Annotated in this window: 121 protein-coding genes, 1 riboswitch and 1 other annotated feature (2 of these 123 only partly in view); of the genes, 93 read left to right on the top strand and 28 right to left on the bottom strand. The window is 46.1% G+C overall.

Annotated elements, in window-relative coordinates:
• A protein-coding gene (locus tag ACFO5U_RS08120) for a trypsin-like peptidase domain-containing protein (protein WP_377278276.1) crosses the window boundary here: on the top strand, positions 1-599 show its 3' end. The gene continues 850 nt to the left of window position 1, outside the view; only the last 599 of its 1,449 coding nucleotides appear in the window; the start codon falls outside the window, past its left edge; the stop codon is at positions 597-599.
• Between the two features lie 135 nt (positions 600-734).
• Here the strand turns inward: ACFO5U_RS08120 and ACFO5U_RS08115 are convergent, their stop codons facing one another.
• A complete protein-coding gene (locus ACFO5U_RS08115) occupies positions 735-1,436 on the bottom strand; it encodes a class D sortase (protein WP_377278274.1) in 702 nt (233 codons plus the stop codon).
• The gene (locus ACFO5U_RS08110; RefSeq protein ID WP_377278272.1) at positions 1,433-2,617 is read right to left on the bottom strand and encodes a processed acidic surface protein; all 1,185 of its coding nucleotides are present in this window, start codon (positions 2,615-2,617) and stop codon (positions 1,433-1,435) included. Before ACFO5U_RS08110 ends, ACFO5U_RS08115 begins: the two co-directional genes overlap by 4 nt.
• Positions 2,618-2,835: 218 nt before the next feature.
• Between ACFO5U_RS08110 and ACFO5U_RS08105 the strand changes: the two genes are divergently transcribed.
• The 12 genes from ACFO5U_RS08105 (at position 2,836) to ACFO5U_RS08050 (ending at position 16,149) form a co-directional block, all read left to right on the top strand.
• Positions 2,836-4,158, top strand: coding sequence for a sigma 54-interacting transcriptional regulator (locus ACFO5U_RS08105; RefSeq protein ID WP_377278271.1), 1,323 nt, complete (start codon positions 2,836-2,838; stop codon positions 4,156-4,158).
• The gene (locus ACFO5U_RS08100) at positions 4,158-5,468 is read left to right on the top strand and encodes an aspartate aminotransferase family protein (protein ID WP_377278269.1); all 1,311 of its coding nucleotides are present in this window, start codon (positions 4,158-4,160) and stop codon (positions 5,466-5,468) included. The genes ACFO5U_RS08105 and ACFO5U_RS08100 overlap by 1 nt, the downstream gene beginning before the upstream one ends.
• A gap of 33 nt (positions 5,469-5,501) precedes the next feature.
• The gene (locus ACFO5U_RS08095) at positions 5,502-6,866 is read left to right on the top strand and encodes a YjiH family protein (protein WP_377278267.1); all 1,365 of its coding nucleotides are present in this window, start codon (positions 5,502-5,504) and stop codon (positions 6,864-6,866) included.
• 97 nt (positions 6,867-6,963) lie between these two features.
• On the top strand, positions 6,964-7,842 hold the full coding sequence (gene galU, locus ACFO5U_RS08090) for a UTP--glucose-1-phosphate uridylyltransferase GalU (RefSeq protein ID WP_377278265.1): 879 nt from the start codon (positions 6,964-6,966) through the stop codon (positions 7,840-7,842).
• A gap of 83 nt (positions 7,843-7,925) precedes the next feature.
• Complete coding sequence (locus tag ACFO5U_RS08085) at positions 7,926-8,441, top strand: hypothetical protein (protein ID WP_377278263.1); 516 nt, start codon at positions 7,926-7,928, stop codon at positions 8,439-8,441.
• A 415-nt stretch (positions 8,442-8,856) separates the two neighbouring features.
• Positions 8,857-9,618 (top strand): hypothetical protein, encoded by a 762-nt coding sequence (locus ACFO5U_RS08080; protein ID WP_377278261.1) that lies wholly within the window; start codon positions 8,857-8,859, stop codon positions 9,616-9,618.
• Entirely contained in the window at positions 9,615-10,847 is a 1,233-nt protein-coding gene (locus ACFO5U_RS08075; protein ID WP_377278260.1) for a glycosyltransferase family 2 protein, read from the top strand. The genes ACFO5U_RS08080 and ACFO5U_RS08075 overlap by 4 nt, the downstream gene beginning before the upstream one ends.
• Positions 10,844-11,896, top strand: coding sequence for a hypothetical protein (locus tag ACFO5U_RS08070; protein WP_377278258.1), 1,053 nt, complete (start codon positions 10,844-10,846; stop codon positions 11,894-11,896). Before ACFO5U_RS08075 ends, ACFO5U_RS08070 begins: the two co-directional genes overlap by 4 nt.
• A 17-nt stretch (positions 11,897-11,913) precedes the next feature.
• Positions 11,914-13,599 carry a DUF2334 domain-containing protein gene (locus tag ACFO5U_RS08065; protein WP_377278256.1) on the top strand — a complete coding sequence of 562 codons (1,686 nt, stop codon included), beginning with the start codon at positions 11,914-11,916 and terminating at the stop codon, positions 13,597-13,599.
• Between the two features lie 211 nt (positions 13,600-13,810).
• Positions 13,811-14,458, top strand: a complete 648-nt coding sequence (locus tag ACFO5U_RS08060; RefSeq protein WP_377278254.1) for a hypothetical protein — start codon at positions 13,811-13,813, stop codon at positions 14,456-14,458.
• 74 nt (positions 14,459-14,532) lie between these two features.
• The gene (locus tag ACFO5U_RS08055; RefSeq protein WP_377278252.1) at positions 14,533-15,435 is read left to right on the top strand and encodes a hypothetical protein; all 903 of its coding nucleotides are present in this window, start codon (positions 14,533-14,535) and stop codon (positions 15,433-15,435) included.
• Between the two features lie 156 nt (positions 15,436-15,591).
• Positions 15,592-16,149 (top strand): DUF4126 domain-containing protein, encoded by a 558-nt coding sequence (locus tag ACFO5U_RS08050; protein WP_377278250.1) that lies wholly within the window; start codon positions 15,592-15,594, stop codon positions 16,147-16,149.
• Between the two features lie 176 nt (positions 16,150-16,325).
• Here the strand turns inward: ACFO5U_RS08050 and ACFO5U_RS08045 are convergent, their stop codons facing one another.
• On the bottom strand, positions 16,326-17,519 hold the full coding sequence (locus tag ACFO5U_RS08045) for a LysM peptidoglycan-binding domain-containing protein (RefSeq protein WP_377278248.1): 1,194 nt from the start codon (positions 17,517-17,519) through the stop codon (positions 16,326-16,328).
• 332 nt (positions 17,520-17,851) lie between these two features.
• Here ACFO5U_RS08045 and ACFO5U_RS08040 point away from each other — a divergent pair, with 332 nt between their 5' ends.
• A complete protein-coding gene (locus ACFO5U_RS08040; RefSeq protein WP_377278246.1) occupies positions 17,852-18,361 on the top strand; it encodes a GyrI-like domain-containing protein in 510 nt (169 codons plus the stop codon).
• Positions 18,362-18,419: 58 nt separating this feature from the next.
• Here ACFO5U_RS08040 and ACFO5U_RS08035 read toward each other — a convergent pair whose 3' ends face one another.
• A complete protein-coding gene (locus tag ACFO5U_RS08035; RefSeq protein ID WP_377278245.1) occupies positions 18,420-18,890 on the bottom strand; it encodes a competence protein ComK in 471 nt (156 codons plus the stop codon).
• Positions 18,891-19,129: 239 nt separating this feature from the next.
• On the opposite strand from ACFO5U_RS08035, the gene ACFO5U_RS08030 reads away from it, so the two are divergent.
• On the top strand, positions 19,130-19,618 hold the full coding sequence (locus ACFO5U_RS08030) for a sigma-70 family RNA polymerase sigma factor (RefSeq protein ID WP_377278243.1): 489 nt from the start codon (positions 19,130-19,132) through the stop codon (positions 19,616-19,618).
• 69 nt (positions 19,619-19,687) lie between these two features.
• A complete protein-coding gene (locus ACFO5U_RS08025) occupies positions 19,688-20,953 on the top strand; it encodes an ATP-binding protein (protein WP_377278241.1) in 1,266 nt (421 codons plus the stop codon).
• Positions 20,954-20,999: 46 nt separating this feature from the next.
• Here ACFO5U_RS08025 and uvsE read toward each other — a convergent pair whose 3' ends face one another.
• Positions 21,000-21,872 (bottom strand): UV DNA damage repair endonuclease UvsE, encoded by an 873-nt coding sequence (gene uvsE / locus ACFO5U_RS08020; protein WP_377278239.1) that lies wholly within the window; start codon positions 21,870-21,872, stop codon positions 21,000-21,002.
• 97 nt (positions 21,873-21,969) lie between these two features.
• Here uvsE and ACFO5U_RS08015 point away from each other — a divergent pair, with 97 nt between their 5' ends.
• Positions 21,970-22,455 carry an SRPBCC family protein gene (locus ACFO5U_RS08015; protein ID WP_377278237.1) on the top strand — a complete coding sequence of 162 codons (486 nt, stop codon included), beginning with the start codon at positions 21,970-21,972 and terminating at the stop codon, positions 22,453-22,455.
• A gap of 1,283 nt (positions 22,456-23,738) precedes the next feature.
• Here the strand turns inward: ACFO5U_RS08015 and ACFO5U_RS08010 are convergent.
• Entirely contained in the window at positions 23,739-24,497 is a 759-nt protein-coding gene (locus tag ACFO5U_RS08010; protein ID WP_377278235.1) for an NRDE family protein, read from the bottom strand.
• Positions 24,498-24,714: 217 nt separating this feature from the next.
• On the opposite strand from ACFO5U_RS08010, the gene ACFO5U_RS08005 reads away from it, so the two are divergent.
• From ACFO5U_RS08005 to ystJ, 16 genes are all read left to right on the top strand, one after another.
• Entirely contained in the window at positions 24,715-24,918 is a 204-nt protein-coding gene (locus tag ACFO5U_RS08005; protein WP_377278233.1) for a hypothetical protein, read from the top strand.
• Positions 24,915-26,384 (top strand): diguanylate cyclase domain-containing protein, encoded by a 1,470-nt coding sequence (locus ACFO5U_RS08000; protein ID WP_377278231.1) that lies wholly within the window; start codon positions 24,915-24,917, stop codon positions 26,382-26,384. The genes ACFO5U_RS08005 and ACFO5U_RS08000 overlap by 4 nt, the downstream gene beginning before the upstream one ends.
• A gap of 401 nt (positions 26,385-26,785) precedes the next feature.
• Positions 26,786-29,932, top strand: coding sequence for an ATP-binding protein (locus ACFO5U_RS07995; RefSeq protein WP_377278229.1), 3,147 nt, complete (start codon positions 26,786-26,788; stop codon positions 29,930-29,932).
• A 17-nt stretch (positions 29,933-29,949) separates the two neighbouring features.
• Positions 29,950-30,642 carry a response regulator transcription factor gene (locus ACFO5U_RS07990; protein WP_377278228.1) on the top strand — a complete coding sequence of 231 codons (693 nt, stop codon included), beginning with the start codon at positions 29,950-29,952 and terminating at the stop codon, positions 30,640-30,642.
• Between the two features lie 251 nt (positions 30,643-30,893).
• Complete coding sequence (locus ACFO5U_RS07985) at positions 30,894-31,316, top strand: DUF4870 domain-containing protein (RefSeq protein ID WP_377278226.1); 423 nt, start codon at positions 30,894-30,896, stop codon at positions 31,314-31,316.
• 43 nt (positions 31,317-31,359) lie between these two features.
• On the top strand, positions 31,360-32,148 hold the full coding sequence (locus ACFO5U_RS07980; RefSeq protein ID WP_377279477.1) for a YveK family protein: 789 nt from the start codon (positions 31,360-31,362) through the stop codon (positions 32,146-32,148).
• Positions 32,084-32,782, top strand: a complete 699-nt coding sequence (locus tag ACFO5U_RS07975; RefSeq protein WP_377278224.1) for a CpsD/CapB family tyrosine-protein kinase — start codon at positions 32,084-32,086, stop codon at positions 32,780-32,782. Before ACFO5U_RS07980 ends, ACFO5U_RS07975 begins: the two co-directional genes overlap by 65 nt.
• Positions 32,783-32,817: 35 nt before the next feature.
• Complete coding sequence (locus tag ACFO5U_RS07970; RefSeq protein ID WP_377278222.1) at positions 32,818-34,680, top strand: polysaccharide biosynthesis protein; 1,863 nt, start codon at positions 32,818-32,820, stop codon at positions 34,678-34,680.
• A 37-nt stretch (positions 34,681-34,717) separates the two neighbouring features.
• Positions 34,718-36,106 (top strand): phenylacetate--CoA ligase family protein, encoded by a 1,389-nt coding sequence (locus ACFO5U_RS07965; protein ID WP_377278220.1) that lies wholly within the window; start codon positions 34,718-34,720, stop codon positions 36,104-36,106.
• Between the two features lie 126 nt (positions 36,107-36,232).
• Positions 36,233-37,345 carry an aminotransferase class I/II-fold pyridoxal phosphate-dependent enzyme gene (locus ACFO5U_RS07960; protein WP_377279476.1) on the top strand — a complete coding sequence of 371 codons (1,113 nt, stop codon included), beginning with the start codon at positions 36,233-36,235 and terminating at the stop codon, positions 37,343-37,345.
• 76 nt (positions 37,346-37,421) lie between these two features.
• On the top strand, positions 37,422-38,564 hold the full coding sequence (locus ACFO5U_RS07955; RefSeq protein WP_377278218.1) for a YeiH family protein: 1,143 nt from the start codon (positions 37,422-37,424) through the stop codon (positions 38,562-38,564).
• A gap of 196 nt (positions 38,565-38,760) precedes the next feature.
• Positions 38,761-39,537 (top strand): polyphosphate polymerase domain-containing protein, encoded by a 777-nt coding sequence (locus ACFO5U_RS07950; protein WP_377278216.1) that lies wholly within the window; start codon positions 38,761-38,763, stop codon positions 39,535-39,537.
• Positions 39,521-40,204 (top strand): DUF4956 domain-containing protein, encoded by a 684-nt coding sequence (locus ACFO5U_RS07945; protein ID WP_377278214.1) that lies wholly within the window; start codon positions 39,521-39,523, stop codon positions 40,202-40,204. Before ACFO5U_RS07950 ends, ACFO5U_RS07945 begins: the two co-directional genes overlap by 17 nt.
• Before the next feature lie 124 nt (positions 40,205-40,328).
• Positions 40,329-40,661, top strand: a complete 333-nt coding sequence (locus ACFO5U_RS07940; RefSeq protein ID WP_377278212.1) for a hypothetical protein — start codon at positions 40,329-40,331, stop codon at positions 40,659-40,661.
• Between the two features lie 105 nt (positions 40,662-40,766).
• Entirely contained in the window at positions 40,767-41,495 is a 729-nt protein-coding gene (locus tag ACFO5U_RS07935; RefSeq protein WP_377278210.1) for a hypothetical protein, read from the top strand.
• A gap of 218 nt (positions 41,496-41,713) precedes the next feature.
• Positions 41,714-42,925 carry an NADP-dependent malic enzyme gene (ystJ, locus tag ACFO5U_RS07930; RefSeq protein WP_377278208.1) on the top strand — a complete coding sequence of 404 codons (1,212 nt, stop codon included), beginning with the start codon at positions 41,714-41,716 and terminating at the stop codon, positions 42,923-42,925.
• A 230-nt stretch (positions 42,926-43,155) separates the two neighbouring features.
• Here ystJ and ACFO5U_RS07925 read toward each other — a convergent pair whose 3' ends face one another.
• Complete coding sequence (locus ACFO5U_RS07925; RefSeq protein WP_377278206.1) at positions 43,156-44,328, bottom strand: aminotransferase class I/II-fold pyridoxal phosphate-dependent enzyme; 1,173 nt, start codon at positions 44,326-44,328, stop codon at positions 43,156-43,158.
• A complete protein-coding gene (locus ACFO5U_RS07920) occupies positions 44,321-45,445 on the bottom strand; it encodes a methionine biosynthesis PLP-dependent protein (RefSeq protein WP_377278204.1) in 1,125 nt (374 codons plus the stop codon). Before ACFO5U_RS07920 ends, ACFO5U_RS07925 begins: the two co-directional genes overlap by 8 nt.
• Before the next feature lie 118 nt (positions 45,446-45,563).
• Positions 45,564-45,663, bottom strand: a riboswitch (SAM riboswitch).
• Between the two features lie 212 nt (positions 45,664-45,875).
• Here ACFO5U_RS07920 and ACFO5U_RS07915 point away from each other — a divergent pair.
• The 10 genes from ACFO5U_RS07915 (at position 45,876) to ACFO5U_RS07870 (ending at position 52,245) form a co-directional block, all read left to right on the top strand.
• Positions 45,876-46,181 (top strand): antibiotic biosynthesis monooxygenase family protein, encoded by a 306-nt coding sequence (locus tag ACFO5U_RS07915; RefSeq protein WP_377278202.1) that lies wholly within the window; start codon positions 45,876-45,878, stop codon positions 46,179-46,181.
• Positions 46,178-46,546: a hypothetical protein gene (locus tag ACFO5U_RS07910; RefSeq protein WP_377278200.1), complete on the top strand. Its 369-nt coding sequence runs from the start codon at positions 46,178-46,180 to the stop codon at positions 46,544-46,546. The genes ACFO5U_RS07915 and ACFO5U_RS07910 overlap by 4 nt, the downstream gene beginning before the upstream one ends.
• Before the next feature lie 4 nt (positions 46,547-46,550).
• Entirely contained in the window at positions 46,551-47,204 is a 654-nt protein-coding gene (locus tag ACFO5U_RS07905) for a cobalamin B12-binding domain-containing protein (RefSeq protein WP_377278198.1), read from the top strand.
• The gene (locus tag ACFO5U_RS07900; RefSeq protein ID WP_377278197.1) at positions 47,179-47,943 is read left to right on the top strand and encodes an STAS domain-containing protein; all 765 of its coding nucleotides are present in this window, start codon (positions 47,179-47,181) and stop codon (positions 47,941-47,943) included. The genes ACFO5U_RS07905 and ACFO5U_RS07900 overlap by 26 nt, the downstream gene beginning before the upstream one ends.
• Before the next feature lie 430 nt (positions 47,944-48,373).
• Entirely contained in the window at positions 48,374-48,724 is a 351-nt protein-coding gene (locus ACFO5U_RS07895; protein WP_377278195.1) for an ArsR/SmtB family transcription factor, read from the top strand.
• An 82-nt stretch (positions 48,725-48,806) separates the two neighbouring features.
• Positions 48,807-49,226, top strand: a complete 420-nt coding sequence (gene arsC, locus ACFO5U_RS07890; RefSeq protein ID WP_377278193.1) for an arsenate reductase (thioredoxin) — start codon at positions 48,807-48,809, stop codon at positions 49,224-49,226.
• A gap of 85 nt (positions 49,227-49,311) precedes the next feature.
• Positions 49,312-49,671, top strand: coding sequence for an arsenite efflux transporter metallochaperone ArsD (gene arsD / locus ACFO5U_RS07885; protein ID WP_377278192.1), 360 nt, complete (start codon positions 49,312-49,314; stop codon positions 49,669-49,671).
• A 12-nt stretch (positions 49,672-49,683) separates the two neighbouring features.
• A complete protein-coding gene (gene arsA / locus ACFO5U_RS07880; protein WP_377278190.1) occupies positions 49,684-51,453 on the top strand; it encodes an arsenical pump-driving ATPase in 1,770 nt (589 codons plus the stop codon).
• Positions 51,454-51,486: 33 nt separating this feature from the next.
• A complete protein-coding gene (locus tag ACFO5U_RS07875; protein WP_377278188.1) occupies positions 51,487-51,915 on the top strand; it encodes a protein-tyrosine phosphatase family protein in 429 nt (142 codons plus the stop codon).
• Between the two features lie 42 nt (positions 51,916-51,957).
• Complete coding sequence (locus ACFO5U_RS07870) at positions 51,958-52,245, top strand: iron-sulfur cluster biosynthesis family protein (protein WP_377278186.1); 288 nt, start codon at positions 51,958-51,960, stop codon at positions 52,243-52,245.
• A gap of 306 nt (positions 52,246-52,551) precedes the next feature.
• On the opposite strand, the gene ACFO5U_RS07865 is transcribed toward ACFO5U_RS07870, so the two are convergent.
• The gene (locus ACFO5U_RS07865) at positions 52,552-53,058 is read right to left on the bottom strand and encodes a GNAT family N-acetyltransferase (protein ID WP_377278184.1); all 507 of its coding nucleotides are present in this window, start codon (positions 53,056-53,058) and stop codon (positions 52,552-52,554) included.
• An 87-nt stretch (positions 53,059-53,145) separates the two neighbouring features.
• Here ACFO5U_RS07865 and ACFO5U_RS07860 point away from each other — a divergent pair, with 87 nt between their 5' ends.
• The 18 genes from ACFO5U_RS07860 (at position 53,146) to ACFO5U_RS07775 (ending at position 67,189) form a co-directional block, all read left to right on the top strand.
• Positions 53,146-53,592, top strand: coding sequence for a MarR family winged helix-turn-helix transcriptional regulator (locus ACFO5U_RS07860; RefSeq protein WP_377278183.1), 447 nt, complete (start codon positions 53,146-53,148; stop codon positions 53,590-53,592).
• 53 nt (positions 53,593-53,645) lie between these two features.
• A complete protein-coding gene (locus tag ACFO5U_RS07855) occupies positions 53,646-55,010 on the top strand; it encodes an NAD(P)-binding domain-containing protein (protein WP_377278181.1) in 1,365 nt (454 codons plus the stop codon).
• Positions 55,011-55,026: 16 nt separating this feature from the next.
• Positions 55,027-55,230, top strand: a complete 204-nt coding sequence (locus ACFO5U_RS07850; RefSeq protein ID WP_377278180.1) for a hypothetical protein — start codon at positions 55,027-55,029, stop codon at positions 55,228-55,230.
• Between the two features lie 192 nt (positions 55,231-55,422).
• Positions 55,423-55,944, top strand: a complete 522-nt coding sequence (locus ACFO5U_RS07845; RefSeq protein ID WP_377278179.1) for an NUDIX hydrolase — start codon at positions 55,423-55,425, stop codon at positions 55,942-55,944.
• Positions 55,945-55,981: 37 nt separating this feature from the next.
• Positions 55,982-56,476, top strand: coding sequence for an NUDIX hydrolase (locus ACFO5U_RS07840; RefSeq protein ID WP_377278178.1), 495 nt, complete (start codon positions 55,982-55,984; stop codon positions 56,474-56,476).
• A gap of 45 nt (positions 56,477-56,521) precedes the next feature.
• The gene (locus ACFO5U_RS07835) at positions 56,522-56,761 is read left to right on the top strand and encodes a hypothetical protein (RefSeq protein ID WP_377278176.1); all 240 of its coding nucleotides are present in this window, start codon (positions 56,522-56,524) and stop codon (positions 56,759-56,761) included.
• Position 56,762: 1 nt separating this feature from the next.
• Positions 56,763-57,254 (top strand): HIT family protein, encoded by a 492-nt coding sequence (locus tag ACFO5U_RS07830; RefSeq protein ID WP_377278175.1) that lies wholly within the window; start codon positions 56,763-56,765, stop codon positions 57,252-57,254.
• A gap of 26 nt (positions 57,255-57,280) precedes the next feature.
• Positions 57,281-57,754 carry a hypothetical protein gene (locus ACFO5U_RS07825; RefSeq protein WP_377278173.1) on the top strand — a complete coding sequence of 158 codons (474 nt, stop codon included), beginning with the start codon at positions 57,281-57,283 and terminating at the stop codon, positions 57,752-57,754.
• A gap of 11 nt (positions 57,755-57,765) precedes the next feature.
• Complete coding sequence (locus ACFO5U_RS07820) at positions 57,766-58,518, top strand: amidohydrolase family protein (protein WP_377278171.1); 753 nt, start codon at positions 57,766-57,768, stop codon at positions 58,516-58,518.
• 127 nt (positions 58,519-58,645) lie between these two features.
• Positions 58,646-59,029 carry a MerR family transcriptional regulator gene (locus tag ACFO5U_RS07815; protein WP_377278169.1) on the top strand — a complete coding sequence of 128 codons (384 nt, stop codon included), beginning with the start codon at positions 58,646-58,648 and terminating at the stop codon, positions 59,027-59,029.
• Positions 59,026-60,525, top strand: a complete 1,500-nt coding sequence (locus ACFO5U_RS07810; protein WP_377278167.1) for a class I adenylate-forming enzyme family protein — start codon at positions 59,026-59,028, stop codon at positions 60,523-60,525. Before ACFO5U_RS07815 ends, ACFO5U_RS07810 begins: the two co-directional genes overlap by 4 nt.
• Positions 60,526-62,199 (top strand): acyl-CoA dehydrogenase family protein, encoded by a 1,674-nt coding sequence (locus ACFO5U_RS07805; protein WP_377278165.1) that lies wholly within the window; start codon positions 60,526-60,528, stop codon positions 62,197-62,199.
• Between the two features lie 57 nt (positions 62,200-62,256).
• Positions 62,257-62,465 (top strand) — a binding site (T-box leader).
• Positions 62,466-62,520: 55 nt separating this feature from the next.
• Positions 62,521-64,212, top strand: a complete 1,692-nt coding sequence (argS, locus tag ACFO5U_RS07800; RefSeq protein WP_377278163.1) for an arginine--tRNA ligase — start codon at positions 62,521-62,523, stop codon at positions 64,210-64,212.
• Between the two features lie 121 nt (positions 64,213-64,333).
• The gene (locus ACFO5U_RS07795) at positions 64,334-64,525 is read left to right on the top strand and encodes a hypothetical protein (RefSeq protein ID WP_377278161.1); all 192 of its coding nucleotides are present in this window, start codon (positions 64,334-64,336) and stop codon (positions 64,523-64,525) included.
• 27 nt (positions 64,526-64,552) lie between these two features.
• The gene (locus ACFO5U_RS07790) at positions 64,553-65,104 is read left to right on the top strand and encodes a histidine phosphatase family protein (protein WP_377278159.1); all 552 of its coding nucleotides are present in this window, start codon (positions 64,553-64,555) and stop codon (positions 65,102-65,104) included.
• Positions 65,101-65,790, top strand: a complete 690-nt coding sequence (locus ACFO5U_RS07785; protein ID WP_377278157.1) for an HAD family hydrolase — start codon at positions 65,101-65,103, stop codon at positions 65,788-65,790. The genes ACFO5U_RS07790 and ACFO5U_RS07785 overlap by 4 nt, the downstream gene beginning before the upstream one ends.
• Position 65,791: 1 nt before the next feature.
• Positions 65,792-66,085: a hypothetical protein gene (locus ACFO5U_RS07780; RefSeq protein ID WP_377278155.1), complete on the top strand. Its 294-nt coding sequence runs from the start codon at positions 65,792-65,794 to the stop codon at positions 66,083-66,085.
• A 96-nt stretch (positions 66,086-66,181) separates the two neighbouring features.
• Positions 66,182-67,189 (top strand): LLM class flavin-dependent oxidoreductase, encoded by a 1,008-nt coding sequence (locus ACFO5U_RS07775; protein WP_377278153.1) that lies wholly within the window; start codon positions 66,182-66,184, stop codon positions 67,187-67,189.
• Positions 67,190-67,262: 73 nt separating this feature from the next.
• Here ACFO5U_RS07775 and ACFO5U_RS07770 read toward each other — a convergent pair whose 3' ends face one another.
• The 5 genes from ACFO5U_RS07770 to ACFO5U_RS07750 all read right to left on the bottom strand — a co-directional run bounded on the left by ACFO5U_RS07770 (position 67,263) and on the right by ACFO5U_RS07750 (position 70,922).
• Positions 67,263-67,535: a hypothetical protein gene (locus ACFO5U_RS07770; RefSeq protein WP_377278151.1), complete on the bottom strand. Its 273-nt coding sequence runs from the start codon at positions 67,533-67,535 to the stop codon at positions 67,263-67,265.
• Positions 67,536-67,767: 232 nt separating this feature from the next.
• Positions 67,768-68,637 (bottom strand): hypothetical protein, encoded by an 870-nt coding sequence (locus tag ACFO5U_RS07765; RefSeq protein WP_377278150.1) that lies wholly within the window; start codon positions 68,635-68,637, stop codon positions 67,768-67,770.
• Between the two features lie 108 nt (positions 68,638-68,745).
• Complete coding sequence (locus ACFO5U_RS07760) at positions 68,746-69,468, bottom strand: amino acid ABC transporter ATP-binding protein (RefSeq protein ID WP_377278148.1); 723 nt, start codon at positions 69,466-69,468, stop codon at positions 68,746-68,748.
• Positions 69,461-70,120, bottom strand: a complete 660-nt coding sequence (locus ACFO5U_RS07755) for an amino acid ABC transporter permease (RefSeq protein ID WP_377278146.1) — start codon at positions 70,118-70,120, stop codon at positions 69,461-69,463. Before ACFO5U_RS07755 ends, ACFO5U_RS07760 begins: the two co-directional genes overlap by 8 nt.
• A gap of 31 nt (positions 70,121-70,151) precedes the next feature.
• Positions 70,152-70,922, bottom strand: coding sequence for an ABC transporter substrate-binding protein (locus ACFO5U_RS07750; protein WP_377278144.1), 771 nt, complete (start codon positions 70,920-70,922; stop codon positions 70,152-70,154).
• Between the two features lie 132 nt (positions 70,923-71,054).
• Between ACFO5U_RS07750 and pcp the strand changes: the two genes are divergently transcribed.
• The 4 genes from pcp (at position 71,055) to ACFO5U_RS07730 (ending at position 75,145) form a co-directional block, all read left to right on the top strand.
• Entirely contained in the window at positions 71,055-71,678 is a 624-nt protein-coding gene (pcp, locus tag ACFO5U_RS07745; RefSeq protein ID WP_377278142.1) for a pyroglutamyl-peptidase I, read from the top strand.
• A 163-nt stretch (positions 71,679-71,841) separates the two neighbouring features.
• Positions 71,842-72,774, top strand: coding sequence for an ABC transporter ATP-binding protein (locus ACFO5U_RS07740; protein WP_377278140.1), 933 nt, complete (start codon positions 71,842-71,844; stop codon positions 72,772-72,774).
• A gap of 11 nt (positions 72,775-72,785) precedes the next feature.
• The gene (locus tag ACFO5U_RS07735; RefSeq protein ID WP_377278138.1) at positions 72,786-74,045 is read left to right on the top strand and encodes an ABC transporter permease; all 1,260 of its coding nucleotides are present in this window, start codon (positions 72,786-72,788) and stop codon (positions 74,043-74,045) included.
• A complete protein-coding gene (locus ACFO5U_RS07730; protein WP_377278136.1) occupies positions 74,042-75,145 on the top strand; it encodes an ABC transporter permease in 1,104 nt (367 codons plus the stop codon). The genes ACFO5U_RS07735 and ACFO5U_RS07730 overlap by 4 nt, the downstream gene beginning before the upstream one ends.
• 27 nt (positions 75,146-75,172) lie before the next feature.
• On the opposite strand, the gene ACFO5U_RS07725 is transcribed toward ACFO5U_RS07730, so the two are convergent.
• Positions 75,173-75,832, bottom strand: a complete 660-nt coding sequence (locus ACFO5U_RS07725) for an HAD family hydrolase (RefSeq protein ID WP_377278134.1) — start codon at positions 75,830-75,832, stop codon at positions 75,173-75,175.
• A gap of 128 nt (positions 75,833-75,960) precedes the next feature.
• On the opposite strand from ACFO5U_RS07725, the gene ACFO5U_RS07720 reads away from it, so the two are divergent.
• A complete protein-coding gene (locus ACFO5U_RS07720; RefSeq protein WP_377278132.1) occupies positions 75,961-76,251 on the top strand; it encodes a hypothetical protein in 291 nt (96 codons plus the stop codon).
• Positions 76,252-76,293: 42 nt separating this feature from the next.
• Here the strand turns inward: ACFO5U_RS07720 and ACFO5U_RS07715 are convergent, their stop codons facing one another.
• The 3 genes from ACFO5U_RS07715 to aceA are packed head-to-tail and all read right to left on the bottom strand — an operon-like array spanning position 76,294 to position 79,331.
• Positions 76,294-76,422: a YhfH family protein gene (locus ACFO5U_RS07715; protein WP_194098862.1), complete on the bottom strand. Its 129-nt coding sequence runs from the start codon at positions 76,420-76,422 to the stop codon at positions 76,294-76,296.
• An 18-nt stretch (positions 76,423-76,440) separates the two neighbouring features.
• Positions 76,441-78,033, bottom strand: coding sequence for a malate synthase A (aceB, locus tag ACFO5U_RS07710; protein ID WP_377278130.1), 1,593 nt, complete (start codon positions 78,031-78,033; stop codon positions 76,441-76,443).
• 5 nt (positions 78,034-78,038) lie between these two features.
• Complete coding sequence (gene aceA, locus ACFO5U_RS07705; protein WP_377278128.1) at positions 78,039-79,331, bottom strand: isocitrate lyase; 1,293 nt, start codon at positions 79,329-79,331, stop codon at positions 78,039-78,041.
• Between the two features lie 181 nt (positions 79,332-79,512).
• Between aceA and ACFO5U_RS07700 the strand changes: the two genes are divergently transcribed.
• From ACFO5U_RS07700 to ACFO5U_RS07680, 5 genes are all read left to right on the top strand, one after another.
• Positions 79,513-80,163: a LytTR family DNA-binding domain-containing protein gene (locus ACFO5U_RS07700; protein ID WP_377278126.1), complete on the top strand. Its 651-nt coding sequence runs from the start codon at positions 79,513-79,515 to the stop codon at positions 80,161-80,163.
• 92 nt (positions 80,164-80,255) lie between these two features.
• Entirely contained in the window at positions 80,256-80,561 is a 306-nt protein-coding gene (locus tag ACFO5U_RS07695) for a hypothetical protein (RefSeq protein WP_377278124.1), read from the top strand.
• An 889-nt stretch (positions 80,562-81,450) separates the two neighbouring features.
• The gene (locus ACFO5U_RS07690) at positions 81,451-81,687 is read left to right on the top strand and encodes a hypothetical protein (protein ID WP_377278122.1); all 237 of its coding nucleotides are present in this window, start codon (positions 81,451-81,453) and stop codon (positions 81,685-81,687) included.
• A gap of 599 nt (positions 81,688-82,286) precedes the next feature.
• Positions 82,287-82,751 carry a DUF2691 family protein gene (locus tag ACFO5U_RS07685; protein ID WP_377278120.1) on the top strand — a complete coding sequence of 155 codons (465 nt, stop codon included), beginning with the start codon at positions 82,287-82,289 and terminating at the stop codon, positions 82,749-82,751.
• 108 nt (positions 82,752-82,859) lie between these two features.
• Positions 82,860-83,654, top strand: a complete 795-nt coding sequence (locus ACFO5U_RS07680) for a phosphotransferase enzyme family protein (protein WP_377278118.1) — start codon at positions 82,860-82,862, stop codon at positions 83,652-83,654.
• Positions 83,655-83,679: 25 nt separating this feature from the next.
• Here the strand turns inward: ACFO5U_RS07680 and ACFO5U_RS07675 are convergent, their stop codons facing one another.
• A complete protein-coding gene (locus ACFO5U_RS07675; protein ID WP_377278116.1) occupies positions 83,680-84,216 on the bottom strand; it encodes a GNAT family N-acetyltransferase in 537 nt (178 codons plus the stop codon).
• Positions 84,217-84,370: 154 nt separating this feature from the next.
• Between ACFO5U_RS07675 and ACFO5U_RS07670 the strand changes: the two genes are divergently transcribed.
• The 4 genes from ACFO5U_RS07670 to ACFO5U_RS07655 all read left to right on the top strand — a co-directional run bounded on the left by ACFO5U_RS07670 (position 84,371) and on the right by ACFO5U_RS07655 (position 87,232).
• Complete coding sequence (locus ACFO5U_RS07670) at positions 84,371-84,988, top strand: VanZ family protein (protein ID WP_377278114.1); 618 nt, start codon at positions 84,371-84,373, stop codon at positions 84,986-84,988.
• A gap of 67 nt (positions 84,989-85,055) precedes the next feature.
• Complete coding sequence (locus ACFO5U_RS07665; protein WP_377278112.1) at positions 85,056-85,496, top strand: hypothetical protein; 441 nt, start codon at positions 85,056-85,058, stop codon at positions 85,494-85,496.
• A gap of 93 nt (positions 85,497-85,589) precedes the next feature.
• Positions 85,590-86,012: a hypothetical protein gene (locus ACFO5U_RS07660; protein ID WP_377278110.1), complete on the top strand. Its 423-nt coding sequence runs from the start codon at positions 85,590-85,592 to the stop codon at positions 86,010-86,012.
• 374 nt (positions 86,013-86,386) lie between these two features.
• Positions 86,387-87,232 carry a LysM peptidoglycan-binding domain-containing protein gene (locus ACFO5U_RS07655; RefSeq protein WP_377278108.1) on the top strand — a complete coding sequence of 282 codons (846 nt, stop codon included), beginning with the start codon at positions 86,387-86,389 and terminating at the stop codon, positions 87,230-87,232.
• A 76-nt stretch (positions 87,233-87,308) separates the two neighbouring features.
• Here ACFO5U_RS07655 and ACFO5U_RS07650 read toward each other — a convergent pair whose 3' ends face one another.
• Positions 87,309-88,307 (bottom strand): TRM11 family SAM-dependent methyltransferase, encoded by a 999-nt coding sequence (locus tag ACFO5U_RS07650; protein ID WP_377278106.1) that lies wholly within the window; start codon positions 88,305-88,307, stop codon positions 87,309-87,311.
• 550 nt (positions 88,308-88,857) lie between these two features.
• Between ACFO5U_RS07650 and ACFO5U_RS07645 the strand changes: the two genes are divergently transcribed.
• The 3 genes from ACFO5U_RS07645 to ACFO5U_RS07635 all read left to right on the top strand — a co-directional run bounded on the left by ACFO5U_RS07645 (position 88,858) and on the right by ACFO5U_RS07635 (position 92,375).
• Positions 88,858-90,024, top strand: coding sequence for an aminotransferase class I/II-fold pyridoxal phosphate-dependent enzyme (locus ACFO5U_RS07645; RefSeq protein WP_377278104.1), 1,167 nt, complete (start codon positions 88,858-88,860; stop codon positions 90,022-90,024).
• A 181-nt stretch (positions 90,025-90,205) separates the two neighbouring features.
• Positions 90,206-91,834, top strand: coding sequence for a M20/M25/M40 family metallo-hydrolase (locus ACFO5U_RS07640; protein WP_377278102.1), 1,629 nt, complete (start codon positions 90,206-90,208; stop codon positions 91,832-91,834).
• A gap of 43 nt (positions 91,835-91,877) precedes the next feature.
• The gene (locus ACFO5U_RS07635; protein ID WP_377278100.1) at positions 91,878-92,375 is read left to right on the top strand and encodes a cupin domain-containing protein; all 498 of its coding nucleotides are present in this window, start codon (positions 91,878-91,880) and stop codon (positions 92,373-92,375) included.
• 47 nt (positions 92,376-92,422) lie between these two features.
• On the opposite strand, the gene ACFO5U_RS07630 is transcribed toward ACFO5U_RS07635, so the two are convergent.
• On the bottom strand, positions 92,423-93,787 hold the full coding sequence (locus tag ACFO5U_RS07630) for an aspartate kinase (protein WP_377278098.1): 1,365 nt from the start codon (positions 93,785-93,787) through the stop codon (positions 92,423-92,425).
• 128 nt (positions 93,788-93,915) lie between these two features.
• Here ACFO5U_RS07630 and ACFO5U_RS07625 point away from each other — a divergent pair, with 128 nt between their 5' ends.
• From ACFO5U_RS07625 to thrB, 3 genes are read left to right on the top strand one after another with little or no spacing between them, the layout of a single operon-like run.
• The gene (locus ACFO5U_RS07625) at positions 93,916-95,214 is read left to right on the top strand and encodes a homoserine dehydrogenase (RefSeq protein ID WP_377278096.1); all 1,299 of its coding nucleotides are present in this window, start codon (positions 93,916-93,918) and stop codon (positions 95,212-95,214) included.
• Complete coding sequence (thrC, locus tag ACFO5U_RS07620; RefSeq protein ID WP_377278094.1) at positions 95,211-96,272, top strand: threonine synthase; 1,062 nt, start codon at positions 95,211-95,213, stop codon at positions 96,270-96,272. Before ACFO5U_RS07625 ends, thrC begins: the two co-directional genes overlap by 4 nt.
• Positions 96,269-97,174: a homoserine kinase gene (gene thrB, locus ACFO5U_RS07615; protein ID WP_377278092.1), complete on the top strand. Its 906-nt coding sequence runs from the start codon at positions 96,269-96,271 to the stop codon at positions 97,172-97,174. The genes thrC and thrB overlap by 4 nt, the downstream gene beginning before the upstream one ends.
• A 50-nt stretch (positions 97,175-97,224) precedes the next feature.
• Here the strand turns inward: thrB and ACFO5U_RS07610 are convergent, their stop codons facing one another.
• Positions 97,225-98,649, bottom strand: coding sequence for an NAD-dependent succinate-semialdehyde dehydrogenase (locus ACFO5U_RS07610; RefSeq protein ID WP_377278090.1), 1,425 nt, complete (start codon positions 98,647-98,649; stop codon positions 97,225-97,227).
• Positions 98,650-98,987: 338 nt separating this feature from the next.
• On the opposite strand from ACFO5U_RS07610, the gene ACFO5U_RS07605 reads away from it, so the two are divergent.
• The 9 genes from ACFO5U_RS07605 (at position 98,988) to ACFO5U_RS07565 (ending at position 106,932) form a co-directional block, all read left to right on the top strand.
• Positions 98,988-100,184: a hypothetical protein gene (locus ACFO5U_RS07605; protein WP_377279475.1), complete on the top strand. Its 1,197-nt coding sequence runs from the start codon at positions 98,988-98,990 to the stop codon at positions 100,182-100,184.
• Between the two features lie 19 nt (positions 100,185-100,203).
• A complete protein-coding gene (locus ACFO5U_RS07600; RefSeq protein WP_377278088.1) occupies positions 100,204-101,346 on the top strand; it encodes an amidohydrolase in 1,143 nt (380 codons plus the stop codon).
• 55 nt (positions 101,347-101,401) lie between these two features.
• Positions 101,402-102,697: a Zn-dependent hydrolase gene (locus tag ACFO5U_RS07595; RefSeq protein ID WP_377278086.1), complete on the top strand. Its 1,296-nt coding sequence runs from the start codon at positions 101,402-101,404 to the stop codon at positions 102,695-102,697.
• A 229-nt stretch (positions 102,698-102,926) separates the two neighbouring features.
• On the top strand, positions 102,927-103,226 hold the full coding sequence (locus ACFO5U_RS07590) for a MarR family transcriptional regulator (protein WP_377278084.1): 300 nt from the start codon (positions 102,927-102,929) through the stop codon (positions 103,224-103,226).
• 389 nt (positions 103,227-103,615) lie between these two features.
• Positions 103,616-104,260 carry a YveK family protein gene (locus ACFO5U_RS07585; RefSeq protein WP_377278082.1) on the top strand — a complete coding sequence of 215 codons (645 nt, stop codon included), beginning with the start codon at positions 103,616-103,618 and terminating at the stop codon, positions 104,258-104,260.
• Positions 104,261-104,285: 25 nt separating this feature from the next.
• Complete coding sequence (locus tag ACFO5U_RS07580; RefSeq protein WP_377278080.1) at positions 104,286-105,266, top strand: GNAT family N-acetyltransferase; 981 nt, start codon at positions 104,286-104,288, stop codon at positions 105,264-105,266.
• A gap of 31 nt (positions 105,267-105,297) precedes the next feature.
• On the top strand, positions 105,298-105,789 hold the full coding sequence (locus ACFO5U_RS07575) for a hypothetical protein (RefSeq protein ID WP_377278078.1): 492 nt from the start codon (positions 105,298-105,300) through the stop codon (positions 105,787-105,789).
• 7 nt (positions 105,790-105,796) lie between these two features.
• Positions 105,797-106,120, top strand: a complete 324-nt coding sequence (locus ACFO5U_RS07570) for an MGMT family protein (RefSeq protein ID WP_377278076.1) — start codon at positions 105,797-105,799, stop codon at positions 106,118-106,120.
• A gap of 77 nt (positions 106,121-106,197) precedes the next feature.
• Positions 106,198-106,932: a gamma-glutamyl-gamma-aminobutyrate hydrolase family protein gene (locus ACFO5U_RS07565; RefSeq protein WP_377278074.1), complete on the top strand. Its 735-nt coding sequence runs from the start codon at positions 106,198-106,200 to the stop codon at positions 106,930-106,932.
• Between the two features lie 103 nt (positions 106,933-107,035).
• Here the strand turns inward: ACFO5U_RS07565 and ACFO5U_RS07560 are convergent, their stop codons facing one another.
• Both ACFO5U_RS07560 and ACFO5U_RS07555 read right to left on the bottom strand, forming a co-directional pair.
• Positions 107,036-107,584, bottom strand: coding sequence for a hypothetical protein (locus tag ACFO5U_RS07560; protein WP_377278072.1), 549 nt, complete (start codon positions 107,582-107,584; stop codon positions 107,036-107,038).
• 13 nt (positions 107,585-107,597) lie between these two features.
• The gene (locus ACFO5U_RS07555; RefSeq protein ID WP_377278070.1) at positions 107,598-108,887 is read right to left on the bottom strand and encodes a transcriptional regulator; all 1,290 of its coding nucleotides are present in this window, start codon (positions 108,885-108,887) and stop codon (positions 107,598-107,600) included.
• 405 nt (positions 108,888-109,292) lie between these two features.
• On the opposite strand from ACFO5U_RS07555, the gene ACFO5U_RS07550 reads away from it, so the two are divergent.
• Together ACFO5U_RS07550 and ACFO5U_RS07545 are read left to right on the top strand one after the other, a co-directional pair.
• Entirely contained in the window at positions 109,293-109,886 is a 594-nt protein-coding gene (locus tag ACFO5U_RS07550) for a hypothetical protein (protein WP_377278068.1), read from the top strand.
• Between the two features lie 141 nt (positions 109,887-110,027).
• The gene (locus tag ACFO5U_RS07545; RefSeq protein ID WP_377278066.1) at positions 110,028-110,975 is read left to right on the top strand and encodes a YflT domain-containing protein; all 948 of its coding nucleotides are present in this window, start codon (positions 110,028-110,030) and stop codon (positions 110,973-110,975) included.
• 34 nt (positions 110,976-111,009) lie between these two features.
• Here the strand turns inward: ACFO5U_RS07545 and brnQ are convergent, their stop codons facing one another.
• The 3 genes from brnQ to ACFO5U_RS07530 form a co-directional block, all read right to left on the bottom strand.
• Positions 111,010-112,356, bottom strand: coding sequence for a branched-chain amino acid transport system II carrier protein (gene brnQ / locus ACFO5U_RS07540; protein WP_377278065.1), 1,347 nt, complete (start codon positions 112,354-112,356; stop codon positions 111,010-111,012).
• Between the two features lie 119 nt (positions 112,357-112,475).
• A complete protein-coding gene (locus tag ACFO5U_RS07535; protein WP_377278063.1) occupies positions 112,476-112,670 on the bottom strand; it encodes a CsbD family protein in 195 nt (64 codons plus the stop codon).
• A 105-nt stretch (positions 112,671-112,775) separates the two neighbouring features.
• A complete protein-coding gene (locus tag ACFO5U_RS07530; RefSeq protein ID WP_377278061.1) occupies positions 112,776-113,066 on the bottom strand; it encodes a hypothetical protein in 291 nt (96 codons plus the stop codon).
• Positions 113,067-113,405: 339 nt separating this feature from the next.
• Here ACFO5U_RS07530 and ACFO5U_RS07525 point away from each other — a divergent pair, with 339 nt between their 5' ends.
• Positions 113,406-114,482, top strand: a complete 1,077-nt coding sequence (locus ACFO5U_RS07525; protein ID WP_377278059.1) for a glycosyltransferase family 4 protein — start codon at positions 113,406-113,408, stop codon at positions 114,480-114,482.
• A 94-nt stretch (positions 114,483-114,576) separates the two neighbouring features.
• On the opposite strand, the gene ACFO5U_RS07520 is transcribed toward ACFO5U_RS07525, so the two are convergent.
• A protein-coding gene (locus ACFO5U_RS07520) for an LCP family protein (protein ID WP_377278057.1) crosses the window boundary here: on the bottom strand, positions 114,577-115,343 show its 3' portion. The gene runs 280 nt beyond the window's last position; the window shows 767 of its 1,047 coding nt (coding positions 281-1,047); its start codon lies off the right edge, out of view; its stop codon occupies positions 114,577-114,579.

The raw sequence follows: 115,343 nt of genomic DNA, 5'->3' as shown, positions 1-115,343 counted from the left end.
GCGGTGGCCCGCTCCTGGATGGAGGAACTGGCAAAGTCATCGGCATCAACTCGTTATTGTTCCCGGATGGCGATTCGATCGGCTTCTCGATTCCGATGTATTCGATGTATGATCAATTGAATGCTTGGGCTAATACGCCGATGAGTCGCGAAGCCGTTGCGGCAATCTTCCCCGTGTATGACGATTTTGATGGGTATGAAGACGATAATTACGAGTTTGACTACAGTACAACGCATGAATTTACAGAAGAATCTTTGACCGAATTTGTCACGAGTTATCAGGAGTTTTATGAGCTCGCGCTGAATGAAGAAGACTTCTATTATGTGCAAAACTTGCTTGTGTACCAAAGCAATATTTACAACAGCATGATTGAATACATTGATCAGATTGCCGGTAAAAACATGGAACACAATTTCAATAAACTGGACATCAACAGCATTGAAATTGAACAAGACCATGCGATTATCCGCACGAATGAAGCATTTGAGTTCAAGGATGCACAAGGCAATTGGTCGCTGCAAGAGCGCAGCAAAGTGTATACCATTGTGATGGATGATTACGGGTTCTTCTATGTATCCGATATCATCAATGTCGAATAATTCAAATAGAACTGCCTCCCGAAAGTTAGCGAACACAGCTTTCGGGAGGCAGTTTTTGTATAGGGAGAATGAAATGGAGACTTGCAACAAACCACAAAAAGTGCCGAATCCTTTAAGGATACGGCACTTTTTGTGTCAACTGCTTGAAACGAGGTCAGCAATCAGAATATAACGATCAGGAGCATAGCCGACAAAATCGAATGGATAGCAAGTCGACACAGTCAGTGTAGCTTTTGGTTTCGGAACGATGACGGTGCGGTCGTCCTCATCGACAATACGCACTTGCCGCACGCGGTACGTAAACGTGCCGTCTGCGGTATGGACGATAAACTCATCGCCTTTGCCGACTTTGCCGAGTTCACGGAACACGGTGTCGCGATGTCCAGATAACACGGAGTTATCGGATTGGCCGGGCATGACGCTATTGGCGTAATGACCGACACCCTTTTCCAGTTCATCTTCGTCAGTACCGTGGATGATTGGCAAAGTAGCACCAAGTTTCGGGATGACCAGTTCACCCATCAAATCCCCGATTTTCGGGTTCTTGGGGTAGTCGCCGCGTACTTGGGGAATTGCTGTTTCCGACCTGGCTGCACTCGTATCATCTTCTACCGTAACCGTACCTGGGTCAACTTGTGATTCGTTTTCGGGCAAGTAGATGCGGGCATCGCTTGTCTGCAGTTTTGGAACAAAATCTTCAGCAGAGACAGAATCCGCTTTATACAGCATATAGCCTTTTAAAAACGTCGCCGCTTGTGTGCCGCTGAACCATAGGCCGAACAAAATCATGCCGGCTGCCGTGGCGGTGACGAGCCAGGAAGTTTTTTTCTTGGTCATGCTGCCCGTTTTGCCCGGTTGCGTCTTAGCAACAATGCGCCGAACAAGACAAAACCAAGGCCGATTGCTGCGTTTGTGGCAAAGCTACTAGCGGTGTTTGGCAATTTTCCGCCTTTGACCGTCTGGTGCGTTGTACTTTCAATATTTGTTTTCGGGGGGATCGGAGTAATGGTCGGCGTCGTGCCGCCCAATTCTTTTCCTGTATCCACAATCAGTTCGGAGCCGAACATTTCAGCGGTCAATAGGATGTCCGCCAAAAAATCACCTTGCAGGTTGTACAACTCGATCAACAAGTCATATCCATCCGTCGTTTCCAAAGAGATAAGCGATTGGATGTTCATTTCCTTTTTCTCGTCGCCTTTAATAAAATAATATTTGGCTTCCATTTCGAAAAGCTTCATGAATTCATCGTATATTGCCAACAACTCCGCAATTTGTTCTGCACTCAATTCGGTAACCGTCGAAAACTCTTCGATTGCCATCATCCGTTCGCTTAATTGCATCAAACGCTCTTCGAACTCTGGATTCATGTAATCGATTGTTTCAAAATGTTGCATAAGCCGTTCAAGTTCCTGCTCGGTCAATCCGAATTCCGCAAACAAACTATCGAAATCCATTTCGAACAACCAGTCTTCCTGGTAGAACACAATCGAGCTTTCCAAGTCTTCGATGAAATCATAATTTTCAATGGAATCATCGAAGGAGTTCAGGAATTCTTCAAGTTCAGATGTGGAAGAAAATCCATACTTGGCAGCCAAGGCCGCCAATCCAGCATCAGATATCGGCGTCCAATCTTGCTGGTAGGATAAGTAAAAGTCGACAGCTTCTATCAATTCTTCAGTAAAGATGAGGTAAGTGCCATCAAGTACATCTTCACCTTTGTCAATTTCCCCGAATTCCTCGAGTAAACTATTCAACTCTGCACGTGTCAGATTGTATGTTTTTAATACTTTTGACACTCCATTTTCTGAAAGCGGTGTACCCAATTCGTCGACGGAGTCGAACTCATCAAGTGACCAGTCTTTGCTGTCCAAATAAGCTAGATAATCCGCTTTTTCCCATTTGATGCTTTGCAAAAAGCGCTCAAAATCGCGGCTATCTTCAGAAACGGCCAATGCGGGCAATGCCCCGATCGTAATAGCCAGTAAAAGGGAAGTAATAATCGTTAACGCAGCTTTCATGTGAAACCTCCTGTATGTGTAATAAATGGAATATCTAGAATAGTATAGTATTGAATTGCGTCATTTAGAATAGGTATTTAGTATCGTAAAGCTTGAAAGCTTGTTCGCAACCTATCAATACTCATTGAGCCTATTTAAGAGAATTATTGAAATTGTCTTGCTTTTTTATTATTCAATATCGTATAGTCTATACAATAATGAATAACAGGGGTGAAAAAATGCACCGACATATGCTCATACCAGATGCAAAAGAAGAAGTGATGGCGATGCACGATGAAGATATCATCATCACGAACCGTGAGGGACGCATCATTAAAGTGACAGAGTTAAGCGGCCGTCATTATGGGGTCACTCCAAAAGAGCTGCTTGGGCGTTCGATTTATGAACTCGAAAGCGAGGGTGTGTTCACGCCGGCTGTCACGCCGCTAGTCATCCAACGGAAGAAAAAACTCGTGCTCGTACAGGAAACGGCTACGGGCAAAAAAATGCTCATCACCGGCATGCCGGTTTTCGACGAGCAGCGCGAAGTGGAATATGTTATCAGTTATTCCTATGAAGTATCGGAATTGATGGTCATGAAGGAATACCTGGAATCACTGGAAAGCGAAATGGACCGCGTCAAAGGGGAACTGGCCCATCTTCGTGGCCGTCAGCTATCAATCGACGGCGTCTTGACTCACAGCATTCAATCCGAACGCGCGTTAAGAAGTGCATTAAAGCTTGCGGATTTCGATGCAGCATTGGTAATTGAAGGGCCAAGAGGGGCAGGGAAAAGCCTTTTCGCGAAAATCATCCATCAACATAGCGCTAGAAGCGGCGAAGCGTTTATCGAAGTGGATTGCGGGGCGGTGCCGGAGACAATTTTTGTGGAATCGTTCGAAGGCGAGGGCGGTTATTTCGATTTGGCTGAGCGGGGAACGCTCGTCCTGAATGAAATCGACCGTTTATCCGAACGGACACAATCGATGTTAGAAAAAATGCTGGCGCAAAACCGCGCGATCCGCTTGATTGCCATCAGCGACACCTCCTTGGAACAGCGTATGCATTGCGGCGAATTCCGTGAGGCGCTGTTTTACCAGTTGCACGTGTCACTCATCGAACTGCACGCCCTGCGCGAGCGTCCGGAAGATTTGGAAGCGTTCCTCATTCAAACGGTCGAGCAACTCGGCCAAAAATATGGATCAGCTAAAAAGCTCTCGGACGAAGCGTATGTCCATTTGCTGCAATTGGAGTGGAAAGGAAATTTCCGTGAAGTGCGCAATGTGCTCGAACGCAGTTATTTGGAAAGTGAACAAGCGAATATTACAATTGAAGATTTGCCGATCAATTACCGGCCGGCACAAGATGAACAAGTAGGAATCGAACTTGCGGGTCGCACGTTGCCTCATCTGCTCGACGTCGTGGAAAAAAAGGTACTGGAAAATGCCAAGAAACGCTACCGCACGACGACCGAGATGGCAGAGCGGCTTGGCATCAGCCAACCGTCCGTCGTCCGCAAGCTGAAAAAACATGCAATCGCAACAGGAAAGGATGAATCGTAATGATTGAAAGACAAACGAAGGATTGGCTGGACATGACCCATTCAATCGGAAATTTATTAGCGCCAAGCATGGCGAAGGACCACCCGAATCTACCTGTCGTCAAAGCGGAAGGCTGTTATTACTACGGGGCAGACGGGCGAACTTATTTGGATTTCACTTCCGGAATTGCAGTGGAGAATGTCGGCCACCGCCATCCGAAAGTCGTCCAGGCGATCAAAGATGGGGCGGACCATCTGATCCACGGCCCGTCCGGCGTCATCATCTATGAATCGATCTTAAAACTGGCCTATGAATTGCAGCAGATAATGCCCCGCAAACTGGATAATTTCTTTTTCGCCAATAGCGGCACAGAAGCGATCGAAGGCGGTATCAAACTCGCGAAATATGTCACAAAGCGGCCGTATGTTGTGTCGTTTACGGGTTGTTTCCACGGACGTTCAATGGGGGCGCTTAGCGTTTCGACATCGAAAAGCAAATACCGCAAACATATGCAGCCGTCTTGGTTGACCTATCAATTGCCTTACGCACATCCGGACGATTTGCCAGAAGGTGCGGACCCGAAAGTATTTTTCCCTGAAAAACTCGAGCGCGACATCGAAAAGCTCTTCAACCATCAAGTGACGCCGGAAGAGGTGGCGTGCATCATTTTAGAGCCGGTGCTCGGGGAGGGCGGGTATATCATCCCGCCGAAAGAATGGCTCGAGAAAGTGCGGGAAATTTGCGATCGCCACGGCATCCTGCTCATATTCGATGAGGTACAGACAGGCTTCGGCCGCACTGGCAATTGGTTTGCCGCCCAGACTTTCGGTGTGACGCCGGACATCATGGCTGTTGCCAAAGGCATTGCAGCAGGCCTTCCGCTCAGCGCCACGGTAGCATCTAAAGAATTGATGGACCAATGGCCGCTCGGCACGCACGGCACGACGTTCGGAGGCAATCCGCTCGCTTGTGCCGCAGCACTTGCTTCTATAGAAGTATTGAAAGAAGAACGTTTGTTGGAAAATGCCAAGACGCTCGGCGCTTATGCGTTAGAAGAGCTCGATAAGCTCAAAAGTAAACACGCATGCGTCCGTGAAGTGCGAGGTGTCGGGCTGATGATCGGCATCGAATTGATGGACACGGAGACAAAGCGCCCGGACGGGGAAGCGGTAATGACCGTATTAGACGATTGCTTGAAGCAAGGGGTGCTGTTCTATCTATGCGGCAATTCAGGCGAAGTCATCCGGATGATTCCACCGCTCACTGTAACAAAAGAACAAATCGATGAAGGCATTCGGGTGCTCGACCAGGCGCTCTTAAATTTAACTTAATCATTCAGGGGACTAAAAAAGGGGGAAATGTTCATGACAAGCATTCCAAAAGAAAGACAGGAGCTGCCGCAGTCGGCTACCTGGAAATTTATCATTCCGTCATTGATCGGGGCATTATTGTTTCTTGTGCCGATTTCCTATGACGGGCAAATTACGATCGGTGTCGGAATCCTCGCATCGTTTCTGCTGTCGACTTTCGGAGAGTGGATTCCTGGATTCATTGTCGTTCTGCTAGGCTTCTCAGCAGTCGCAGGGCTGGTGGCGACCATTGCAAAGCCTGATTTTATCCGAAATTCATCGTTGCTGCGGCCGATTTTCATTGTCGGCCCCATCAGCTTATTGATCCGTTTTATCGGATTCGCAGTCGGAGTCATGGCATTTTATGAAATCGGCCCGGCTGCGATCGCTTCACGCAATACCGGCGGCGTCGTGTTGTATGACCTGGCGCCTGTATTACTGACGTGGTTTTTGTTTGCCGGCATTCTCTTGCCGCTGCTTGTTGAATTCGGTTTGATGGAATTTGTCGGGACCTTGCTCAATAAAATCATGCGCCCTGTGTTCACATTGCCGGGCCGTTCGTCGATCGATGCCATGGCATCCTGGATGGGTGCAGCACCTGTCGGCGTATTGGTAACGATGAAGCAATATGATGAAGGCTATTATACGAAGCGAGAGGCTTCCGTCATTGCGACGACCTTCTCGATTGCCTCTGTCGCCTTTAGCTTAGTGGTCGCAAATGTCATCGGCATCGGCCATTTATTCCTGCCATTTTATTTGGCGGTCTCGGTTGCATGTCTCGTCGCTGCCGTCATTATGCCCCGCATCCCGCCATTGTCGAGAAAATCCGATACGTATAGAGAAGGAATCGGAAAACAAATTGATGACACCATCCCGCCTGATGTTTCCTTGGTCAAATGGGGCTTTGAAGCTGCGCGCTCGAAAGCCAATCGTGCTGCAAGCGGAAAAAAATTGGCGCAATCCGGTGTCGGGACCGTTATGGACATCTGGCTCGGCTTGATTCCGCTCGTCATGGCGCTTGGTACTGCCGCGCTGGTCATTGCGGAATATACGCCGATTTTCAAAATCATCTCTTACCCGCTCATTCCGTTATTGACGCTATTGGGATTGCCTGAAGCGGAAGCGGCGGCTCCGACTTTACTGGTCGGATTCGCGGATATGTTCTTGCCGGCAGTGCTCGGCAGCGGCATCGAAAGCGATTTGACCAAATTCGTCATCGCCGGCATTTCGCTGACGCAATTGATCTATATGTCTGAAATCGGCATCCTGATCCTACGTTCAAATATTCCCGTGAAATTTTGGGAACTTGCAGTAATTTTCTTGTTGCGTACAGCCATTACATTGCCGATTATCGTATTGTTTGCCCATCTGTTCGTCTGAACAGGAGCCTCCGTTTATGCGGAGGCTTTTTTACGTTACGGAAACAATGCTATACTCACAACCATACAATCGCATTTTTTGAAAGGTGAGAGGTTCCATGAAAGTAACGAAAGCAATCATACCGGCTGCGGGGCTCGGCACGCGCTTTTTACCCGCAACGAAAGCTATGCCGAAAGAAATGCTGCCGATTGTCGATAAACCGACCATCCAGTATATCGTTGAAGAAGCAATCCAATCGGGAATCACGAGCATCATCATCGTTACCGGTAAAGGAAAGCGCGCTATTGAAGATCATTTCGACCACGCCTTCGAACTTGAGCATATACTGAGACAAAAAGGGAAGCTTGACGTGCTGGATTCGGTTTTGGCTACTTCTGAAGTGGAAATTCATTACATCCGCCAAAAGCAGCCGCTTGGACTAGGCCACGCCATCTGGTCTGCGCGTCATTTTATCGGCGATGAACCGTTTGCCGTGCTGCTCGGCGACGACATCGTGCAAAATGATCCTCCGGCATTATTGCAGCTGATGGAACAGTTCGAGAAAACAGACAGCCCGGTAATCGGCGTTAAACAAGTGCCGGATGATGAAACGCATCGCTATGGCATCGTTGCGCCGAACGAAACGGATGGCGCGCTCATGGCTGTCAATCATTTCGTCGAAAAGCCGGCAGCAGGAACAGCTCCTTCCAATTTTGCCATCATGGGCCGCTATGTACTGACGCCAGAGATTTTCCGTCTGCTTGCTGAACAACAGCCAGGAGCTGGCGGCGAAATCCAATTAACCGATGCCATTGAAAAGCTCAACACAATCCGTCCTGTCCATGCTTATGCTTTTGAAGGAAAGCGCTATGATGTAGGTGAGAAGTATGGCTTTATCGAAACGACGATCGAATTCGCATTGCAACGGCCGGAATTGAAAAAACAGCTGTTGGCATTGTTTGAAAGGAAGTTGGCAGAAGAAGGACCGAAAAAATAACTTCCGGATGATTGAATTTTCTGATAATAAATGACATACTTATACTATATTCAAGCGAATAAACGGAGCAGAGGAGGACTTCGATGATTACAGAAGATGACATTCATGTCGATTACCAGATCCAAATGAAAGCCGGCACAGAAATCTTTACTTGTGCAGCGGATTGTAGGATTAAAGATGAGGAACAACAGGTGAAAGTAGGAGATGCTCATTTTTATTTGTTCAACCCGCAGCGCAGTTCGCTCGAATCTCTGTCGATGTATGCTGGTGAAATCTCGGAAGGCCTGGGCGATGTCTACCGTGATTTAAAGCACATACCGGATATTGATGATGTATTTGGCCTCATCGCGGTATTTGATGATTTGCAAGTAGTCGAAGCAGAGCGCAATAAAGGAATAGGCGAGTCATTTGGCCAAAAGCTGCTCGAAGAACTGCGCTTTTTGGATGTCGAATTATTGGTCGTCATCCCTGGCTATTATACGAATACATCCAAACAGGACGAGGTGTATAATAAAAGGATCCGTACGTACTATAAGAAGAATGGCTTTAAGCGATTGAGAAAGAATATGGACAACCCAGTCATGTACACCTATTTGTAGATCCTAGTAAAAGCTGCCGCTTGGGTAGCTTTTTTTATTGTCTTTTATTTACGGCTCATAGGCAAAAATAAGCTTCTAATTGGCTGTATTTATGCAATCAAACCGAAATGTTCAAATAAACGGAAATTATTTAAAAAACTTTCCCATATTCATTTACATATTATGTATGCGCTTTCAAATTAGTGGTATAGCACTTAGTGTGACTATACTCACTCAAAATATTATATCTGAAAATTTAGTTTATATAGCACTAAAGGTCTACTTAAACGAAATTTGTACAGGATTTTAATACTGACAATCCTTTTTATACTAGTTTTTATCAGTTTTATGTAGTAGTATAGGTTTATGATATTTCAATGTTTATAATATTGGAATAAATAACAGGTAATTAAACCTATGTGATGGGGTGGGCAGAATGAAGAACAATTTAAAGCTTGGGGTTTTGATTTTGATGGTGCTTGGATTCGGTTGGGCAATGTTCTCGCTGGTTCTACCGTTTTCTACCGAAATGCTATTGGTTGCAGGGCTTTCCATCCTTTTCATGACTTTGATCCACGAGCGCTATGTATTCCTCTATGGGATAAGCGTCATTTTGAGTTATGGGATATTCTTGACAATATTCGCCTTTTTCTTCACACAACGTCCCGATTTGGAAATGATGTATATCTACAGTCATTTACTGTTTACTGGGTTCATCTTGTCATTTTGGCTGCTGTTGAACCAAATGAAGCAGATTGGCTACGAAGCAAGCGAGTTGCGCCGGCAAGTGCAATTGCTGCAAAAATATCATGGTGAAACCGATATTTTGACGGTCAATGAGTTTACCGAACAGGCGCAATGGCTTTTGAAAACGACCGAGCGTCGCCAGGAAGAAGCTTGGTTTGTCGAAATTACCATCAATACGAAAAACAAACGGACGCAACAGAACATAAAAGAATCGCTCGAGCGTGCCACATTGTCGACGATACGCCAAAAGTTCGACTTGGCGACTTCGACGGGTCAATCGATTTATTTATTGCTTAAAGATATCGATGAAGAAGGCGTTCGCTTAATGCTCGAACGTTACCGCGACAAAGTAAAGCAGGAATTGAATTTGCTCGATTCGCCTTATGAAATCAGGAAGGAACAGGTGTCGAATATCAACGAATTGTCGCGTGCCTTAGGTAGAGCGGTATGAGTATATTCATCGGATTCATCGTTGTCTTGTTCTGGGTTTTGCTGTTGTTCTACTCTGCTGTGACGATCAGCGGAATCTGGTACCGCCTGCGTTTCAAGAACCCGCCGAAAATCAAGCATTATCCGAGTGTCGCCCTATTGATTCCTGCTCATAACGAAGAAATCGTCATTGAAAATACTTTGCGCGCCATGGCAAGGTTGAAATATGAAGGTAAGTTGGACATTTATGTGTTGGATGACAGTTCCAAAGATGGCACGGCAGATATTGTCCAGGAATTCGCAGAAGTGTTTTCTCGCATCCATTACATCCCTGTGCCGCCTGGCAATCCGAAAGGGAAATCACGGGTCTTGAACTACGGCTTAAGCATTACCAACTCGGAGTATTTTGTGGTTTATGACGCGGATAATGAACCGGAGCCGGATGCGCTGGAAAAATTGGTGCAAGCGGCGGAAACAGTCCCTAATGCGGCTGGAGCCGTTGGATATGTCAGAACGAAAAACGTCGATACGAATATATTAACGCGCATGATTGCGCTTGAATTTCAGGTATTCCAATTGCTCATGCAGTGTGGGCGTTGGGCGATGTTCAAAATCGGTTCGCTTGCCGGCACCAATATGTTGCTGCGGCGTTCTGTCATCGAAGAGGTCGGTGGCTACGATGTGTATGCGCTAGCAGAAGATGCCGAGTTGACAGTGCGTTTGACTGCTGCCGGCTATGTGTTGCCGGTGATCCCGACTTCCCATACATGGGAGCAGGAACCAGAGACCTTAAAAGCGTTCATCAAACAACGGACACGCTGGTTGACTGGGAACTTGTATTTATTGGAAAAATCCTTAAAAGATTGGACTCACTGGAGCGGCAGAACTTTTGTGCTTAGCTTGCAACATCTTTTCACCTACTTGATATTCGTGCTCATGCTGATGATTTCCCATAGCTTTTTCATCTTAAACGTAACGGGTGTGGATATTCCAGTTATCGGCGCTCCGCTCATGATGCTTTGGTTCATGACGTATATCGTTTACACTGCCCAACTTCTGAGTGCACTGGTCGTCGATAGGAATGTCTCCTTAACGAATGTGCTTTATGTATTGATCATGTATTTCACTTATGCTCAGCTGTTTCTTCTATTATTGGTTCTCAGCATTTCAACATATACATGGAGCAAGCTTCGCAAGAAAACAATTGCTTGGGATAAAACACAACGCTTTAGAGGGAGAGTAGACTCATGAGGAATTGGTTTTTGCCGTTCATGGCGATCGCTTTGACGCTGGGTGCTTGCAATGACGGAGCAAATGAACAGGCGCCTGAACCGGAACAGCAACCAGAAGTCGAAGAGCAGCCGGAAGAAGAGCCGCAGGAAACTGAGGAGCAGCCGGTAGAACAAAAAGCAGTTCCAGAAAATTTTGGTGAACGTTATTTCGATCAGAATGATTTTATCCATGCGTACCCGAATGCATTGGATTCTCAATTCTTGTCTGAAAGCATCGGTTTATACATGGAATATTTGGTCATGATGGAAGATGAAGAGAAATTCGCTGAACAGTATGAGAATCTATTAGATGAATTTGTGGTCGAAGAAGAAGAAAACTTTTTCATCAATTGGCTCATTTTCGAAGATGCTACCGTCAATGCGTTGATCGATGATATCCGGATTGCCGCGACACTGCGTGAAGCGGACGCGTTGTTCGGGCAGCCGGAGTATTCCGAGACGGCAGACCGCATCATCGAAACCATTTCCCGTGTACAAACCAATAATGGCTACACAGTCGATTATTATGATTGGGAAGTGGAATATCCTGCACAACGAGTAACGTTGAGCTATTTGATTGCGGATGTACCAGAAGACATGAATGCAGACCGCTTGCTCGAAAACGTGGATGCGGATGAAGTATTCTTCCCTGAATATTTTGATGTGGCCGATGAAGTGTATGTGAAAAATGAAATTGTCCACATGATCGACCAACTGCTCATCGCGATCAACCGCGAACGGATCGGCCTCTCTTCGGAACCTTTTGAAGAATGGTTAAAAACCGAATGGGAAGAAGAAGGGCGCCTGTTTGGAAGATATGACCGGGAGAGCTTAGAAGCAACAGTCGCATACGAATCACTGGCGATGTATTTCTATATGAACGAATATTTCCTGGTAATTGGCGAGGACGAAAAGGCAGAACAAGTAAAGGACCGTGCGACAGAAGTTGCTGAAGCCAATGCCAACGGTGAAACGCATTTCTTCGACTTTATCCATTATCACATGATGATGGAAGATGAGTCGAAATAAGAGAGGGGGCGCTGCTTTTGAAAAATCAACTAGCTATCTTGTTCCTGATTATGCTTTTGGTCGTTGCCCCTTGGCACCAAGCATCAGCGGATGAGCCGGCAAGCGACGAACCGAAAGTGCTGATTTTGTATCATGCAGAAGAAGTGACGCAGCAAGAGGAAGTTCCGATCTTGGATATGTTGGTGGGCCACTTTACTTCGGACATCACAATTCAATCGATCGAGGAAGCTGCCATTGAGTACGAAAAAGGCGATTATACACATGTAATCTATTTTGGTTTAGGTGAACGGCAATTGACTACAGAAGAATTGTTTATTGTCGATCAATACGATGACATTAAAAAAATGTTCATCGGAAACTATTTTGAGTATTTTACAGATTCACATGAACTGAGCCTTCGTGACTTCCGGACGATGACTTCGGTTTCCGGAGATGGAATCGAAGTTCCGCTTCCAGAAGGGAAAGACATGATGCTTATTAACGGCATTGAGCAAATGGAAGTGCTGTTCGAAGGAAATGCTGAAGACGGAAGCTACCCGCTGATTTTCAAGGACGAGCTGCGCTATTATGTCGCTGCCAACTCGATCACCGGTAATCTCAGTCATGTCATTGGCGAATCACTATTTGACTTCTTCGATAAGGAAAAAGCGGCGCCGCAAAAAATAGTCCGTTTGGAAGACATCCATCCCAAAAGTGACCCGGTGCTCGTCAAACAAGTTGGCGATTATTTGGCAGAGCGCAATATCCCTTATGCAGTGACCATCGTGCCGGTTTATACCAATCCTGATACCGGCCAGCGAATCCATTTGTCACAGGCGATCGAGCTGGTGGATGTGTTGCAGGAAATGCAGGCAAACGGTGCCAGTATGATCCAGCACGGCTACTATCACCAATACCGTGCAGATGAAACCGGTGAAGGTTTTGAATATTGGGATGTGGACCATGACCGTCCGATTTATCAATCCAATGAGGATGAAGTTCAATTAAAAGAGGATTTCGCTTCCGAAGAAGAATATGACGAGTTTGTGCAGAACATCGGCTTGCCATACGAGCAAACGTATATTTACGATTCTATTGTCAATGGCGTTTATGACATGACGGCAGAAGGTTTGTATCCAATTGCGTTTGAAGCGCCCCATTACTCCATGTCGCAAACTGGATACAAGGAGCTGTCAAAATATTTCACGACTTATGTCGGGCAAATCCAAACTTCGAACCGGACATATGATGGAACGTTCGCTCCTCTTTATCCTTCGACTCCTGCCGGGCTTCACGGCATGACTTTGTATCCTGAGACGCTCGGCTATATCAACCCTGACAATCCAGATGCAGTAGATGAATTGATGGTAGAAGCGGATTATGTCTCCCAGTTCAGCAGCAGCTACTTGGCGTTTTTCTATCATCCTTATCTCGGGATTGAAACTTTTGAGGAATTGATGGGCGAATTCGAAAAGTTTGATGAATATGAATGGGTCGATTTGAAACAGCTGGACCACAAAACTGAGGTCGATGGCATTGTGGTGGAAACGACTGACGGTGATATCAATGTCTCTCGGCCAATGAGTGTACTGGTCGCACAAACAACCAAAGATATGTGGTGGGTAGCCATACCGATCGGTCTTTTCATTATCGTTGCGATTATTGCGTTCGTCAGTAAACTGCGTAAACGTAAACCGGAAAATGATTTTTTTCGGGAACGTTGACGCACAAAAGTATTGAAAAGAAGAACATGGGGCAGAGAATTTCTCTGCCCCATAGTTTTTTGCCGCGAGCTAGTGTAAGATAATTTTGGTAAAGAAATTAAATATCTTTTTGATTTTTTACCAATTATTTTACGAGGAAGAGAATAAAATGAATAAATTGAAATTATTACCATTATATATAGTGTTAGCATTTTTCTCAGGAGCCGTTTTATTGTATATGCGTTGGCCTTTTTATGAACATGCCTTATTTGTCGCATTGATTTCTGTACCGGTCATTTTTTTGCTGTCTAGAAGATGGATACCGGTCTTTTTGCTAGCTATTTTAATAATATCTGTCGTCTATGCTTGGCAAGAGCCTGCTTTTGTTTTGACATCGATCGGAACGTATGGCTTGTTGTCTGTTTTTCAGTTTGCACTTTGGTCGATAGCGGATAAGCTGAATCAAGTTGCAGATGAATCTGCGCGGCTTAAAGAACAGTATGAAGTATTGTCGCAAAAAGACGGCGAACTTCGCGTATTGAGTTTGCAGGAGTTTTTTGAACAATCTCTTTGGATGGTGAAAACGAACAAGCCAAAAGAGCGAGCATGGTTTATGGAAGTGCTGCCGCCGGTGAACTGCCCATTGCTGACAACTAAATTGGAGCAAGTGGCTCTCGGCGCTATTTCCACGGAGCGTGATTTGGTGACCAGCAAAGAAGGGAAGATTTATCTGTTGGTAAAAGTGGCGGAAGAACAAGCGCTGCAGCCTTTGATTCATCGTTTTGAAGAAGTGCTGCATGCGGAAAATCTTTCTGCTGCATATGAAATCAAGAAAAAAAGCATTACAAAAGTAGTCGAGATGAGGAGTATATTAAATTGAAGCGGACAATCAGGAATGGATGGGCGTCGTTGTTAATCGTCAGTAGTTTGATTTTTGGAATCGGGGGGTGCGCAGTGGCTAAAGGGCAGGAAACTACAGTCCAGCAAATAGTCAGTTCTCATTACGTTAACGATAAAGGGGTGATCCACGCATATCCAGATGATGAAAAATCGGAATATTTATCGGAAAGCATCGGCTTGTACATGCAGTATTTGCTACAAATCAATGATGAGCAAGAGTTTCGGAAGCAAGTGGAAATTTTGCAAAACCAATTTTTAGTCAAAGTGGATGACCGATATTTCGTACCATGGCGCGTATATGAAAATGCCAAAGTTAATGCCTTGATCGACGATATCCGCATTGCAGCAGTTCTGGACCAGGCAGCTCAAACCTTCAATGAACCGGATTTTGGAGCTCTTGCAAAGCAAATACGTTTGCCGATCGAATCGCAACAACATCAAGAGGGCATTGCCGTAGACTATTACGATTGGTCTTACGGCCTGGCTGGCAAGCGCGTGACACTGAGCTATTTGATTGAGGAATTAACAATAAATACGGACTCGTTCAACTTGCTCAAGCTTGAGAAAGACCAGCTTTTCTTTCCGGAATACTATGATTTTGAAAAAGAACGCTATATGGCAAGCGATGAAGTTCATATGATCGATCAATTGCTGATTGCCATTAACCGTTTTGACCAAGATATCCGCTCGCCTGAGTTCGATAGCTGGCTGTTGGCGGAGTGGGAAGAAAGAGGCATGCTGGCGGGACGCTTTAACCGAGAAACGGGTACGCCTACTGTCGAATACGAGTCGCTCGCTGTCTATTATTATTTATGGCAATACTTAGAGAGAATCGGAAAACCTGAATTGGCCAAGGAAGCATTTAAGCAAGCTGAATTGGTCATAGGTGAGGAAGTGCCGGGGGAATTGCATTTCTTCGATTTTATTCATTACCAAATGATGGTTGCTGCTCAATAGGCGGCTCCTTCAATGAGAAAGGCGAAAAAGAGGATCCTCTTTTTCGCCTTTTTTTAAAATGGATATTCTCCTGGACAAAAGCTGGATAGCTGATTTGTTAGTTTAATTTAAGTAAGGGTATGGAATCATTAATAGCATAAACCTGGAGGTGATCTGATGGAAATGGTTGTTGCGGTTTTCGTCGGTCTAGCATTAAGTGCAACGGTAGGTTTTCGCATCTTCACCCCGTTATTGCTGACGGGTATCTTTGAACGTGTGGACTGGGTCACTTTATCTGAAGGTTTCAGTTGGGTAGGAAGCACGCCTGCGCTCATAGCTTTCGGCGCCGCTACAGTATTTGAAGTGCTGGTCAATTACATTCCGGCAGTCGGTTCATTCATGAAATTGATTTCCACCCCCGTTGCGGCCTTGGCGGGCATTTTGCTGACGGCTTCGTTTATTGGGGACATGAATCCGTTTTTAGAGTGGTCGATTGCAATTATCGGAGGCGGTGGAGTCGCTACGGCTTCACATGCGACATTGACGGCAGTGAAAGGCGTCAGTGATACCGCTATGATGGGTCCGGCGGTATCCATTGCGGAAGATGTGACCGCTACGGTCGCACCGATCCTATTCTTTTTCATCCCCGCGCTGGCTATTGTCTTCTTGTTGATAATGGTTTATGTCATCTATCGCTTGTATAATCGGTTTCTCCGGAAAAAGCAACCTGTTTGAACTGAATAAGCGAATTCCCTGTTAGTGGAAGAAAACTTTAAAGTTACTCAAAAATTCAATTATTCACCGCAATGCAATCGAATCCCCTCTTTGCGTTCGCTGCATTCATAATGAAGATTCGACATCTATGCACAAAGAAACGCCCTCGTCATGAGGGCGTTTCTTTGTGCATAGCGTCAGCGCGGAATAATGAGAACTTGGCCGACGCTGATGGAATTGACGTTGGTGATTTTGTTGGCTGTAGCGATAGCTGTGACTGTCGTATTGTATGTGCGGGCGATGCTGTATAGTGTATCGCCGGCTTTAACCGTGTACTTGATACTTGTTGCCGGCGGCGGTGCTGCTTTAGTTGGGATGATCAGCACTTGACCGACGCTGATAAGATTGACGTTGGTGATTTTGTTGGCAGTGGCGATAGCGGAAACCGTCGTATTATACTTGGAGGCAATACTATAAAGTGTATCTCCAGCTTTGACTGTATATTTAACTGTCGTTGCAGGAGGTGGAGGCGGCGGTGTAGTTCCTGGGATTACTAAAACTTGCCCTACACGGATTAAATTATAGTTGGTGATGTTATTGGCTTTTGCTAGAGCTGCAACTGTGACATTATATTTTTTGGCAATGCTGTAAAGTGTATCTCCGGCTTTGACAGTGTAGGTGGTTCCGCCGGTAGGAGGCAATTTCAAGAGCTCTGAAACGGTGACGAATGAATAGCCTTTCGCTTTCAGTTTGCTGATCATGCCTGGCAAAGCAACCGGAGTTCCGGGTGCCCCGGCACCGGTATGCATCAATACGATGGAGCCGGGCACGATGTTGTTGACGACTTTGTTTGTTATTTCAGTTGAAGACAAGCCTTTCCAGTCGATGGTATCAATGTTCCACTGAATGGTATGCGTATAGCCGGCATCACCGACACCTTTCAAGACGGTCGCATTAGTTGCGCCGAACGGGGCGCGGAAAATCGGCTTGGTCGACTTGCCAGTGACATTTTTGTAGGCTGTTTCTGTTTTGGCTAATTCGCTTTGCATGGCTGCGATGCTGATTTTCGTGAAATCCGGATGTGAATAGGAATGGTTACCGACTTGATGTCCCGCATTGGCGATATTACGGATCCAGCTAGGATGATGATTGATGCCGGAACCTGTCACAAAGAAAGTGGCTTTTACGTTATTTGTTTTCAGGATGTCGAGGATTTTATTGATATTCGTCCCATCGGATCCATCATCAAAAGTTAAAGCTACCACTTTGCTCGTCGTGTTGCCTTTCGTGACATAGGTTGAGGATGCGGCATCTGCTTGGCCTGTGAACGACAACAGTGAAAAGAGCAATAATCCAGTAATCGCTATCAACTTGCTCCATTTGGAAAACATTCTGCTCACCCCTTAATATTTTTGCCGACAACCGGCTTATGTATGAAGAAAAGATGATGTAGGTAATAAGATTAAAACTTACATAGCGTATAACATAATGACGTATTTTATAGTCTTATTATATCACGTACATAATTAAAAACTATCATTATGATTGAAAATTCAGTGAATATATTTTTTTATTTTATCTGAATCCTAAATTTAAAATGGATCAACTCGTATTTAGCATGTTTTCCGTACCTGTTTTTTTGCAGCGCGCTTTCAAGATGACTGAAACATCCGAGAGGGGGTATGGAAAAGCAAGTAATCTGAACGGGAGGGGATAAGTGGATATGTATTATTTAAATGAGCCAATTATCGAACAGCGCAGCGACCAGCCTTACGTCGGGATAGCTGCACGGGTATCCACCGGAACAGAAGAAGCTTCGGAGCTTGCCGCTGAGATTTTAGAGTGGCTGCGCAATCATAAGGAATCAGCTGCGGGGCGTCCGTTTATTCGTTTTTGGTGTGCAGAAGAAGATGGGCAGCGTTTAATTGAAGTAGGGATTCCGACTGAACGTCTGCTTAGAGAAGATCATCGCGTGGTGACAGGTTATCTACCTGGAGGCGCGTTTGTCCATGCTGTTCACCATGGGCCGCCGAGTGAACTATGGGAATCGTCCGAATGGCTCATCGACTGGATCGAGAAGGAAGGGCTTGCTGCCGCATTGCGCTATGAAGGCGAGACAAAAATTTGGGATGGGCATTTCGCTTTTTTCGTTACGGATCCAATCGAAAAAAAGATGCGTGATGCATGGACGCTAGAGCTGTATATTTTGTTGCTCGGCGATCATGCCGCATAAAAAGACACCTCGCCCTTTGACGGATAAAGTCCGGCAAACGGAGAGGTGTCTTTACTTTTCAGCCTTTATTGCGTTCGCGGATTGCAGAATAGAAATACATCATTTCATATAAGCGTGTCCTCTGTTTCGATAAGGTGTGCATCGACACATTCACTTCGGTAAAGACGCCGTAATGGTCGTAAATGATGCGTGTCCGGTTAGGGGAAAGTGCTTCTAGCCTGTACTGATGATTGAAAATCCATACACAATCAAGTTGTGCAGGGGATTTGGTCGGGTATGCTGCCAACCCATCTTCTGATATGAGAAGAGTGGTTTTTTGGTGTTGCTTGAGGTTGTGGCGGGTAGCCTTAACGCGTCCTTCGTAGGTAGAAGCGTAGCGCATGCATGCTTTGTCGATTAAGACGAGCGGGGAATCGCGCGAATAGCGGACACCGTCTTTCGTTGTGATTCTTGAACGCCGTTCCGTTTCGTAGAAAGATTCCAGAAACAGGACATTGCGGTCAATCGGGGATTCTTCATAATTCTTCAACTAATACCTCTCCTTTCTCAATTACTTAAAAATCGTACCATCTGCATAATGTAGAATCAATATAAATATTTAGATAATTGTATTTATTTTGAATTTAACTAGGTCAAACGTAGTTTTTAAGGATATGCATAAATCTCTTTTAAGGGCATATATGTTCCGTTTTCTGGTTCGCTTTGGTCGTTCATTGCTTTTATGCTGTCCTTACCCGGGAATACAAGGACGTCCAGAAGGAATAGAACATGGAAAGTTTCAATGAGGTGGCGGAGCAATATGCTCCTATGGTGTCATCGATTATTCGTAAATTGCATATTTACACCGATTATGAATCTTTTCGGCAATTGGGCATGATTGCATTATGGCAGGCTTGGGAACGGCATCAACCAGGCATCGGACATTTTGCGCCATTTGCCTACCGGAGTATTCAAGGCGCCATGAAAGATGAGTTGGGCAGAAGGCAAAAAGGTGGAAGATACGTGAGGGATGCGGAACAAATTCTAGCAGAAGTTGAAGCCGGTGAATGGAAGTCCGAAGAATTACCGGAATGGCTAGAGGAAGTTTCCCTAACCGCCAAAGAACGCCAGCTTTTACAAGAACTTTATGTAGACGGCTATAGTCTTACCGAATTGCAGAAAAGATATGGACTGTCGTTGTCGGGAATGAAAAAACGCCGTGAACGCACACTTGCCAAAATCCGCTCAGCTGTTACTAAGCCGTATATGGAAGGCTAAAAATAACTGGAAGAAACGGGTAAGTTATCGGTATAATGAGAGTCTGAAACAGGAAGGGAAGGTGCCCGTATGGAAGCGATGATGACCGGCATGATCAATAATATCTTTTTTATCATCTTCCCGATCATTCTTTATCAAATGTTCGCAACAGCCGGGCAGCGCAACTTTTTTGTCAGCCACCGGATTACGATGACGATCTTGTTTTCAATTTCAATTATTTTATGTATGCTATTTCCTTACCAGTTTTTAACGGAAGACTATATATTCGATTTAAGGCAAGTGCCGATGATTGTGGGGGCTTTGTATGGCGGGCCGATAGTCAGCGCTGTGCTATTTATCGTGTCGGCTGTCGGGCGAATAGCTATCGGTGGGGACGGCATGTATATCGCCATACTCAATCAATTTCTCTTAGCGGCAGGGGTTCCGTTTCTGGCCCCGCTTTACCGTAAAGTCAACCGATGGTGGAAAGCGGGGCTCGTCTTCATAATTTCCATTGTGTCGCTGCTCTTTAACTTGTTTGCCGGTTATTTCTTTTTCGGCGACCCGGTTCATGACTTGATCGGTATTTGGCTCATGCTGATGCTCAACCAAGGCGGGATTATCATTCTGACTGCCTTGCTGATTGAGCATTTGCAGAAGCAGGAGTATTTATACACATCGCTCATGCGTCACGAAAAAATGGAGACGGTCAGCCATTTTGCGGCGGCCGTGTCACATGAATTGCGAAACCCGCTGCAAAGCATTAAAGGGTTTGTGCAATTGATGCAGGAATACGAATACCCACGTAGCAAACAATTGGAGTTCCAGCAGACGATACTAAATGAAATAAACGCCGCCGAAAACTTGATTGATGATTACCTTGTGTATGCGAAACCTGCATATGACGAACTTAAGCCGATAGAAGTAGAGCCCGAACTGCTGCATGTCATCAAGATCATGTCTCCTTATGCGAAAGCGCGAGATGTAGAATTTTTTGTCCGTACTGATCATTTGCCAAGCAAGATTCTAGGAGATTCCCAAAAGCTGCACCAAGCGTTAGTCAATATCATACGCAACGGTATTGAAGCGATGCCTACTGGCGGAAAATTGGATATTGAACTGGAAAATTCCTCGCAATCAGTTTGTGTCCTCATAACGGATGAAGGGACCGGCATGACGAAAGAAGAGGTGAAACGCCTGGGTGAACCATATTTCTCCAATAAATCCAAAGGAACTGGCCTTGGGCTGATGGTTACTTATAGCATCATTCATCAAATGGGTGGAGACATATCGGTAGATTCAGAAGTTGGGATGGGGACGAAGTTTACATTGGAATTTCCGAAGCTGCCCGAATAAAAAAGCGCTTGGTAAGCCGGAAGATCCGGTCTTCACCAGGCGTCTTTTATTGATTTTGCAGCTTTTTCAAAAACGGCAGCACAGCTTGCTCCTTCATTTTCGCCTCGAACATGATGTCGACTTCATAGCCTTTCACCAGTTTCAGTAATTCCATAAAATCTTCTTCAGCAATCAAGTTATGATGGCGTAAATCAGTAAAGCCCTCTTTGCCGCTGCTAATATGGATTTTCGGCCGGCCGACTCCTTCCCATGTCGCCAAAATCTCTGCGAAATCAACAGGATTTCCGTCGTTATTGCAATTGTGGTGGTGGATATCAAAGCAAATCGGTACATTGCACATCGCATATACATCCAAAACGTCGCGCACTGTGAAGGTTTTATCATCGTTTTCCAGTCGCAGCCGCTGGCGTATGCTGTCCGACAACATCAAATAATTCTCGGCAAAGCGTCTTTTGGCGGATTCCTTATCGCCATATGCACCGCCAGTATGAAGGATGATATCGGTGCCTCCTAACAGTTGGATCAGTTTATCGTGGTATTCCAAGTCTTCGATGGATTTGCGGACGACTTCCGATTTTGGTGAATTGAGCACCGTATATTGGCCGGGGTGCACCGAAATCCGAATGCCATGGTCCACTGCCAAGCCGCGGATCTCTTCTGCTATTGCAAGAAAGTCTGCATCTTCCCACCAGCGCCAATCGTTGATCGGATGTGTAGATAACGGCACGATGGAACTTGAAGCACGGTAAAAATAAATACCGTGTTCCAAATTCCAACGGATGACCTGTAAAGTAGTTTCCATATTTTGGAGTGTTAATTCTTTTATCTTCCCAACGCCTTCTTTTTCGGCGGTTGCCAGACGTAAAGTCCGGAAAACAGTTTTCAATTCTGTATTCATGCAAGCGTAACCCAATCTCATTCATTTTCAACTCCTCCTTGGCAATATACCCGATTTACGTAGATAACACACGGGAATTGGGTATAATATATGTAATACGAGTGGAGGAGGAATTTCAATGACAGCAGAAATCACCAAAAATCCCACCGGTTACAACGCAACATTCGAAAGGCATTTTAACCATCCGCCTGAGCAGGTGTGGGCAATGCTGACAAATAATCACAAGATCAATCGATGGTTCTCGGGGCTTCAAATGGCACAAGAAGGCGAATCCGGCCATTTGACACTAGCTATGGGGCACGGGAAAAAGAAAGAGTTTCCTATTACACAATATGAACAAGGCAAAATTCTCGCCTTCGAGTGGGGCGACGACCATGTTCATTTTGAGTTGACGCCTGCAGAGAACGGCACCAATGTGCGCATGATCGAAACTTTGCCGGATATAACGGGTCAAACGCCTAAAGACGTTGCTGGGTGGCATGTCGCACTCGATATAATGGAAGCGATTCTTGACGGGCACGGCATCGAGCGCACGGCTGAATGGGATCGTTGGTATCCTGAATACAAGCGCCTTTTCGAAAGCATGGGCGTCGATTTTGCATAAGTACGAAAAGCCGAGTGCATGTTGCTTGGCTTTTTTTGTTGAAAAACAAGGAGAAAGTGTTCGTCTGCTGGTTGGGAAATCACTTTTCTAGAATCAGATCGGGGAAAAGTGAGCTGGAAATGATGTGCGGAGATGTGTAGTTGTTTGTTCGAGCCATCACGTAAGTATCCGCCGCTTTGCTTTGGGATGGCCACACGCAATAAGCCAGCAAGAACAACTGTCTTATTGCTTCGGCCCACCCGTTTGCGCTAGGGGGCTTTTCATTTTCTTTGGGACTAGCCAGTTAAAGTGGAGCTTTCTTTGGGTGGGTATTCGTTGGTTGGGAAATCGCTTTCTTAGAATGTGATCTGGATGGGGGAGCTAGAATTAGATTGCGGAGATGTCTGCTTGGTTGTTAGAGGCATCAGTTAGAAATCCGCCGCCTGGCTTTGGGATGGCCTTTCGCAATGAGCCAAGAAAAGCGCTTGTCTCATTGCTTCGGCTCACCCTTGGCGCTAGGCGGCTTTTCATTTTCTTTGGGACTGGCCGGTTAAAGTGGAGATTTCTTTGATTGGGCATTCGTTGCTTGGGGAATCGCTTCCTTGGATCGGGTCGGGATGCAATGAGATGGAAGTAGTGTGTGGAAATGTTTTCGCCTCTGTTTGAGCATCACAAAATGTAATCGCCGCCTGGCTTTGGGATGGCCTTTCGCAATGAGCCAAGAAAAGCGCTTGTCTCATTGCTTCGGCTCACCCTTGGTGCTAGGCGGCTTGGATATTTCATTGACTTTAGTTTGTTAAGGATGAGCTTTCTTTGAAGTTTTGTCCGCTGTTTGGGGAATCACTTCCTTAGTCGGGCGTCCAGAAAAGTAAATGGGCATTGCTCAAAAGTGGATGTTAAAACTTATTGCACCTCTCTAACTATCAGGAAAATCGTGCAGTACCAAACGTCACCACAGAGGGATCTCTTTCTCCACACACTAATTTGGAAGAATGAAGAAACTTTCAACTTTTTAAATTTAGAGACGGAGCGGAAATGGCTGACTCCTGGGGGACTGCGCGGGCTGGCGAGACAAATGTGCCGCGTCCTTGGCGGCACATTGGCTCAACACCCGCCCCCCGGAAAGCAGCCATTGAAGCGTAGTCTCATAGTACAAGCTAGTTATACATGAAAAGCCTAACACATCTTTCCTGATTCAGCTTTCCATTTCCGCACATTGACAGGACGTCCTATCGCATCAGTTGCATGACCCGCATCCAGCGGGCCCCTGAAGTGTCATCGTTATGTTTGAAAATGAGCTTTGTTCAAGAAATCTGAAATTCATACTTCCGGTCTTCGCGAAACTCTCCGTTTTCGTAGCTTCGTTCTGCAAATGTGACAAGACCTTCGTGGTCAATCAACAGAACTGTTGCCGAGCGTGTGCCGTAATCGGGCATCTTGATGAACATCGGAGAAAGTGCACGCTCTAATTCCAATCCAACGCCCGTTTCGGGTAGCCGGTCGTCGCTCGCCTGCTCGGCATCTGCCAGAATTTCGAATAATCGATCGAGTTGTATATCTTCGTTTAATGAGACATATGCCTCGAGCTTTTCTTTTCCGCGTTCTACTTTCGGCCAAGGGGTATTCAAGAAATGATTGCTTAAGCCGTGTGTTCCTGGAAGTACTTTGACCGGCTCCCTATGGATATTGTTGTAATAGTAAAGGCCATCCGCATCGCCGGCGATTAAATTGAATCCGGCATACTGGCGGTCATCAATCGCTTGCAAATAGGTTTCTGGTGAGATATGGCCTTTAAGAAATTGTGTCACCAGCTCGCCGCGTGATTTTGCGCCGGCAGCCATATGTTCAGGATCGCGGTAATTCGTCAATGCCGCAAAGCGTCCGGATTTGTTGACGCCTAGCCACGTGCCCATCTGGCTCAAATCGCGTCCTGCTAATATGCCGGGAGCGTCTTTCCAAAAATGGGCTGCTTGTGCAGGGCGTCCGTAAAACTCATCGCGGTTAGCTGCGACAATTAATTTATAGCGTGGGTGCTGCTGGAATTGCAAATTGATCAAGCACATACGAAGCCCTCCTTTTTATAATAATTATAACGGAAGCAGTGAGAATTGGCTTTTGATGTGCTTATTCAGTATAGTTCTGTTGAACCAATATTTCTTCGGACGGAATGAGTACAAGGAATCTGCGGGTAGGTAAAAAGTTTCTGTTTCGCGGATAATCTGATAAGATGTAGAAAAGTGAATTTTGGTAAAGTTATTAGGGAAACAGGGGGACTTTTTTATGGGAAACAAGTCTGGCAGGTTGTCACTAGAGCGTGTTTTGCTTGAAGGTATAGAGGAAATGGTGTTTATCGTCAAAGTCGAAGAGGCGGGCTGGGTGTATGAATGTATTAATGATGCTGTAAAACCCATACTCGACTCGACGACACTGCCATCGGTAAAACATTTTTTGAAGTGCATGACAAACCAGTGGCGGATGCGTTGATTCGGTATTATGAAATGGCGCGGTCAAGCGGGACGAGTATATTCTATGAAGATTCCTATCGTGCACCGAACGGGGAGCGTCGTTATTCCAAGTCGCGTTTAACGCCGATGTATGATGACACTGGGAAGTGCAGTCATGTGGTCAGTGTGGTCAATGACGTGACTCAAGAAAAGCTTGCGAAGCATGCGCGCGAGGAAGCATTAAAGCGACTCGAAGAAAGTAATGCTAAGTATCGATCTTTGTTTGAAAGCAATGGAGATGCGGTATTGACGCTGACCTTGCAAGGCAAATTGAATGGGGGCAACCAAAGAGCAAGGCTGCTTGTGAAATGGCCATTGAGTGAACTTGCCGGAGCTGATTTCTCTGTACTGATTGAGGCAGAGGATGTCGGCCGTGCGCAGCTAATGTTTGAAGAAGCGATAGATGGCATTTATAATGACCATCGCCTTCACTTAACGAGTAAAGAAGGAGATACGATCGCCTGTGTAATGAAGCTTATTCCCATCATCGTTCAACACGAAGTGACGGGCTTTTATTTGATGGCGAAAGACATGACAGAACTAGATCTGTTGGTAAGTAAGTATTTGGAGAGCGAGAGAAACTTCCGTGTCATGGCAGAGAATGTCTATGATGTCATTGTTTTAATGAATCGGCAAAAGCAATACTTATATGTCTCGCCATCGAGCACTGAAATTTTCGGCATTCCACCTGAAGAAGTCGAAAGCCAACAGCCGTTTTTTAATGTCCATCCGGAAGATTTGCCACACGTCGATGAGCAATTCCAGCTGGCGGTGCAAGAGGCACGACCTTATTCACTGCAATTGCGGATCGATCATCAACACCGCGGATGGATCTGGACAGAAATGAACGGTACTCCAGTCTATGACCAAGAGGGTGCATTTTCCCACATGGTCATGATAGTCCGCGATATTTCAGTCCAGAAAAAACACGAACAGCAGTTGGAGTATTACGCATTCCATGATGTTTTGACGGGATTGCCGAACCGGCGATATTTCCAGGAATATAGTTCAGCGAAGCTTGCGGAACGTGCACAGGAAGAATCCTCCATTGCGTTAGCCGTCCTTGATCTAGATGATTTCAAGAAAATAAATGACAAATATGGCCATGAAGCGGGAGATAAGGTATTGAAGCTGTTCGCACAACGTTTGTCTTCATTGGAGCGTGCTGAATTTATGCCAGCGCGAATGGGCGGCGATGAATTTGTCGTGCTATTGGAAAGCGCAAAAACCCCTTATGAAGCTAAGCGGGCTGTGGAGCAAATCCACAGGGCGCTTGCCGGAGATTGGGAAATTGGCGAAGAGTGGGTGGCGGTCGATTTCAGTATCGGCTTTGCAGTTGCGTCCGCGAGCGGCGAAACGGTCTCTTCGATATTCAAACAAGCGGACAAAGCGATGTATAAACAAAAAGGATTGGAACAAAGCGATATAGAAATACTTCAGCCATAAGCGAAAAGCTTATGGTTTTTTTGTGGCTTTTGGACTAAGTGGTAAAAATGAATTGAAAAACAATAGGGCGAACTATATATTTGAATATTCGGAAATTAAAATGGTTTTCTTTTCCTGTGATAAATGATATGATTTCATTAAATAAATAAACCTATTTAATATCCATAATATGTATTTAAAAATACAAAAACACTCCTTTAGAATTAGGTACATGGGTAAAAAGAATTCTGGATGGTAAAATGTTGAAATTAAAATTAACTGATAATTCGAATAAAAAGAGGTGCAGTATGATGAGGTATTCTTTTAGAAAGATAACTACCGCGTTACTCTTCTCTCTTATGTGCTGCATTGCGGTCTTCGCCCCATCTGTAGCTGGGGCAACGAATAGCGGGGGGCAACTCGTGTTAGAAAAAGGCATAGAGCAACTGCCGGTGGGCAGCGAGCTTTCTGTATTCGAAGATCCGACGGGTAAGTTGGAAGTGGAAGAGGTACTGAAGCCTCCCAACTTGTGGAATTTCTTGCCTGCCAGCGAATATCCGATGAATATCGGTTTAAGTAATTCGGTGTATTGGCTGAAGCTTGAAGTATTGAATCTCGCTGACACTGAACATGAATGGCTTCTCGAGTTAACATCGTCTAGCGTAGACAAAGTAAGTTTATTCACATCGAACGATGATGGCGGATTTACCGTTGAGCAAGCAGGAGAAGGGGGGCAATCTGATATTACCCATCGTTCGGCAGTGTTTTCGATTGTTCCTGTCTTAAATGAACCCATCATTTATTTGATGCGCGTAGAATCGGATTCGCCCATTCAATTGCCCGTTACCATCTGGGAAAAAGAGGAGTTTGAAATTCAGGCGAGACAGCAAATTGCCATTGTCGGAGGGCTCGGCGGGTTAAGTTTATTGTTTGTGGGACATTTTATTTACCGCTTCATCGTTTTGCGGCAACGCGCATACTTGTATTTTGTCTTCTATGCAATCACTTCATTTTTCCTGTTTTCCTCGCCCGCAGGTGTCAGTTTAGATGTCATATGGCCAGAGTTGAATTTGTGGAATAGCCATACTGTTTTATTGGTCACCGGATTATCCACGATATCTGTCCTATTATTGACTGAAGGTTTTTTAAATACGAAACGCTATTTGCCGGAAAGCGATCGACTGATCAAATCCTTGCTGGTGTTCAATGCAGTTGTGCTGACGATGTTATTCATTTCGATTGAATGGGCGCGGCTGCTGTTATGGCTCGCCTTGGCTGCGACGCTTGCCGTTAGCTTGTTGATTAGTTTCCAAAGCAAGAAGAGAGGCTTATTGCATGCCAGAAATCACATCGTGTCGCTCGTGTTTTTTTCTCTGGCGACAGTGTTGAACGTCTTATATAAACTAGCGGTTTTGCCAGTGTCGTTAATTGTGCAAAATAGTATGTTGCTGATGGGCATACTTGCCGTGTTATTTGCAGCTTGTGCTTTAAGGGATAAGGAGAAAATACGCAAGCAGGAACAACGGCAGCGAGAACGCAACGCGGCGGAGCGGCAGCGTCTGGAAATCGATCGGCTGCGCCAGGCAAATGAGCGGAAGGACGAATTGCTTGCCATTACTTCGCATAGTTTGCGGACGCCATTATACGGCATGGTCGGCATCGCAGAGTCTTTGCAGGAATCGGCCCATAGCAAGATGCCGCATTCGGCAATCCAGCAGCTGGAAACGATCGCCGATAGCGGAAAGAAACTGGCGCGCATGATTAACGAGACGCTGGATTTCTCGGGTTCGAAGCAGCATCTCGTACCATTGCATTTCGAAAAAGTGAAGCTGCCTGCAATCGTCGATTCGGTCATTCGCCTATGCACACCGCTTCTTAAAAATAGTGAGGTCGTATTGAAGCATACGATTCCTAAAGATTTTCCGGAAGCGATCGCCGATCCGGAACGAGTGCGGCAAGTACTTTATAATCTAGTCGGCAATGCGGTTGAACATACTGAAAGCGGCGAAATTATCATTTCGGCGAAAACGATTAGAAAGCAAGTGGCGATAACCGTGAAAGACACCGGAAACGGAATGGAAGAAGAACAAGTAGAGGCATTGTTTGAACCAGCCAGCCAGACGGCTATCCCCCATTTAGGACTTGGCATGGGCTTGAAAATCACCAAGCGGCTTGTGGAGATGCAGGGTGGTTGGTTGAAAGCGGAATCTGTCATCGGCAAAGGATCCTCATTTACGTTCACTCTGCCGCTGACCGAAGAAGAACGTGAGCCGGAAGAAGACACGCATGATATCAAGGAACTGACGGCTTCGCAGCTCGCAGACTCACTCATAAAAAGCAAGGATGGTAAAAAAGGATTGCGGATTCTCGTCGTAGAAGCCGAAGAAGTGAACCGCCTTATGCTTGTGCATCAACTTAAAAGTGAAGGCTATAAAACACAAGGGGTCAGCAGCGGTGAAGAAGCGCTTGTCCATTTAGAGAATCGCCTGGCTGATTTAGTCGTTCTCGACGATGAATTAGTGGATATGGGCGGAGATGAGCTATGCAAGCGGATTCGTCTCAATGCGACATTGACGGAATTGCCGATTCTCATGCTGTCCGATAAAGATGGTGTCAAAGAAAAGACGAATGCGTTCAGTGCGGGCGCCAACGACTATTTAGTCAAACCATGTGATTTGGAAGAGTTCATGATGCGTGTGGAAACGCTTGCGACACTCCGCAGCATGACACAGGAAATCACCAATTTAAATTTCTTTCTTGAGCGAAATGTCAAGGAACGGACGATGGCCTTGGAAATCACCAATATGAATTTATTGACAGTCAACGATGAAATTCAGGAAGTGGAGAAATCGCGCAACGAAATGCTATCTGCCATCTCGCATGAGTTGGGCACGCCGATTACGTTGATCCACAGCTATATCCAAGCGGTAAAAGAAAGTTTGATAGAAGAAAACAATCCACGTTATTTGGATATGATCCATAAAAAACTGCTGCTGCTCGAGCGGTTGACAGAAGACTTGGTGGAGTTGACGAAATACAAATCGGGTAATATGACCTTGCGCTTTGGCGACATTCCCGTCGCTTCGTGGTTGGAGCGGGTAGCCGGCTCGATGGAATCCGACCTTGCGCAAAGCGGACGAAGCTTCCGGTTTGTCGGACCGGATAAAAAAGAATTGCTCACCGACTGGCGGTTGCTGCTCGATGTGGACCGCGTCGATCAAGTGTTTTCCAATCTATTATGGAACGCTGTCAAGCATACGTCAGCTGAAGAAGGGCGCATCATTCTAACTGCCAGCATACAAGCGGCCGGGACTGCGCTGGATTCGCTGGATGCCGACGCTGAGCTATTGATTCGCGTCGAAGATAACGGGTGCGGTATCAAGGCCGAAGCTTTGCCGCATATTTTCGATCGATTCTTCAAAATTGATGAATCGATTCAATATAAGGGAAGCGGTCTCGGGCTGGCGATAGCGAAAGAAATCATACAATCGCATAAAGGCGAGATTTGGGCAGAAAGTGAAGAAGGCGTGGGCAGTACGTTCATCATTGCCTTGCCGTTGAGATATTAAGGAATGGAGGGATTGGTTTGAACACTGCAACTGTACTGATTGTTGAAGATGAAGATGGAATCCGTGAATTGATGCGCTTGTTTTTATTGAAGAAAGGCTATAAGGTGCTCGAAGCGGAAGATGGTTTTGAAGCGATGAATGTCCTGTCGAAAGAAAATCCGGATCTAATTTGTTTGGACATCGAAATGCCCGGGATGAGCGGCTTGGAACTGTGCGAAAAAATTCGGATCCGAACGAAGACACCGATTCTATTTGTCAGCTACCGCAAGGAATTGGCCTATAAAATTCAAGGACTTGATGTAGGCGGTGATGATTATATTACGAAGCCTTTCGATTTCACGGAACTTGAAGCGCGCATCAAAGCGATTTTAAGGCGCAATGGCTGGAAGAGCGGGGAAGAAGACAAGCTGTCGATCGTAAAATTCGGCGACCTCCACATACACGTGGATGCCCGAGAGCTGTATGTGAAAGGCAAGCCGGTCAAACTTTACCATAAAGAATTTCAGCTGCTGCTGTTAATGGCGCAGACGCCAAACCGGGTATGGACTGCTGAGCAATTATACGATCAAGTGTGGGGGTATTATTCCGAAGGGGATGTCCAGACAGTGAAGGTTCATATCAGCAATCTGCGGAGAAAAGTTGAAAGCGATCCGGCGTCACCGCGCTATATTCAAACGGTTCGCGGATTCGGCTATAAGTTTACAAGTTAAATCAGAAAAATCGGCTCGTTGCCCATGAGGCTAACGAGCCGATTTTTTTATTTTCCGGAATTATGTACAGCGCACAAGCTGTAATGGAGTGTGAACTATGCAAATTAACCTGTCTGCTATAGAGAAATTAAGGAGAAAACGGTTTTTTTTAGATAAAGCAAACTAGTAAAATTATTTAACTTTGTTTTAACCTGCTCTCTTTAGTATTGGGCTTAAGCGATAGGAAGACAGATCTCAAGGAGGAAAAGCAGATGATTGAGAACAAAATCAAAATCACGAATGAATCCCCTGTGAAGTTCGAACAGCAGACCGTCTTCAAACAAAGCCGGGAAGCTCCGGGCGCCCAGCCTTCCATTACGGGACTGGGGCTCTCGGAACATGTAGCCGGGTCCTTGGCGTATCTGCTAGGATTTTTCTCGGGTTTCATTTTGCTGATGGTGGAGCGGGAAAATCGTTTTGTCCGTTTTCATGCATTTCAATCCGTATACGTTTCGATTTTATTTTTCACCTTATTCACAGCAGTGGGACTGACTCCGATGATGGGCTGGGTCTCAGAAGTGCTGCTAATGCCAATTGCGTTAGTGCTGTGGATCATCTTAATGCTCAATGCACATAACGGAAAATCATTACATTTGTGGATCATCGGCCGCTTTGCAGAAAAACAGCTCCATTGAACAAGCAAAATCACCCCGTAGCAGGGGATATGAGGTGAAGCATATGGAAAGCACATTCAATATGAAAGAGTTTCTGAAAAACTTGAAAAAACGGTTGCCGCTCATAATTGCGATGACTGTCGCTTTTGTCGCCATTGCGGGAGCGGTCAGCTATTTGTGGATGAAGCCGGTGTATCAGGCATCTACACAAATCCTGGTCAATAAAGCGCCTGCAAACGCCCAGGAGTTCAGCATGCAAGACATCGATACCAACCTTCAATTGATCAGCACCTATAATGTCATCATCAAGAGCCCGGTCATATTAACGGAAGTCATCAGCGAACTTGGGCTGAATGAAACGGTTCAATCACTGAACGAACGGATTACGGTGTCCAGCATTGAAGATTCCCAGGTAGTGACATTGGAAGTCGAAGATGCTTCCATACAGCAGGCAGTTTTGATTTCCAATACAACCGCTAAAGTATTTGAACGGGAAATCCGCAATTTGATGCGTGTCGACAATGTCAGTGTGCTGGCACCTGCGACAATGCCTGCGGATCCACAGCCAATCAAGCCGGATCCTTTATTCAATATGGCGGTAGGGGCGATTATCGGCTTTATGCTTGGCACTGGCCTTGCCATTGTGCTCGATCAATTGAATACAAGTGTAAGAACTGAAGAAGATATCGAAGAATTGCTCGGGCTGCAAGTGCTTGGTGTCGTAAGCCCGGTCGGCGATTTGGGGAAGCCGGAAAAGCCTTCGAAACATACTGACAGAATGGAGTTGGATGAGAATGTTGAACCAGACAGCGTCAAAGCGGCCACTCGCCCGAAAGTTGGTAGCACGTACTAAGCCGAACTCGGTCATTAGTGAACAATACCGGACAATCCGGACGACGATTAATTTTTCTTTGCCCGGCAAGGAAATGAAAACTTTGCTGTTTACATCTGCTTCTAAAGAAGAAGGGAAATCGACGACTTCCGCCAATATGGCAATCGTTTTCGCCGAATCCGGAAAAAAAGTGCTACTTATCGATGCGGATATGCGCAAACCGACCTTGCATCACACATTCCAGTTGAATAATCAGACGGGATTGTCGAATTTGCTTGTTGGCAAGGGCGAACTCGAGCAAAGCGTACGCGATAGCGGCATTCCTGGACTGGAATTATTGACTTCTGGCCAGATTCCACATAACCCGGCAGAATTGCTGGACTCTCCCGTACTCGATTCACTCATTGTGGAGATGAAACAGCGATACGATTTAATCATTTTTGATTCTCCTCCGATTTTATCGGTGACCGATTCCAAAATATTGGCGAACAAATGCGATGGCACCGTGCTGGTTGTCAATACCGGCAAGACGGAAAAGCAAAGTGCCTTGAAAGCACGCGACAGCCTGTCAACAGCACGTGCGTATATTGTCGGTGTTGTGATGAATAATTACAAACTCAGCAAAGACCATTATTACAGTCATGAATACAACTAAAAGCGGTCTCTACGCGAGGTGAAGGAGCTAACGATATGACGATTAAAAAACGCTATACTTCATTGTTTATAATCGACTCGCTGATCATCCTCTCAGCTACTTATCTATGTTATTTGTTTTTGCTGCCATTCGATAACTTCATGTCGGACCAATTGCTTCTGCTCACGACGATCACCTTGTTTATCGCCCATCATTCCTTTGCCTGGCACTACGGGCTTTACCGGAAAGTTTGGGCGTATGCCTCAGTCCATGAACTGAAGTCGATCGTGAAGGCCGTCACTTTGACGATGTTTGTCGTGACGGTCATGCAGTTTGTACAGACAGGAGAGTTGTTCGGGCGCATCTTAGTGCTGACATGGATGTTCCTTATCCTGTTTTTGGGAGCATCGCGCTTTTCTTTCCGGATGTTGCATGAACGGGAGCCCCGGGCAGGTGAGAGCCAGTTGAGCCGCACATTAGTTGTGGGAGCAGGAGAAGCAGGACGGATGATCGTGCGGCAAATGAAGCAAAATCCGCAATGGGGTAGAAAACCGATTATCTTTATCGACGACGATCGCACCAAATGGGGACTTGAAATTTTCGGATTGGAAGTTTCCGGTCCAATATCAGAGATTCCACATTTGGCCTCAGCTCACCAAGTCGACCAGATTGTCATCGCCATCCCGTCACTATCCAAAAAGCAAATGGCAGAAGTGACGAAAGTCTGTATCGAGACAGGATTAAAGGTGCAGACCATTCCGCGCATCGAGGATTTGATGGTCGGCAAAGTAAAAGTCAGCGATATCCGGGATGTGAAAATTGAGGACTTGCTCGGACGCGAGGAAGTGCGGCTCGATATGGAGGAGCTCACAGAGAAAATCGAAGGCAAAAGCATCATGGTCACTGGTGCTGGCGGTTCGATCGGCTCTGAGATTTGCCGTCAAATCAGCGTATTCAAACCGGCGCGCATCCTGCTTCTTGGGCACGGGGAAAACTCCATCTACACAATCGATCGTGAACTCCGCGCATCGGTTTCAAAACAGACCGAAATCGTGCCGATCATTGCAGATATTCAAGACCGCGAGCGGATTTTCCAGATGGTCGGCAAATTCCAGCCCGACATCATCTATCACGCTGCGGCCCATAAGCACGTGCCATTAATGGAAGCAAATCCGCTCGAAGCGGTCAAAAATAATATATTCGGAACCAAGAACGTGGCAGAAGCCGCAGATCGCCATGGCGTTGGAAATTTCGTCATGATTTCTACGGATAAAGCCGTCAATCCACCGAATATCATGGGGGCTTCTAAACGTTTTGCGGAAATGATTGTCCAGAACTTGGCTGCATCTTCTAAAACAACAACCTTTGCTGCGGTGCGCTTCGGCAATGTACTCGGTTCGCGAGGCAGCGTCGTGCCGCTATTTCGCGAGCAAATCGCCAAAGGCGGGCCTATTACGGTCACGGATCCGAAAATGACACGCTATTTCATGACCATTCCGGAAGCGTCGCGCTTGGTCATCCAGGCCGGCATGCTCGCTTCAGGAGGGGAAGTGTTCGTCCTTGATATGGGTGAGCCTGTGAAAATTGTCGATTTGGCACGCAATATGATCCGCTTATCAGGGTTTGAAGAAGATGAAATCCAAATTAACTATACCGGCATGCGGCCGGGGGAAAAGCTTTACGAAGAACTGCTAGATCCGAGTGAAATCCAGTCGGAAAAAGTCTTTCCAAAAATCCACATCGGCAGAGCGACACCGATTAGCCAACTCGAGATTAGCCGAATCCTAAAAAAGATTTCAGAAATGGAAGAACAAGAAATCCGCAATACTTTACTGAAGCTCGCAAATCGTCCGAAAGAGGAAAAACTAACAGAACCCGAACGGAATATAAAGTGGAAATCCAAAGGGGAATTTGCATAAATGTAGCATTGAGTGATAGTCACAGGGGGGATGGGAAATGAAGTTGCTTTCATCAGCGTTATACGGGAATTCTCCTATCTATCTTCAAAATCTGCTGCTGAGTTTTTGGGAATATGCAAACTCAAGAAAGCGTTATGGCATAGGGTATTATCGCTTTCTTCATCAGCTTTCCATAATGGATGAGAGAGACTCGCAGGCAGAACAGGAATTTCAAGATCAGGAGCTTCAAGCGCTAGTCCAGCATGCTGCGCTGCATAGCCCATTTTACCGGGAGCTTTATCGAAATAAAGCTTCAGAAATTCAAACAGCGGCCGACTTGACGCAGTTGCCGGTTATCACTGAAATGCTCTTTGAACAGCGTATCCAAGAAATCCGTACACAAGCGCAAAGGAAAAAAGAGGCATCTACTATTCATGCGGCAGCAGGATTGTCGCTTCCCCAATTAACGAATTTGGATATACAGAAGCAAACAGCGGCAATCGATCATTTCAGGAAACAAAACGGCGCGATTAATTTGGAAATGAAACGCGCTACAATCTATAACGGCGATTTTGTACCGCAGACGCAGACACAAGGAGTTTTTTGGCGGGATATTTATTACCTTAACCAGCGCCTTTACTCAGCACAACATTGCAGAGAACCGTTTATCGAGCAAGTAGTGCGAAACTTAAATGAATTCAGACCGGATTTCATCGATGGATTGCCCTCTGCGATATTGACCTTATCCCGTTTCATTAATGACCATCGCATCATTTTGACCTTTCAACCAGCGGCGGTCTTTGTGGAAACGGACATCTTGTCAGAAACCGAACGCCTAGAAATTGAAAGTGCATTCGGGTGCATGGTCAGGCGTTGGAGCATGGCATCCGACCGTTCGCCGTTTCTCTATGAATGCGCATCTGGCAATTTGCATTTCAATATGCGCACCGGCGTTCTTGAATTTGCCGAATGCGGAAAAGTTCTGCTGACTCGTTTCCATACAAGAGGCACGCCGCTGATCCGTCTGGAGATCAGAGATCGCTTGTTGCCTGTTTCCTGTCCTTGTGTTTGCGGCAGCGCCCATCCGGTCGTTCGCAGACCTGCTGTACCTGAGTCCGAATATCTCCAATCCAAGAGCAGGGGGAAAGTGACAAGCTTATATTTGGCAACGCTTCAAGAAAAGTTCCGTGAGATGGCACCCGCCATGCAATTTGTTCAAAATTCCTTGGATGAAATTCTCATTTGGATCGACGGGAATGCGCCCTTGCCATTCGACTCGGAACAGCAGATCAGGCAGGAAATGATCCAGGTGTTTGGCGCAGATATGCGTTTTACGGTCCGCAGCCGCGAAGTCAAACAAATGGATCTAGCCGAATCTAGCGGATTGATCATCAATAATTTGAACTTGAACAAGCGCATTTGCCCAAAGGAGTGCGGCATGGAATGACCATGCAAATGAAACTAGAGGAGGCTGTTGTACATGAACATTCGACAAGAGACAGGAGCGTCGGTTGTGCCATTTCCGGTTCCGGCCAAACAAACAGATGATCGGATTTTCCTTTCTGCACCGCATATGACTGGGAACGAGCAAAAGTATATTGCCCAGGCGTTCGAATCCAACTGGATTGCACCGATGGGTGAGAATGTCAATCAGTTCGAGACGGAAGTGGCGGCTTATGCGACAACGAATGCGGCAGCCGCGTTATCATCCGGCACAGCCGCCATCCATTTGGCACTGCAATTGCTCGGCGTAGGGAAAGGGGATCGTGTGTTTTGTTCGAGTTTGACCTTTGTGGCGAGTGCAAACCCGATTCTTTATGCTGGTGCTGAACCGGTATTTATCGATTCAGAGGAAGAGACATGGAATATGTCTCCATGGGCTTTGCAAAAAGCATTTGCAGCGGCAGAGCAGGAGGGCAAACTTCCGAAGGCAGTGATCATTGTACATATATATGGACAAAGCGCCCGGATGGATGAGCTCATTGCCCTATGCAGCCATTATGGCGTGCCGATCATCGAAGATGCCGCAGAATCACTTGGTTCCACATATAAAGGGAGAAAAACCGGAAGTCTTGGAACATTTGGGATTTTCTCGTTTAACGGAAACAAAATCATCACGACTTCCGGAGGGGGCATGCTCGTTTCAAATGATCGTAGAAGCATTGCGAAAGCACGCTTTCTTGCTTCCCAGGCGAAAGACGAAGCCCCCTATTATGAACATAGCCGTGTCGGCTATAATTACCGGATGAGCAATGTGCTGGCAGGAATCGGACGCGCCCAATTGGAAGCGATTGAATTACGCGTCGGCGCAAGACGGGATGTCTACAACCGCTATTTTACAGCAATCGGCAGCCATCCCGCAGTAAAATTCCAGCCCGAACTTGAAGGGACCCGTTCAAATCGCTGGCTGAGCGTCATGCTGCTGGATCCGGAAAAAACAGAACGTTCTCCGGACCAACTGCGGGAATGGCTAGAGTCGGAAAACATCGAGTCGCGCCGTGTCTGGAAACCGCTTCATCTGCAGCCGCTGTTTGCGGGATGCAAATTTTACTCGCATAATGCACACGGCAAAACAGCTGTCAGTGAGAAATTATTCGAACAAGGGCTCTGCTTGCCTTCGGGTTCCGATTTGGAACCGATCAAGCAAGAGCGCATCATTCATTTGATTGAAGAAATTTTAAAGTAAGCTCCCTTAGACGGACCCGCTTTTTGGTGGTACGATAAGTACGATATAAAAGACGGTTCGCAAGGAGCAGATGAGTGTGTCACAATACACAGAAGTTCATCGAATGGTCAGGCTGCTTCCCGGCCTGGCCATTTGTTTAGTGGTCATTATTGTTGGAATTTACGGTGCGGATGCTATCGGGGTTGCACTTGGTGCAACCGGGCTCTTGCCGGAAGGTGGCAAAAGCCCGGTTTCGGGAATTTTTGTCGCAATCCTGATCGGCATCCTCATCCGCAATACCATCGGTTTACAAGAGTTCTTTATAGAAGGCGTCGGCTTTGCGGTGAAATATGCGCTGCGGATTGGCATCATCCTGCTCGGGTTGCGCTTGAGTTTGACAGAGGCCTTGACGCTCGGAGCTTGGGGGCTGCCGCTCATAATTGCCTGTATTTCTGTCGGTATCGGCGTTACCTTGTTCTTCACAAAGCGGTTGGGGCAGTCGAATCGGCTCGGTGCATTGATAGCGAACGGCACCGGCATTTGCGGCGTTACTGCGATTATGGCGACGGCACCGGTCATACGCGCCAAGGAAAATGAAATTTCATATGCTGTCGCCAATATCACCATTTTCGGATTGCTCGGCATGTTGTTTTACCCGTATTTGGCTCATTTCTTTTTTGCAGAAGAGCCGATTAAAGCTGGGCTGTTTCTCGGAACCGCCATACATGATACGGCACAAGTGACCGGGGCTGCCCTTATGTATGAACAAATGTACGGTTCGACATTGGCGCTCGATGTGGCGACTATTACCAAATTGACGCGCAACTTGTTTATCATTGTTGTGATTCCGTTGATTGCGTATTTATTTTTCCGCAGTGAAGGCCGCGTTAGTGGAAATATGCCGAAATGGTATAAATTGTTTCCTTTTTTCATTCTTGGGTTTTTGTTCTTATCTTTTGTCCGGACTATGGGAGACGCCACGCTTGCTTCTGGCGGTGAAGCGTTCGGTTATTTCAGTGCTACCCGTTGGGAAAGTTTCTATAGCTTTTGGAGCTCGTTCGGTTCGACCTATATGCTCGGGATTGCCATGGCGGGGGTCGGTTTATCCACGAACTTGAAAATATTTCGCGGCATGGGCTTGAGACCTTTTTACATCGGATTGATTGCAGCTGTATCTGTTGGAGCGGTCAGTTTGCTGCTCATTTCTTTATTCGGTGATTTTGTACAGCTCAATAGTTGAACGTTTGTCCACTTGGCCTATTTAAAAGGCCGGGTGGATTTTTTGTTGTATGGCCTGTCCAGAAGTGTATTTATTTGTTAATATTATCCATTTATTTTCTCAGTAAATTCTCATAATGATCTCAGTAGTTTCTCAGTAAGCTTGGCTATACTCGTTTTATAGCTAATCAACAATGAAAGTTGGAGGAGGGAACTAAATGGCTATTGAGATTTTCAGCAGGCGTGAACAAAAGTATTTGATCACGACAACGCAGTACGAGAGTTTGAAAGAAAAACTTAAGCATCACATGCGCAACGACCAGAACGGGGAGAATGGACGTTACACGGTAAGCAGTTTGTATTTCGACAATGCCGAGAGAGACATTTATTTTGAGACAAAAAACAAATTGAAGTATAGACAGAAACTACGCTTGCGGGTTTACGGCCAGATCGACCCGAACGGCATCGCTTTTTTTGAAGTAAAGCAAAAGCATAAAAACGTTGTCCATAAGCGCAGGTTGACGATGCCGTTAAGCGAAGCTTACCGCTATTTGGAAACGGATGCGTACGGAGCGCTCGATGAGTATGACACGTCCAATCCGCAAGTGCTGAGGGAAATCGATTATTTCCGCCGCTTCTACCGACTCGAACCGGCAATGGTTGTCGCATATGATCGACATGCGATGCATGGATTGGATGACAGCAACCTGCGCATCACTTTCGATTTCAATTTACGCTGCCGGAAAGACGAATTGCAATTGGAGAAAGGCCCATACGGAGAACATTTCATCGATCCCGATTTGGTGATCATGGAAGTAAAGGTCGACCACAGTGTGCCGCTCTGGCTAGTGCGCATCTTGCAGGAATTGGACTGCGAACAGCGCAGTGCATCGAAGTTTTGCACAAGCACGGAACTACTGTCAAAAGGAGAGTTCAAAAAGACTGATGTCGAACAAACAACTTTAGGAGGATATTCTAATGGATATGATCAATAATTTATTTGCAGTGAATACAGAGACCGGGGAATCGACAATTTGGATGAGCTTGTTCGCGATGGCGATTGCGCTTGTTTTAAGTTTGATCATCACTCAGGTGTATCAACTGACGTTTTCCGGTGAAAGTTATTCGCAGGATTTTGTCCATACGATCGTCATGATGAGCGTAGTCGTATCGGTCGTCATGAACGTGGTCAGCGGCAATGCAGGAGTGGCGTTCGGTTTGTTTGCAGTATTTTCGTTGATTCGATTTCGCAGTGCTGTGACGAATGCGAAAGACATCGCCTATATTTTCTTCGGGCTTTGTGTCGGGATGACTGCCGGACTATTCCAGTTTCAGTTGGCAATTGCGCTGACGCTGTTTGCTTCCGCTGTTTTTTACTTGTTGTTTAAAAGCAATTATGGCCAAGGGCGCAGCACGCAGATGCTGAAAGTGATGGTGCCTGAAAATTTGAATGATGAACAATTATTGGATGATATTTTGGTAGAGCAAACCGAGGAATTCAAGTTGCGGCAAGTGGAGACGACCAATCTCGGCACGATGATTCTTTATACATTTGCCATACGCAATAAAGCGGGTGTCAAAGACCGTGATTTGCTCGATCGAATCCGTGAACGCAACGCCAACTTAAAAGTATCCATCTCATATCCGCAAGCGATCGATTAACTGGACGCTCCAGTCTTTTAAGTAGAGGCTGGGGCGTTTTATGTGTCCACCATGTGGAAAGTCCGTTTCCGCTAAGCGGTCTAAGGGTATGGAAAAATTAACAGCTTCAAAAGGAGGAGAGAGGATGGATATTCAAGCAGAACGAGATTTATTGAAGGATGATTACGGGAACTATTACGTCGTTTCTTACGCCACGAAAGACTCGTTGACGGTTGTGAACGCAGCACTGTACCACGCGTTCAATCAAATGCTGACGGAGGATTTCGTTAAAGAAGTAAAACGTAAATATCCAAAAGACGTCGCGGTGGGTGTATATTTTGCCGATTTGGTGCACGAGCAGATCGAAAAACTGGAAGATCCGGCTTTTCCAGGCAATATTTACGATTTGAACGAAGCAAGAAAAGAATATGATATTCACTTAAAACCGATTTACCATGATTCGCTGCATCTGAAGTAGGCCAATGAAGAGATGGGAGCATTCGATTTTTTTGCAAAATATTTACTGAATATTCGGTAACTATTTAAAGTTACAAACGTCAACTCTAAAAAAGGAGGATTGTCGATGAAGTATTGGGTAGGTGCGGGAGGGCTCGCACTCATATTAACCGTTGCGGGCTGCGGCACGCAGGATGTGGCCACGGAGCAAGAACCGGAAGAGGTAGCTGTCGAGGAGGAAACGACCGAGGCGGTAGATCAGCCGGAAGCAGAAACTGAAACAGAAGACAGCAAGGGCGGGGACAGCCACGATGATGAAGGCACCGCTGTAGATCCATACGATTATTTTTTGGAGGATGGTTCCACCGCCCGGTTTGAGGGATATGGCAATGAATTTGCTGAGTTCACGTTAAGAACCGACTACATGGAGGCGAATCATGTCGCGACTTATGAAGACAATGGCGGCACGGTCGGCCTAAAAGTGTTCCGCTTGCATGATGACCGCATCGAACTGGTCAAACAAGAAGGTGAATTCTATGAAGATTTCGAGGCTAGCTTTGAAGAATTACAAGCGCTTGAAGTGATTTCGACTTACCTGGAATTCCCGATTGAACAGGATCAAGAAATTGGAGATGCAACAGTAGTGGAAACCGGTGCTAGCTTGGAAACTCCTTACCGGAACTTTGAAGACGTCTTCGTACTAGAACAGGAAGAAGAAGGCTCGATCAACCGGAACTATTTTGTGGAAGGTTTCGGTGAAGTGAAGCGTGAGTTCCGAGCTAATCCTGATGACCCGGAAGAGTTTTGGATCACATCGACTTTAGCGTCCATAGAATTGGCTGAAAAAAAGAAATAATAATAGTAAACATCGAAAGCCCGCTTTGACAGCGGGCTTTTTGTATTTGCGAATGTGTCATTGAACCAAGGGGTTTCAAGAAAACTTCCAAGTAAGCGCTTACTATTTAATTCTCTATCCGACTAAAGGCTGAAATTAATCCGAATTGTTAGAAAAGTCTTTCAATTAAGCGGATAGACGATATAATAAACAAATATATTCAAAAGGAGATGAGGCAAATGACCGATTTGAAAAACGATTCGCTGAGCTTGCATAGAAGGCATCAAGGGAAATTGGAGATTCGTTCAAAAGTGGCTGTAAATAACGAAAGGGATTTGAGCCTCGCCTATTCTCCTGGTGTAGCAGCACCGTGTCGAGAAATTCATGCCGACCAAAACAAGGTGCATGAATACACGATGAAAGGCAATACGGTTGCGGTCATCACAGATGGCACCGCGGTCCTAGGGCTTGGTAATATCGGCCCGCATGCAGCTTTGCCGGTAATGGAAGGCAAAGCCTTGTTGTTCAAGGAATTTGCCGGTGTCGATGCATTCCCGATTTGTCTGGATACGACCGACGCTGAAGAAATCATCCGAACCGTGAAACTGCTCGAGCCGGGCTTTGGCGGAGTCAATCTGGAAGATATTGCTGCCCCGACCTGCTTTATCGTGGAACAGCGCTTGAAAGAGGAAATGAACATTCCGGTCTTTCATGACGACCAGCATGGCACTGCGATCGTGACACTCGCTGGGCTTATCAATTCACTGAAATTAGTCGAGAAGGAAATTGAAGATACGAAAGTGGTCGTGAACGGTGCCGGAGCAGCCGGCATCGCCATCGTCAAATTGCTGGCAAAATTCGGTTTTGGCCAAATCGTCATGTGCGATACGAAAGGCGCCATCTATAAAGGCCGCCCGAATGGCATGAATCCGTTTAAAGAAGAAGTCGCTGAAATGAGCAACTACGACATGCAGCAAGGCCTACTTGGCGATGTAATCGTCGGAGCCGACGTCTTTATCGGCGTTTCGGCAGAAGGTGCCTTGACCGAGAGCATGGTGCGTTCAATGAACGATGACCCGATCATCTTTGCAATGGCGAACCCGAACCCTGAAATTTTGCCGCATGCAGCGAAATCAGCTGGTGCACGGGTCATCGGGACAGGCCGTTCTGATTTCGCCAACCAGGTCAATAACGTCCTGGCGTTCCCGGGATTGTTCCGAGGTGCGCTGGATGTACAGGCAAGCGATATCAATGACGCCATGAAAATTGCGGCAGTCGAAGCGATTGCATCGTTGATTGCAACCCATGAATTGCATGAAGATTACGTGATCCCGAAGCCATTCGACACACGTGTAGCACTAGCGGTCGCAGACGCTGTAGCCAAGGCCGCTGTGGAAACCGGCGTCGCAAAAGTATCACTCCAAGAACCTGTCCAGCAGAGTGTTCTTTAAAAGAAACTTCACTAATGGGAAGATTTTGATCCCTATAGATTGCAAGTAACTCTAGTCGTGCTTGCAAGAGTGCGATAAACCGAAAAAAGCCTGAATTCCCCTCCCCCTGGAATTCAGGCTTTTTTGTGCTGTTTGCCTATTTTCCAGACAGCAAAAAGCATCCATTCTTAAAAAAAGACCGCCTAACAAGTCATTTCAAATGGCTTGCCTGGCGGTTTTATTGAATTGAATTAAAAAGCGATGCTGACGCCTTTGGCTATGGCGATTTTTTCGAGTGCTTGGCTAAAATCGGCAATCAAGTCGTCGGCATGTTCAAGCCCTGCGGAAAAGCGCAGCAAGCCATCGGTGATGCCGCGTTTTTCCCGTTCTGCAGGAGGCATAGCGGAATGAGACATGGTTGCAGGGTAGGATAGGATCGATTCGACGGCCCCAAGGCTCACGGCAAAGACGGGGATTTGCAGTTCTTTTACAAGAATGCGTGCTGCGTCTTTGTCCGCTAAGCGGAATGATAGAATACAGCCGGCGTGTGTCGCTTGGCGTTTATGGATCGGATTTCCGGGATGGAATGAAAAGCCTGGGTAATACACTTCTTCGACTAGTGGATGCTTGTTCAAATAGTCTGCAATGCGTGCAGTCGTCTCGCCTGATTGTTTCGTGCGGGCGCCGAGTGTTTTAATGCCTTGAATCAATGTAAAAGCGTCTTGTGCCCCGAGAACCGCTCCGAACGTATTTTGGATAAACGCCAGTTGCTCACCGAGTCCTGCGTCTTTAGTTACTGCGAGCCCGGCAGTGATATCGCTGTGGCCGGAGAGAAATTTGGTTGCGCTGTGGAGCACGATGTCTGCACCAAGCGCCAAAGGGTTTTGATAGAGCGGCGTCATGAAGGTATTGTCAACAAATGTCAGTGCGTCGTTCGCTTTTGCGAGTTTGGCAGCCATTTCAATATCGGTGATTTTCATGACTGGGTTGGACGGTGTTTCGATATAGACGACTTTTGTGTTGGACTGGAATGCTGCAGCCACTTCACCAAGGTCGGTCATGTCGACAAAAGTGAAGTCGATTTTGAACTTTTCAAGCACTTCTGTAATAAAGCGGTATGTTCCGCCGTAAACATCTTCTGAAACGAGCACGTGATCGCCCGCTTCTAGCAGCATGAACGCCGATGAAATGGCTGCCATGCCGGAAGAAAAGGCCAGGCCGCGGGCGCCGCCTTCAAGTTTCGCAATCGTTTCTTCGAGCGAAGTGCGCGTCGGGTTGCCGGAGCGGCTGTAATCAAAAGGCCCGAATGCATCAATGCTTTCCTGATGGAACGTCGATGATAAATAAATCGGCACGTTAACTGCGCCTGTTAATGGATCGATTCCTGCAGAATGAATCAGCTTCGTTTCAATTCGTTCACTCATATGAAACGACCTCCTTTTCCAGTTTGGCCAAGGCTTGTGTCAAATCAGCGATTAAATCTTCGGCCTGCTCTACGCCTACAGAAAAGCGGAGCAGGCGATTACAAACGCCGCGCGCTGTGCGTTCGGCAATCGGCATGTCGGCATGGGTTTGAGTGGCAGGATAGGTGATAAAACTTTCGACGCCGCCAAGGCTTTCGGCAAACGTAATCAGCGATAAGCTTTCAAGGAACTCCCCGATCCACTCCTCTTCGCGCAAGCGGAACGACAGCATGCCGCCTTTTCCTGGATAAAGCACTTCCGTGATGGCATTGTGGTTTTGCAAGTACTCCGCGAGTTCACGGGCGTTTGACTCGTGTTGGCGCATGCGCAGCGGTAAAGTCTTCAAGCCGCGGATCAATAACCAGGAGTCAAGCGGCGATAGCACCGCACCTGCTGAATTATGTGCCGTGGCGAGCTTTTCGCAAAGATCAAATCCTTTGGCTGCGACGAGCCCGGCTAACACATCGTTATGTCCGCCGATATATTTGGTCGCACTGTGAAGAACGATATGTGCACCGATTTTGAGCGGCTGCTGCAGGAACGGCGTCAAAAACGTATTGTCCACAATCAGCAATAAATCATGCTGCTGTGCCAGTTCAGCGTAGGCTATCAAATCGATTTCCTGCATCAAAGGATTGGTCGGCGTCTCGATAAAGATAGCTTTCGTATTGGCGGTGATTTTCGCTTCAGTCGATTTCACATCTGTAAAAGCATCATACACCGGGCGGATATGGTAATTTTCATCGTATTGCTGCATCAAACGGTATGTCCCGCCGTAAATATCTTCAGGTAACAGGATTTCATCATTCGGACGGAATAAGGAAAGGACCAATTGGATCGCCGCCATACCCGAACTGCAGGCAAACCCTGCATCACCGCCTTCTAAGTTTGCAATGCCCTCTTCTAAAAGGTTTCGCGTCGGGTTTTTCGTGCGGGTATAGTCATATCCAGTCGATTTACCGAGCCCTTCGTGTTCATAGGCGGTCGAGAGGTAAATGGGCGGATTGACCGCTCCGGTTTGTTTGTCGCTGCGGTTGCCGAGCTGCACGAGACGTGTTTCCAAGCTAAAATCTGTCATGGTCCTCATCCTTTCAATCAAGTAAAACTTCTATCAATGCTGATGCCAATGTTCAAGTGAAATGAAAAATGGCCTTCTTCTTTGTAATAGAAGAAAGCCATTGCTAGTGTATGCTATCTTCTCATCTGTCAGGCAGCGCCTATTGGAATTAGCACCGTGAACGAGTCCGGTTGCTGAGACTTCACAGGGCCAAGTCCCTCCGTCTCTCTAGATAAGAAATCGTGTTATGTAATTGGTTGATGTTTTCCATCATACGGTAAAGGGAAAGAAAACACAAGCGGAATATTGAAAATAATCGAACAAATAGAGAAATGTTGCCTGCTTTTATTTCGTATCTTGAAATGGTATGCTAAATTACGTTGTTAATTTTTTGAGCTGGATTTCCACCTCTATCATTTCGAGGGGAATTTATTGAGAAGGAGTTTTTTCATTGTATATCGTTACATCTACTGTTACTGTGCCTACAGATAAAATTGAAGAAGTCATTGAAATTTACCGGAAACGTTCACGCCGTGTGGATCAGGCAGAGGGCTTCACATCGTTCCGGCTGATTCAAAACACGAAAAAGCGTCACGAATTGACCGTTCATTTGGAATGGCAGACGAAAGCAGCATATATGGCTTGGGTAAAAAGCCAAGAGTTTAAAGAAATCCATGATCTGGAGAAGAATTATCCCGACCAAGAATTGGCGGGTATCGTTCCAAAAGTCCACCAATATGAAGTGGTGGCAGAATGAATCTTCAACAAAAGCAGCAAATTGCCCAAGACACGGCGAACGGCATATATGAAGCCTACCCGAATTTATGGGAGCGTTTCGGAGACCGCGGATTTGAGCATACCGTAAAAGATAACCATCATCATTTGGATCATCTTGAAACGGCCTGGGAGTTGAAAGATCAGCAAGTCTTCCTGGACTATGCCGTTTGGCTTGAGACCGTGCTGGTCAGCCGCAATGTCGAAACCGCGCTCATTATTGATAACTTCGAGCGGTTGATGGCCGTCGTGCCGCATCACACAGAAATGGCTCAAGCAGATTTTATGCAAGGCTGTCTTCGCAAGGCAGTTCAGTTATTGGAGCTGCCCATTGAAAGAAGGGATTGATTGAATGAACGATGTAACGCAGCTATCGGAACTTTTCCTTCTAGGGGAAGAGGAAGAAGCATTGAAATTTGTCCGGAACTATTTGAACAGCCATTCCTACGAAGAGCTTAACGAGCAATTGGTGAGGCCGGCCATGTACCGGATCGGGGAATTATGGGAACAAAACAAAGTATCAGTTGCTGAAGAGCATTTGGCGACAGCGGTTTGTGAGTTTGTGTTATCCGCGACGGAAATCCGCGCTGAAGATAATGATGGCCGCTTAAAAGCGATGATTTTTGCGCCACAAGGGGAAGAGCATTACATCGGCTTGAAAATGGTCGCAGCAATGTTCCGCGAAGAAGGCTATGCCGTCCGTTATATGGGGCCGAACGTGCCGCTCGATGCAGCGCTCAGCCTGGCCGATGATTGGCAGCCTAATGTAGTTGCCTTGTCAGGAGCGCTCGCACACCGGCTGCCGGTATTGAAAACATATGCACAATCTTTCACAAAACTAAAACATGGACCGACCGTATTGATCGGCGGACGTGCGGTAACATTGGCGAATTATGGGGAATATTCCGTTAAGGGAGCGGTCATCGTCCGTCACTTGGGCGCACTGCGCGAATGGATTCGAACCGGAAAGGGGTCGAACGATGACAGCACGCTCTCAACTGGCTGAATGGCCGCTGCCGGCATTTCAATTGAACAATAGCTTTGCGGTCGTCGACCAGTCTGAGGAAGCACAACAGATTTTCGGCAAGACGACTGATTTTTTAATGCTGCTCGACGAAGGCAGCCGCGGAAAAGCGCAGCGTTTGCTGAAGCAACCCGGAGATAATGGAGCGGTCGAATTGAATTTTATCACTGCACAAGGCCTGCTTTTGGCCGATGTTTATTTCCGTTGGGACAGCGAATTTGCCCTGAACGTGGTGATGGTTCCGAAAGATGACAAGATCGCTGCCATCTCTACACAATTACTGCGGCTACGCGGCCGCTTGCGCGAAACGGATTATGAACTGCTCCAGGAAAAAGAACGTGCGGATGCCTTGTTGGAGAAAGTCCGCAAGCTCTCGGCGCCGTGCATCAAAATCGGCGGCGGCTATGTGCTTATTCCGCTCTTCGGGGATTTGGATTTAGACAAAGTGGAAGCAATCCGTCCATATGTCATCGATTATATTTATCAATACGGGGGAGAAACGGTCGTTCTTGATTTGACCGCGATGGGCACTGTCACGCAAGACGGCGTCGATTATTTGGACTCTCTCGTCCAAACCTTATGCGTCATGGGCATCGATACGATCGTCACAGGCGTCAAGCCCCAACATGCCAAGAAAATGCATCTGCTAAAAGCAGAGCTGAATTTGCGATTTGAATCATCACTTGAAGCTGTACTGAATAAGGCGCTGGCAATGAAATAGCATGAAACCCAAAGGGCTGTCCCAAAGGTCATAAAAATGACTTTAGGCGACAGCTCTTTTCTCGTCCTGACAAGCGAGGGATATTTTTTTTACACCATTTCTTTTTTTAATGCGATCATCTCTTGCTTTAGTCAAAGAGAGTAGTAGAAGCGCCATTACTCCGGATTTTACATAGCCTTGCATAAGTTTCCTCGTAACCAATAGGAAAAAAGCCGGTTTTTGCGTATATGACTATTATAGATGGCTCTGCAAGGAAGAAACTTTATAAAAAAGGGCAACGAAATTCCGTTGCCCTTTTTTTGATTAAAAATGTCGTTTTGACCTTATTGTCGCTTGAACATATAAGTATATGCTGATATGCTGTATTAGTATTGAATATAATGGTAATAACAATAAAAAGAACCCCTAAATAGAACGAGGTGAAGACGACATGGAAGTGAAAATGCGTGAAGTTGAAATCGATAAAGCGAGCATGCTGCTTAAGTTGTTGGGCGATAAGACGAGGTTGTCAATGGTCAAATTGCTCGAAAAGAACGATTGCTGCGTCTGCGAATTCGTTGAAATTTTCAACGTTAGCCAGTCCGCGATCAGCCAGCATTTACGAAAATTGCGCGATTTGGGCTTGGTGAAGGAAAAACGCAAAGGGCAATGGATTTTTTATTCATTGAACCAAGATAGTGAATTGTATGAAATGTTGATGCAAGTGCTGGCATTTATCCCGAGCCAAGACGAGCGCATCGAGAAATTGGTGGAGCAGGGACTGCGCATCCGTTGTGAGTAATTGTTAATGAGAGCAAACGTAACTTACGACTATTAAACAAGCAACTAAAAACATCATTCATTGGAAAAGGGAGTTAGCTAACATGACGAAAAAAACATTGTACTTTTTATGCACAGGAAATTCATGCCGCAGCCAAATGGCAGAAGGCTGGGGGAAAGAAATTTTAGGGGATGAATGGAAAGTTTTGAGTGCTGGAATCGAAGCTCATGGCTTGAATCCGAATGCAGTGAAGGCGATGAATGAAGTGAGTATCGATATTTCACAACAGACGTCCGATGTCATCGATACGGACATTTTGAACAATGCGGATTTCGTCGTAACGCTTTGCGGCGATGCAGCAGACAAATGCCCGATGACGCCGCCTCATGTAAAGCGCGACCATTGGGGCTTCACGGATCCGGCGAAAGCGCAAGGCACTGAAGAAGAGAAATGGAAAGTGTTTCAGTCGGTCCGCGATGATATCGAAGCGCGCATCCGCCATTTCGCGACAACTGGTGAGTAAGTGAAGTTGCGGGCGTTAACATGGGTGCAATTCCGTTAGTCTTATTTGATAGAACCAAACTACACAGGTTGAAGGAGAGCTGATCATGAAAAAGGTAGAAATATTCGACCCGGCGATGTGTTGTTCGACAGGTGTTTGCGGTCCTACTGTGGATCCGGAACTGACGCGCATTGCATCGGCTGTGTATTCACTCGAGAAAAAAGGCTTCACTATTTCACGCCACAACCTGACGGACGATCCTGGTGCGTTTGTGGAAAATAAAAAAGTTAATCAAGTGCTGGTCGAAAAAGGACCTGACGCCTTGCCGGTTGTGCTGGTCAACGGAGAGGTCGTAAAAGTCGCCGAGTACCCGACAACGGAAGAATTGGCAGAGTGGTTCGATACATTACCGGCCGAGTTGAAGGAAAAACCGCGCGTGCGCGTGTCACTGAACATCAACAACTAAAGGAGCGTTCCTATGTATTCATTGTTCAATCCGAATAAGATGGCCGTCACTCCGTTTTTGTTTTTCACCGGTAAAGGCGGTGTCGGGAAAACCTCGACAGCGTGCGCGACAGCTGTATCCTTAGCTGATCAAGGCAAGAAAGTGCTGCTCGTCAGCACCGATCCCGCTTCCAATTTGCAAGATGTCTTGGAACTCGAACTGACGAACGATCCGCAAGTTATTCCCTCAGTCGAAAATCTTTCCGCCTGCAATATCGATCCGGAACAAGCGGCTCGGGCTTATAAAGAAAGCGTCGTCGGCCCTTACCGCGGCAAGTTGCCGGATGCGGTGCTCGCGACGATGGAAGAGCAATTATCCGGTGCTTGCACCGTTGAAATCGCAGCATTTGATGAGTTTTCGCATTTGCTGGCAGATGACGAGATTTTAGCGCAATACGACCATGTCTTATTCGACACCGCACCGACTGGCCATACGCTGCGCCTTCTGCAATTGCCGACGGCGTGGAGCGGCTTCTTGGAAGACAGCACACACGGCGCGTCCTGCCTTGGCCCGCTTGCAGGGCTTGAAGGCAAAAAAGCGCTCTATGCGAAAGCGGTCGAATCGTTGTCGGACGGTGAAAAAACCACTTTAGTATTAGTGGCGCGCCCTGATAATTCATCCTTGCTTGAGGCAGACCGTGCTTCATTTGAATTAAAAGAAATCGGCATCAAAAACCAATTGCTCATCGTCAATGGGCTATTGCAGACGCATCAGCCGGAAGATGCGGTCTCGGCAGCATTCTATAAGCGGCAACGTGCGGCGATTGAACAGACACCTGAAGCATTAAAGCAAGTGATGGCGTATTCACTTCCTTATGTCTCCTACTCGTTGACAGGTGTTGATAATTTGCGCCATCTGTTCAGTTCCTATGCCATTACAAGTTTTGAAACGGAAGACACAGGAGAGAAGTTGGAGTTGCCGGGCCTTAACAAGGTCATCGATGATTTTTCCGAACACAATACCCGCGTCATTTTCACGATGGGCAAAGGCGGCGTCGGGAAAACATCGGTCGCCTCGGCTATCGCAGTGGGCTTGTCCGAAAAAGGCCATAAAGTCCATTTAACGACGACCGACCCGGCAGCGCACTTAGCTTACACATTTGAAGGCAGCGAACAGCGAGATAATTTATCGATCAGCAGCATCAATCCCGAAATCGAAGTGGCGCGCTATAAAGAAAACGTCATCGAACAGGCGGTAAGCGGGTTGACAGAAGAAGAGCTCGCCTATTTGAAAGAAGACCTGGAGTCTCCGTGCACGGAAGAAATCGCTTTGTTCCAGGCATTCGCCAAAGTAGTCGAGAAATCAGAGAACGAAATCGTCGTCATCGATACCGCTCCGACAGGACATACTTTATTGCTGCTTGATTCGACGGAAGCGTATCATAGAGAAATGAGCCGCTCGACAGGTGAGGTACCAGCTAGCGTCAAAAAACTATTGCCGCGCTTGCGCAATCCACAAGAAACAGCTGTCGTCATCGTGACATTGGCAGAAGCGACGCCGGTATTGGAAGCTGCTCGACTCGAGGAAGACTTGAAGCGTGCAGGAATTGATCCGAAATGGTGGGTCATCAACCAAAGCTTATATGCGACGGACACAGTCGACTCGGTTTTACGGGGCCGTGCCGCTTCCGAAAAGCAATGGATACGAAAAGTTAGCGAAGAACTTGCACAGAAATGCGCCATTATTCCATGGCTCGAAGACGAGAAAATCGGTTATGATCAATTAAAAGAATTCATTCTGTAAAGGGATATGAATAGACGAAGGGAAGAGTGTGCTATGAACGAAACTTACCAACAATTAGTGAAAGACCGTATTTTCATCGGCGGTGCCGCGGATGCTAAACAAGCAGTAGAAAATGAAGGGATCGATGTGGTGTTTGACTTACGCGCAGAAGCTGAAGACGTCGACGAAAGCTATACGCGCGTCCATGCACCGATTGTCGATGACTCCACAGAACAGCAGGATGAGTCAATTCAAGATGCCATTAATGGAGTGGTCACAGCTTTTGATGAAGGCAAGAAAGTTTTTTTCCACTGTGCTGGCGGCAGCAACCGGACCGGCGCTGTCGCGGTTGGAACACTGTTGGCATTAGGGCAAGCGGGCACTATTGAAGAAGCGGAACAGATGGCAACCGCTGTCCGTCCGAAAATCAGTGTGAAGCCGGAGCTGAAAGAATCCCTGCAGCGCATTTTTCCGCAGGCTTAAGTAAACTAAATTAAAGTAATCCCTATTAAAAGAGCAGGAGTGATGACGATTATGATGATCACCAATGAAGCAAAAACGTATATCCAGACCATCCTTGAAGAAAAGCAGACCGAAAACTTACGCCTTTATGCAGTCGCAGGCTGCTGTGGACCGCAGATCGGCTTGTCACTTGATGCACCGGAACAGGCGGATGAACTTGTCGATGTAAACGGCATCCGTATGGCGATTGCGCCGGATGCAAAGCCAATGGCAGAAAACTTGACCTTGGATTTTGATACACAAGGCGAAGAAGGCGGCTTAGTTATGGTCGGTGCACCAGCTAGCTGTTAATTAATAGAAAAAAAGAGTTCGTCCTTGAGCTCTTTTTTTCAGGCTGTCGAGAAACAGCCAAGAACCGTGTTTTCCGAAGCTTGCCACTCGCTTTCCTCGGGGCGGGAATCGAGCCTCCTCGTCACTTCGTTCCTGCGGGGTCTCTCAAACCCGCTGATCCCGAAGGAGTCGAGCGAACGCTTCTACAAACACTTAGACAACTCACTCATTTTTTAATACAACGAATAAATCCATTTCTTAAGAATTGAAAAGTTTTTAGACTTATTCAACACTCAGGAAAAAAGAGCTCATCCGTGAGCTCTTTTTTTAATGGATTCCATTAACGTTGCTTCTGCGCTCGAGGAGCACATTATCGCGCCAGATGCCGTCGCGCTTTCCGATGCGTTCGCGGATGCCGACTTCACGAAAGCCATTTTTCAAGTGTAGACGGATGCTCGCTATATTTTCAGGAAAGATTTTTGCTTCCAAGGTCCAAAACCCTTGCTGTTCCGATGCCTCAATCAAGGCGTGCATCAAATGCTGGCCGATCCCTTTTCTGGAATGGGAAGTGTCGATGTAAATGCTCACTTCACCGACGCCCTGGTAAACCTCGCGCTTTGAAACGCGTGAAAGCTTGCAAAAGCCGAGCAGCTCCCCGTTTGCTTCGATAACCATGCGGCAAGCGCTTATCTGTTCATCGCTCCATTGTTCATAGCTAGGTGCTATGGTTTCGAACGTCGCCAGTCCTGTATGCATTCCAGCTTCATAAATGCGTTTGATTTCCGGCCAATCGGCTATAGCTGCCGCTCTGATGTTAAAGTCGATGGTACTCACCTCCCAAAAATGAATTAACTCAAGTATACGAAAAAAAACTTGCAATATGCAAGTTTATTTTGTATGATATTTATAGAGGTGTTTAGTATGGAAAACAAGCGAGAGCTTTTTCAAAGCATGGTTAAGCGTTTTGGGCTATTGAACAAAAATTGCTGCATTGTCGGTGATGTGGAAATCAGCTTAGTGCAAAGCCATATTCTGTATGAGATCGACCGCCGTGATTGGCCGTCGATGCAGCAAGTCGCGGATGCATTAGCAACGGATTTATCGACATTCAGCAGGCAAGTGCAAAGCTTAATGAAACTCGGATTGGTAACGAAAATGCCGTCTGCTACCGATAAAAGGATTTCGGTTCTTGGCTTGACCTCAGAAGGTCAAGCGGTGGCAGCTGTCATCCAGCAAGATATGGAAGCGCATCTGGAAGAAATCTTTTCGCACATGACAGATTTCGAGCGGGACATGGTGTTGCAATCGATCAAACTTTTGAATAAAGCGATGGCGAAATCATCCGTCTGCTGTAAACCCATGTATTAAAACCGAATAAATACTTGCAATAATCAACTTTTAAAAAATGAGGAGGCGCACACATGAATGCACAAACAAATTGCTGTTCAGTCACTCCACAACCAGTCCGATTTGAAAAACAGGAAAGTGAAACGCGAAGTTTGCCGGTCGTTATTATCGGAGCCGGTCCAGTAGGCTTAGCGGCGGCTGCACAGCTAGCGCTGGCGAATGAACCGTTTCTAGTGATTGAAGCAGGAAAATCCGTCGGCCATCACGTTCTGCAATGGGGCCATGTCCGTTTGTTTTCTCCTTGGCGTTATAATATCGACAAAGCGGCGAGGCAGTTATTGGAGCGTTCCGGCTGGCAAGCGCCGGTGGATGAGGAATTGCCGATTGGGTCCGAGTTGGTCGATCGGTATTTAGCGAAACTCGCCGCCGTCCCTGAAATCGAACCGTTTCTCCGTTTAAATATGCGTGTCATTAGCATTAGTCGGAAACACCAAGACAAAATGAAAACGGCAAATCGAGAGAATCAGCCATTCGTCTTGTACATCGAAGGTGCGGGAAAACAAAATCAACAAATCGAAGCGAAAGCCATCATCGATGCGACCGGTACTTGGGGGCAACCGAACCCGCTGAATGCAGACGGTGTTTGGACCCGCACTGAGAAAGAGCTTCAACCGCACATTTTTTATGGCATTCCAGACATTCAAGAAAGTGACCGTGAACGTTTTGCCGGAAAGCATGTCGCCGTAATCGGCGGGGGACATTCGGCCATCAACACGCTATTGGATCTGGCTGAACTTCATGAGCCTGGTGGGAAAATTACGTGGATTTTGCGCAAGCCGAAAATCGAAGACGTGTACGGCGGACAAGAGAACGATGCACTCGCCGCCCGCGGCGAGCTTGGCATGCGTGTCCACGAACTCGTTGATTCCGGCCGTGTGGAGATCCATACGCCGTTTTGGATCGAAGATGTCTTTGAAAAGGCCGGGTCACTCGTCTTAGAAGGGGAGCTTAAAGGTAGGAAACATATAATTGAAAGCATCGACGAAGTGATCGTCAATACAGGCAGCCGTCCAGACTTCAGCTTTTTGAGAGAAGTCCGCTTGGAACTCGATTCCGCAACTGAGAGCATCAAAGCATTGGCGCCGTTGATCGACCCGAACATCCACAGCTGCGGCACCGTCCGCCCGCACGGTGAACAAGAGTTGCGCCAACCGGAGAACAATTTCTATATTGTCGGCATGAAGAGCTATGGACGCGCACCGACGTTTTTGATGGCAACCGGATACGAACAAGTGCGCTCTGTTGTCGCCTATCTGACCGGTGATTTCAAAGCTGCCCAAAAAGTGGAATTGGATCTGCCGGAAACGGGCGTCTGCAGTTCCGGTGTCCCGAAAGCGGGAAAACAAACGATTACCATTGGCGGCGCGGGTTGCTGCTGATAAGGAGAGGGTCTGAATGACAGTCAATCATGGGGGACGTTTGCAACCAGCGTATTTCAAATCTTTCTTATCGCTGATCATGCGTTCGCACGAGTGCGAACTGGACTGTGCACGGCGCTTTGCCATCAAAAGATTTTTCAAGGGCAAGCCTGATTATTACGGGGCAGAGAGCCGCGAAAGCTTTGAAACAGCAATCGAATCGTTAAAGAAAGCAAGGTAAATAACAATAGACAAAAAGCGCTGAAGGATCTATCTTTGGCGCTTTTTTTGGCGCCAACGAAAATTAACTCCAAATCCAAAAGAAAAGTCTGTCAATTTCGCGCAATATTATCTAAAGTAATTAAGACATACATAATTTTGGTAAAGAACAGGAAAGACAGCTACTTAAAGAAGCGGGATAGGAGCTGGTATATTGGAAATTTGGGATTTGGTGGACAGTTCGAGAAAGCCGATTGGCAAGCAACACATTAGAGGAAATGACACACTCGCAGGGGAATATCATCTTGTTGTAGAGATCATCACATTGAACGCAGACGGCCGGATTTTGTTGACGCAAAGAGACGCTCAAAAAACCCATCCGCTGCTATGGGAAGGAACGGGCGGTTCAGTAACTGCCGGTGAAAGCAGTTTAATTGGGGCAGTCCGGGAGTTGGAAGAAGAAACCGGGTTAAGGGCAATGCCTGAAGAGCTCCATCTGCTAGGGGAAATTCAAGGCGGCAATTATTTTATGGATAGTTATGTGTGGAAATGCAGGGAACCGATTGACCCGGATGCCCTAAAGCTTCAAGCGGATGAAGTTTGTGCTGCGAAACTTGTCAGCTGGCGGGAACTGGAGAAAATGAATCAACAAGGATTGATTGTTCCATCTGTCTGGAAAAGGCTTGGAATATATTACAATCAAATTGCCTCGTTTGCTAAAGAAGCTGCCAAATAGTAAACAAGCAAACTGATTTGTAAAAGGAGAAACTAAAATGACGACCATAACGGGGAACTGGGGCGAGGCTATAGTGAAGTTAACATGGACTGCAACTGATGTGACTCCTGAACATCGTTTAGTCACAAGTGTCCATGGCCTATGTTTTTACGAAGGTAAAGTGATGCTCGTCGATTTACATAATAGGGGCTGGGATTTTCCGGGAGGCCATATAGAGAGCGGCGAATCTTCAATAGCATGTCTGCAAAGAGAAGCAATGGAAGAAGGGTACGTTTCGGGAGATTGTCGGATGCTTGGATATATTGCGGTTGACCATGAAAAAAACAAGATGTGGGATGAAAAATCGAAGTATCCGAAGCTTGGGTATCAACTGTTTTACCGAATGAATATTGAAACCTTACATCCTTTTCTGGGAGAACATGAGTCCAAAAAACGGATTTTAATTCCGCTTCATGAAGCATCCAGCCTGCATCACGAGTGGAACCCATTGTTTACTGAAATTCTAGAACAAGCTGCAAAAGTAACCACCTGAATGGATAGAAAGCATAGTCTATAAATTAGTGGAGGAGCAACCAGTTTGATAAAGAAATTAGTGAATTTGTTTTTTGAAGATGATTCCCAGACGAGCAATGAAGGCCATCACGGCTATTTTCTTGTCTTTGTGGTTTGGGGAGCAATTCTTTTTATTAATGGTATTTTTGAATATTTCACCGAGAGAGCCCTTATCGAAAGTTCATTTTCGATCTTGATGATCGGCCTTGTCGTCTACTTTGCTGCAGAAACGTTCGCGAAGAAATCAACAAAAGGGGATCGCTAACTTGAGACATATCACATTAGCAAGCGGGGAATCCGTCGAAGTCGAATGCTTGAGCTGTGCACTCGTTAATGGCTTGATTGCACCCGAAGGCGGTGTCATTGTGGAGACGGAATATTTTCATGCCCACCAAGATGTGGCCTACCCGGTGCCGGGCTTGGTCATCCTCGCGTCCAAACGCCATCTGAAGGCATTGGACGAATTGACCGAAGCGGAGCGGCTCGATTACATCAGCATTCTGTCTAAAATCCGCAAAGCGCAACGCGAGGTCCTCGGCATCGAATCGGTTTATTATTTCTACAACGAAGACACCACCCATCATTTCCATACATGGATGGTGCCGCGTTATGAGTGGATGTACCAGTTCGGGCGTTCTGTCGAATCGGTCCGGCCGGTGTTGCTTCATGCGCGGAACGAGATGAACGGCGGACAACATATCGCAGAAATGACAAAGGCGATTGCTGTGTTAACAAAAGCGTTAAATAGGGAATCTTAATACACAAGGCAGGAGGTGTAATTGAATTGAAAAAGCCGCAAAAATATAAAGCGCAACTCAGCTCCGAAGACGATATTTGGAATGCAGCGGTTGAAGCAGTGAGTGAAATGGAGTTGCCGATTGAAGAGGGCGTAAATCGAAATACATTTTGGGCGTTCCAGTACTATTCCGCCATGGAAAGCGGGGGACACGAGAGTCTGCTCCATGCTTTTTTCGAGTATGTCCAAGACATCGGCACCGAGCAATTTTTAACTGAACTTACCGCTGCTCTCGACAGTATAGGGGCTGAACATTATGCGCGCTATGAACGCCAGTACGGCAAAGAAATGTGGTATCAATTTGTTGCATTAGAGCACGGTGAAACAGAAGAAGGAGCTTATTACAAAGTAATCGAGCAAGCAGACCAGGCGTATTACGAGTTAGGCAACTCCTTAGAGCAAGTATTGGCGGCTCATTTTGTGGCCGTTCACGAACAGCTAATCGACATTATGGATGCATAAGGAGGAGCCCAATGCCGATATTCGATGCGCATTTACATATTATCGATCCGCGCTTTCCGATAGTTGAAAATCAAGGCTATGTGCCGAAAGCTTTTACTGCCGATGATTACCGGCAATCCGTATCGCGATTTGATGTGAGGGGCGGCGCAATCGTGTCGGGATCGTTCCAAGGCTTTGACCAGATGTATTTGCTGGATGCCTTGCAAGCCTTAGGCGATCGGTTTGTCGGCGTCACCCAATTGCCTGCTACTGTTTCTGATAGAGAGATCTTGGAACTGCATGAAAAAGGGGTGAGGGCTTTGCGCTTTAACGTGATGCGCGGCGGCCCCGAAACGATCGCCCAGCTGGATTATTTCGCGAGGCGCGTCCATGATATCGCCGGCTGGCATGCAGAACTGTATATCGACTCAAAAGATCTCGGTGAGCTCATGGAAACGATCGTGAGCTTGCCGGCCGCTTCGATCGACCATCTCGGCTTATCAAAACAAGGATTGCCCGAACTATTGAAGCTAGTCAATCAAGGCGTCAAAGTGAAGGCGACAGGATTCGGCCGGCTGGATTTTGATGCGGCCGAAGCAGTCCGGACCATCCACGGAGTCAATCCCGAGGCCTTGCTGTTCGGCACGGACCTGCCGTCGACGCGGGCTAAAACACCGTTCCAGGAAAGTGACATTGACTTGATCCAAGAAACTTTAGGAGAGCAGCAAGCAGAAAAAGTACTTTATCGAAATGCATTGACGTGGTATGGAATTGAAGAACGATAAGTAAAACCGGTATCCCGCCGAACTAGAGGGATGCCGGTTTTTTTACGTGATAAGAAAGGCTTGCGCTTTACGTTAACGTCAATGATAAACTAAAAATATCAAAAAAATCAGATAAAGGAGGCGGGAGATGAAAACGATCCGGGAAGCCGCGGAAGAATTCGGGGTGACGACCCGGGCGATCCGCTATTACGAGGAACTGGGCATGCTCAAGCCGGAGCGGACAGCTTCCAATACCCGCATGTTCTCGAATGCTGAAATCGCCAAGCTGAAACTAATCGACAGGGGCAAGAAATACGGTTTCACTTTGGAAGAAATCAAGGAAATGGTGCTGCTGTTCGATGTAGACCGGTCGGGTAAGAAGCAGCTTGAACGAACAATCGAGTACGGAAAAAAGCAGATAGAGGAGATGGAGCGCCGCATCGAGGAGCTTGAAAAAACGAAACAAGAGATGGAGTCTTTGCTGGGGGAGTTTAACGAAAAACTATCGAAACTGAAGGGAATGGGGAAATGAATATTTCACAATTGTTGGAGCGAAATGCACGGAAATATCCGGAACAAGAGGCGTTGGTCGGAATGGGGCAGCGTTTGAAATTTGGGGAGCTAGATAGATGGGCGAACAATTTGGCACATGCACTGCTAAAGTACGGCATCGGGACAGGAGATAAGGTTATCTTGTTCATGCCGAATGTGCCGGAATTCGTTGCTGCTTATTTCGCCGCACAACGCATCAAGGCGGTCATCGTACCGATCAGCGCGAAGCTCGGGGAAAAAGAAATCGAATACATTGTGGAACATTCGGATGCAAAAGCGCTTGTCGCGCACGACTTGTTGTTTGATGCGGTAAAAGAACTGAAAACGGATATGTTGAAGGTCAAGACAGGCGGCGCTGTATCTGGCTGGCAGTCGTTTGAGGAACTCGCCAATACGGAATCGGCGGAAAGATTGTCATCCGATGCACAGGACGATGAGCCGTCAACGATCCTCTACACGTCTGGCACGACCGGCAAACCGAAAGGCGTCTTGTTCAGCCACCGCAATGTGTTGACGGTCGCGCAGATGATTTGCGTCGAGATGGAAATGAAACCGGAAAGCCGTCTCCTGCATATGATGCCGCTCAGCCATTCCGCACCGCTTCATCTGTTTTTGGTGGCGGGAATGATTGTCGGCGCGAAGCATGTGCTCGTTCCGACATTCACGCCGGACTTGTTGCTTGATACAGTAGAAAAGGAACGGACGACCCATTTCTTTGGCGCACCGGTCGCGTATCTCATGACTGGCAAGCACCCCGAGATCGCACAGCGTGATTTGTCTTCAATGAAATGGTGGATCTACGGGAGTGCGCCCTTATCTGCGGGGGAAGTGAAATTCGTCCAACAAGCGTTCCGCACCGATAATTTGGTGTGTGTGTATGGCTTGACCGAAGCTGGGCCGAGCGGAACTTTGATGACGGGGACGGAACATGCAGAAAAGGCGGGAAGCATCGGCAAGCGTGCCGCACTCCATACCGAAATCCGCATCGTGAATCCTGATGGGCAAGACGTGGCGCCTGGTGAAGTCGGGGAAATCCTGCTCCGAGGCGAAGGCAATATGCTCGGCTATTATAAGAACGAAGAAGCAACAAAAGAAACCTTTATCGGTGACTGGCTGAAAACGGGCGACTTGGCGAAATTCGACGAAGACGGATTTATTTGGGTCGTCGACCGAAAGAAGGATTTGATCATTTCTGGCGGTGTCAATATTTACCCGAAGGAAATCGAGGAAGTGCTCATCACCCATCCGGAAATTCACGAAACCGCAGTGATTGGCGTGCCACATGCGGAATGGGGCGAAACGGTCAAAGCGTATTTTGCCGCATCGCGTGAACTGAGCGCAGATGAAATCAAAGCATTCGCCGGAAAAGAATTGGCAAGCTATAAAGTGCCGAAGCTCATCGAACAAGTCGAAGCATTGCCACGCAACGCCTCCGGCAAGATCCTCAAGCAGCCGCTGCGCGAAGGAAGTGTTTAAATGGTCGTCTTGAAAGGTGCCGCACCAAGCGGCGAACGCAATTTCTACGCAAAAGATGAAACCTTGAAAAAGATTTTAGCGAAGCGCTTGCCGGAGGAGTTCTTCCGTTATGCCGACCGCGAGCTCCACTCGTTCGGCAAGCTCGCAGCGGGCGACATCGATGAACGCGCACGCCATACAGACCGGGAAGGTGCGCCGAAGCTCGAGAAATACAATCGTCTTGGAGAAGATATATCTCGTGTGTGGGTCAATGAAGGGTATAAAAAAACGGTCGATGAAACGTATAAGACGGGCATCGTCGGCTATGTCCATAAGGAGATTCCACAACTCGGCAGAAAAGGCAATTATGTCTACAGCTTTGCGCAAGGTTATTTATTGTCGCAATCAGAACCCGGCTTTTACTGCCCGGTCACGCTAACGATGGCGACGGCGTACTTGCTTAACCATTACGCAGACGGAGCCGTTAAAGAAAAATTCCTCCCTCATGTGTGTGCGACAGGGGATACAGAACTGTTTGAAGGCGCGACGTTTTTGACGGAGCGCCAAGGCGGTTCGGATGTCGGCGCGAATGTCGTTCAGGCGCTCAAAACGGATGATGGCTACCGGTTATACGGGGAAAAGTATTTCGCATCAAATGCCGGCATGGCGGGTGTCGCCATGGTGCTTGCCCGTATGCAAGGGGCACCGGATGGATCGAAAGGGCTGACGCTTTTTGCGGTACCGTGGAAAGTGGACGGGGCGCTGAACGGCATCAAGATCCGCCGCTTGAAAGACAAGCTTGGTGTGCGCGCAGTGCCTTCAGGTGAAGTCGAGTTCGACGGGGCACAGGCGTTTGTCGTTGGAGACCCGAAAAGCGGGCTTAAGTATATGATGGAAGCCTTGAACTTATCGCGCATCTGTAACGCGGTCGCCTCAATTGGCATCATGAAACGCGCATTGGATGAGGCGACAGAGTATGCCGAGCGCCGCAATGCATTTGGAAAAAAACTCACGGATTTCCCGATGGTACAAGACAGCTTAATGAAACTGCGCGCCAAACAGGAATTTGAAACGGCGGCAATCTTTGACTTAATCGACTTGTATGACCGCGTCACAGTAGGCAATGCATCGCCAGACGAACAAGTGTTGAACCGCTTGCTCATCGCAGTTTTAAAGAAAGAATCGGCAGAACAGGCGATTCATTTTTCGCATGAATCGATTGAAATGCATGGGGGCAATGGCTATATCGAGGATTTCATCACGCCACGCCTATTGCGCGATGCACAAGTGCTCACCGTTTGGGAAGGCACAGCAAACATTCTTGGTCTTGAGTTGATCCGCCTTGTCAATAAATTTTCAGCGCATGAGTTGTTTATCCAGCATATCGAAGAGCGTCTGGAAAAACTACAGACGACCAAGGATGTGGAGTTAGTGAAAGGGAAAACGGAAAGCCTACAGGCGGAGTTAACAGCATTTGCCGAATTTGATGCAGCACTGCAAAGCTTTGATGCAAAGGGTTTGATGAAGAAAATGGCGCAGCTTTTCGAGAACACCATTGCGCTTGAATGGGCAGAACAACACGGAGGAATTTATGCGCCGCTGTCGGAAATTTTCACCGAACTGACCTGGGAGACGAGAACAACAGGCGGGGACATGAAGACGGTAAAATGGTTTGAAGAAGTGATGGGAAGATAGAAGATTAAAAAAATTTTGACTTACGTAATACTATGGGATATGATAATTGAAAAATATGTAAATTCTATGAAGAAGAGAGTAGTTATAATGAATCGAAAAGCGAGTCGGGGACGGTGGGAGCCTGATGGATTGATTGTAATGAACCGCACTTCTGAGAAGCAGCCTGAACCGTTAGTAGGGTTTGCCGGGAAATCCCGTTAGCGAGTCTGAGCTGGTCCTTTTTCTGGACAATAAGAGTGGTACCGCGGGTCAAGCCCGTCTCTGTATTGAGTTATACAGAGACGGGCTTTTTTGTGTTTCTAAATAAGGGGGATGATGTTTGTGGAGTTAGTGAAAACCTATGCGCAAGAAATTTCAACGGCAATAGAAGGAAAGCTGACGGTGACGGAAGTGTCCGAATTGATTGAACAGCCTAAGCATAGAAATCAAGGGGATTTAGCTTTTCCGTGCTTTGTCTTGGCAAAAAAGCTCAAAAAGTCACCGCTTGTTATCGCAGCCTCGGTAGCACTGAAAATCAATCATGCACATTTCGAGAATGTAATAGCGGAAGGGCCTTATATCAACGGGTTTTTGAACAGAGCTGTAGTGAGCAAAAATGTGCTGCTATCCATTTTAGCATTACAGGATGGGTACGGATCGAATAACGAAGGAACAGGCAAAACGATTACACTCGACTTGTCCTCACCAAATATCGCCAAGCCATTTTCGATGGGCCATTTGCGTTCAACCGTCATCGGCAATGCAATGGCGAATATCGCCGAGAAATGTGGATACGAAACTATTCGCATTAACCATTTGGGGGATTGGGGCACCCAATTCGGCAAACTGATCACAGCCTATCAGTTATGGGGCAGTGAGGAAAAAGTAAAGCAAGCACCCATTCAAGAATTATTGTCTCTCTATGTCCGTTTTCATGAAGAAGTGGAGGCTAATCCTGAGTTGAATGATGAAGCAAGGTTATGGTTCAAGAAGCTAGAAGGGCATGATGAACGAGCTGAACTATTATGGAAATGGTTCAGGGATGAATCACTCCAAGAGTTCGATAAAATTTATCAGCTGCTCGGAATTTCCTTCGATTCAGTCAATGGAGAAGCATTTTATAACGATAAAATGGATGAAGTGGTGGCCATGCTTGAACAGAAAAACCTGCTAGTCAAATCGGGTGGAGCGGACGTCGTCTTATTGGATGAATACGGGCTGCCACCGCTGCTCATCCGGAAATCCGATGGCGGCACATTATACGGCACGCGTGATTTGGCCGCAGCTTTGTATCGCCAACGAAATTATCAGTTTGAAAAATCGTTTTACGTGGTCGGGCAAGAGCAGTCCTTGCACTTTAAGCAAGTCTTTCTTGTGCTGAAAAAGCTCGGATTCAACTGGGCACACGGGATGGAGCATGTGCCATTTGGCTTTATCTTAAAAGACGGGAAAAAGATGTCGACCAGAAAAGGCAAAGTGGTCTTGCTCGAACAAGTCATTAAAGAAGCGGTAGACATGGCAGAAAACAATATCGCCGAGAGAAACCCGCAGCTTCAAGAAAAGGAAGACATAGCACAAATGGTCGGAATCGGTGCCATCATGTTCCACGACTTGAAAAATGACCGCTTGAATAATGTGGAGTTTTCACTCAGCGACATGCTGAAATTCGAAGGCAATACGGGCCCTTATGTGCAATACACACATGCCAGAGCTTGTTCTATCCTGAAAAAGTCCACTGTGAAGGTGAATCCAGAAACGTTTAAAGGGCTAGAGGATGCTTATAGCTGGGGAGTCGTTAAAGCGCTGATGGCGTTTCCCGATGTGATTGAGAGAAGTTTCCAGCAAAGTGAACCTTCGCACCTTGCAAAGTATTTGCTGAATTTATCACAGGAATTCAACTCGTTTTACAGCCATGTGAAAGTACTGGCAGACGATGCCGAACAACAGGATAGATTGGCGCTCGTCATGTCGGTGGCGATCACGTTAAAAGAAGGTTTGCGTTTGCTCGGGCTTCGGGCGCCCGAAAGGATGTAACAAAAGAATAGTGTCTATGCGGCCTGTTGAAAGATATGAAATCTGTCTTTCAATGTAATTTTCCAGAACCTTCCTGTAAACTAAGCGTCTTATCTATTACTAATAATAAAGGGGTGGGCGCATGGGCTTCTGGTATATGCTGTTGTTATTCATCGGAATTTGTTTATTATTCGCCGGAATACTTCCGAAAAGAGGATTTTCGCTCGGTGTGAAAATCGCTTTCCTATTGGGCGGCGCCTTGTGCATCGGTGTTTCACTTTTTATGTTTTCTCCCGGCAGCGCGGAGATCATGGTGGATATACTTGGTTTGTAAACGGAAACGGAAACGGAGTGATGTTAAATGACGGCGATCTATATCATTCGGCATTGTGCCGCGCGCGGACAAGAGCCGGATGCTGAGCTTACTGAACATGGAAAGAAACAGGCTGTGGAATTGGCTGGATTTTTGGCAGATGCAAATATCAATCGGATCGTCTCGAGCCCATATGCGCGAGCCGTCCAGTCGACTGAACCTTTAGCAGAAGCATTAGGTATAGAAATCGAAACTGACGAACACTTGAAAGAACGGGTCTTGAGTTCGAGCGACCTTCCCGATTGGTTGGAGCAGTTGAAAAGCACATTCGATGACCACGATCTCGCGCTTGAAGGCGGGGAGTCAAGCCAACAGGCGCTGGACCGTATTTCGCAAGTCGTGGATGAGCTGAAAAACAGCGGCTGTCAAACAGCGGCGATCGTTACCCACGGCAATATCATGGCGCTGCTTCTATCAAGATATATAGAAGGCTTCGGGTTTAAAGGATGGCGCTCATTAAGTAATCCAGATGTTTTTCTTTTGAATGAAGGGCCCAGGGAACCGGAATGCAAGCGTCTATGGAATAAGGCGACTCGATGATCAAAGCAGTGCTGTTTGATTTGGACGGAACGCTGCTCAATAGAGACGCATCCGTCGTTTCATTCATCCATGATCAATATCGGCGTCTGGAGCGATTTCTCGGACATATCCCAGAACAATTGTATGCCGAACGGTTTATCGAACTGGACCGACGTGGCTATGTGTGGAAAGACAAGGTTTATGCACAATTGATCCAAGAATTTGAAATAAAGCATGCGACGATGGAGTTTTTACTGGTGGATTACCTCGCTCATTTCCAATTCCATTGCGTCCCTTTTGACGGGCTCCAAGCAATGCTGGCGGGCTTGAAAGATCAAGGCATGAAATTGGGCATCATCTCGAACGGTAAAGGCCGGTTCCAGATGGATAACATTGAGGCTTTAGGAATCAAAGGTCTTTTTGACATCATCATGATTTCAGAAAGCGAAGGCTTGAGAAAACCGGATCCCGGAATCTTCATGAGAGCAATGACCGGATTGGCTGTGAAGCCGGCACAAAGCCTGTTTGTCGGAGACCATCCCCTAACGGATGTGGAGGCAGCGAAAAATTCCGGCATGATCGCGGTCTGGAAAAAAGATGCCGGCTGGGATCAGGCTGAAGCTGATTATTCAATTGTGGAATTAGATGAAGTAGAGCGGGTCATCGAGAGATTGAATCAAGTTTGTTGGCTGAAGAAGGAGAGATAAAATGAAAGTTTTCTTATTCTGGGGAAACTTATTGTTCAGCGGGTTTGTGGCTATATCGATTTCCATGTTTTTCGCAGAAGGGGCTATCGGGGAGAATTACACGAATGAACGCTTCGTTGAACCTGGATTTTTATGGTTGATTCCATTATGGGTTGCGGCTGCAATCCTTATTACTACCTATTTCTATAAACATAAAGCAACAACGCTTTCGTACTCGACCCTCTTTTTGCTGAATACGGCGATTTGGGTGCAGATTCTATTTTGCTCATGGGTTTTCCTCAAATGGGTCGTATAAGCATTCCCGACGATGGATTTTCGAGCTCTGAGCATTTTCATACGCCTTCCGGATATTGAGCTGTACAATAGGGAAGGTAAAGGAGTGCTTAAAGATATGACACAAAAAACATTTCAGCAGATTCCTGTGGCTGTGCTCGATTTGGCGCCAGTCAATTTGGGCAGCACCGCAACGGAGTCATTTGCAAATAGCGTAGAACTTGCGCAGCACGTCGAAAAACTTGGATTCAACCGCTACTGGCTGGCGGAGCATCACAATATGCCAGGAATCGGCAGTTCGGCAACGTCCGTATTGATCGGGCATATCGCCGGAAAAACCAACTCGATCCGTGTCGGCTCGGGCGGCGTCATGCTGCCGAACCACGCACCGCTCGTTATCGCAGAGCAATTCGGAACACTTGCTTCACTTTATCCGGATCGCATCGACCTCGGTCTTGGCCGCGCGCCAGGAAGCGATCAGGCGACGGCTTACGCACTGCGCCGTACGCTTCACAGTACAGGCGATGAATTTCCCCAACAAGTGCTGGAATTGGAGAATTATTTCTCCGATAACCCCGTCGGGAAAGTCCGGGCCTACCCGGGAACAGGCATGAACATTCCGCTTTGGCTGTTAGGCTCCAGCGGGTTCAGTGCACAACTCGCCGCGCAAAAAGGCTTGCCGTTTTCATTTGCCAGCCATTTCGCGCCGGATTATACGATGCAGGCGCTGCAATTGTACCACCAGAACTTCAAGCCGTCCGCGGCCTTGGATAGCCCATATGCGATGGTTGGCGTGTCACTCATTGTCGCTGATACGCAAGAGCGTGCGGAATGGCTCGCCACGTCTTCGCAGCAGCAGATGTTTTCACTCATGAAAGGCGAACCGACGACATTCCAGCCGCCGATTGATGACCTCGGATCGGTGTGGACTCCTCGTGAAATTGTCATGTTCCGTGATAAACTAAAATCCGAATCGATGATTGTCGGTACGCCAGATTTGGTCCGTGAGAAACTCGCTGCCTTTATCTCGAAAACCCGCGCCAACGAAGTGATTGTCAATTCACCAATCTTTTACCAAGAAGACCGCTTGCATTCTTGGTCTTTGCTTGCGGACATGATGGAATAAAGAAAACACCAGCTCATAAGCTGGTGTTTTTTTCATATTAGAAAACCCCTCCGATTAAGAAGGGGAGAGATGATCAGTGAAGGTCTTGCGGCTTGGCTTCGTCGTGTTTCATGATTTGCATTTCGATATCTTCATCGTTTCTTGCGTAATCGGGACCGCCTTCGCCAATCATATTCAAGATCGAATCGAACTCTTCAGCGAGCCAATCTTTCAATTCTTGAGGTTTCATGTCTTCGTCATTGATTGTGTAATCAGGACCGCCTTCACCGATCATGTTCAGAATCGCGTTAAATTCTTCATCAAGCCGCAGTTCCATTTCTTTTCGTTCGACCCATTTGCGTTCCATGATGTTTTAGCCTCCTTCGTATGCAAATCGCCACAACGACGGACATTTCTTTATCACTTCCATTATACAGACTATTCTGTTTATTTGATATTTTTTTGACTTGCAATATGGAAACAATCTGTGATGAAGCAGCTTTTGTCAATATCTTGCGTACTCTTTCTTTATTAAAGAAAAGCAATTTTGGTTGTCAGCACAAAAAAACCTTGGCCGCATGGAACGGTCAAGGGGGAGACTACTGGGCTAAATATTGGGCCATCGATTCAAAATAGCGTGCAGAGCTTTGTTCGAACCATTCCGTATACGCTGCTTCCGGCTGATCCGGTATAGCGTAGGCTAGTTCGGTCCGGAGGTCTTCCGTCAATGCAATTTTTTGGCGGGGCCCAACAGGTGTTAACCAGTTGAATTGCTCGCGCCGGTTGGCGTTCGCAAATTGAACCCAGTCGGTTTCAGTTTCAGGGGAATCGAAAAGCGCTTCACTTGAAATCAGCATCCAGCTTTCGCTCTGGTGCTTAGGCGGCAGCCAGAAGCTTTTCGATAGGATGCCTTCTTCTACCGTGAATTCGTGGATCTCGTGTCGAAGTTCCTGAACGCGATCTCCGTTGCCGAGCGTAAGCTCACGGGAAACGTAAATATTCCCGACCAAGGTCTCGGTGCTGTCGGTTCTAACGGTGCCGTATGGGTTGCGCGTCACATCGTTGCCGTATATGGCTTCATCCGCTTGGAGCATCGGTTCTTCGTTCCAACGGGTAACGGTCGCATCCTCAAGGCCAGTCAGTTTCACTGTTACCGTAAAGGGCATCCATCCGCTATTGTCGACTTTATCGAAGAGCATAATGTCACCGTTCGGCAATTGCTGTTCGGTAATGGTCAGTGAACCGATCGACAGTGTCAGGAAGCTTAACACATGAACTTTTTCTGTCACAGCGCCTTGCGATTCGGTTTGGGCATCTCCGATGGTGATAAACTGCGGCTTATCGATACTCACCGCAAGATCTTCGTACGTGTAAAGTGTTTCTTCACTTTTCAAAAACATGATTGCTGTAAAAATAATGAGCACCATGAAGAACAATGTAATCGCTAATATGACAATCTTTTTGAACACTATTTTCCACCTCTAGTTTCGGGTATTTCCTGCCTTACCGATTATAGCATGGCCGATAGGGGAAATCCGGGTGGAGTTTTGAGCATCGCATGAACAATTGCTGTGCGTTTACAGCACTTTATCCAGAAAGTCCCGTGCGCGTTCGCTTTCAGGCCGTTGAAAGAATGCAGCCGGATGGCCTTCTTCGACGAGTATGCAATGGTCTAAAAACAGCACACGGTCTGCGACTTCACGCGCAAAGCCCATTTCATGCGTAACGACGACCATCGTCATGCCGGTTTTCGCTAAATCTTTCATGACTTCAAGAACTTCCTTGACCATTTCCGGATCGAGCGCAGAAGTCGGTTCATCAAATAGCATGAGTTGCGGTTCCATGGCAAGGGCGCGGGCGATGGCAACGCGTTGTTTTTGGCCGCCGGACAAGCTGTTTGGATAGGCCGAAGCTTTTTGAGCCAAACCGACGCGCTTGAGAAGTTGCTGGGCTTTTTCCCGCGCCTCATTTTTGTTCGTTCCTTTTGCTTTTACCGGGGCATACATCAAGTTTTCCAGCACGGTCATATGCGGAAATAGATGAAAATGCTGGAAGACCATACCGATTTGCTGGCGGATTTTATGGATTTCCTTTTTGGAAGCGGTCAAGTTTTTGCCGTTGATTTCAATTGTTCCGGAAGTCGGGGTTTCGAGCAGGTTCAAGCAACGCAAAAATGTCGATTTGCCTGATCCTGATGGCCCGATAATGGCGACGACTTCTCCTTTTTTGACAGAAGTCGTAATGTCACTCAACACGAGATTATCGCCGAATTTTTTTGATAGTGCTTGTACATTAATCACTCAACTTCAACCTCCTCTCCACCATGCGGCCGACCACTGTGAGGCCCATGACCAGGCACCAATAGATGACGCCAACAAATAACAGCGGCTCAAAGTTGCGGAACAAGTCCGCGCCGACCACTTGTGCACGGCGCATCAAATCCAAATAGCCGATTGTGGAAACGATGGCGGATTCTTTTGTTAAGGTGATGAATTCATTCATCAATGCCGGCAGGATATTTTTCAGTGCCTGCGGCAAAATAATGTCTTTCATCATCGCTCCGTAAGGCACGCCCAACGCTTGCGCGGCTTCTAACTGGCCTTTGTCGACCGCTTGGATGCCGGCGCGGATGATTTCGGATATATAAGCGGATGAATTCAGCCCGAATGCGAGAATCGCCGACAGAAACGGCGAAATATCGTAGCCGGTCAATTGCGGGATAGAATAATAGATGATCATCAACTGCAAGATGAGCGGCGTGCCGCGAAAAATCGATGTATAACCATCCGCAAACCATCTCAATGGTTTGATGGCGCCGATCTTAAAGAGCGCCAGCAGCGTTCCAAGAATCGAGCCGAGGATGATTGCGAAAAAAACGAATTTTAATGTGACCCATATTCCTTCGAGCATGAATGGAATATAAGGGATGATTTGCGAAAAATCCAGATTCATAACAGTTCCAACTCTTTTCCAATGACGGAGCTTATTGCTCGTCCGTCAGCCATTTTTCTTTCAGTTCGTCCAACTTGCCGTTCTCTTCCATTTCAGCGAGCACTGCGTTGACGTCATCCACTAAATCGCTGCCTTTCGGGAAAGCGACAGCCATGCCAGGAGAGGCAGTTGTCGGGTCATCGAATGCATCAAGCCCTTGCGATTCGATATAGCCGAGTGCCACTTGCTTATCCATATAGGCGGCATCAATGCGCCCGGACAGGATCTCTTGGATCAACGCACCAGAATCGTCCAACGCTTTCAATTCAAAATCGATCTCTTCGTTTTCGATGATGCTTTTCGCACCTTCTTCTTGGATCGTGCCGAGCTGAACCCCGACGGTCAAGCCTTCAAGGTCTTCAAGCGTTTCAAGACCTGAGCCTTTTTGGGAAACAAACATTTCACCGGAATGGTTGTATTCAGTCGAAAAGTCGACGTTTTCTTTGCGGGCATCCGTTGCGGACATGCCGGCAAGCACCAAATCGACGCGGTCGTTTTGCAAGGCGCCGATCAGGCCGTCGAATTTCATATCCGTGATTTCCAGTTCAACCCCAAGCTCATCTGCGATATAATTAGCAAGATCGATGTCAAAGCCGACAATGTCCCCTTGTGGATTGCGCGATTCGAATGGGGCGAATTCTGCGGATGTGCCCATCTCCAATACTTGCTTTTGTTCTGCAGATCCTGATTCCGATTGTTCTTGTCCACAAGCTGCAAGCAATAAAGCACTAGCTCCGGCGGCGATGATAAATGACTGTTTCATAATAGTTCCTCCAATGTATGTTTATTCGATAAAATGAATTTTAACACGGACTAATCACAAAAGGAATAGTATTTATGCATATATATAAATATTTATTAATTCAGAAATTTTAAAAAATTGGAGTGTGAGCAAATGAAGACTTTACTTTTAACAGGCTTCGAACCTTTCTTGGAATACACAGTCAACCCGACAATGAAAATCGCTCAACGGCTGGATGGGGAAGTGATTGGCGATTACCGCATCATCAGCCGCATCTTGCCGGTCGATTTTAATCAATCAGGTGAGTTGGCTTTGAAGTGGATCGAAGAACTAGGGCCCGATGCGGTTGTCTCCTTAGGCCTTGCTGCAGGAAGATACAAGATAACACCGGAACGTGTGGCGTTGAATATTAAAGACGGGGATGCCGATAACGAAGGCTATCAGCCGGTCGATGAAGCCATTTCTGTTGAAGGGCCAGCCGCTTATTTGTCGACGTTGCCGGTGCGTGAAATGACACAGGCGTTGCAAAAGGCAGGCTTGCCGGCAGAAATCTCCAATACAGCAGGTGCATATCTATGCAATAACATTATGTATGAAGCGCTGCATTACGCTGCCACGAAGAAACCGGCAATGCGCTCAGGTTTTATTCACATCCCGGCAGATCATCAATTGGCGATTGAACACGGCCGGCTTCCGAGCTGGTCGCATGAGGATTTGCTAAGGGGCGTGCGGGTTTGTCTGGAGACAATGAGCGATAGCCTTGCTGAACAGAACTAGTGGAATGGAAAAGACAGGGCACATTTTCAGGTGCTCTGTCTTTTTTTAGTCCGGTAAACTTACAGCAAGAGTAGAAGTATAAACAATTTATAGAATATAATGGCATTTAATGTGATTTACAGTAGGATGGAATTAACCAATTTTTTAGGGGAAGAGGTGCCTTATGCTCGAAACGGACAAGTTGACGAAGAAATTCAAAGATGTAGTTGCGGTGAATCATGTGAGCATCGAACTTAAGGAAGGGGAATCGGTTGGGCTTTTAGGTCCAAACGGGGCAGGCAAATCGACTGCCATTTCACTGATTTCCACGTTAATGAAACCGAGCTCTGGCGATGTGCGTCTCAACGGCAAAAGCGTCTTGAAAAACCCGGATGAACTGCGCCGTGTGCTCGGTGTCGTGCCACAGAAAATCGCCTTGTATGAGGATTTGAGTGCTTATGAAAACTTGAAGTTTTTTGGGCGACTCTACGGGTTGTCCGGAAAAAAACTTGAAGAGCGCATTTCTTACGTTCTGGAGCTTGTCGGGTTGGCTGACCGGAAAAATGAACTGGTCAAAAACTATTCAGGAGGCATGCAGCGCAGGGTCAACTTGGCTGCAGCGATGATGCATGAACCTAAAGTGCTCATCATGGATGAGCCGACAGTCGGCATCGATCCGCAATCGCGCAACCACCTGCTTGAAACGATCCGCAAACTCAACCATGAAGAAGGCATGACCGTGTTGTACACGAGCCACTATATAGAAGAAGTCGAAAAGCTATGCGACCGCGTCTACATTATGGACCATGGGAAAGTGATCGCCAATGGCACGAAAGAAGAGCTAAAAGCCATTTTATCAGAGCAAGAAACGGTGTTGATCGAATTTGACCAAAACTATCCGCAGCTGTTCGAGAAACTTGGCCAACTCGACGGGATACAGCAGGCGACAACGGAAGAGCATAGCTTAAAGCTGATCATCCCAAAAGGCACACGCCTGCTCGGGACTTTATTCCACGAAGCCGAACGCTACGATGCACAAATCATTAATGTCAACGTCCAAACACCGACGCTTGAAGACGTGTTTCTACGTTTGACTGGCCGGACATTACGGGACTGAGGAGGGAGCAAATGGGTGCGTTTTTAATAAAAGACATCGTATTATTGCTCCGTGACCGTTCCCAATTAATGATACTTCTCGTGATGCCATTTTTACTTATTGCCATTCTAGGATTCTCTCTAAGAGGTATTTTTTCAGGGGATTTGGAAGCACTGGAAATGGACATAGCGCTGGTTGCGGAAGAGGATGAAGCGCAGGCAGTGGCTGCAGTTCAAAGCGAAGTAGATGAAATGGGCCTTCCACAAGAGGCATCACAAGCTTTAAAACAAGCGGCTGAATCGGCCAGTCCACAGACGATGCTCCTGGCGATGTTGGAGGATGAAAATTTGGGCGAAGTGATGACGGTCAACCGGATGGGCCACGTGCAAGCACGGCAAAGCCTGGAAGAAGGAAGCATTGATGCGGTGATCACTTTACCGGAGGGGTTTACTGAAGATTCCTTAAGAAATATGCTATTCGGCACTTCGGGCGGAGGCGAACTGGAATTGCTCGTAGCAGATGCATCTTCGATTCGAGCGGACGTGTTGCAATCGCTATTAGAGGAATTTGTCAGAACGGTAAACTTTGAAGCTTCGATTTCCCGATTGGCTGGAGAAGAGGCTACAGTGGAAGTGTCGGGCGGCATAGAAACGATCACCGCCCGGCAACCGATCACTTCTTTTCAGTATTATACAATCGGCATGGCAGTCATGTTTGTTTTGTTTGTCGGATCGACGATAGCGGGGCAGGCGAATCTTGAGCAAAAACAGATGGTCTTTGACCGGATCCGTTTGTCGAACCGCCCACCGCTCATGTATTTAGGCAGCAAAGCGCTCGCAGCCGCCGCCATTGTCTTTGTGCAGCTCACGTTATTATTCGGTTTATCGGCATTATTGTTCCAAACTTTTCGGGCGGATTCTTGGGCATTCTGGTCGGGAACCGCCCTCATATCCGTTGTGTTGGCATTAGCGGTCGGCAGCCTTGCTGCTTTGATGGTCGCCATTACATTGCGTCTCGAAAGTGATGCTGTTCCAGCAATTTTCTCCGGAGGCGTCATTTCGCTTATGGCATTTATCGGTGGTAGTTTTATGCCGCTGGACGGTATGCCGGAAGCGTTGCGTGCAATCGGCAATTGGACTCCAAACGGCGCGGCGCTATCCGCCTATTTCTCCTGGCTATTGGAGCCGGATATTAGTCAGTTGGCCGGCCCGCTTGCGCGGATTGCCGCTGTGGCATCGGCATTCTTGCTGATGGCTTTGGTGCTATTCCCTAGAAAGGGGGCCGCTTCATGAGGGCAGTATTCCTATTGCAATGGCGGCGTTTTTACCGCAGGCCATTGCTCGTTTTGGCAATGTTCGGGCTTACCGTGATTTTTGTATCCGTTACAGCAGCAGGCAATCCGAGCGGCCCGCAAACCATACCGGCTTTCGCGGGTGAATCGGTCAGCGGTGCAGAGGCGCAAGTGTGGGTTGAACACTTGAACGAGGAAGGACAATTTCTTTTTGAACTGATGCCCGAATCACAGGCCCGTACATATGTAGCGGAAGGCGATGTTTCGCAGGCAGTCAAACTGCTCGAAGCGGATTACCGGTTATTGGTCGGCAGGGAAGATCCGGCGCGTTTTACGTTGGATTCATTGCTCCGCCGTACCTATTCAGAACAATTGCGCCTGGAAAATGCACAAATAGATACCCCGAACATTCGCAGTGAAGTGGAATTATCATTGTCGGAACCGGCACTCGCTTTGTCGGTTGAATCCCTTCAAGGAGACGATGACAGCTTTCAGTATAACGGTGAACTGCAGCTATTGTTCGGGATGACTTTGTTCTTTGTCATCTATACGATCATGTTCAGCCTCGTGCGCATCGTCGATGAAAAGCGCACAGGCACATGGAGCCGCATGATTATTTCACCGGTCTCAACATGGCAAATGTATATGGGACATCTCGGTTATAGTTTTTTGATCGGCTTTTCACAAATCACATTACTGTTCTTATTATTCCGTTTCGTATTTGGATTTGAACTCGGGAATCATTTTTGGCTATTGATTTTAATTGCGGCGTGCTACACTTTTTCGATCGTTGCACTCGGATTGTTGATCATCTCAGTCATCAGCAAACCTCAACAATTGGGAGCGGTCATTCCGATTGTCGCGACCGGCATGGCGATGGTGGGCGGCGCGTTTTGGCCGATAGAATTGGTGACCAATGATATTTTGCTGGGGATTTCAAAAGTACTGCCGATCACGTATGGCATTCAAGCTTTAAACAGTGTCGCCGTTTATGGCAATGGATTAGATGCGGTTGTATGGCCGCTGCTATTGCTGCTCGGCTTTGGTGGTGTCTGCATGGCAATTGGCATCCGTTTATTGGAATGGCGCAGCTCCTCATAAAAAAGAACCGCATATAGCGGTCCAATTTTAAATAATTTCCCATTTGCGTTCGGAAGCAATGGTGCGGAGCCTCGGTTCTGGGCGCACGGCGACTGGATTGCCGACGAGCTCTAGCACAGGTAAGTCGGAATGACTATCGCCATATGCGTAGCTGTTTGCCCAATCGATCGATTCTCCTCCGAGTGCTTCCATGATTTTCTTGGTTTTCAATGGGCCTTGGATGTGAATGACCGGCGTCCGGTGCGCCAGAATATTTGCTTCATAAGGAACTTCAGTGCCGATGATTTTCTCGATCGGCAGATTTTTCGTCACCGCATGCAAAAGTGGCGTGAAAGCACCGGAGACGAGCATGCAGTAATCTTCATTGGAGACGTGCTGTTTCAGGCGTTCGACGACTTCGTGGTTGAAATCATCGTGCATCAAGTCGGCGATTTCACCAAAGTATTCTTCCAGTTCTTCACGTGAGAAGGTTTCAAGTGCCGCCAAATAAGCCTGGACAGAGCGCGCACGCATCTTCGCTTCGGGATAGATTTTCAGTTTATGGCCGACATAAGGCGGCATGATCGTGCGGTAGAACTTGCGGTATCTGCGGCTATGGATCGGGTGGTTTTTCAAGTGATTCATCATCAATTGAAATGTTTCTTTTGCATACAAAGTGCCATCGAAATCGAAAATCGCAACGCGCATAAAATCCCTCCACTTTCATTATTCTACTGTTTCCATCATAGCGGAAGCAGCCAGTTTTATCCATTTATGTTTAGCTGTTTTCTTCGACAGGGTATGTAGAAGAAAACGACAACCATGGGGGTATAGACATGACAAAGCAACGAATCACGGTCGGCTACGTGGAATTGACGCAAGAGGAAGCAGACCGTTTATTTGAAGAAGTGAAGAAGGAAAAAGGCATCAACACTTACGGGGAACTGCAAAGTTTGATGGAGGAATACGATACGGCGATCGAAGAGCCCGTTAAGCAGCCGCTCCAAGAAGGCCAAGGTGCGAATGCAATCGAAACTGCACCGCGGAAAAGCCTGCGTTATATCGAAGTATTCAATGCCATCGAAACAAACGATAGGTTCCGTATCGAAGCATCCGACCAAAATTAAAAAGGAAAAAGAAAAAGCTGAGGGGATGCCCTCAGCTTTTTTCTATTCGTCTTTATTAGCGATGCAACGTTCGCATTCGTATATGATTGATTCGCGGCGTTCTTTGATTTCACAACCGCATTCCCGGCATTCTTTACGTGTACGCGTCTCAAATGTTTGCATGTTTTTCATAGTGATCTCCTCCAGTTTTTAGTGTAGTTTTTCGTACCCTGGCAGCGTCAAGAATTCAGCAAAATCACTTTGCAATGTGAGACTTGTAAACAACTCGCGGGCTTCCGCGTAGTGTCCGGTGTTGTAGCGCTGTTCGCCGACCGCTCTTTTGATCAAAGCATCTTCTTCTTCGATGACTTCGTGGAACAAGCTGACATCGACTTTGCGTCCATCTTCTAGAACGCCTTTTGGATGGCGAATCCATTGCCATACTTGGGAGCGGGAAATTTCCGCTGTGGCCGCATCTTCCATCAAGTTGTTGATTGGTGCAGCGCCGTTTCCGGAAAGCCAAGAGGCGATATACTGGATGCCGACCGAGATATTGGAGCGCAGGCCTTGTTCGGTGATCGATCCTTCTGGAACTTCCACCAGTTGCTCTGCGGTTACGTGAACATCGTCGCGCTGTTTGTCGATTTGGTTCGTCGTCGGCATGTATTTATCGAATTGCTCCATTGCCGTCTGGACCATGCCAGGGTGGGCGACCCAAGTGCCATCATGCCCGTCCGTTACTTCACGGCGTTTGTCTTCAGCGACTTTATTGAAAGCAGCTGTATTGGCTTCATCATCGCCTTTGACCGGAATTTGTGCAGCCATTCCGCCCATCGCCGGAGCACCTCGTCTGTGGCAAGTTTTGATGCAAAGGGACGTATACGCCTTCATGAATGGCACCGTCATTGTCACTTGCGAGCGGTCCGGGAAAATGTAATCCGGGTTGTTGCGCATCCGCTTGATGACCGAGAAGATGTAATCCCAGCGGCCACAGTTGAGGCCAGCCGAATGATTACGCAGTTCATAAAGGATTTCGTCCATTTCAAATGCCGCCATGATCGTTTCGATCAATACTGTTGCACGGATTGTGCCTTGTGGGATGCCGAGCTCATCTTGTGCAAAGATGAAGGCATCGTTCCAGAGGCGTGCTTCCAAATGGCTTTCGAGTTTCGGTAAATAGAAGTAGGGGCCGGTGCCGCGTTTGATCAGCTCTTTTGCATTATGGAAAAAGTAAAGGCCGAAGTCGACGAGGCTGCCGGATGCTGGTTTGCCATCGATCAGAATGTTCTTCTCTGGCAAGTGCCAGCCGCGTGGGCGCACCATCAACACCGCTGTTTTTTCATTCAGCGCATACTTTTTGCCGGTTTCAGGAATTTCAAAATCGATTTGGCGGCGAACCGCGTCCCGTAAATTGATTTGGCCATCGATGACGTTGAACCAGCTAGGAGCTGTTGCATCTTCGAGGTCGGCCATGAACATCTTCGCGCCGGAATTCAGCGCGTTGATGAGCATCTTGCGGTTGGTCGGGCCGGTGATTTCCACTCGGCGGTCTTTCATATCTTCCGGAAGGGGAGCAATTTTCCAGTCTCCTTCGCGGATATCTTTCGTTTCAGGAAGAAAATCGAGCTTTTTGCCGCTATCGAGTTCTTGCTGCCGCACTTGGCGTTTCTCCAAAAGTTCGATCCGACGCTTGTCGAAACGAGTGTGCAGTTTTTCAATGAATTCCAGTGCTTCGGGAGTCAAAATCTCTTCCATGCCTGGAACCGCTTCACCTGTAATCTGTACATTCGATTTCGTCAGCAATCAAATCACCCTTTCGTTGTCTGGAATTGTTCTGTTTCAGTCGAACCTTTCATGGCTGTTGTTGAACTTGTGCCACCGGATACGATTTGTGAGATCTCATCGAAGTAGCTCGTTCCGACTTCACGCTGGTGGCGCGTCGCAGTGTAGCCTTTTTCTTCTGAAGCGAATTCAGCTTGCTGCAGTTTCGAGTAAGCGGCCATGCCGTGGTCTTTGTAGTCGTGAGCCAGTTCGAACATGCTGTGGTTGAGTGCATGGAAACCAGCAAGTGTAACGAATTGGAATTTATAGCCCATCTTGCCAAGTTCCACTTGGTATTTAGCGATGGTTTCTTCGTCAAGCTTCGCTGCCCAGTTGAATGAAGGCGAGCAGTTGTAAGCGAGCATCTTGCCAGGGAACTGTGCATGGATCGCATCCGCGAATTGCTGTGCTTCTTCCAAGTTCGGGTGGGAAGTTTCACACCAGATCAAGTCAGCATATGGTGCGTAAGCAAGGCCGCGGGCGATTGCCTGGTCGATCCCTGGGTTTGTGCGGTAGAATCCTTCTGGTGTGCGTTCACCAGTGATAAACTGATGGTCGCGCTCATCGATATCGCTAGTGATCAAGTCTGCTGCGTCAGCGTCTGTACGGGCGATGATGATCGTTGGGACTCCCATCACGTCAGCTGCAAGTCTAGCAGAGACCAAGTTTTTCACTGCGTTTTGAGTCGGAAGCAATACTTTGCCGCCCAAGTGTCCGCATTTTTTCTCGGAAGCGAGTTGGTCTTCGAAGTGGACGCCAGCTGCGCCAGCTTCGATCATAGATTTCATCAACTCGTATACATTAAGTGGTCCGCCGAATCCAGCTTCTGCATCCGCGACGATCGGTGCGAACCAGTCAAAGCCTTCTGTGTTTTCAACGCTGTCGATTTGATCTGCACGCTGCAATGCACGGTTGATTTTACGGACAACATCCGGAACCGAATTAACCGGGTACAAGCTCTGATCCGGGTACATCTGTCCTGCGGAGTTGGCATCCGCTGCTACTTGCCAGCCGCTCAAGTAAATCGCCTGCAGTCCTGCTTTTACTTGTTGAATGGCCTGATTGCCGGTAAGTGCGCCTAAAGCGTTTACAAACGGCATCTCATTAATCTGGCGGTAGAGGCGTTCAGCTCCACGCTGTGCAAGTGTGTGCTCGATCAAGACCGAACCGCGAAGCTTCACAACATCTTCTGCTGTGTATGGGCGTTCAATGTTTTCCCATCTTTTATCTTCCTGCCAAGTTTTGTTTAATTCCTCGATTTGCTGTTGTTTGTTTACCATTCCAACCATCCCTTTCTGGAGTAAAAATATTTTCTAACATAAACTGTATTAATACAGTTTGTTTTGATGTATATTAATATATAACAGAATATTCCGCTTGTCCTGAAAAAACGACAAGAGCCATTATAAAGCGACGAAAGGCGGAATATTCGGACGAAAACACTTGAAAGGGGAAACGGCAATGGCAAACACTGTATTAGAACAGGTAGGATTTATCATCGGGGACTGGATTCCGAAGGAGGCATCGATCGCTGTCGCAGCCGATAATCACTATATCTACTATAAAGCCGGGGTTCATGATCTCTCTATTAAAGAAGGACAGCCAGTGTCATCCGGCACAATTGCGGCACGCGTTGCAAAAGAAGGAAGCAAAGTAGAGATGTATGTGGAGAAATCCGTTCTAGGCGCTGCCTACTATGGAATCGGCTATCCGATTGCGCTAGATGGGAAAGAAGCGGTGCTGGTCATCACCTTGCCGCCGGACTATGTGGTCGGCAGAAAAAAACCGCTCGCCTTTCTGACAGGCAAGCAGGACGATAGTTGGCGCCCGATTCCGGTCGACAAAGTTTCCCATATCGAAAGCAGTCAAAAGAAAACCTGGTTCTATGCAGATGAAGAGCCCTATTGTTCAAGCCATACATTGAAGAACCTGAAAGAACAGTTGCCTGATTATTTCTTGACGGTCCACCGATCGTTCATCGTCAACGTGAATTATATAGAAGAGATTGCAAAAGACGTTGCCTCAAACTATGTGTTGACATTGCGTGATGGCTCGACGATTCCCGTGAGCCAGAACTATACAGCCGAAGTCCGCAGCCGTCTCGGATTTTAACAAACTTTACAATTGATTCGGCAGGAAACAACTAGCTCAGGTGGAATAGACTAAACAGAAAGAAAATTGCAAGGGGAAAGGCGGAGGCGGATATGAAACTATGGCCAAAATCCAAGCTAGGCAATATTTCAGTTGTCTTCACGGTTGTCCCATTGTTATTGGCGCTAGTCATCTTCCTTGTGGATGCATTCCAGGAATTGCCGCTGGCGTTTGAAGGCGAGATGACAAATAACCTGCTGCTCACGCTCCTCGTCTTAGCTTCTGTTGCATCGCTCGTTGTAGCGGTGTTTGCTGGTGTACTCGCGATGCTAGTCAGAAGAGAACGCTCGCTCTCAGTCATCGATTCTGTTGTCGTATCGGTTATCGCATTGATCGTTACATGGAGTTGGTGGATGTAAGTTTCTTCTATATGAATAAAAGCAAAAGCCGCTGAGAAGTTCTTAGCGGTTTTTGGCTGTTCAAATAGTACATTATGTGTGACTTCTTTCATGCAGCGAAGACGTAAATAGGTTTATAGAGAGCGATATTATTAAGCACTAACTATATAATTATTCGTTTCCACGGTATATTAGGAGCAGGCAACATAGAAGTGTAACGAAGAATGAAAGTCACGCTTAATGAAAAAGCACACTCGCTCGAGAAGATAAGGAACAAATGGACTTTCGAAGTTAAAAGGCACATTGGACAATGATTAAGAAATAAAAAGGATAAACGAAGTGAAGATCGGAGAGGCATGTAATGGAGCTGTTCTATTTGTTTTGCAAATTTTTGATTGTTTTTTGCGTTATAACTATAAGCAATCCCGTCTACGATCTGACTGGGTGGTGGGGAGCTGTTATTTTATTCTTTCTTGTATTATGGGGGTTTAATTATTTTGATAATAAATTGAAGAAAATACAGCTACATAATATTCACACCAGACTGCCAATTTTAAAAGACTTAGATCTAGGGGATTTGGTTACGCTGGAGCTAAAGAACGGAATGATTTTTTCAAATTTCATTTTCAATTCTTATAATGAACACGATATAACTATCTACAGCCAAATAGACTTAGAGCAAATAATGCAAGGCAAAAATAATGAGCGAAGTATAAGGATAAAAAAAGTGATTAGTATACAAAAGGTGACAAGTTAATGCGGCAACCAAACATTGGTAAGACAGGCGAGCTGTTATAAAGTGAAGCTTGAAGTTTGGACTTGAGTCAATCTTTCTATATGTAATAATCTCCTTAAGGTAAATGAAACTTTCTTCAATAGGTTTCGTATTGTATGGAAAGGAGTGGAAATTATGAAAAAATATATCGTGTTCATTTTAAGTCTTATCCTATTGTATATAGGAGTTCAAATTATATCGGGCTGGGTTCTAACCACTCTCTATGTCCCTGATATATCTTCATCCACTGCTAGTGCAGGAGGAGAATCAGTAATCGCTCAATCTCCCTCCATTCAACTACTAGTGGTTTTACTGATCGCAACGCTAGCCTACGTCATTTCTCAAAAATTCTCAACAAAATCTAGCGCATAATTTCAATTGCGGAGCCATGCTCGAACAAAGCATGGCTCTTTTTTTCTCACATTTTAGCATTGAAAAATTTTCCAATGGATATTTACTTGGAAAATTCTGATGGTATTCTATTAATAACTAAACTATTAAATCAGTGCCTTTATTGAATTCATTTTTTAGTTACAGTCTATTTAAGGAGCGAGGGCCTGGTGTCTCGAGAAAGTGTGAAATTGGTTTTATCAGTTCTAGTTATAGTTTTTGTTGTAGGACTCGGCATGTATCTTCAAAAAATTGATGCACCCGTGTACGGGGTTCCGGCTCTTCTAGAATCATTTTTCGAAAAATAAAGAGCCTCGTAAAAAACTCGTTCCATTGGAATTTCAAGCCGATGAAATGGGTTTTATTTTTACTGTTAGCCACTTACAAAGTAGATTCTAAAAGAACTGTTTTTGCATGGGGATTCAATATACTTGAACGAAAAGAGGAAATGACCATAAAAATTAAAAAGCTGACGGAGTTTACTCTAATATACATTATTACCTTCAATATTCTTTTTCGTTAAGCCCTGTAAACTCACTCCGTTAAATGTGTGGCACCCGTAATCTTAAGGAGATGAACCTATGACAAGAGGAGTCAGCTTTGAAATTCCTAACAACTATGGCAACTATCTTAAGGGCATACTCAAACCAATTGATATCGCTGCTTTTGATTGGCAAATTGGAAGCGGCGAATCATATGCGGTGATTTGGGGCCGAGTGGATAAAGAACTTTTTCCGAGCGAGAAAAACATTATCGAAGGCTCAGAACTGAAAAATCGAATAGAAACGAACAAACATTACCTCGTTTCCGTTGATTTACAAGCCTATCGACATAATGAAGTGGGGCGTGTGGAAACATTTGAAGATTTTATAGTGAGTAATTGCCAACTGGTCCTGCTGGTGGTTGACACTATCTATGTCACAATATATTGCAAAAATCAGGATACGATTCAATTGCTAATAAACAATGCGAGAGCCTGTGGATTTGAAGATATTGAATACATCACCGATGAAAACGACGGCAGGACCAGGCTGTCTGTGTGGTGAATAAAACTAGCACTCATAAAACTGGAAAAACATATAGGGTATTCTATTGCAAGTCAACTTCAAAACGCGTGAGTCAGAATACTAAAGGATTGCGAGGGAGGCAATAGAATGTCCAATGATCAAGACAAATTGAAGTTAACAGGTGGAAATGTATCGGATGTTTATCGTAGAGGAAACATGGTACATCGTGACTTGAAGCCGGAAAGCCGAAAAATCCATGGCTTGTTAAAACACTTACAGAGTAAAGGTTTTACTCAAGTACCACAATTTTTAGGAGTGGATAAAGACGGAAGAGAAATTTTAACATATATTGAAGGGGAAGCAGGCAACTATCCCGTCAAAGACTATATGTGGTCAAACAATGCTTTAAAGGAAATAGCAGAAATGCTTCGACGTTATCATGATTCCACAAGTGACTTTCCAGTGGATAATACTTGGCAACCATTAGATAACACACCATCAAATCATGAAGTGCTATGTCATAATGATTTTGCTATTTACAATATTATTTTTAAAGATAAGAGACCAGTAGCTATCATTGATTTCGATAATGCCGGACCCGGTCCAAGGCTTTGGGATATCGCTTATACTCTTTACACGTGCATTCCTTTAAGTAGATATAGTTTGTCCAATACTTTCGAGGAAAAAGCGCATTACGATTCTGCTCAAGATGCAGATCGTATAAAACAGCGAGTGGAGTTGTTTTTTGAAGCTTACGGGGAGCCGGTGGAAGAAAACTATTTAGAAATGGTGATGCTTCGATTAGAAGGTTTATGCAAAACGATAACGCGAAAAGCGGATGAAGGCGATATAGCCTTTCAAAAGATGGTCGGACAAGGACATGTTGAACATTATCAAAATGAAATTAAATTCATTCTAAAGCATGGCCATGAATGGGCTTAGTGAGAAAGGCAGGGAGAAGCTGTATTTAAAGATTGGCAGATGTCTGGGAAGAAGTTTGCATCGCCATTAACCAACTGCGCCCATTATTGATTTTCTGCATTTTTGAAAAGCCGCATTTTTCGTAACACCTTATTGCGCGAGGGTTGGAAATAGCCGTATCTAGAATAACGAGGTCAGCATCTGTTGTCTCAACTATAGAAACAATGAATTTTTTCACCATGATAGTTCCTAAGCCTTTGTTAAAGAGGCTGGGCACGCCAATAAATTGGTCTATTCCATATACATCTAAGTTTGCAGGATAGCCGAACGTCTGCTGTTCACACTTCTCAATTTTGTAATACTGCATAAAACCTATTGGAGCGCCATTTAACTCGACTATGAATGGAACTACTAAGACGTCGCCATCTATTCTTGGCCCATACTTTTTCTCAACTTGTTGCAACGAAAATGGAGAATTTACATCTCCGTAAAATTTCAAAACCGCTTCTGTGCTAAGCCATCGAGCCATCGTTTCAAGGTCGGCATGGTTCATTTTTCTAATTGACACATTATCTAGGTTCATCCTCAATCCAACTCCTCGTTTTACTGTGTTAATTGAGCCCACTGGCCAATAAGCTGACAAAGTTTTTAACTAGCGCATGGTCAAGGAAAGTCTGATTTCCAGAAACCTTTTTGATGAAATATAGGGATGAGAATATTCTCGATGAGGTGAAAATGTGAATCTGCTTAAAAATATCATACTTATTTTTATATCGCTGCTGGCATCCCAATTTTTAATGTATTACATCATTGATGAAATAATAGTGACTTTTGTTAATTCACCGGTGCCTTATCTAGTTGGCAGGATCTTGCTCGCTTTCATCATTTTTGTCAGCATAAAGTTTTTGCTAAAAGAATTTAAAGTTGACTCTGTCTATGTGGATTTAGCAATGATATTGTATTTCATCTTGTTAGCTTCAATAACATTATTTAAAGGTAATGAGACCTCGAGAGATTTTAATTTTATACCTTTCAATTTCATCAGCTATGCTGCCGAAGTGAATCTTTCTATTTTCATACCAGCTATATTGGTTAATCTGCTGCTTCTCGTGCCACTGGCCGTTTACTTGCGGCTTAAAAAAATTAGATTTACATTTGCATGTAAAATGATTCTTTCGGCAAGTTTACTAATTGATGTTCTCCAATTTCTTACAGCGAGAGGAACATTTGATGTGGATGATTTACTGTTAAATACGATAGGTGCATGTCTCGGGTATTTTGCGGCAAATGCACTTCACAATCAAATCACAAAAACCAACCTAACAAATTCAACTAGATTGCCATCGGAAATGTAAGTGCCAGTTACTGAATATGTTTACGGCTTATACCAAAAAACATAATAAACTAAAGGAGCCATTACAGATGTCTAAAAATGTAGAGTTCCAGTACAACTGGTTACAGGGCGAGTCATGGGCTTCTGGCCATTTGTGCATTGGCAGCAGCAAATTCGAATTTGTTTGTTCCTATATACTTGGCGATCCTTTAGAGCAATTATTGCACGCAGTTTATCAGATAGTACCAGGTCTGGCTCCATTTCCAAGGAAGAAAATTGACTTTGTCATGTTGGAGGAACCGGTTGAATACATATGGGAATTCGAATGGATTACACAACAAAACTTGTCTGTAACTATTCGCGAAAAAGGCTCTGAGTTAAAAATGGGAGTCGTTTACCGAGAGCTTTGCCATATTGAGGATTTGCTGAAGGCGCTGGTGCATGGCATAAATAAAAATGCGGTACTCAGGTCCAATGAAAATATCGAAAAGGTATATCAGCAATTTACAATATATCTTAAAACCGCATAATAGCGATGAATATATATTGATAATAGGCAAACTTCGTACCAATCATTTGAATTTAGATAAGCGAACTGGTGAATAAGAGGGGCGGGGATCAAGATGAATAAAGAAATGGAACAATTGATAGTCAAATCTTTTTTCGAAAAAAGTGTTCAGGACAGAGTGCTTCATGAATTGTTTTCGTCAAAGAAAAGAGATCACGCCTTGAACCGGCTTTGCCATGAATATCAAAGGATGTTGAAAGGCAAATACATGATTGAAATTCCACCACCTAACTCAGATCCCCAAGACATTTACGAATTGCTTATGAACAACGGCGCTGACAAAGAGTGCTATTCATTGTCCTACAACGAAAAAATAGATGGAAAACAATTGCCGCTTCGAGAGGCATTAAAACATGCTGTCGGTTATGGTTTTCCCTCAATTGTTTCATGTGTTTCAGGTGAACTAGCTTATTTTGAAGCTGAACAAATCTACGGTTCCCCGCCAAGGTATATGCTTAAGCGTCCCAAAATGAATTAAGTGGATTTGAATAGTAATTAAGGTTCATAAGCAGCTGAACTGACGAGGATTTTATTTTAAGAGAGGAAGGAAGTTTAATGACCCAATTATTTAAAATAGAAATCACTTCAATTGAGAAATCTATACCTAGGTAGAGAGAATTTCTCGCGAATTTGCGTGTTTTTATTCACCGAAAATATTTAAGGGACTTTTTGATTTTATTAGCAAAGGAATATATCATGTCTCTTGTCGTATAGGAATGGAAAAAACGTGAAAGTTCAAGGGGGATATGGTTTTAAAATATCAGAAAAATAACAAATGAATGATTGTTATTTTTCGTAAAGGGGTACTTAAGTAGTGATGATAAAAATATAAATGGAAAGTAGGGAGGTAAGATGAGTAAACTTCATTTGAACCGTGTCCCTCAAGCCAAAAACGAAGAGCCGCTGTCTTCAAAAGGAAAGAAACGAATGTCCAAAATCCTCTTATCGTTTGCGTTAGTCTCGTCCGCTGCACTTGCAGGACCAGTGATGACACCGAGCGCTGCTACTGAAGTGGCCAGTTATTACATTGTCCAAAAAGGAGACACGTTCTACAGCATCGCGAAAAAGTATGGATTGGTCGTTGAACAGCTGATGGCGGCTAACTTCACCAAGAGCACTCATATCATCGCCGGCCAGAAAATCGCCATTCCGCACAAAAACCAAGCATGGTCTGGAAACCAGGAAAATTTGGATAACCGAAATTACCGCGTGGTCAAAGGAGATACTTTGTATTCCATTTCCAAACGGACCGGTGTTTCAATCGACAGCATCAAGCGGATGAACAATTTAAAATCAGACCTGATCATGATTGGGCAAGTGTTGACGCTTAATCCAGATGTCGGAGTGATTCATCGGACTTCTGCGACTTATTACGTGAAGTCAGGCGATACGAAGTATACTTTGCGCAATAAATTCGGCAGCACAATCACCTTGCCAAGTGGTGAATTGCAAGTGCTCCAACCACTTAAAATCACTGGCAAAGTGCTTGAACTCACGACAGAAGAACCTTTCGGATTGGCGGATGGGCGTGTGATTGAAGTGAAAGTGGGCAATGATTATTATGCGGTCAATCTTTACCAAGGAAACGGCCCGATTCAGCATTTGGCTGATCGCAATGATCTTCGCCTGACGTTTACGGTGGTTCGTGTAGGGCTGCGCTATGAAATGGTTTCTTATGCGGTTCAAGAATTGCAATAGGAGAACTTGAGTCAGGCTTGAACAGAAAAATCACCCGGACAAAATTGTCCAGGTGATTTTTTTGTTAGCTGATATATTATGCTTGTTGCAATTCTCCGGCAAATTGGAAGAATTTGTCCGTTCTCTCGCATACAAGTATTTCCCGCAGAAACAAGGATTTTTTTGCTATGCATCGGTCGGTTATCGTGAAGCCTGCGCCTTCTATCATATGGTCGATCGGATCAATGGTGACGACAAGCAGTTTTTCGGTGAACGGCAATGCGTGTTTCAGGATGTCCTGTTGTTCAAGGGATGTCGCGTGAGTATACAGATTATAAGGCATATCAATAATGGCCACGTCGTATTGTTGATCGATATCCGCAATCGCACCTAAGTCGACCGCTCCAGATAAGCCGAAATGTGCGATGTTTTCCCTTGAACCGTCGACGACGAGCGGATTGATATCGCGGCCGACGATGTCGATGCCCATCGATAAGGCCTCGACCAGCACTGTCCCGATGCCGCAGCACGGGTCGATCGCTTTGACTCCCACAGGATTTGGCACTGCAATATTGGCTAGCGCCCGCGCTACTCTCGTGCTTAATGCAGTCGAGTATTCGCGCGGTTTTTTCTGGTGTTTAAACCAGATAGACTCACTGAGTTCGTAGAAGCCGAAATACCAGCGGCCCTCAAACGGAATCAAACCGAAAGTGACATCCGGGTTGTGGACATCGGCTTTCCCGGTGATGACGAAACCGATCTGCCGCTCAATCTCCCGTTTTTCTGCATACTCCACTTTATCGCTTGTGGCCAATCCGTTGATTTTTGGGAAAATCACTTTGAAAGTAGAATCGTTCATATCAATTTCAGCAGCTTGCTTTAAAATATGTGGCAGTTCCTCGCCTTCAAATAATACTTCAATCCGCTCTTTAATGAATGGGCTCCGGCCCGGTGCAATACCATGCTTGCTTTTGACGACTTTCTCTTCTGTATCCTTGCCGAAAAAAGCACGCATCTCTAGCTGGCATAAGTCTTTTTCGTCTTGATGATATGCATATGTATAGATAAATTCACCTGATGGCGTTACTTGTTTCATTTCATCCCGTCCTTCTTCGCGAGCCCTGTCTAGGCTGCATGAAACAAGTATACCAATATCAACGGCACAATAAGGCGCCTTGAACATCAAAAAGACGACGAACCCCATAAATAGCTAAATCCTAAACCCTGCAATGAAGCATTTCTAAGGACACGAATACATAATGAGTTAGACAGGCGCACTCCCTGATTCGGTGCGAAAACTCAACCCACAGCTTGCCGCCAGATATGATAGGGGACCTAAACAATTCCGCACCCAAACTCCAGCATGAAATTAAGCATTCGATCCATACGGTTAAACAGCAATAAATTTTCCTTGAGCTTGGTACAATCCGCTCGTCATTTAACTCACTCTTCATGTATTATTGCACGTAGTGGACAAATTAACGAGCCGACTCAAAGTCTATCATTTTAGTGATCGGGGTCACGTTCAAGCTAGAAAAAACGTGGCTATGTATAATCTATATAGGTACCATACTTGTCTAAAATCATTCACTACGCTATTAATTATTCACAAAAGCCATTGCTAGTTGCAGAAAGGTTGATTCTCCATGAGCATGAAACTAAATAAACGAGTTGAGTCGATTCGGATTTCGGGAATCCGCCAATTCGCCAATCAAATACCGGCTTATCCCGATGCGGTCAATTTGACGATCGGCCAGCCGGATTTTCCTACACCTGAAGCGGTTAAACAGGCAGGGGCCGAGGCCATCCGCAATGATCGGACGAGCTACACTCACAATGCAGGCGCGGTGGAGCTGCGCCAGGCCGTTCAATCGTTTTTCAAAGACAGCTATGGCTTATCGTACCGTGCAGAAGATGAAATCATTGTCACCAACGGCGCAAGCGAAGGGCTTGATTCCGTATTCCGGACGATTTTGGAAGAAGGCGATGAAGTGATTTTGCCGGCGCCGACTTACCCGGGCTACGAGCCGCTAGTGCAACTATGCGGCGCCAAAGTCGTCTACTTGGATACATCGGAAACCGATTTCAAACCGGATCCGCATGCGCTTGAAGAACTGATCACCGAGCGCACCAAAGCGGTCTTGATGAACTTCCCATCCAATCCTACAGGCGTCACCATGACGATGGATGAGTTGGTCGCTTTAAAAACAGTTTTCGAACGCCACGAGCTGTTTATCGTGGCGGATGAAATATATAGTGAAAATACATTCGGCGGTGCCCACTGCACATTCGCCTGCTTTGAAAACTTGCGTGAGAAAACCATTCTTGTGCATGGCTTATCGAAATCCCATTCGATGACCGGATGGCGCATCGGCTTTATTTTAGGGCCTGTGGAAGTGATGCAGCATGTGTTGAAAGTCCATCAGTACAACGCGATCTGCGCATCAACCCCTTCACAGTACGCGGCGATTGAAGCGCTTGTGCATCAACGCCATGTGCCGGCTGAAATGAACAAAGCCTATATCGAACGCCGTGATTTTGTTTACAAGCGGCTGACGGAGATGGGGATTGATGTCGTCATGCCGACGGGTGCATTCTATATTTTCCCGTCCGTAAAAAAATTCGGCTTATCATCTTATGACTTTGCCATCCGTTTATTGAAAGAAGGCGGCGTGGCAGCGGTACCCGGATCAGCTTTCACCGAATACGGAGAAGGCTTCCTGCGCATTTCGTATGCATACAGCATGCCGGTATTAAAGCTAGGAATGGACCGCTTGGAGAATTTTGTCAACACACTTAAACTACAAGCATAACAGCAATATGAGACAGCCCGCCGCGTAAAACCGCCCGGGCTGTTTGGAGACTCAGCTGCTGAATTCAATTTACAGTCGTGTGCTTTTTTAGTCATTCGCCAGGAATATCATTGCTTCATATGGAATAAATGAACTGAATTTTTGTGTCATTTCAAGTATATGGAAAACGAAAGGATTGGTTATGATGGAACGTTTCTGGGATACTCCGGAGAAATTGGAGGACTTGGTATGTGAGCTGGTCAGCTGGGAAAGTGTTTATTTAACACAAGGAGAAGCAGAGTTCCCAGTAAAACTCAAGGGCTTGCTTGGCGAGTTGGAGTATTTTAAACAAAATCCGGATCATTTGGAGCTGGGGGAAGTCAACTGGGGCAGAACGTTTCTGACCGCACTGTACAAGCATGAACAAGCGCAACATACGGTGGTGCTGATCAGCCATTTCGATACGGTATCGACCGAAGATTACGGCGTCTTGCGCCCGCTATCGACCAGTCCACGGTTGTTGACGCGTGCACTGCATGACCGCAAAGAAATGCTCAACGAAGATGTGCTAAAAGACTTGGAGTCGGGGAATTATTTGTTCGGACGCGGTGTTATGGATATGAAGGCAGGGCTTGCCCTGCATATGGCGCTGCTGGAAAAAGCGTCGACAGAACAGTGGCCAATCAATTTGGTTTTGTTGACAGTACCGGATGAAGAAGTCAATTCCAATGGCATGCGCCATGCAGTGCCGACGCTTTTGGAAATGGCTGATGAACATGATTTGACCTATTCATTGTTCTTGAACGGTGAACCGGTATTCGCTCAAGACCCAAATGAACAGGATTTTAAAGTGTATACGGGCAGCATCGGGAAAATCATGCCGAGTGCTTTGTTCTACGGCAAGGAAACGCATGTCGGCGAACCATTAAGCGGTTTGACATCAAATTACATGGCGTCGTATTTGACGCAAGAGATGAGCTGGAATCCGTCATTCCGTGAGACGCTTTTCGGAGAAACGTCACCGCTCCCGGTCACCGTATTGCAGCGCGACGTGAAAATGGAATATTCCGCACAGACGCCATATCGTGCGGTGTCGATGTATAATGTCTTTTTGCTTGAACGCAATGCAGAACAGACGATGCGGCTGTTTGAAGAGACGGCAAGAAATGCACTTCATAAAATGAGCCGTGATTACGTCGAGATGTGTACACGCGAAGGCATCGAGCCGGTCAATGAAGTGAAGGTGTTCCGCTTTGAAGAATTGAAGGAATATGCATTAGAGAAGTTAGGCGTAAAAACGGTCGAACAAATCATGTCGAACGTCACGGAAGATGTCGACCACGATGTGCGGGAGCAGTCCCATGCCATCACAGACCAATTGCTGATTCAATGCCATGAGCTGACGCCTGCGGTCATCTTGCTGTTTGCACCGCCGTATTATCCGCCGGTCAATTCCAGCGAATCCGAACTGGTCAAACGTTGTGTCAAACAAGTGCAGGAAACTGCGCTCGGTCGTTTTGATTTGGAAGTCAAACAAGGTCATTACTTTAACGGGATTTCGGATTTGAGTTACGTCAATTTCCAAGACCAAAATGATGGCTGGCAAACATATGAGCAAAACACGCCGGTGTACGGCAGAAGCTATAGCATACCGTTTGAAGAAATGCACAAACTGCAGGCGCCGGTGTTGAACGTCGGGCCGTTCGGTCGCGATGCGCATCAGCGGACGGAACGATTGAACCGCAAAAGCGCTTTTGAGGAATTGCCTGTTCTGTTGGAGGATTTGCTGCTTACTCAATTTACGCCGCTTCATACAAATAAACACGCATAAGCACAGGTGTAGCGGGTAAAGAAAGGAAAAGGAGCTGATACCGATGAACGATGCTCGACTTTTCCGTTTTCAAGACGACGGCAGCATCCCGAACAATCCATCGCTGCCTGTGCTTTTTTATCCCGGTGCATTCACTGCGCAGCCAGAAAAGATTGAGCAATCTTTTCAACAGCATGGCTGGGGCAACACGTGGCAAGGCAGCGTCTTTGGCTACCACCACTACCACAGCAATACCCATGAAGCGCTCGGTGTCGTGAGCGGTTCAGCCCGCTTGCAGCTGGGCGGCGAAGAAGGAGAAATCCTAGCCGTTAAAGCAGGGGATGTATGTGTCCTGCCGGCAGGGACAGGCCATAAATGCTTGGAAGCCAGCAGTGATTTCCGCATCGCCGGTGCTTATCCGGGTGGTGTCGAATACAATCTGAAAACAGGCGAAGCGGATGAGCGGCCGTATGTGCTAGAAGACATTCAGAACGTTCCGCTGCCCCGTCAAGACCCGGTATACGGAGAAGAGGGTCCATTGCTTGTGGAATGGAAAGTTTGAGGGAACATAAAAAAGAAGCACACGGCTGATGCCGTGTGCTTCTTTGTTTACCTGATCAAAGCTGGTGCAAAAAACTCTTGATACAATTCATTGAGGATTTTTTCTTCATCCGCTTTTAAAATGCCGAATACGAGGCTGACCTCGGATGATCCTTGGTTGATCATTTCAATATTGACATCGGTCCGCGCGAATGCAGCGGATGCACGTGCAGTTAGACCTTTGTGGTTGTTCATGCCTTCGCCGACGAGCACGATCATCGAAAAGTCGTTGCGGATGTGGACATCGTCAGCCTGTAATTCACGTTTTACTCGTTCCACGATGCGCGCTTCTTTTTCAGTATCAAGCTGATGGCTGCGGAGAATGACCGATAAATTATCGATGCCTGAAGGGATGTGCTCATAGGAGATTTCTTCATCTTCTAAGATCTGCAGCAGTTTGCGGCCGAAGCCGACTTCGCGGTTCATCAAGTATTTACTGACGTATAATGTCGAGAAGCCACTATCAGCAGAAATGCCTGTCACTGGCCGCGAGGAACTACTGCGCTCTGCGACGATCATCGTTCCGGGCGCAGACGGGTTATTCGTATTGCGGATGCATAGCGGTACAGAGGCACGAAACACAGGCATCAGCGCTTCGTCGTGCAGCACGGCAAAACCGGCATACGAAAGTTCGCGCATTTCGCGGTAAGTCATTTGTTCGATTTCGACGGGGTTTTCGACCACTTGAGGATTTGCGGCAAATACACAATCGACATCGGTAAAGTTTTCATAAAGTTCGGCTTTGACAGCAGCTGCCAGGATCGACCCGGTAATATCGGACCCGCCGCGGTCGAACGTGCGGAGCATGCCGCCTTTTGTATAGCCGAAAAACCCTGGGAATACGGTGATGACCGGTTTGTCCGCCAGAGCAGACAGCAATTCATAGGACTCCGGCAGCGCTTGTGCCCGGTCAGGCGGCTCATTGACGAAAAGACCGCCCTTCGCTGGATTGACATATTCTGCTGTTAATCCGATGGAAGTGAAATAAGCGGCAATCAGTTTTGCGGAATTGTCTTCGCCCGCCGCTTTGATCGAGTCGATATACAAATCATGCTGGCCGGGGTCCGCGCGCAAACGGCTTGACAGGTCAGCGCGGATGATGTCGATAATATCGCGCTCGAGCCCGAGTTCATCGGCTATTTCCGCATAGCGGTCGATCACTGACTGCAAAGCATGCTGGACCGGTTCGCCTGAGAGCGCGGCTGTTGCCAAGCGGATCAATAGGTCGGTTACTTTTGTGTCTCCGCTAAAGCGTTTGCCGGGTGCGGAGACGACCACAATGCGGCGAGCGGGGTCTGCTTGGATGATGCTTGCGACCTTTTTGATTTGTTGTGCGCTAGCGACTGAAGTTCCACCGAATTTGCATACTTTCATCGTATCAAGTCCCATCTTTTATAATAGTCTGGAAAAAGGGTTGTTTTAGTTAATATATAATACTATAATGTCTCTATGACAAAAACAACTGTTTTTTCACAGTGTACACACCATGGGAGGAATCGTCAATGAAAAATGAAATTTCAATCGGATTATTAGGTTTCGGAACAGTTGGGAGTGGAGTTGCTAAGATTATCCAGCAGCATCAGGATGATTTGCAGCATAAACTGGGTGCCCAAGTTGCAATCCGAAAAGTATTGGTGCGGGATGCCGGCAAAGATCGGTTTTCGGACCTCGATCCGAATGTCTTCACGACGGATATCGAAGAAATCTTGAATGATTCTTCCCTCGACATCATTGTAGAAGTCATGGGCGGCATGGAAGGCGCGAAATCCGCGATGGAGCAAGCGCTGAAATCCGGCAAGCAAGTCGTTACGGCAAATAAAGATGTTATGGCAGAATATGGCCATGAGCTTTTAAAATTGGCGGATGATGAAAAATGCGACTTGTTTTATGAAGCAAGTGTAGCAGGGGGCATTCCGATTATCCGTACACTTGAAGATGGTTTGGCGTCTGACCGAATTTCGAGCATGATGGGAATTGTCAACGGTACAACCAACTTCATCTTGACGAAAATGAAGCAAGAAAAGAAAAGCTATGAAGATGCATTAGCTGAAGCGACACGTCTCGGGTTTGCGGAAGCCGATCCGACTGCTGATGTCGGGGGACTGGATGCAGCCCGCAAAATGGTCATTCTCTCGTCGCTCGCCTTTTCCACTGAGGTCAACTTGGGCGACGTTCACATCCGCGGTATGGAAACGATTAAAGACGGCGATGTCGAAATGGGCGATAAGCTCGGCTATACAATGAAAATGGTTGGATCTTCGACTAAAGATGAAGATGGAATCGACGTGTCCGTCGAACCGATCTTCCTGGCAAACACCCACCCGCTCGCGGCAGTCAATAACGAATTCAACGCCGTATACATTTACGGGGATGCCGTCGGCGAAACGATGCTTTACGGACCAGGTGCAGGTTCCTTGCCGACAGCAACATCGGTTGTCTCGGATATCATCGCAGCCTGCCGCAATCTTTTGCTCGGCGTTAACGGAAAACGGAAACACTCCGCTCAGTACGCACGCCTCATCAAGCCGGCAGAGAAAAGCTGCTCGAAATATTTCCACCGTCTGCTCGTCGATGACGTGGTCGGCGTCTTATCAAAAGTCAGTGCAATCTACAGCAAGCACGGCGCAAGCATCCAGTCGATTACACAGACACCGGCAACTGGTGAAAACGATGGCAAAGCGGAACTGATCTTGCAAACACATGAAATTTCCCGCCAACAGCATTTGGACGTATTAAATGAATTGCAAAGCATGGCGAGCGTCATTAGCCATTACCGCATTGAAGGGGAGGACGCAGCATGAGATGGCCTGGACTGATCGAACAATATAAAGAGTGGCTTCCGGTGACGGACGCTACCCCAACACTTACATTGCAAGAAGGCAATACGCCGCTTGTGCATCTAGAGACCTTGTCAAAAGAGTGGGGTATCGAGGTATACGCCAAAATTGAAGGCGCCAATCCCACAGGGTCGTTTAAAGACCGCGGAATGGTCATGGCGGTCGCAAAGGCAAAAGAAGAAGGCAATAGCGTGCTGGTTTGTGCATCTACAGGAAACACTTCTGCCTCCGCTGCTGCATACGGTGCAAGAGCGGGAATGCGGACAATTGTCGTCATTCCTGAAGGCCGCATCGCGCTTGGCAAGCTGGCACAGGCGAAAATGTACGGAGCAGAAATACTGGAGATCAAAGGGAATTTCGATGAAGCATTGGAAATGGTACGCGAAATCGGGAAAGCTCCGGGCATCGCACTCGTCAACTCCGTCAACCCTTACCGCATCGAAGGCCAGAAAACAATTGCGTTCGAAGTGATAGAACAGCTAGGGAAAGTGCCTGATTTGTTTGCACTCCCGGTCGGCAACGCGGGAAACATCTCAGCTGCTTGGAAAGGCTTTAGTGAATATGCGGAACGTACAGGCGCTAAACGCCCTGTGCTGCTCGGTGTGCAAGCGGAAGGTGCATCCCCAATCGTTCAAAACAAAATCGTGGAACAGCCTGAAACTGTAGCAACAGCGATCCGCATCGGCAATCCGGCAAGCTGGCAATTGGCGCTGAATGCACTGGACCAATCCAATGGCACGATATTAGCTAGAAGCGATGAAAAAATCCTGGAAGCTTACCAATTGTTGGCGAAAACAGAAGGAATCTTTGCAGAACCAGCCTCTTGTGCATCAATCGCTGGTTTAAAACAACAAGTGGAAGCCGGGCAGGTTGAAAAAGGTTCAACGGTCGTCTGTGTCCTGACAGGAAATGGATTGAAAGATCCGGCAACTGCCATCGAGGTCAGCAAACAAGATGGCATGCTAGAAGCGTCTAACATGGAGCAATTTTGGGAGGCATTGAAAAAGGAGGTCAGCGTATGAGCTGGAAAGATTTTTCGATAGCGGTACCCGCTTCGACAGCGAATCTCGGACCGGGCTTTGACTCGATCGGTTTGGCGCTCGATCTCCATTTGAACATTCACGTCTCTCCCGCAGACGCTTGGCAGCTCGAATACCGAACGGCTGAATATGCACATCTGTCTGACTCTGAAGACAATTTGATCCTTCAGGCGGCACGTAATACCGCCGTTGCTTACGGCAAAACACTGCCAACGGCGAAACTTGAAATCGAAACCGACATCCCGCTCGGCAGGGGGCTTGGCAGTAGTGCATCCGCGATTGCAGCGGGCATCGAATTAGCAGATCGCTTGCTCGGACTGGAGATGACGCCACAAGAGAAAGTGCGTATCGGAACAGATATGGAAGGACATCCGGATAATATTTCCGCTTCGCTGCTCGGCGGCTTGACGATTTCGTATTTTGATGATGAACAACTCGAGACGGTGCATGTGGAACAAGTGGATATCGGAGTCGTGCTGCTCATTCCACAAGCCGTTTTTCTAACCGAGGAATCAAGAGCGTTACTGCCTGAACAACTGTCCTATGGTGACAGTGTGCGAGGAAGCGCTGCAGCGAACGTATTGTCCGCTGCACTTGCGCGGGGCGAGTGGAAAAAGGCGGGAAAACTGATGAGCAAAGATGTGTTCCATCAGCCGTACCGTCAAGACCGCTTTCCGGATTTTCAGGAAATCGGAACCGCTTGCCGGGAGCTCGGTGCTTACGGCTATGCCATCAGCGGCGCTGGCCCATCACTTTTCATTCCAGTGAAAAGCGGTGAAGAGGAAAGAATTGCAAGAGCACTCGGTGAACGCTTCCCTCATTATGAAAGTTTGGTTACTAAGCCGGCAATTGTCGGAACCAAATCGCAAGAAACCGTCGCATAACGAAAACGCTCCGGAAAGCATTGGCTTTCCGGAGCTTTTTTTTATTTGCATTAAAGCTGGATAGAAATGTATTTCGTTTCAAGGAACGCTTCTAAGCCTTCTTGGCCGCCTTCGCGTCCGATACCGCTTTCCTTCATGCCGCCAAATGGCGCCTGTGCAGCAGACGGGGCCCCGTCGTTCCAGCCGACGATGCCGTATTCCAGATGTTCAGCTAAGTACGTGCCACGCGTCATGCTTTCAGTAAAGAAGTAGGACGCCAGGCCGAACCGTGTATCGTTGGCGAGCTTGACGGCCTCTTCATCCGTTTTGAAACTCATGATCGGTGCAACCGGCCCAAAAGTTTCTTCAAACATGACCAACATGCCTTCATTTGCACCGGTGAGTACGGTAGGGTTGTAGAAATAAGCGTCATTTTCAGCTTTGCCATCACCGCCGACGAGCACTTTCGCGCCTTTTTCGACGGCATCTTTCACGTGTCGTTCAACTTTCTCGTAGCCATCTTTATCGACCAGCGGGCCGATATCGACGCCTTCTTCAAGGCCATTGCCGACTTTTAATTGTCCAGCCGCTTTTTGCAATTTCTCAGAAAAAGCGTCGACAATGCTTTCTTGGACATAAATACGGTTGCCGCAAACACATGTCTGTCCGGCATTGCGGAATTTTGAAGCCATGACGCCTTTAACGGCTTTATCAAGGTCCGCATCGTCAAGCACAATGATTGGTGCGTGGCCGCCAAGTTCCAGTGACAAATTGATCATCGTTTCCGAACTTTGCTTCATCAATTCCTTGCCTATCTCCGTCGAACCGGTAAAAGTCAGTTTGCGCACTGATGGATGGCTCGTGAACACTTTGCCGATTTTGGACGCACTGCCGGTCACCAAATTGATAACGCCTTTCGGGAATCCGGCTTCTTCAGCTAGTTCAAAGACGCGGACTGCGGTGAGCGGCGTCATTTTTGCCGGTTTGGAAACAAAAGTACAACCGGCAGCAAGTGCGGGCGCCATCTTTCTTGCCATCATCGCAGCAGGGAAGTTCCACGGCGTAATTGAGGCGACAACACCGACCGGCTGCTTGGTGACTTGGATTCGCTTGCTATCGCTGCTCGCAGGCACGGTACGTCCGTAAACACGTTTGCCTTCTTCGGCGAACCAGGAAATGAACGATGCAGAATATTCAATTTCACCGATCGCTTCCTTCAAAGGTTTGCCCATTTCCTTTGTTAAAATCTCCCCGATCTCTTCTTTATGCTCCAATAGCAAATCGTGCCATTTCATCAATAATTTTGCGCGTTCGTAAGCGGTCGTTTTAGACCATTCCGGAAATGCGGCTGCGGCTGCTTCGACGGCTGCGGTTGCTTCAGCTTCTCCGCCGTTAGGTACGGTGCCGACCTGTTCACCAGTCGCTGGGTTCATGACTTTGATCGTATCGTTGCCTTTATCGGTCCATTCGCCATCTATATAATGTTTGCCGTTCAATATAAACTCCTCCTTATTTTTGCTTCTTGTAGTCAATACCTCTCCTAGAAAATGTCTAAACTTAAACTCCGCCCTGTTAATGCAACGAACACCAGAGGCTCAGCAAAAGTTTTTTAATTTCATATCAAAAGTTTGAGGGTTTTCTAAATACGCAATATATCGCTATTGGAGGCGTTTTCATTACGCTGAACTTTTGTTTAATTTAAAGTTATTTCGAAATAGTCAATAAATTTTATTTCCGAAGTCGAAATTGTGTGCTACTATAGCTTAAAACTAAAAAGCTTCCGAATAAATCATGTAGTAGATAATATTTTGAAGTTGAGAGAGGAATAACAATGATGCCGCAAATGTTAGCCTTGGCCATTATGGCCTTTATCCTGTTTATCGGAGAATTGATATCCATCCGAACCAAAGCCTGGATTCCATCAATTTTTGTTAGTGGGGTGCTGTTCTTAATCGGATATTGGACATTTTTCCCGGAAGATATTGTATCGATCGGCGGCATACCGCCAGTCGTAGCCACTTTACTCATTTATTTATTGATTACGAACATGGGGACTTTGTTATCGCTTGACGAATTGAAAAAGCAGTGGCGTACCATTTTAATCGCTTTGTCGGGTGTCATGGGGATCGTTGTATTCCTGTTGGCAATCGGAACGCTGCTTTTTGATTTCCAAACGGTCATCGTCGCCATTCCGCCGCTCGTTGGCGGTTTAGTGTCAGCATTGATCATGTCGGAAGGCGCAACTGCAGCAGGGCTCCCGACACTTGCGGTGTTTGCCATTGTCATCTATGTTATCCAAGGCTTTGCGGGCTATCCGCTGACATCTGTTATGCTGAAAAGAGAAGGGCGCAATTTGCTGCATAAATACCGCAACAATGATTTGCCGGATTATGTGCCATTAGCGGTCGGGGCAGATGGCGAAAAACAGCAAGATGAGAAACCGAAAATGTTTGCTGCGCTGCCTGAAAAGTACAATACCGATTTCTTTAAATTTTTCCGCTTGGCATTGGTTGGTTATGCTGCGTACTTAGCTTCGACACTGGCAGCACCGGTTGTAGAAATCAGCCCATATGTATTGTGTTTGTTATTCGGTGTATTTGCCCGTTCAATCGGATTTTTGGAACGCCACCCGCTGCAAAAGGCAAATGGCTTCGGCTTTGCCATCATGGCGTTGTTGCTGTTCATCTTTGATGGTTTAAAAACGGCGACGCCGCAAATGATGCTGGAAATCCTGTATCCATTGATCGGCTGTATCATCATCGGCCTGGTCGGCATGTATATCTTCTCATTCATCATCGGAAAAATCCTCAAAGTCAGCAAGGAAATGGCATTTGCTTGTTCATTGACTGCATTGTACGGATTTCCGGCAGACTATATCATCACCGTCGAAGTGATCAATGCGTTGACTCAGGATGAGGCAGAGCGAGAAATGCTGACGAGCCGCATGCTGCCGCCGATGCTCGTGGCTGGATTTATTACCGTAACGATCGTTTCGGTCATACTGGCTGGCATCTTTGTCGGATTCCTTTAAAAAATAGGAGGGTTTTGCAGTGATTCATCAAACAATCAAACACTATATCGCCGAACATAATGAAGAATTAATCAGCATCCGAAGAAAATTGCATAGTGAGCCGGAACTGTCTTGGGAAGAATACAACACAACAGAATATGTGGTGAACTATTTGGCGGATATAGGGATCGCGTGCCGCAAAACAAAACCGACGGGTGTCATCGGTGAACTGGTTGGTGGCAAACCTGGCAAGACGGTGGCGTTAAGAGCTGATATGGATGCGTTGTCGGTAGATCAACTGACGGAAGACTTGCCATATGGATCCAAAGAACCCGGTAAAATGCACGCCTGCGGGCACGACGCGCATACGGCAATGCTGTTGATTGCGGCTAAAGCACTTGCCTCGATTAAAGAGGATCTTTCCGGCACGGTGCGCTTTTTGTTCCAGCCGGCAGAAGAAGTAGCGACGGGTGCACGCGCAATGGTCAAGCAAGGGGCAATGGAAGGCGTCGATAATGTCTTTGGAATCCACATCTGGTCGCAAAGCCCAACCGGCAAAGTGTCGTGCACACCTGGGCCATCGTTCGCATCCGCTGATATCTTCACTGTCCGGTTTACCGGGCGCGGCGGCCATGGAGCCATGCCGCAAGATTGCATCGACGCATCAGTCATGGCATCTTCATTCGTCATGAATGTGCAATCCATCGTTTCGCGGACAATCGATCCGAAGCAGCCAGCAGTGGTGACGGTCGGGAAAATGATGGTCGGCACACGATTCAATGTAATTGCCGAAAATGCGGTCATCGAGGGAACGGTGCGTTGTTTTGACCCGTCGGTCCGTGATCATATTGAAGAGCAATTGGCAATCTATGCGAAAAACACAGCTGAGTTATATGGTGGTACTGCTCAGTTGGAGTATATTCGCGGTACGCAAGCAGTGATTAACGATACGGAAAGTGCAGAACACGCCCAAGCAGTGGCAGCGGAAGCATTCGGAGAAGATGCACTCTATAGTGAAGATCCAACTATGGGCGGAGAGGATTTTTCGTTCTTTCTCGATGAAGCGCCAGGTTGTTTCGCATTAGTCGGTTCAGGGAATCCGGAAAAAGATACCCAATGGGCCCATCACCATGGCCGATTCAATATCGATGAAGATGCACTTCCGACAGGTGCGGAATTATAGGCACAATACGCGTATTCATATTTGGAAAAAAATGAAAACGGTAATGGAGGGGCTTATGGGAAATAGTACAGTATATGAAGATTTGCTTAAAACCTATGACACATCACTGGACCATTCAGGTGTAAAGGGTGAGCGCTTGGCCTGTAGGTTACAGGAGTTATCGGAAATCGGCTACACCGAGCCAGGTGGCGTTAAACGCCCTGGTTTATCCGCTGAAGAAAAACAAGCCAAGCAATTGGTCAAGTCCTGGATGGAACAAGCTGGGCTGAAAGTAAAAGAAGATGGAGCAGGAAATGTTTTTGGGTACTTGGAAGGAAAGACGCACGGTCCGGCCATTGCTTCAGGGTCTCATGTAGACAGCGTACCGAACGGAGGGAATTTTGACGGCCCGCTCGGGGTTTTGTCGGCACTCGAAGTAGTGGAAGCTTGGAAGGAAACTGGATTTGTTCCAGATAAACCGTATGAGATGATCATTTTCACCGATGAAGAAGGCTCGCGCTTTAATAGTGGATTGACAGGAAGCCGTGCGATGACCGGTGATATCACTAAAGCGGAAATGGATCAATTGAAGGACTACAATAATGAAGGGTTGGAGCAGGTGCTGACTAGCTACGGTAGTTCTTTAAAAGCTTTTCAGCAATCTGTCCGTGATTTAGCAGAACTTGAATTATTTGTTGAAGTCCATATCGAACAAGGAAAAATATTGGAGCAGCAGGATGAACCGGTCGGCATCGTCAGCGGCATTGCAGGGCCAGCGTGGATGCAAGTCGAGTTTTCCGGTTCTGCAGGACATGCAGGCAATACGCCGATGATTGGCAGAACAGATAGTTTAGTAGCTGCAGGAGAGTTTGTCAGCCGCTTGCCCGAACTTCCCCGCACTGTCAGCAATACGGCGGTTGCTACAGTCGGTAAACTCGATGTTTCGCCAAACGGCATTAATGTCATTCCAGAGCGTGTCGTCTTGCATGTCGATGCGCGCGATATCCATACAGAGCCAAGAGATTTGCTCGTCTCACGCATACAGCAACTGGCGGAAGAGGTAGCGGAAAAGCACGGTGTTGCGATACATCTTCAACAAAACACCAGCATCACCCCTGTACCGATTGCGGATGAATTGCAACAGGAACTAGCCGGTATTTTGGAGAAACATAACATCAAGCCTGTCAGAATTCCAAGTGGTGCAGGCCATGATGCCATGATTCTAGGAAGGCATATTCCAGTCGCGATGCTATTCGTACGCAGCCAAGACGGCATCAGCCATAATCCGAAAGAATGGTCTTCGTTATCGGATTGCGTACAAGGCGTACATGTTTTAAAAGCGTTCATTGAATTGCAAATGGGGAAAACCTAACGGAATAAGTATAAATGACAAAAAGACGGGGACATGTCCCTGTCTTTTTTTTAGTTAAATGGGACTGAATTAAAGCGATTTGGAACTGGTAAGTTAGTATACATTATTTGGTTTTTATTAAAATTCAATGGAGTTAACAGGATAAAATGATATACAGTGTATATTTTTCAGTAATTCGGGTATAGATAACTACGAACTATCCTGAGAAAGGGAGATGGAGGTGACGAACGTGAAAGCAGTTGAGAGAAACGTAACCAATTCTGGACGCCCATTTTCTGAGGAAAAGATCCTCAAGGAATGCCGCCACTATTTTTCATCAGAAACTGCTCGAACAGCAGAAATTGGCGAAAGATTCATGGAATACTTCATCAAGAATGCCTCCAATGAAGGGGTTCTTTTCAAGACAATTAAAGAAATAACCCATGACTTGAATATTTCTCACCAAACCTTGACGAAAGTATTGAAACGACTCGAGGAAAAAGAGATTATTTATAGAAGAAATGGCATTATCGGCTTTTGGAATGAATAAAATAGAGTATAAAAACCAGGCGGAGATTTCCATTCTCCTCCTGGTTTTTTTGTATTGATATTTGCAATCTCCAGCAATACACATAGGTGCTTGCATGAGTAGTACTGGAGAATCTATTTGCTAAATTGAAAAAGATGAATATTTATTAGGTTAATATCCACTGATTTAAATTGATTCTATATAACCATTTCGTAATCTAATGATAGAAAAAATGTAAATTAAGAAGCCTTTATACTTATTATTATTGAAAAATATTGAGAAAAAACGATAAAAAGAGTAGAAAGAACCAATGAAGTGTGATATAAAGGTACTAGAATAATCTGAATTTTTAGATATGAACTGCATTTGTGTTTTTTTGGAGGGAGGATGGATCGGTGGGAGAGCGCTTATTGAAGCAGAAACTACTAAGTTGCATCAGTCGGAATTTTTTGCTTGTTGCCGGAACAACCGTATCTACAGTATTTGCTGTTTGGTTGGTTTCAGTATTTATCTACGAGCCTGAATTCACCGCGACAAGCCAAGTATTTATCGAACCGCCAACTACTGAAACAGCATGGCAAGATCCTGTTCGGGCTTCTGACTATCAAACACTTGAAGCCTATCAAGTTTTAGCGAAAAGCCCAGCAGTATTATCTCGAGTTCTGGAACGGCTGAATGTCTCCTATTCAATTTCAGATCTCCAAAGTCGTGTCGCCATCGAGCGTCCGGAAAATTCCCAAGTGCTTAATATTATAGTAACCGCTTCCGATAAAAATGAGGCTGCTGGCGTAGCCAACGCCATAGCATTCAGTCTTCAGGAGGAAGTCAAAAACCTATTGAAAGTCGATAATGTCAGTGTCATTTTAAAGGCCGGAACATCTTTCAGTTCGCTTGAAGAAAATAATCGTTTAGGGATACTCTTGCCGCTTGCTGCTGTAGCTGGTCTTGTAGCTGGTATTGTGCTGAGTTTAGTTTTCGAATTAGTTGCTGTCATAGGACGTTTTACGCAGCACGGAAAGAAAAAGAATACGCAATTGCAGACGGTCTTTAAATGACCGCTAGTCAAATTGAGGTGAAATTATGTATACGCTGGTATCCATCCAAGAGCATTTAAAATGGCAGGAGATACTCGATGCCTTAGAAATTCAAGACATATACTACACTACGCAATATTTTTTGAGTGCATTAAAATTGGATCCCGGAGAAGCGTATCTTTTCTATTTTCAAAGCGAGCACGGGGAAGTGGCATACCCTTTCATCAAACGCCTTGTAAATGAAGAACAGCCTCGATGCTTCGATATAGCGACACCCTTCGGTTATGGCGGTCCAGTTTTGAAAATCCGTACCGACAGTATTTCGCTAGTAGCAGAATTTCGGGAACAGTTTCTCGAGTTTTGCAAGAGTGCACAAATCATTGCAGAATTCATCCGTTTCCATCCTTCGCGTGAAAATGCCGACTTCTTTAAAGGGCATGTGCAGTTATTGCCGATTTATGAAAGTCATTCCATCGATTTGAAACTTTGGCACAAAGAACGTGCTAACTCATTAATTTTGGATGATGTCGATATCCGGAAGTTGGGCACTGTCCACCATATGTTTGAGTTTTTGGTTTTGTATTATTCAGAAGCCCGCAGAAGAGAAGAAGCAGACAGTTATTATTTTTTCACAAACGACTATTTTGAAGCGTTGGTAAGTTCGTTAGGGCCGAACCTTCATCTTTTTGGTGCATATTACAATGAAAAATTGATATCTGCATGCTACGTTTTGGGGATGGGAAAGATCATCCACTTTCATTTAGAAGGAAATTTGCCGGAAGCATCCTCCTATCAAGCAGATCGCAAGCTGCTTATGAAAGTAGCTGAATGGGGTATGGATAATTACTATGAAGAGTTTCATCTCGGGGGCAGCGTGGACAGTGAGTTGGGGGAAGCGAAGAAAGAAATCGCCAATAGGCCAGCCTACACTTTTTATATCGGGAAATATATCCATAATGAGAATTTATATCAACAATTCATCGCGTTAAACGATAGTGAAATTGTCCGGCGATACCGCAACATTTGATTTAACAATAAATGATATGGGAGGCCATGAGATGAGATATACTCAATATAAAGGTGTAGTGGAAAGAGAATATAAAAAATCGCTTCGCAAAATTATGCATGATCTATGTGTAGTGGAACAATTGGATGCTGCAGATGGCGCGGTACGCTTGGGCGTGGCGAAGAGCATTTTTGAATATTGGCGGAATTTTTATCGCTTCGACGATCGACAGCGTTTATTTGACCAAAAAGTGCAAGAGTTGGATCAAATGCATTTCCTTTATGTGAACGAAGCCAAGAAGCCAACAGCACACACTACTTTTAAACCGACTGAAGAATCGAGTTTGGAAGGGTTTCAAGATCAAGTCGAAAAAATGACCGCATACTACCGCATGGTCCAAAAAGAAAGCGGAGGATTGGCGGTGGAAGCTGCACACCTTCAGCTGTTCGAATTCGTCGAAGAATTGCTTCAACGTTACCAAAGCGGCGAACTTTATGAAGAACTGAATGAAAAATCTCTGGAAGAGATAAAAAAGGGGACATAAAAGAACCATGCAAGAGTTTACAAAACAGGCAATTGAAATCATGAAAAGTATTCCTCAAGGCAAGGTGATGTCATACGGCCAGGTGGCCCGTTTGGCCGGCAGTCCCAAGGGAGCAAGACAAGTAGTGAGGATCCTCCACAGCATGAGTGAAAAAGAAGGGATTCCGTGGCACCGAATCGTTAACGTAAAAGGTGAAATTGCTATGCAGGACCATGAAGGACGCTATACTCAAAGAACGCTGCTCGAGGAAGAAGGTCTTGCGGTCGAACCTGGGGGCAAGGTATCTTTGGAACGCTATCAACATTTCCCAGAATATCAATCAAAGCGTTGAATAGTTTAAGATATGCAGAGAATGGGGTATAAGAACTCATCAGCCAATTTTTTTGATTGCAGAAATGGGGAGTTAAAATGGCAAGAAAAGATAAACCAGTTATTGGAATTACTGCTCGCGTAGAGGAAGATCAAATGTATTCGTTGGATCCAGTATACGGACGGGCAATTCTTCAAGCAGGCGGTTTGCCGCTGATTGTCCCGATTGTGGACGAAGAAGATATTCCATTGCTTTGTGAACGCTTGGACGGCTTGATTGTAACCGGTGGAGGCGACATCAACCCGACACTGTATGGCGAAGAGCCGCATGTCCGCTTAGGTGCAGTCTACCCTGGTAGTGATATATACGAAGAAGAATTGATATTGAACTTTTTGAAGCTGGATAAACCTTTCATCGGCATGTGCCGCGGGATGCAGATGTTCAATGTTGCGCTTGGAGGAACAGTTTACCAAGATCTCGAAGCTCAATACGAAGGAACTTTGTACCAGCATAAACAAATGGCAATGCGTACTCACCGCACTCATTCCGTGAAACTAGAAGAAGATAGCCAACTCTATAAAATCATGAAGGAAAAAGAGTTCAACGTGAATTCATTCCATCACCAGGGCGTCAAAGATGTTTCCGATAAATTGAATGTTGCGGCTCGAGCAGCCGATGGTCTTGTAGAAGCATTGGAAAGCCCGAATCACCAATTTGCGATGGGCATTCAATGGCATCCAGAAGAGTTCGCACTGCAAGGCGATGAAGCATCATGCAATATCTTTGCGTCCTTCGTCAAGGAATGCTTGGTCGACAAAAAACAAAACCAATAATCCCGAAGCACTGGAAATCATTCCAGTGCTTTTTTATTTGGGCAAAAATGAATAAAAAAAGCCCCCGATATGCACGGGAGCTGCTTGCTTTGAAAATATAAACTTAAGCTTTTGGGTTTTCTACGGACCAAGGTTCAGGAGTGCGAGCTTTAACAGCAACATCATTCACGGACCAAGGTTCAGGGGTACGAGCTTTAACAGCAACATCATTTACGGACCAAGGTTCAGGGGTACGAGCTTTAACAGCAACATCATTTACGGACCAAGGTTCAGGGGTACGAGCTTTAACAGCAACATCATTCACGGACCAAGGTTCAGGAGTGCGAGCTTTAACAGCGAGGTCCTTCACAGACCAAGGTTCAGGAGTGCGAGCTTTAACAGCGAGGTCCTTCACAGACCAAGGCTCAGGAGTGCGAGCTTTAACAGCGAGGTCCTTCACGGACCAAGGTTCAGGAGTGCGAGCTTTAACAGCAACATCATTCACGGACCAAGGTTCAGGGGTGCGAGCTTTAACAGCAACATCATTTACGGACCAAGGTTCAGGAGTACGAGCTTTTACTGCAAATTCTTCTGAGTCAGAAAGTGAACTAAATGCTGGTAAAGTACTCAATACAATTGTAGATGCAAATAATAGAGCCATGCCTTTTTTCATTATTTTCCACTCCTTATTTAATACTTGTCACTTTTTTATAAGCACTCTTGGCTTTTGAGAATGCTTCCGCAGACTCCTTGTATTTCTTCTGCTCAAAATATATATTACCCAAATGACTGTAATAATAACCCAATTCGTTATAATTGTCTGAATCTTCCAAGCTTGGTAGTAATTTATCTAAAACCATCAATTCAAATTGATAATATTCTTTATTTAGTAAATGTACTAAACAAAGGAATTCAACGTATGCTTCCATAAAAGCTGCGTTAGTTGGAGAATTTAAATGTAATTCCTTTGCTTGAATGACTTCAAGTCCCATATTCAGTATTTCTAAAGCTTTAGATTCATTTTCTAATTCTAAATAACCCTTAATTAAAATACAGTAGGTTAAAATCCTATCAGCAGCATATTCATCAGGGATATATTTTAGTGAATTAGTTAAGTGCATAATAGCCATTTCATAATTTTGATAAATAAAATAAGAATAACCTAAATTAAATTCCGTATTAAACTTCAAAATATCAATATCCAACTTACTACCAATAGTTAGAGCGTTTTTGTAATGTTCCATAGATAGTCTGAAGTTGCCGAAATGTTCATGGCTAATTGCTATATTAAGGTGACATTCTACAATTCTTTTTGGTACAAATTCTTGTTGATATATTTTTAACGCCATTTCTGAATACTTATAAGCTAATTCTGTTTCCCGGCAATTAGTACTTGAAATACCAATCGAGTAGTATAAATCGCCGAGTTCTGCAGCGGAAATGGATTTTGGCGCAATTTTCTCCGCAATCAAGTAAGTCTTTAATGCTTTTTCAAAATCGTTCAGGATGTAGTTGTAGTTTCCATTATATTTGTTGAACAAATAATATTGCTCTTGACTCATGAACTCTTTAAAACGTTCCATTTCCTTAATCTTATTTTCAGCACACTCTAGATCGCCGGTGATGATAAAGTAACGAATTTGCTGGATATCGAATTCGAGTTCAACGTCCTCATCGGCACGCAGTAGAGGGTGGTTGCAGATATCGGCGTAATGCTCCATGATTTTTCCTTTGTTCTGTGGATGGAGCAATGAGTTTTTGAAGTTTTTGACGAGCACTTTTCCGATCGGATTGTCTTTCGCCGCAAGTGGAATCTCGAGTTTCTTGCAAAGGGCTTCCAACTCTTTGAGTGCCGGTTCTTTTAAACCGTTTTCTATTTTTTTCAAGTCTTTCGTCGGAAGAATGCCTGATGCAGTTTCTTCCATGCTGAAACGTTTTTTCAGCCGATGATATTTCAAGCGCATTCCTGTGTCCATTTCCACTCTCCTTTCCGTGTGCATGGGCAGTACTTCAATCATCCATGTAGGAGAGTTGTTCTCGGCTTTACCAGACGGCCCTGATAAGCGGAAATCCGAAAGCTTGTTCAGTACGATAATTACCGCCTCCACATCCATATTTTACTTTATGTGCTTATATTAATTCTATGATAGCATCAATTTTCGAAATAAACTGCTTTTTTAATGGTATAACTTCGGTTTTGAGAAAAAAGGGAAAAAGTGCCTAATAACTAAAAAAAAATCCAAATCATTACATTATTAAGTATTTAACATAGTTCTTTATGTTCAACCCAAAAATTCTACTAACGTTTAGCGGTTAGAAGAATAAGGGTAAAGAAGGATAACGCCTTAATTTAAATCAATTTAATAATCGGAGGTTTTATAATGAATTCATCCAATAAACACGTATTAGGTATAGTTTATTCCCAAAAAGATTATGAACGAAAAATTGTTCAATTGATAGAGCAAGGTTACTCTGCATCGGATATCCATGCAGTCGCAGAGAATCCTGACAGCTTGAAAGGCACATCAGTGCATGTCGAAGAAGCGGGGACGTTCGGCGATAAATTGAAGAGCTTCGTTACAGGTAAAAGTGCAATCAGAGAAGCTGTAGATTCGCTCGAATTATCAGAAGAAGATTCCAAGCGCTACACGGAAGATGTCGCTAAGGGCGGGATTCTTTTGTATACCGAAGGCGGGAGAAAAGGGATCATAGACGCAGTGAATGAAGCGGATGGCAATTCACTCGAAACTCCAGCTGATGTAGAGCGCCAGCAATTCATTAAATCGGTTGATAATAATTATGATGAACAGGAAGACCGGTTTGCAAGAGGGGAGACTTTCCTTCAAGATCCGACACTGGTGAAAGATGAACGGCATGTATCGTTTTCGACGCAAGAAAATCCGGAAGTCCAGAAAGCCAGAGGCGGTACCAGCGAAGCGGAAAAACACAGCAACAGCAACAAAAAATATAAATAAAGACTCGCCTTCATTCTATAATGGAATGAAGGCGATTTTTTTCGTAATCTTTTAATATGAAGCAAAGCATAGAATGTTTTAGCGGATGTGCAGTGAGGGTAAACACACACTAAGACAAGATAAATTCAGGAGGTTATGAAGATGACACATACAAACCGTCAATACGAAATTGTGTATTCGCAAGAGGAAATGGAGACTGCACTGGACTCGCTGATTGCAAAAGGATATCGAAATGAGGATATCCATGTCCTTGCCAATGATAAGAACTTAGTTAAAGAAGCCCATGACCGTTACGGAGTGGATGCCGATAAAGCAAATTCCTTCAGCAACCGAATGAAAATTTTCTTGACCGGTGAAAACCTAGCCCGTACTAAGCTTGAGGAGTTTGGCTTGGACCGCGATGCGGTCGACCATTACGATCGTGAAATCGAACGTGGAGCTGTCTTGCTTTATACGGATGGCAAACCAAGCGCAAGCGCAAGTGGCCAGAGCGAACATTTTTCATCGCATTCAGATGACAACAACCCGATGGACCTAGATGGCGGCGAACGCAATACCGCATTTGCGCCATTCGGCCGTGATATTGAACGTGATGGCAGACAATACAATGACGAAAAAATTATCGATAAAGATGTTCAAAAGCATGAGAAGCATCGTGATACTGGGGTCGAAGGAATTTATACGACGGATGCATCGCGTGAAGAGACCAATAAATCCCAGATGCACAATAAATATCAGGATTCGCGCTTAAAAGGCGATGAAATTCATCCGACAGGAGATCGCACTACACCATCAACTCCTGAGAAAACAGCTGAAAAACGTATGGATCATGAACCGGAACTTGGAACTCCCGAAGGCGAAAAAGAACTGAACCGTGAAGACGGAGTCAACCGTCGCCAAGATGAACCATCGCCTGGAGTAGATCCAAATCTTGGGCCAGCTCCGTTCGGCAGAGATTCCGTAGAAGAGCATTTATTGAATGACCGCCGTGATGACTATGAGACTCCAAAAAGTCCGCGTGATGCCAATGACTTCCATAATAATGTGGATAAAAAAACAGCGACACCGCCAACACCACGTTTATTCTAAAAAAAAGCCTGAGAAAAAATTCTCAGGCTTTTTCTTATGCGCTTTGTTTGCGTGACGAATACGGTTTATGGGTCATGCGTGCAATGACCATGCCGACAATCGTTCCGACAATTGCAGGGAACAGCCAGCCGATGCCCTGTTCATAAAACGGCAGATAGGAGAACACTTGGCTGAGCGTATTAAATTCAAATCCAGCGCTTTTCAATGCGTCGACAACGCTGACGATGCCTGTTAGTACTAGAGGGATAATGTAGACATACGATTTTTGGTAAAAAGAGTGGTCGAAAAACGACAAGATCACCAGTACGATGGCAAGCGGATAAATTGCCAACAACACAGGCAATGAAATCGCGATAAGCTGCGTCAATCCTACATTAGCGATAATGGCTGAAAAGCCTGCGAAAATGAAGACATATACAATATAAGTAAGCTGCGGAAAAATCTTATTAAAAAATTGGGACGTAGCGGAAACGAGCCCGATAGATGTGGTCAAACAGGCGAACGTGATGGCCAGTGCTAAAATGAGGCCGCCGATTTCACCGTATAAAACACGTGAAGCCAGTGCGATTACAGCACCGCCATTTTCTTGCATGCCAACGGCTTCGACACTGGTTGCCCCGATATAGCTTAATGACAAGTACACAAGCGACAATCCGGTTGCTGCGATAAATCCGGCATAAGCAGTCGTTTTCAGAATGACATTTTTATCTTCGACACCTTTCGCGCGAATGGATTGGATGATGACAATCCCGAACACCAATGCTGCGATTGCGTCCATGGTCAAATACCCTTGCAGAAAACTTTCAAAAAAAGCTTCTGCATCGTAATTGCCGACGGGGGATCCAATAGGGCCCATTGGTGTTAAAAAGCTTTTGACAGCCAGAAATCCGATGACGACAATAAGTATCGGCGTCAGGATTTTGCCGATGCGATCCACGAGCTTGGTCGGATTCAATGCAAACAACACGGTGATGGTGAAGAAAATGATCGTGAATAGAAACAACGACCAAAATGAAGACGCGATTTCAGGTGCTAGAAATGGCGCGGTGCCAATTTCAAAAGCAACGGTTGCAGTTCGGGGAATTCCGAAGAACGGCCCGATTGCCAAGTAGACGATCATTGTAAAGACAATACCGAAGACAGGATGAACGCGTCCGGCGATGGATTGTAAATCGCCCCCAGCTTTAGCGATGGCCAGAATGCCAAGCAGCGGAAGGCCGACTCCCGTCAGCAAGAAGCCGAATATGGCTATCAATAATTGATCGCCGGCCAATTGTCCGAGGTAAGGGGGGAAAATAAGGTTTCCGGCGCCGAGAAACAGTGCGAAAAGCATAAGCCCGACAGTTAAAGTTTCAGAATTTGTAAGCGTTTTCTTGTTCATGGAGTTCTCCTTCTGAATCAAACATAGTTGCACAGGGATTTATTATAACTGAATTCACGCAGTTATGAAAATTAAAATTTGGAAAATAAAAAAAGCCGGCATAGTGGCCGGCTTTCTAATTAACGATTGTCCTTATTTAGGCTGTCCTTAACTTTCCCGACAGTGTCTTGGAATTTGCCTTTTGTTTTATCCGTTTTACCTTCAGCTTGCAAATCCGGGTTATTAGTAGCGTTGCCGACTTGGTCTTTCACTTCGCCTTTGCTTTTGCTGACGGTACCTTTTAATTTATCTGAGAATCCACCTTTATCTGCCATGGTATTGCCTCCTTTTAAATGATCTTATATTTTATATAACCTTAATCTGAGGCTATAAACCTTTTAAAAGGAAAAAAGCTTCCCTGCATGCAGAGAAGCGGCCGCTTAGGATTTCTGTGATTGACTGGTGAGCGTTTCTTGGGCTTTGTCCTGGACCGATAAACATAGATCCTGTTCAGCCAAGCGCTTCAATGTCATCAGTGGAGTAGCGGCATTAGCGGCTACGCCTTGCCGTACTTCAGGATGCTGGTCGAGCGATAAATCCACCAATAAGCCTTCGCAATTGATCGACCTTGCAAGTTCAGCCCTTTTCATATAATCCATTTTCAGTACAGCGGCTTCATCGTGAGGAGACCATTCTTTCTTAGATGCATAAAATAGAAGATTGCTGTCCATAATTAGCACTCCCGCTCATTTAGTATATTTATTATGATTTATACGTTTATTATATCAGATAAAGGATATAATACTACAAAAGTGCCACTTTATTCTGAAAATTTAAAGAAATGTTTAATGTTTCGATACTAAAGGACCGTATTGCAACACTTGAGCGCTATTTATTCGGAAGATATCGATGGAACAAAAGCTATGGAAACTTTTTAGCTTGCCAAACCGTCCCATTAAGGAGGAAGAAAGCTGTTAGGACGCGGAAGTTATCTCTTCCATTTTTCTTCTAGCGTGCTATAATAATGATGGATATGTATGTAAAATGAGAAGTTTCTAAGGAGGAAGGACATGCTATACCTTACATTGGTTGTGGCATTCATCGCTTCGATTCTCCTGACACCCCTTGTGAAAAGATTAGCATTTCGCATCGGGGCAGTGGATCGGCCCAATTACCGAAAAGTGCACGCAAGAATAATGCCGCGTCTAGGCGGTTTAGCTATATTTGGTTCTTTTTTGATCGCTTATTTTATTCTTCAACCAAAAGACCCTGTATCATCAGCTATTGCTTCATCGTGGATTCCAATTGAAACGGCTATCATTATCGGAGCGGTTATCATTATCATTACCGGTGTATTCGACGATATGCTCGAAATTACGGCGAAAGCAAAGTTGCTCGGACAGCTCGCAGCGGCTGGCGTCGTAGTGGTTGGTGGAGGGCTTGAAATTTCCTTCATCAACTTGCCATTCGGGGGCGTACTGGATTTCGGTTATTTCAGCATCCCGCTGACAATCATCTGGATTGTCGGCATCACCAATGCGATCAACTTGATTGATGGACTTGATGGCTTGGCTGCCGGTGTTTCGACAGTGGCCTTGCTGACGCTCTCTGCGATGGCTTTCATTATGGGTGATGTGTTCGTCATGTCAATGGCCGCGATTCTGGCAGCCAGTTCAATCGGTTTCTTGTTCTACAATTTCCATCCTGCCAAAATCTTCATGGGGGATACGGGAGCTTTGTTCCTCGGCTTCATGATTTCGGTATTGGCGCTTATGGGCTTCAAAAACGTTACCGTTGTCGCATTGATTATTCCAATCATCATGCTCGGGGTACCGATATCCGATACATTCTTTGCGATTGTCCGACGCGTCCGCGAGAAGAAATCCATTTCAGAAGCGGATAAATCGCATTTGCATCACTGTTTGCTCAACATCGGTTTTTCACATAGCCAGACGGTGTTGATCATTTACGGCATTGCTGCACTCTTTGGATTAGCTGCATTATTGTTCTCGCAAGCTACATTGTGGGGAGGCATCTTGCTGATCGGTGTCATGCTGTTGGCGATCGAATTGTTTGTTGAAGTTGTCGGGCTGGCAGGGAAGAATTACCGCCCACTGATTAATTTGGTAAGAATGATAGGGAAATGACAAGCGGCTGCGGCCGCTTTTTTCTATGCCTTCGAAAGAGCGATTGGCTGACAAAAAAAGACCTGAGAAATATTTCATTTCTCAGGTCTTTTTTTTATTGCTCTGGCATATTTGAAGGAAGGGCTTGTTCGGCAAGCTCATCTGAATTGAGTGACAAATTGGATGTGTCAGGTTTCAAGCCAAGATGGCTTTGCAGGATATCCTGTAATTCTTCTAAGGACTCCTCGTCAGGCATATAGTAGTAAATACCCGTCGACATATCATCATAACCTTGAACGGTCAAAGTTTCTACATCCGGTTTGCCGGTTTTCGCATATTCGAAAAATGCCTGCATGTCACGGAATGTTAAATTGGTTTCCATATTATCGCCAACTGCTTCGATGACATTTCCGTATCTGGTGATGGAACCGGCCGATAATGCTTTGTCCATAATCGACTCAAGAATCATCTGCTGCCGCTTTCCGCGCTCGATGTCGTTGTCGTAATAACGGGTTCTGGCTAAAGCGAGTGCCTCGCTGCCGTTGAGTTGCTGAATGCCTTCTTCAAGTTCGATGGCATTGTGTGAATCTGTTTCGTCCTTTTCTTTCATATCATATGGAACTTCAGCTCTGATGCCGCCGAGTGCATCAACCACATCGACAAAAGCATCGAAATTCATTGTCATATAATAGTCTACAGGTACATCGAGCAAACCTTCGACGCTTTCAATAGTAGAACGCGGACCATTATAGGCATATGCGTGTGTGATTTTATCTTCTCGCCCAGAATCGGGAATATACGTGTAAGTATCACGTGGTATGCTGACGAGTTTGATGGACTTATCTGCATTGTTCAATGTCGCCAACACTAATGCATCGGAGC

The sequence above is a fragment of the Planococcus dechangensis genome (genome assembly GCF_042654465.1).
Classification (GTDB): Bacteria; Bacillota; Bacilli; order Bacillales_A; family Planococcaceae; genus Planococcus; species Planococcus dechangensis.
This window is presented reverse-complemented; position numbering and strand designations above follow the sequence as displayed.

Coding starts and splice junctions, on each gene's coding strand:
- ACFO5U_RS08115 (WP_377278274.1), bottom strand. CDS start 1,436: ATGACCAAGAAAAAAACTTCCTGGCTCGTCACCGCCACGGCAGCCGGC.
- ACFO5U_RS08110 (WP_377278272.1), bottom strand. CDS start 2,617: ATGAAAGCTGCGTTAACGATTATTACTTCCCTTTTACTGGCTATTACG.
- ACFO5U_RS08105 (WP_377278271.1), top strand. CDS start 2,836: ATGCACCGACATATGCTCATACCAGATGCAAAAGAAGAAGTGATGGCG.
- ACFO5U_RS08100 (WP_377278269.1), top strand. CDS start 4,158: ATGATTGAAAGACAAACGAAGGATTGGCTGGACATGACCCATTCAATC.
- ACFO5U_RS08095 (WP_377278267.1), top strand. CDS start 5,502: ATGACAAGCATTCCAAAAGAAAGACAGGAGCTGCCGCAGTCGGCTACC.
- galU (WP_377278265.1), top strand. CDS start 6,964: ATGAAAGTAACGAAAGCAATCATACCGGCTGCGGGGCTCGGCACGCGC.
- ACFO5U_RS08085 (WP_377278263.1), top strand. CDS start 7,926: ATGATTACAGAAGATGACATTCATGTCGATTACCAGATCCAAATGAAA.
- ACFO5U_RS08080 (WP_377278261.1), top strand. CDS start 8,857: ATGAAGAACAATTTAAAGCTTGGGGTTTTGATTTTGATGGTGCTTGGA.
- ACFO5U_RS08075 (WP_377278260.1), top strand. CDS start 9,615: ATGAGTATATTCATCGGATTCATCGTTGTCTTGTTCTGGGTTTTGCTG.
- ACFO5U_RS08070 (WP_377278258.1), top strand. CDS start 10,844: ATGAGGAATTGGTTTTTGCCGTTCATGGCGATCGCTTTGACGCTGGGT.
- ACFO5U_RS08050 (WP_377278250.1), top strand. CDS start 15,592: ATGGAAATGGTTGTTGCGGTTTTCGTCGGTCTAGCATTAAGTGCAACG.
- ACFO5U_RS08045 (WP_377278248.1), bottom strand. CDS start 17,519: ATGTTTTCCAAATGGAGCAAGTTGATAGCGATTACTGGATTATTGCTC.
- ACFO5U_RS08040 (WP_377278246.1), top strand. CDS start 17,852: ATGTATTATTTAAATGAGCCAATTATCGAACAGCGCAGCGACCAGCCT.
- ACFO5U_RS08030 (WP_377278243.1), top strand. CDS start 19,130: ATGGAAAGTTTCAATGAGGTGGCGGAGCAATATGCTCCTATGGTGTCA.
- ACFO5U_RS08025 (WP_377278241.1), top strand. CDS start 19,688: ATGGAAGCGATGATGACCGGCATGATCAATAATATCTTTTTTATCATC.
- uvsE (WP_377278239.1), bottom strand. CDS start 21,872: ATGAGATTGGGTTACGCTTGCATGAATACAGAATTGAAAACTGTTTTC.
- ACFO5U_RS08015 (WP_377278237.1), top strand. CDS start 21,970: ATGACAGCAGAAATCACCAAAAATCCCACCGGTTACAACGCAACATTC.
- ACFO5U_RS08010 (WP_377278235.1), bottom strand. CDS start 24,497: ATGTGCTTGATCAATTTGCAATTCCAGCAGCACCCACGCTATAAATTA.
- ACFO5U_RS08005 (WP_377278233.1), top strand. CDS start 24,715: ATGGGAAACAAGTCTGGCAGGTTGTCACTAGAGCGTGTTTTGCTTGAA.
- ACFO5U_RS07985 (WP_377278226.1), top strand. CDS start 30,894: ATGATTGAGAACAAAATCAAAATCACGAATGAATCCCCTGTGAAGTTC.
- ACFO5U_RS07980 (WP_377279477.1), top strand. CDS start 31,360: ATGGAAAGCACATTCAATATGAAAGAGTTTCTGAAAAACTTGAAAAAA.
- ACFO5U_RS07975 (WP_377278224.1), top strand. CDS start 32,084: ATGAGAATGTTGAACCAGACAGCGTCAAAGCGGCCACTCGCCCGAAAG.
- ACFO5U_RS07970 (WP_377278222.1), top strand. CDS start 32,818: ATGACGATTAAAAAACGCTATACTTCATTGTTTATAATCGACTCGCTG.
- ACFO5U_RS07965 (WP_377278220.1), top strand. CDS start 34,718: ATGAAGTTGCTTTCATCAGCGTTATACGGGAATTCTCCTATCTATCTT.
- ACFO5U_RS07960 (WP_377279476.1), top strand. CDS start 36,233: ATGACTGGGAACGAGCAAAAGTATATTGCCCAGGCGTTCGAATCCAAC.
- ACFO5U_RS07950 (WP_377278216.1), top strand. CDS start 38,761: ATGGCTATTGAGATTTTCAGCAGGCGTGAACAAAAGTATTTGATCACG.
- ACFO5U_RS07945 (WP_377278214.1), top strand. CDS start 39,521: ATGGATATGATCAATAATTTATTTGCAGTGAATACAGAGACCGGGGAA.
- ACFO5U_RS07940 (WP_377278212.1), top strand. CDS start 40,329: ATGGATATTCAAGCAGAACGAGATTTATTGAAGGATGATTACGGGAAC.
- ACFO5U_RS07935 (WP_377278210.1), top strand. CDS start 40,767: ATGAAGTATTGGGTAGGTGCGGGAGGGCTCGCACTCATATTAACCGTT.
- ystJ (WP_377278208.1), top strand. CDS start 41,714: ATGACCGATTTGAAAAACGATTCGCTGAGCTTGCATAGAAGGCATCAA.
- ACFO5U_RS07925 (WP_377278206.1), bottom strand. CDS start 44,328: ATGAGTGAACGAATTGAAACGAAGCTGATTCATTCTGCAGGAATCGAT.
- ACFO5U_RS07920 (WP_377278204.1), bottom strand. CDS start 45,445: ATGACAGATTTTAGCTTGGAAACACGTCTCGTGCAGCTCGGCAACCGC.
- ACFO5U_RS07910 (WP_377278200.1), top strand. CDS start 46,178: ATGAATCTTCAACAAAAGCAGCAAATTGCCCAAGACACGGCGAACGGC.
- ACFO5U_RS07905 (WP_377278198.1), top strand. CDS start 46,551: ATGAACGATGTAACGCAGCTATCGGAACTTTTCCTTCTAGGGGAAGAG.
- ACFO5U_RS07900 (WP_377278197.1), top strand. CDS start 47,179: ATGACAGCACGCTCTCAACTGGCTGAATGGCCGCTGCCGGCATTTCAA.
- ACFO5U_RS07895 (WP_377278195.1), top strand. CDS start 48,374: ATGGAAGTGAAAATGCGTGAAGTTGAAATCGATAAAGCGAGCATGCTG.
- arsC (WP_377278193.1), top strand. CDS start 48,807: ATGACGAAAAAAACATTGTACTTTTTATGCACAGGAAATTCATGCCGC.
- arsD (WP_377278192.1), top strand. CDS start 49,312: ATGAAAAAGGTAGAAATATTCGACCCGGCGATGTGTTGTTCGACAGGT.
- arsA (WP_377278190.1), top strand. CDS start 49,684: ATGTATTCATTGTTCAATCCGAATAAGATGGCCGTCACTCCGTTTTTG.
- ACFO5U_RS07875 (WP_377278188.1), top strand. CDS start 51,487: ATGAACGAAACTTACCAACAATTAGTGAAAGACCGTATTTTCATCGGC.
- ACFO5U_RS07870 (WP_377278186.1), top strand. CDS start 51,958: ATGACGATTATGATGATCACCAATGAAGCAAAAACGTATATCCAGACC.
- ACFO5U_RS07860 (WP_377278183.1), top strand. CDS start 53,146: ATGGAAAACAAGCGAGAGCTTTTTCAAAGCATGGTTAAGCGTTTTGGG.
- ACFO5U_RS07855 (WP_377278181.1), top strand. CDS start 53,646: ATGAATGCACAAACAAATTGCTGTTCAGTCACTCCACAACCAGTCCGA.
- ACFO5U_RS07850 (WP_377278180.1), top strand. CDS start 55,027: ATGACAGTCAATCATGGGGGACGTTTGCAACCAGCGTATTTCAAATCT.
- ACFO5U_RS07840 (WP_377278178.1), top strand. CDS start 55,982: ATGACGACCATAACGGGGAACTGGGGCGAGGCTATAGTGAAGTTAACA.
- ACFO5U_RS07820 (WP_377278171.1), top strand. CDS start 57,766: ATGCCGATATTCGATGCGCATTTACATATTATCGATCCGCGCTTTCCG.
- ACFO5U_RS07815 (WP_377278169.1), top strand. CDS start 58,646: ATGAAAACGATCCGGGAAGCCGCGGAAGAATTCGGGGTGACGACCCGG.
- ACFO5U_RS07810 (WP_377278167.1), top strand. CDS start 59,026: ATGAATATTTCACAATTGTTGGAGCGAAATGCACGGAAATATCCGGAA.
- ACFO5U_RS07805 (WP_377278165.1), top strand. CDS start 60,526: ATGGTCGTCTTGAAAGGTGCCGCACCAAGCGGCGAACGCAATTTCTAC.
- ACFO5U_RS07795 (WP_377278161.1), top strand. CDS start 64,334: ATGGGCTTCTGGTATATGCTGTTGTTATTCATCGGAATTTGTTTATTA.
- ACFO5U_RS07790 (WP_377278159.1), top strand. CDS start 64,553: ATGACGGCGATCTATATCATTCGGCATTGTGCCGCGCGCGGACAAGAG.
- ACFO5U_RS07785 (WP_377278157.1), top strand. CDS start 65,101: ATGATCAAAGCAGTGCTGTTTGATTTGGACGGAACGCTGCTCAATAGA.
- ACFO5U_RS07780 (WP_377278155.1), top strand. CDS start 65,792: ATGAAAGTTTTCTTATTCTGGGGAAACTTATTGTTCAGCGGGTTTGTG.
- ACFO5U_RS07775 (WP_377278153.1), top strand. CDS start 66,182: ATGACACAAAAAACATTTCAGCAGATTCCTGTGGCTGTGCTCGATTTG.
- ACFO5U_RS07770 (WP_377278151.1), bottom strand. CDS start 67,535: ATGGAACGCAAATGGGTCGAACGAAAAGAAATGGAACTGCGGCTTGAT.
- ACFO5U_RS07755 (WP_377278146.1), bottom strand. CDS start 70,120: ATGAATCTGGATTTTTCGCAAATCATCCCTTATATTCCATTCATGCTC.
- ACFO5U_RS07750 (WP_377278144.1), bottom strand. CDS start 70,922: ATGAAACAGTCATTTATCATCGCCGCCGGAGCTAGTGCTTTATTGCTT.
- pcp (WP_377278142.1), top strand. CDS start 71,055: ATGAAGACTTTACTTTTAACAGGCTTCGAACCTTTCTTGGAATACACA.
- ACFO5U_RS07740 (WP_377278140.1), top strand. CDS start 71,842: ATGCTCGAAACGGACAAGTTGACGAAGAAATTCAAAGATGTAGTTGCG.
- ACFO5U_RS07735 (WP_377278138.1), top strand. CDS start 72,786: ATGGGTGCGTTTTTAATAAAAGACATCGTATTATTGCTCCGTGACCGT.
- ACFO5U_RS07730 (WP_377278136.1), top strand. CDS start 74,042: ATGAGGGCAGTATTCCTATTGCAATGGCGGCGTTTTTACCGCAGGCCA.
- ACFO5U_RS07725 (WP_377278134.1), bottom strand. CDS start 75,832: ATGCGCGTTGCGATTTTCGATTTCGATGGCACTTTGTATGCAAAAGAA.
- ACFO5U_RS07720 (WP_377278132.1), top strand. CDS start 75,961: ATGACAAAGCAACGAATCACGGTCGGCTACGTGGAATTGACGCAAGAG.
- ACFO5U_RS07715 (WP_194098862.1), bottom strand. CDS start 76,422: ATGAAAAACATGCAAACATTTGAGACGCGTACACGTAAAGAATGCCGG.
- aceA (WP_377278128.1), bottom strand. CDS start 79,331: ATGGTAAACAAACAACAGCAAATCGAGGAATTAAACAAAACTTGGCAG.
- ACFO5U_RS07700 (WP_377278126.1), top strand. CDS start 79,513: ATGGCAAACACTGTATTAGAACAGGTAGGATTTATCATCGGGGACTGG.
- ACFO5U_RS07695 (WP_377278124.1), top strand. CDS start 80,256: ATGAAACTATGGCCAAAATCCAAGCTAGGCAATATTTCAGTTGTCTTC.
- ACFO5U_RS07690 (WP_377278122.1), top strand. CDS start 81,451: ATGAAAAAATATATCGTGTTCATTTTAAGTCTTATCCTATTGTATATA.
- ACFO5U_RS07685 (WP_377278120.1), top strand. CDS start 82,287: ATGACAAGAGGAGTCAGCTTTGAAATTCCTAACAACTATGGCAACTAT.
- ACFO5U_RS07680 (WP_377278118.1), top strand. CDS start 82,860: ATGTCCAATGATCAAGACAAATTGAAGTTAACAGGTGGAAATGTATCG.
- ACFO5U_RS07675 (WP_377278116.1), bottom strand. CDS start 84,216: ATGAACCTAGATAATGTGTCAATTAGAAAAATGAACCATGCCGACCTT.
- ACFO5U_RS07665 (WP_377278112.1), top strand. CDS start 85,056: ATGTCTAAAAATGTAGAGTTCCAGTACAACTGGTTACAGGGCGAGTCA.
- ACFO5U_RS07660 (WP_377278110.1), top strand. CDS start 85,590: ATGAATAAAGAAATGGAACAATTGATAGTCAAATCTTTTTTCGAAAAA.
- ACFO5U_RS07655 (WP_377278108.1), top strand. CDS start 86,387: ATGAGTAAACTTCATTTGAACCGTGTCCCTCAAGCCAAAAACGAAGAG.
- ACFO5U_RS07650 (WP_377278106.1), bottom strand. CDS start 88,307: ATGAAACAAGTAACGCCATCAGGTGAATTTATCTATACATATGCATAT.
- ACFO5U_RS07645 (WP_377278104.1), top strand. CDS start 88,858: ATGAGCATGAAACTAAATAAACGAGTTGAGTCGATTCGGATTTCGGGA.
- ACFO5U_RS07640 (WP_377278102.1), top strand. CDS start 90,206: ATGATGGAACGTTTCTGGGATACTCCGGAGAAATTGGAGGACTTGGTA.
- ACFO5U_RS07635 (WP_377278100.1), top strand. CDS start 91,878: ATGAACGATGCTCGACTTTTCCGTTTTCAAGACGACGGCAGCATCCCG.
- ACFO5U_RS07630 (WP_377278098.1), bottom strand. CDS start 93,787: ATGAAAGTATGCAAATTCGGTGGAACTTCAGTCGCTAGCGCACAACAA.
- ACFO5U_RS07625 (WP_377278096.1), top strand. CDS start 93,916: ATGAAAAATGAAATTTCAATCGGATTATTAGGTTTCGGAACAGTTGGG.
- thrC (WP_377278094.1), top strand. CDS start 95,211: ATGAGATGGCCTGGACTGATCGAACAATATAAAGAGTGGCTTCCGGTG.
- thrB (WP_377278092.1), top strand. CDS start 96,269: ATGAGCTGGAAAGATTTTTCGATAGCGGTACCCGCTTCGACAGCGAAT.
- ACFO5U_RS07605 (WP_377279475.1), top strand. CDS start 98,988: ATGCCGCAAATGTTAGCCTTGGCCATTATGGCCTTTATCCTGTTTATC.
- ACFO5U_RS07595 (WP_377278086.1), top strand. CDS start 101,402: ATGGGAAATAGTACAGTATATGAAGATTTGCTTAAAACCTATGACACA.
- ACFO5U_RS07580 (WP_377278080.1), top strand. CDS start 104,286: ATGTATACGCTGGTATCCATCCAAGAGCATTTAAAATGGCAGGAGATA.
- ACFO5U_RS07575 (WP_377278078.1), top strand. CDS start 105,298: ATGAGATATACTCAATATAAAGGTGTAGTGGAAAGAGAATATAAAAAA.
- ACFO5U_RS07570 (WP_377278076.1), top strand. CDS start 105,797: ATGCAAGAGTTTACAAAACAGGCAATTGAAATCATGAAAAGTATTCCT.
- ACFO5U_RS07565 (WP_377278074.1), top strand. CDS start 106,198: ATGGCAAGAAAAGATAAACCAGTTATTGGAATTACTGCTCGCGTAGAG.
- ACFO5U_RS07560 (WP_377278072.1), bottom strand. CDS start 107,584: ATGAAAAAAGGCATGGCTCTATTATTTGCATCTACAATTGTATTGAGT.
- ACFO5U_RS07555 (WP_377278070.1), bottom strand. CDS start 108,887: ATGGACACAGGAATGCGCTTGAAATATCATCGGCTGAAAAAACGTTTC.
- ACFO5U_RS07550 (WP_377278068.1), top strand. CDS start 109,293: ATGAATTCATCCAATAAACACGTATTAGGTATAGTTTATTCCCAAAAA.
- ACFO5U_RS07545 (WP_377278066.1), top strand. CDS start 110,028: ATGACACATACAAACCGTCAATACGAAATTGTGTATTCGCAAGAGGAA.
- brnQ (WP_377278065.1), bottom strand. CDS start 112,356: ATGAACAAGAAAACGCTTACAAATTCTGAAACTTTAACTGTCGGGCTT.
- ACFO5U_RS07535 (WP_377278063.1), bottom strand. CDS start 112,670: ATGGCAGATAAAGGTGGATTCTCAGATAAATTAAAAGGTACCGTCAGC.
- ACFO5U_RS07530 (WP_377278061.1), bottom strand. CDS start 113,066: ATGGACAGCAATCTTCTATTTTATGCATCTAAGAAAGAATGGTCTCCT.
- ACFO5U_RS07525 (WP_377278059.1), top strand. CDS start 113,406: ATGCTATACCTTACATTGGTTGTGGCATTCATCGCTTCGATTCTCCTG.